General features: G+C 72.2%; 78 protein-coding genes and 1 pseudogene. 30 read left to right on the forward strand and 49 right to left on the reverse strand.

The window, feature by feature from the left end:
- Positions 1-293 precede the first annotated feature (293 nt).
- From ACZ6Y7_RS20130 to ACZ6Y7_RS20165, 8 genes are read right to left on the reverse strand one after another with little or no spacing between them, the layout of a single operon-like run.
- Positions 294-719: a metal-sulfur cluster assembly factor gene (locus ACZ6Y7_RS20130; RefSeq protein WP_465759256.1), complete on the reverse strand. Its 426-nt coding sequence runs from the start codon at positions 717-719 to the stop codon at positions 294-296.
- Positions 720-741: 22 nt separating this feature from the next.
- Positions 742-1,194: a Fe-S cluster assembly sulfur transfer protein SufU gene (gene sufU / locus ACZ6Y7_RS20135; protein WP_350521371.1), complete on the reverse strand. Its 453-nt coding sequence runs from the start codon at positions 1,192-1,194 to the stop codon at positions 742-744.
- Positions 1,195-1,228: 34 nt separating this feature from the next.
- A complete protein-coding gene (locus ACZ6Y7_RS20140) occupies positions 1,229-2,488 on the reverse strand; it encodes a cysteine desulfurase (protein ID WP_465759257.1) in 1,260 nt (419 codons plus the stop codon).
- Entirely contained in the window at positions 2,485-3,249 is a 765-nt protein-coding gene (gene sufC, locus ACZ6Y7_RS20145; protein ID WP_402218593.1) for a Fe-S cluster assembly ATPase SufC, read from the reverse strand. The genes ACZ6Y7_RS20140 and sufC overlap by 4 nt, the downstream gene beginning before the upstream one ends.
- A 6-nt stretch (positions 3,250-3,255) precedes the next feature.
- A complete protein-coding gene (locus ACZ6Y7_RS20150; RefSeq protein WP_030055938.1) occupies positions 3,256-3,573 on the reverse strand; it encodes a non-heme iron oxygenase ferredoxin subunit in 318 nt (105 codons plus the stop codon).
- Between the two features lie 5 nt (positions 3,574-3,578).
- Complete coding sequence (gene sufD, locus ACZ6Y7_RS20155; RefSeq protein ID WP_465759258.1) at positions 3,579-4,808, reverse strand: Fe-S cluster assembly protein SufD; 1,230 nt, start codon at positions 4,806-4,808, stop codon at positions 3,579-3,581.
- A gap of 58 nt (positions 4,809-4,866) precedes the next feature.
- Complete coding sequence (sufB, locus tag ACZ6Y7_RS20160; RefSeq protein ID WP_465759259.1) at positions 4,867-6,282, reverse strand: Fe-S cluster assembly protein SufB; 1,416 nt, start codon at positions 6,280-6,282, stop codon at positions 4,867-4,869.
- A 9-nt stretch (positions 6,283-6,291) separates the two neighbouring features.
- A complete protein-coding gene (locus ACZ6Y7_RS20165) occupies positions 6,292-7,134 on the reverse strand; it encodes a helix-turn-helix transcriptional regulator (protein WP_465759260.1) in 843 nt (280 codons plus the stop codon).
- A gap of 164 nt (positions 7,135-7,298) precedes the next feature.
- Here ACZ6Y7_RS20165 and ACZ6Y7_RS20170 point away from each other — a divergent pair, with 164 nt between their 5' ends.
- Both ACZ6Y7_RS20170 and ACZ6Y7_RS20175 read left to right on the forward strand, forming a co-directional pair.
- Positions 7,299-8,225, forward strand: coding sequence for an ABC transporter ATP-binding protein (locus ACZ6Y7_RS20170; RefSeq protein WP_465759261.1), 927 nt, complete (start codon positions 7,299-7,301; stop codon positions 8,223-8,225).
- 47 nt (positions 8,226-8,272) lie between these two features.
- On the forward strand, positions 8,273-8,992 hold the full coding sequence (locus ACZ6Y7_RS20175; RefSeq protein WP_465759394.1) for an ABC transporter permease: 720 nt from the start codon (positions 8,273-8,275) through the stop codon (positions 8,990-8,992).
- 94 nt (positions 8,993-9,086) lie between these two features.
- Here ACZ6Y7_RS20175 and ACZ6Y7_RS20180 read toward each other — a convergent pair whose 3' ends face one another.
- A complete protein-coding gene (locus ACZ6Y7_RS20180; protein WP_465759262.1) occupies positions 9,087-9,770 on the reverse strand; it encodes an LAETG motif-containing sortase-dependent surface protein in 684 nt (227 codons plus the stop codon).
- A gap of 305 nt (positions 9,771-10,075) precedes the next feature.
- Entirely contained in the window at positions 10,076-11,389 is a 1,314-nt protein-coding gene (locus tag ACZ6Y7_RS20185) for a choice-of-anchor A family protein (protein ID WP_465759263.1), read from the reverse strand.
- Positions 11,390-11,582: 193 nt separating this feature from the next.
- On the opposite strand from ACZ6Y7_RS20185, the gene ACZ6Y7_RS20190 reads away from it, so the two are divergent.
- The gene (locus ACZ6Y7_RS20190) at positions 11,583-12,557 is read left to right on the forward strand and encodes a COX15/CtaA family protein (RefSeq protein ID WP_465759264.1); all 975 of its coding nucleotides are present in this window, start codon (positions 11,583-11,585) and stop codon (positions 12,555-12,557) included.
- Between the two features lie 326 nt (positions 12,558-12,883).
- Here the strand turns inward: ACZ6Y7_RS20190 and ACZ6Y7_RS20195 are convergent, their stop codons facing one another.
- Entirely contained in the window at positions 12,884-13,222 is a 339-nt protein-coding gene (locus ACZ6Y7_RS20195) for a hypothetical protein (RefSeq protein ID WP_465759265.1), read from the reverse strand.
- A gap of 72 nt (positions 13,223-13,294) precedes the next feature.
- Between ACZ6Y7_RS20195 and ACZ6Y7_RS20200 the strand changes: the two genes are divergently transcribed.
- Complete coding sequence (locus tag ACZ6Y7_RS20200; RefSeq protein WP_465759266.1) at positions 13,295-13,936, forward strand: DUF2461 domain-containing protein; 642 nt, start codon at positions 13,295-13,297, stop codon at positions 13,934-13,936.
- Between the two features lie 198 nt (positions 13,937-14,134).
- Here the strand turns inward: ACZ6Y7_RS20200 and ACZ6Y7_RS20205 are convergent, their stop codons facing one another.
- Positions 14,135-15,082: a heme o synthase gene (locus ACZ6Y7_RS20205; RefSeq protein ID WP_465759267.1), complete on the reverse strand. Its 948-nt coding sequence runs from the start codon at positions 15,080-15,082 to the stop codon at positions 14,135-14,137.
- A 463-nt stretch (positions 15,083-15,545) separates the two neighbouring features.
- On the opposite strand from ACZ6Y7_RS20205, the gene tkt reads away from it, so the two are divergent.
- The 5 genes from tkt (at position 15,546) to pgl (ending at position 22,362) form a co-directional block, all read left to right on the forward strand.
- A complete protein-coding gene (tkt, locus tag ACZ6Y7_RS20210; RefSeq protein WP_465759268.1) occupies positions 15,546-17,645 on the forward strand; it encodes a transketolase in 2,100 nt (699 codons plus the stop codon).
- An 86-nt stretch (positions 17,646-17,731) separates the two neighbouring features.
- Positions 17,732-18,874 (forward strand): transaldolase, encoded by a 1,143-nt coding sequence (gene tal / locus ACZ6Y7_RS20215; protein WP_465759269.1) that lies wholly within the window; start codon positions 17,732-17,734, stop codon positions 18,872-18,874.
- A gap of 61 nt (positions 18,875-18,935) precedes the next feature.
- A complete protein-coding gene (zwf, locus tag ACZ6Y7_RS20220; RefSeq protein ID WP_465759395.1) occupies positions 18,936-20,492 on the forward strand; it encodes a glucose-6-phosphate dehydrogenase in 1,557 nt (518 codons plus the stop codon).
- Positions 20,489-21,577, forward strand: a complete 1,089-nt coding sequence (gene opcA / locus ACZ6Y7_RS20225) for a glucose-6-phosphate dehydrogenase assembly protein OpcA (protein ID WP_465759270.1) — start codon at positions 20,489-20,491, stop codon at positions 21,575-21,577. The genes zwf and opcA overlap by 4 nt, the downstream gene beginning before the upstream one ends.
- A complete protein-coding gene (gene pgl, locus ACZ6Y7_RS20230; protein WP_465759271.1) occupies positions 21,574-22,362 on the forward strand; it encodes a 6-phosphogluconolactonase in 789 nt (262 codons plus the stop codon). Before opcA ends, pgl begins: the two co-directional genes overlap by 4 nt.
- Positions 22,363-22,445: 83 nt before the next feature.
- On the opposite strand, the gene ACZ6Y7_RS20235 is transcribed toward pgl, so the two are convergent.
- The 11 genes from ACZ6Y7_RS20235 to uvrA form a co-directional block, all read right to left on the reverse strand.
- On the reverse strand, positions 22,446-22,733 hold the full coding sequence (locus ACZ6Y7_RS20235; RefSeq protein WP_402218850.1) for an RNA polymerase-binding protein RbpA: 288 nt from the start codon (positions 22,731-22,733) through the stop codon (positions 22,446-22,448).
- Between the two features lie 204 nt (positions 22,734-22,937).
- Positions 22,938-23,174: a preprotein translocase subunit SecG gene (gene secG / locus ACZ6Y7_RS20240; protein ID WP_449801706.1), complete on the reverse strand. Its 237-nt coding sequence runs from the start codon at positions 23,172-23,174 to the stop codon at positions 22,938-22,940.
- Between the two features lie 87 nt (positions 23,175-23,261).
- A complete protein-coding gene (gene tpiA, locus ACZ6Y7_RS20245) occupies positions 23,262-24,047 on the reverse strand; it encodes a triose-phosphate isomerase (RefSeq protein ID WP_465759272.1) in 786 nt (261 codons plus the stop codon).
- A gap of 4 nt (positions 24,048-24,051) precedes the next feature.
- The gene (locus ACZ6Y7_RS20250) at positions 24,052-25,263 is read right to left on the reverse strand and encodes a phosphoglycerate kinase (RefSeq protein WP_465759273.1); all 1,212 of its coding nucleotides are present in this window, start codon (positions 25,261-25,263) and stop codon (positions 24,052-24,054) included.
- A gap of 151 nt (positions 25,264-25,414) precedes the next feature.
- Positions 25,415-26,422 (reverse strand): type I glyceraldehyde-3-phosphate dehydrogenase, encoded by a 1,008-nt coding sequence (gap, locus tag ACZ6Y7_RS20255; RefSeq protein ID WP_465759274.1) that lies wholly within the window; start codon positions 26,420-26,422, stop codon positions 25,415-25,417.
- 311 nt (positions 26,423-26,733) lie between these two features.
- Positions 26,734-27,714, reverse strand: a complete 981-nt coding sequence (gene whiA / locus ACZ6Y7_RS20260; protein ID WP_350521392.1) for a DNA-binding protein WhiA — start codon at positions 27,712-27,714, stop codon at positions 26,734-26,736.
- Entirely contained in the window at positions 27,705-28,802 is a 1,098-nt protein-coding gene (locus ACZ6Y7_RS20265) for a gluconeogenesis factor YvcK family protein (RefSeq protein ID WP_465759275.1), read from the reverse strand. Before ACZ6Y7_RS20265 ends, whiA begins: the two co-directional genes overlap by 10 nt.
- 66 nt (positions 28,803-28,868) lie before the next feature.
- Positions 28,869-29,753, reverse strand: coding sequence for an RNase adapter RapZ (rapZ, locus tag ACZ6Y7_RS20270; RefSeq protein WP_402218546.1), 885 nt, complete (start codon positions 29,751-29,753; stop codon positions 28,869-28,871).
- 118 nt (positions 29,754-29,871) lie between these two features.
- Positions 29,872-31,914: an excinuclease ABC subunit UvrC gene (gene uvrC, locus ACZ6Y7_RS20275; RefSeq protein ID WP_465759276.1), complete on the reverse strand. Its 2,043-nt coding sequence runs from the start codon at positions 31,912-31,914 to the stop codon at positions 29,872-29,874.
- A 66-nt stretch (positions 31,915-31,980) separates the two neighbouring features.
- Positions 31,981-32,424: a Rieske (2Fe-2S) protein gene (locus ACZ6Y7_RS20280; RefSeq protein WP_465759277.1), complete on the reverse strand. Its 444-nt coding sequence runs from the start codon at positions 32,422-32,424 to the stop codon at positions 31,981-31,983.
- Positions 32,425-32,555: 131 nt separating this feature from the next.
- On the reverse strand, positions 32,556-35,471 hold the full coding sequence (gene uvrA / locus ACZ6Y7_RS20285) for an excinuclease ABC subunit UvrA (RefSeq protein WP_465759278.1): 2,916 nt from the start codon (positions 35,469-35,471) through the stop codon (positions 32,556-32,558).
- 279 nt (positions 35,472-35,750) lie between these two features.
- Here uvrA and ACZ6Y7_RS20290 point away from each other — a divergent pair, with 279 nt between their 5' ends.
- Both ACZ6Y7_RS20290 and ACZ6Y7_RS20295 read left to right on the forward strand, forming a co-directional pair.
- The gene (locus ACZ6Y7_RS20290; RefSeq protein WP_465759279.1) at positions 35,751-36,485 is read left to right on the forward strand and encodes a maleylpyruvate isomerase family mycothiol-dependent enzyme; all 735 of its coding nucleotides are present in this window, start codon (positions 35,751-35,753) and stop codon (positions 36,483-36,485) included.
- A gap of 45 nt (positions 36,486-36,530) precedes the next feature.
- Positions 36,531-37,184 (forward strand): MBL fold metallo-hydrolase, encoded by a 654-nt coding sequence (locus ACZ6Y7_RS20295; protein WP_465759280.1) that lies wholly within the window; start codon positions 36,531-36,533, stop codon positions 37,182-37,184.
- A gap of 111 nt (positions 37,185-37,295) precedes the next feature.
- On the opposite strand, the gene ACZ6Y7_RS20300 is transcribed toward ACZ6Y7_RS20295, so the two are convergent.
- From ACZ6Y7_RS20300 to zapE, 6 genes are all read right to left on the reverse strand, one after another.
- A complete protein-coding gene (locus ACZ6Y7_RS20300) occupies positions 37,296-38,279 on the reverse strand; it encodes a TerC family protein (protein WP_465759281.1) in 984 nt (327 codons plus the stop codon).
- A 220-nt stretch (positions 38,280-38,499) separates the two neighbouring features.
- Positions 38,500-39,078 carry a TerD family protein gene (locus tag ACZ6Y7_RS20305; RefSeq protein ID WP_465759282.1) on the reverse strand — a complete coding sequence of 193 codons (579 nt, stop codon included), beginning with the start codon at positions 39,076-39,078 and terminating at the stop codon, positions 38,500-38,502.
- Positions 39,079-39,325: 247 nt separating this feature from the next.
- Positions 39,326-41,416 carry an excinuclease ABC subunit UvrB gene (gene uvrB / locus ACZ6Y7_RS20310; RefSeq protein ID WP_465759283.1) on the reverse strand — a complete coding sequence of 697 codons (2,091 nt, stop codon included), beginning with the start codon at positions 41,414-41,416 and terminating at the stop codon, positions 39,326-39,328.
- 44 nt (positions 41,417-41,460) lie between these two features.
- On the reverse strand, positions 41,461-41,766 hold the full coding sequence (locus tag ACZ6Y7_RS20315; RefSeq protein ID WP_465759284.1) for a helix-turn-helix domain-containing protein: 306 nt from the start codon (positions 41,764-41,766) through the stop codon (positions 41,461-41,463).
- Positions 41,763-42,140, reverse strand: coding sequence for a type II toxin-antitoxin system RelE/ParE family toxin (locus ACZ6Y7_RS20320; protein WP_465759285.1), 378 nt, complete (start codon positions 42,138-42,140; stop codon positions 41,763-41,765). Before ACZ6Y7_RS20320 ends, ACZ6Y7_RS20315 begins: the two co-directional genes overlap by 4 nt.
- 61 nt (positions 42,141-42,201) lie before the next feature.
- Positions 42,202-43,245, reverse strand: coding sequence for a cell division protein ZapE (gene zapE / locus ACZ6Y7_RS20325; protein ID WP_465759396.1), 1,044 nt, complete (start codon positions 43,243-43,245; stop codon positions 42,202-42,204).
- 113 nt (positions 43,246-43,358) lie between these two features.
- Here zapE and ACZ6Y7_RS20330 point away from each other — a divergent pair, with 113 nt between their 5' ends.
- From ACZ6Y7_RS20330 to msrB, 4 genes are all read left to right on the forward strand, one after another.
- Positions 43,359-44,129 (forward strand): pyrimidine reductase family protein, encoded by a 771-nt coding sequence (locus ACZ6Y7_RS20330; protein ID WP_465759286.1) that lies wholly within the window; start codon positions 43,359-43,361, stop codon positions 44,127-44,129.
- A gap of 73 nt (positions 44,130-44,202) precedes the next feature.
- Positions 44,203-44,664 carry an indole-3-glycerol phosphate synthase gene (locus ACZ6Y7_RS20335; RefSeq protein ID WP_465759287.1) on the forward strand — a complete coding sequence of 154 codons (462 nt, stop codon included), beginning with the start codon at positions 44,203-44,205 and terminating at the stop codon, positions 44,662-44,664.
- 129 nt (positions 44,665-44,793) lie between these two features.
- Positions 44,794-46,182 (forward strand): UDP-N-acetylmuramate--L-alanine ligase, encoded by a 1,389-nt coding sequence (gene murC, locus ACZ6Y7_RS20340; protein WP_465759397.1) that lies wholly within the window; start codon positions 44,794-44,796, stop codon positions 46,180-46,182.
- A gap of 41 nt (positions 46,183-46,223) precedes the next feature.
- Positions 46,224-46,628 (forward strand): peptide-methionine (R)-S-oxide reductase MsrB, encoded by a 405-nt coding sequence (gene msrB / locus ACZ6Y7_RS20345; protein WP_402218518.1) that lies wholly within the window; start codon positions 46,224-46,226, stop codon positions 46,626-46,628.
- A 209-nt stretch (positions 46,629-46,837) separates the two neighbouring features.
- Here msrB and ACZ6Y7_RS20350 read toward each other — a convergent pair whose 3' ends face one another.
- From ACZ6Y7_RS20350 to ACZ6Y7_RS20380, 7 genes are all read right to left on the reverse strand, one after another.
- A complete protein-coding gene (locus tag ACZ6Y7_RS20350; protein ID WP_465759288.1) occupies positions 46,838-48,031 on the reverse strand; it encodes a cytochrome P450 in 1,194 nt (397 codons plus the stop codon).
- Complete coding sequence (locus ACZ6Y7_RS20355; RefSeq protein ID WP_465759398.1) at positions 48,028-48,588, reverse strand: GTP-binding protein; 561 nt, start codon at positions 48,586-48,588, stop codon at positions 48,028-48,030. Before ACZ6Y7_RS20355 ends, ACZ6Y7_RS20350 begins: the two co-directional genes overlap by 4 nt.
- Before the next feature lie 178 nt (positions 48,589-48,766).
- Positions 48,767-49,120, reverse strand: coding sequence for a DUF742 domain-containing protein (locus tag ACZ6Y7_RS20360; protein WP_465759289.1), 354 nt, complete (start codon positions 49,118-49,120; stop codon positions 48,767-48,769).
- The gene (locus tag ACZ6Y7_RS20365; protein ID WP_465759290.1) at positions 49,117-49,551 is read right to left on the reverse strand and encodes a roadblock/LC7 domain-containing protein; all 435 of its coding nucleotides are present in this window, start codon (positions 49,549-49,551) and stop codon (positions 49,117-49,119) included. Before ACZ6Y7_RS20365 ends, ACZ6Y7_RS20360 begins: the two co-directional genes overlap by 4 nt.
- A 14-nt stretch (positions 49,552-49,565) precedes the next feature.
- Complete coding sequence (locus ACZ6Y7_RS20370) at positions 49,566-51,464, reverse strand: ATP-binding protein (RefSeq protein WP_465759291.1); 1,899 nt, start codon at positions 51,462-51,464, stop codon at positions 49,566-49,568.
- A 111-nt stretch (positions 51,465-51,575) separates the two neighbouring features.
- The gene (locus tag ACZ6Y7_RS20375) at positions 51,576-52,586 is read right to left on the reverse strand and encodes an MBL fold metallo-hydrolase (protein WP_465759292.1); all 1,011 of its coding nucleotides are present in this window, start codon (positions 52,584-52,586) and stop codon (positions 51,576-51,578) included.
- A gap of 190 nt (positions 52,587-52,776) precedes the next feature.
- The gene (locus ACZ6Y7_RS20380) at positions 52,777-53,706 is read right to left on the reverse strand and encodes a GNAT family N-acetyltransferase (RefSeq protein WP_465759293.1); all 930 of its coding nucleotides are present in this window, start codon (positions 53,704-53,706) and stop codon (positions 52,777-52,779) included.
- Positions 53,707-53,971: 265 nt separating this feature from the next.
- On the opposite strand from ACZ6Y7_RS20380, the pseudogene ACZ6Y7_RS20385 reads away from it, so the two are divergent.
- The 3 genes and pseudogenes from ACZ6Y7_RS20385 to ACZ6Y7_RS20395 all read left to right on the forward strand — a co-directional run bounded on the left by ACZ6Y7_RS20385 (position 53,972) and on the right by ACZ6Y7_RS20395 (position 57,275).
- Positions 53,972-55,296, forward strand: a pseudogene (locus ACZ6Y7_RS20385) (MbnB/TglH/ChrH family RiPP precursor modification enzyme).
- 29 nt (positions 55,297-55,325) lie between these two features.
- Positions 55,326-56,423 carry a TIGR04222 domain-containing membrane protein gene (locus ACZ6Y7_RS20390; protein WP_465759294.1) on the forward strand — a complete coding sequence of 366 codons (1,098 nt, stop codon included), beginning with the start codon at positions 55,326-55,328 and terminating at the stop codon, positions 56,421-56,423.
- A 69-nt stretch (positions 56,424-56,492) separates the two neighbouring features.
- The gene (locus ACZ6Y7_RS20395; protein WP_465759295.1) at positions 56,493-57,275 is read left to right on the forward strand and encodes a TIGR04222 domain-containing membrane protein; all 783 of its coding nucleotides are present in this window, start codon (positions 56,493-56,495) and stop codon (positions 57,273-57,275) included.
- 121 nt (positions 57,276-57,396) lie between these two features.
- On the opposite strand, the gene hemQ is transcribed toward ACZ6Y7_RS20395, so the two are convergent.
- The 4 genes from hemQ to hemE form a co-directional block, all read right to left on the reverse strand.
- On the reverse strand, positions 57,397-58,122 hold the full coding sequence (gene hemQ / locus ACZ6Y7_RS20400) for a hydrogen peroxide-dependent heme synthase (protein WP_465759296.1): 726 nt from the start codon (positions 58,120-58,122) through the stop codon (positions 57,397-57,399).
- The gene (hemG, locus tag ACZ6Y7_RS20405) at positions 58,119-59,549 is read right to left on the reverse strand and encodes a protoporphyrinogen oxidase (RefSeq protein WP_465759297.1); all 1,431 of its coding nucleotides are present in this window, start codon (positions 59,547-59,549) and stop codon (positions 58,119-58,121) included. Before hemG ends, hemQ begins: the two co-directional genes overlap by 4 nt.
- 34 nt (positions 59,550-59,583) lie before the next feature.
- Complete coding sequence (locus ACZ6Y7_RS20410; protein WP_465759298.1) at positions 59,584-60,174, reverse strand: Uma2 family endonuclease; 591 nt, start codon at positions 60,172-60,174, stop codon at positions 59,584-59,586.
- Between the two features lie 109 nt (positions 60,175-60,283).
- The gene (gene hemE / locus ACZ6Y7_RS20415; protein WP_465759299.1) at positions 60,284-61,387 is read right to left on the reverse strand and encodes a uroporphyrinogen decarboxylase; all 1,104 of its coding nucleotides are present in this window, start codon (positions 61,385-61,387) and stop codon (positions 60,284-60,286) included.
- 146 nt (positions 61,388-61,533) lie between these two features.
- On the opposite strand from hemE, the gene ACZ6Y7_RS20420 reads away from it, so the two are divergent.
- The 5 genes from ACZ6Y7_RS20420 to ACZ6Y7_RS20440 all read left to right on the forward strand — a co-directional run bounded on the left by ACZ6Y7_RS20420 (position 61,534) and on the right by ACZ6Y7_RS20440 (position 68,262).
- Entirely contained in the window at positions 61,534-62,196 is a 663-nt protein-coding gene (locus ACZ6Y7_RS20420) for a DUF3000 domain-containing protein (protein WP_465759300.1), read from the forward strand.
- 320 nt (positions 62,197-62,516) lie between these two features.
- Positions 62,517-63,233: a response regulator transcription factor gene (locus tag ACZ6Y7_RS20425; RefSeq protein WP_030288221.1), complete on the forward strand. Its 717-nt coding sequence runs from the start codon at positions 62,517-62,519 to the stop codon at positions 63,231-63,233.
- A gap of 152 nt (positions 63,234-63,385) precedes the next feature.
- Entirely contained in the window at positions 63,386-64,636 is a 1,251-nt protein-coding gene (locus ACZ6Y7_RS20430) for a ribonuclease D (protein ID WP_465759301.1), read from the forward strand.
- A gap of 231 nt (positions 64,637-64,867) precedes the next feature.
- On the forward strand, positions 64,868-66,112 hold the full coding sequence (locus ACZ6Y7_RS20435; RefSeq protein ID WP_465759302.1) for a thiolase family protein: 1,245 nt from the start codon (positions 64,868-64,870) through the stop codon (positions 66,110-66,112).
- A 2-nt stretch (positions 66,113-66,114) separates the two neighbouring features.
- On the forward strand, positions 66,115-68,262 hold the full coding sequence (locus ACZ6Y7_RS20440; protein WP_465759303.1) for a 3-hydroxyacyl-CoA dehydrogenase NAD-binding domain-containing protein: 2,148 nt from the start codon (positions 66,115-66,117) through the stop codon (positions 68,260-68,262).
- A gap of 153 nt (positions 68,263-68,415) precedes the next feature.
- Here ACZ6Y7_RS20440 and ACZ6Y7_RS20445 read toward each other — a convergent pair whose 3' ends face one another.
- From ACZ6Y7_RS20445 to ACZ6Y7_RS20455, 3 genes are all read right to left on the reverse strand, one after another.
- Positions 68,416-69,942, reverse strand: a complete 1,527-nt coding sequence (locus tag ACZ6Y7_RS20445; RefSeq protein ID WP_465759304.1) for an ArnT family glycosyltransferase — start codon at positions 69,940-69,942, stop codon at positions 68,416-68,418.
- A gap of 149 nt (positions 69,943-70,091) precedes the next feature.
- Positions 70,092-71,996 (reverse strand): 1-deoxy-D-xylulose-5-phosphate synthase, encoded by a 1,905-nt coding sequence (dxs, locus tag ACZ6Y7_RS20450; RefSeq protein ID WP_465759305.1) that lies wholly within the window; start codon positions 71,994-71,996, stop codon positions 70,092-70,094.
- Between the two features lie 325 nt (positions 71,997-72,321).
- Entirely contained in the window at positions 72,322-73,500 is a 1,179-nt protein-coding gene (locus ACZ6Y7_RS20455; protein WP_402218475.1) for an ROK family transcriptional regulator, read from the reverse strand.
- 127 nt (positions 73,501-73,627) lie between these two features.
- On the opposite strand from ACZ6Y7_RS20455, the gene ACZ6Y7_RS20460 reads away from it, so the two are divergent.
- The 3 genes from ACZ6Y7_RS20460 to pepN all read left to right on the forward strand — a co-directional run bounded on the left by ACZ6Y7_RS20460 (position 73,628) and on the right by pepN (position 78,647).
- The gene (locus ACZ6Y7_RS20460; RefSeq protein WP_465759306.1) at positions 73,628-73,942 is read left to right on the forward strand and encodes a hypothetical protein; all 315 of its coding nucleotides are present in this window, start codon (positions 73,628-73,630) and stop codon (positions 73,940-73,942) included.
- Between the two features lie 284 nt (positions 73,943-74,226).
- The gene (locus ACZ6Y7_RS20465) at positions 74,227-75,867 is read left to right on the forward strand and encodes an outer membrane protein assembly factor BamB family protein (protein ID WP_465759307.1); all 1,641 of its coding nucleotides are present in this window, start codon (positions 74,227-74,229) and stop codon (positions 75,865-75,867) included.
- A gap of 200 nt (positions 75,868-76,067) precedes the next feature.
- On the forward strand, positions 76,068-78,647 hold the full coding sequence (pepN, locus tag ACZ6Y7_RS20470; RefSeq protein WP_465759308.1) for an aminopeptidase N: 2,580 nt from the start codon (positions 76,068-76,070) through the stop codon (positions 78,645-78,647).
- A gap of 326 nt (positions 78,648-78,973) precedes the next feature.
- Here pepN and ACZ6Y7_RS20475 read toward each other — a convergent pair whose 3' ends face one another.
- The 5 genes from ACZ6Y7_RS20475 to ACZ6Y7_RS20495 form a co-directional block, all read right to left on the reverse strand.
- Positions 78,974-79,201, reverse strand: a complete 228-nt coding sequence (locus ACZ6Y7_RS20475; protein WP_465759309.1) for a hypothetical protein — start codon at positions 79,199-79,201, stop codon at positions 78,974-78,976.
- A gap of 73 nt (positions 79,202-79,274) precedes the next feature.
- A complete protein-coding gene (gene malQ / locus ACZ6Y7_RS20480; protein WP_465759399.1) occupies positions 79,275-81,377 on the reverse strand; it encodes a 4-alpha-glucanotransferase in 2,103 nt (700 codons plus the stop codon).
- A gap of 232 nt (positions 81,378-81,609) precedes the next feature.
- Positions 81,610-81,939: a hypothetical protein gene (locus ACZ6Y7_RS20485; protein ID WP_465759310.1), complete on the reverse strand. Its 330-nt coding sequence runs from the start codon at positions 81,937-81,939 to the stop codon at positions 81,610-81,612.
- A gap of 140 nt (positions 81,940-82,079) precedes the next feature.
- On the reverse strand, positions 82,080-82,517 hold the full coding sequence (locus ACZ6Y7_RS20490; RefSeq protein WP_465759311.1) for a hypothetical protein: 438 nt from the start codon (positions 82,515-82,517) through the stop codon (positions 82,080-82,082).
- 18 nt (positions 82,518-82,535) lie between these two features.
- Positions 82,536-88,853 carry an RHS repeat-associated core domain-containing protein gene (locus tag ACZ6Y7_RS20495; RefSeq protein WP_465759312.1) on the reverse strand — a complete coding sequence of 2,106 codons (6,318 nt, stop codon included), beginning with the start codon at positions 88,851-88,853 and terminating at the stop codon, positions 82,536-82,538.
- Between the two features lie 123 nt (positions 88,854-88,976).
- On the opposite strand from ACZ6Y7_RS20495, the gene ACZ6Y7_RS20500 reads away from it, so the two are divergent.
- The 3 genes from ACZ6Y7_RS20500 (at position 88,977) to ACZ6Y7_RS20510 (ending at position 98,615) form a co-directional block, all read left to right on the forward strand.
- On the forward strand, positions 88,977-89,384 hold the full coding sequence (locus ACZ6Y7_RS20500) for a hypothetical protein (protein ID WP_465759313.1): 408 nt from the start codon (positions 88,977-88,979) through the stop codon (positions 89,382-89,384).
- Positions 89,385-90,239: 855 nt separating this feature from the next.
- Complete coding sequence (locus ACZ6Y7_RS20505; RefSeq protein WP_465759314.1) at positions 90,240-94,490, forward strand: ricin-type beta-trefoil lectin domain protein; 4,251 nt, start codon at positions 90,240-90,242, stop codon at positions 94,488-94,490.
- A 192-nt stretch (positions 94,491-94,682) separates the two neighbouring features.
- Positions 94,683-98,615 (forward strand): beta-N-acetylglucosaminidase domain-containing protein, encoded by a 3,933-nt coding sequence (locus ACZ6Y7_RS20510; RefSeq protein ID WP_465759315.1) that lies wholly within the window; start codon positions 94,683-94,685, stop codon positions 98,613-98,615.
- A 192-nt stretch (positions 98,616-98,807) separates the two neighbouring features.
- On the opposite strand, the gene ACZ6Y7_RS20515 is transcribed toward ACZ6Y7_RS20510, so the two are convergent.
- Positions 98,808-99,452, reverse strand: a complete 645-nt coding sequence (locus ACZ6Y7_RS20515) for an HNH endonuclease (RefSeq protein WP_402218463.1) — start codon at positions 99,450-99,452, stop codon at positions 98,808-98,810.
- A 522-nt stretch (positions 99,453-99,974) separates the two neighbouring features.
- On the opposite strand from ACZ6Y7_RS20515, the gene ACZ6Y7_RS20520 reads away from it, so the two are divergent.
- Positions 99,975-101,156 (forward strand): mechanosensitive ion channel family protein, encoded by a 1,182-nt coding sequence (locus ACZ6Y7_RS20520; protein ID WP_465759316.1) that lies wholly within the window; start codon positions 99,975-99,977, stop codon positions 101,154-101,156.
- The last annotated feature ends 125 nt before the right edge of the window (positions 101,157-101,281 follow it).

Here is a 101,281-nt window from a genome sequence, read left to right on the forward strand (position 1 = left end):
GTGTGCCCCCTAACCCCGACCCTCCCTTCCTCCAAAACTACCAGCCGGGCTTCCCCCCCCCCCCCCCCCCGACCCCCCCTTCCCCACCCCGTGCGTCGCCCGGCCGGGCGACGCACGGCGAAGGCCGGGGCGGGCACCCGCCGGTAGGCGGGTGGGGGGTGGACGGTGGGGAACGGCGGTGAACCCGCGCACCAAAGCGGATCACCCACGGGTGTTCACCCCGGAAAGGAAACGCCGCTGCCGCACGAACCCTTCGGTTCGCGCGGCAGCGGAACAACGGTCGACCAGCGACCTCAGACGTTGAACCCGAGCGCCCGGAGCTGCTCGCGCCCGTCGTCGGTGATCTTGTCCGGCCCCCACGGCGGCATCCAGACCCAGTTGATGCGCAGGTCCTGGACCAGGCCGTCGGTGGCCGTCTTCGCCTGGTCCTCGATGACGTCGGTCAGCGGGCAGGCCGCCGAGGTGAGCGTCATGTCGATGGTGGCCACGTCGGACTCGTCGATGTGGATGCCGTAGATCAGGCCCAGGTTGACGACGTCGATCCCGAGTTCCGGGTCGACGACGTCCATCAGGGCCTCGGTCAGGTCCTCCACCGAGACGGTGCCGGCGGTGGTGCCGACGATCAGGCCGGTCGGCTGCTCGTCCGCAGCGGAGGCCGTGGCGTCGGCGGCCGTCGCGTCGGCAGTCGTCGCGGCGGCGGTGGTGCTCTCGTCACTCATGGTCTTGTCCTCCTCTGCAGGTTCAGTCGTTCACGGCGGGGTGCTGGGCGAGCGCCTGGGCGGTGGCGTCCTTCCAGGCCATCCAGCTGAGCAGGGCGCACTTGACCCGGGCCGGGTACTTGGAGACGCCGGCGAACGCGACCGCGTCCTCCAGCACCTCCTCGTCGCCCTCGCCCTGGCCCTTGCTCTGCATCAGCTCCAGGAAGGCCTCCTGGACCGCCTGCGCCTCGCCGACGGACTTGCCGACCACCAGGTCGTTGAGCACCGAGGCGCTCGCCTGGCTGATCGAACAGCCCTGGGACTCGTACGAGACGTCGGCGACCGTCGCGCCGTCGAGCTTCACCCGCAGGGTGATCTCGTCGCCGCACGTCGGGTTGACGTGGTGCACCTCGGCGTCGCCGTCCCGCAGTCCCTTGCCGTGGGGGTTGCGGTAGTGGTCCAGGATGATGTCCTGGTACATCGAGTCGAGCTTCATGATCGTCCTGCCATCCCGTCCGTCCGTACGTCCGTCAGCCGAAGAAGTTCCGGACGTGGTGCAGGCCGTCGATCAGCGCGTCGACCTCGCCCGGCGTCGAGTACAGGTAGAACGACGCCCGCGTGGTCGCCGGAATTCCGTACCGCAGGCAGACCGGCCGCGCGCAGTGGTGGCCGACGCGCACGGCGATGCCCTGCTCGTCCAGCACCTGGCCCACGTCGTGCGGGTGGATGTCGCCCAGCGTGAACGAGATCGCCGCGGCGCGGTCCACGGCCGTGCGCGGGCCGATGATCCGCAGGTCGGGGACCTCCAGCAGCCGTTCCACCGCGTACTCGGTGATCGCGTGCTCGTGCGCCGCGATCTTCTCCATCCCGACACCGCTCAGGTAGTCGATGGCCGCGCCGAGCCCGACCGCCTGGGCGATCGGCGGCGTGCCGGCCTCGAACTTGTGCGGCGCCGGGGCGTAGGTGGACGAGCCCATGGTGACGGTCTCGATCATCTCGCCGCCGCCGAGGAACGGCGGGAGGTCCTCCAGCAGCTCCTGGCGGCCCCAGAGCACGCCGATGCCGGTCGGGGCCAGCATCTTGTGGCCGGTGAAGGCGACGAAGTCGGCCTCCAGCGCCTGGACGTCCAGCACCATGTGCGGGGCGGCCTGCGAGGCGTCGACGACGACCAGCGCGCCGACCGACTGGGCCTTGCGGACGATCGTCTCGACCGGGTTGACGGTGCCGAGCAGGTTGGAGACCAGGGTGAAGGAGACGACCTTGGTCTTCTCGGTGATCAGCTCGTCGATGTTCGACAGGTCGAGCCGGCCCTCGTCGGTCAGCCCGAACCACTTCAGCTTCGCGCCGGTGCGCTGCGACAGCAGCTGCCACGGGACGATGTTGGAGTGGTGCTCCATCTCCGTGATGACGATCTCGGAGTCGGCGTCCACGCGGTACGGCTCGTCGGCCCAACCGAGCATGTTGGCCACGAGGTTGAGCGATTCCGAGGCGTTCTTGGTGAAGATCACCTCGTTGCGGCTGGGCGCGTTGACGAAGGCCGCGACCTTGTCCCGGGCGCCCTCGTACAGCGCGGTGGCCTCCTCGGCGAGCACGTGCACGCCGCGGTGGACGTTGGCGTTGTGCCGCTCGTAGTAGGCCGTCAGCGCCTCGAGCACCTGGCGCGGCTTCTGCGAGGTCGCCGCGTTGTCCAGGTAGACCAGCGGCTTGTCGTCGTGGAGCAGCCGCTGCAGGACCGGGAAGTCCTTGCGGATCGCGTCGGTGTCGAGCAGGCCGGTAAAGGTATGGGTCACTCGGACGCGCCGCCCTTCACGTAGGACTCGTAGCCCTCTTCCTCCAGCTTGTCGGCCAGCTCGGCGCCGCCGGACTCGACGATGCGGCCGCCGGCGAAGACGTGGACGTAGTCGGGCTGGATGTACCGCAGGATGCGGGTGTAGTGGGTGACCAGCAGGGTGCCGACCTCGCCGGTCGAGCGGACCCGGTTGATGCCCTCGGAGACGATCCGCAGCGCGTCGACGTCCAGGCCGGAGTCGGTCTCGTCGAGGATCGCGATCTTCGGCTTGAGCAGCTCGAGCTGGAGGATCTCGTGGCGCTTCTTCTCGCCGCCGGAGAAGCCCTCGTTGACGTTGCGCTCGGCGAAGGCCGGGTCCATCTGGAGGGCGGCCATCGCCTCCTTGACCTCCTTCACCCACAGCCGCAGCTTCGGGGCCTCGCCGCGGACGGCGGTGGCGGCGGTGCGCAGGAAGTTGCTGACCGAGACGCCGGGGACCTCGACCGGGTACTGCATGGCCAGGAAGACGCCCGCCTTGGCGCGCTCGTCGACGGACATCTCCAGGACGTCCTCGCCGTCCAGCAGCACCGAGCCGCCGGTGACGGTGTACTTGGGGTGGCCGGCCAGCGAGTAGGCGAGGGTGGACTTGCCGGAGCCGTTCGGACCCATGATGGCGTGGGTCTCGCCCTGCTTCACGGTCAGGTCGACGCCCTTCAGGATCTCGCGCGGGCCGTTCTCGGCCTCGACGGAGACGTGCAGGTCGCGGATTTCAAGGGTTGCCATGTGTACTCAGGACTCCTGGTTGACGGAGACGAGCACATCGTCCCCTTCGATCTTTACGGGGTAGACAGCGACCGGCTTGGTGGCGGGCAGGCCGGAGGGCTTGCCGGTGCGCAGGTCGAAGCTGGAGCCGTGCAGCCAGCACTCGATCATGCAGTCCTCGACCTCGCCCTCGGAGAGCGCGACGTTCGCGTGCGAGCAGATGTCGTTGATCGCGAACACCCCCTCGTCGGTGCGGACGACGGAGACCGGCACGCCGTTGAGGTCCACGCGCTTGGGCACGTCCTCCTGGAGGTCGCTCAGCGCGCAGGCACGGAGGAAGGTCATCGCGTTCAGACCGCCGCTTCCAGCTCGGCGTCGATCTTCTCCATGAGCTGCTCCTGGACCTCGGCCACGCCGATCTGCTGCAGCAGCTCGGCGAAGAAGCCGCGCACCACCAGGCGGCGGGCCTCGTCCGCGGGGATGCCGCGGGCCTGCAGGTAGAACAGCTGCTCGTCGTCGAAGCGGCCGGTCGCCGAGGCGTGGCCGGCGCCGACGATCTCGCCGGTCTCGATCTCCAGGTTCGGGATGGAGTCGACCCGGGCGCCGTCGGTGAGCACCAGGTTCCGGTTGAGCTCGTAGGTGTCGGTGCCGAGCGCGGCGGCGCGGATCAGCACGTCGCCGACCCAGACCGCGTGCGCGTCCTGGCCCTGCAGCGCGCCCTTGTACGCCACGTTCGACCGGCAGTGCGGCGTGTCGTGGTCGATCACCAGGCGGTGCTCCAGGTGCTGGCCGGCGTCGGCGAAGTAGAGGCCGAACAGCTCGGCCTCGCCGCCGGGACCCGCGTAGTTGACCCGCGGGTGCAGGCGGACCAGGTCGCCGCCGAAGGTCACCACCACGGACTTGTACGAGGCGTCCCGGCCGACCAGCGCGTTGTGCTGGGCGACGTGGACGGCGTCGCGCTCCCAGTCCTGGACGGAGACGAAGGTGAGCTTGGCGCCGTCGCCGACCAGCAGCTCGACGTTGGCGGCCCGGGTGCCGCTGCCCGCGTGGTTGAGCACCACGACGGCTTCGGCGAACGGCTTGACGTCGATCACCACGTGGGCGAAGCGGACGCCGCCCTCCCCGCGGACGTCGATCTTGACCGGCTCGGTCAGCACCGCGTCCTTGGGGACGGTCACCACGAGGGCCTGCTCGAAGGCGCTGAAGGCCTGCGCGGCGACCCGGTCGACCGGCGTGCCGGCCTTGCCCAGGCGGGCGTCGTCCCGGCCGACGGTCTCGGCGGTGACGCCGTCCGGCAGCGTGAACTCGACCTTGTCCTCGCCCTTCACGCCCTGGACGGCGGTGCCGTCGTGCAGCCCGCCGAGGCGGTGCAGCGGGGTGAACCGCCAGTCCTCCTCGCGGCCGGTCGGCACCGGGAAGTCGTTCACGTCGAAGGAGGGCTTGACCGCGACGCGCGCGTCGATCGGCTGCTTGACCGCGTCACGGCCGGTGCCGGGGCCGGCGAGCTGCGCGCCCGCGCCGGCGGTGCCGACCTCGATCGACCCGGCGGTGGTGGAGCCGGTGGTGTTCTGCTCAGCCATGGCTGTTCGTAGTGCTCTCTTCCTCGGATTCAGTGGATGGCGGGTGCTCGGCCGGGCGTCAGCCGACCGCGCCCTCCATCTGCAGCTCGATCAGCCGGTTGAGCTCCAGCGCGTACTCCATCGGCAGCTCGCGCGCGATCGGCTCGACGAAGCCGCGCACGATCATCGCCATGGCCTCGGTCTCGGTCAGGCCGCGGCTCATCAGGTAGAACAGCTGGTCCTCGCTGACCTTGGAGACGGTCGCCTCGTGGCCCATGGACACGTCGTCCTCGCGGACGTCCACGTAGGGGTAGGTGTCCGAGCGGGAGATCGTGTCGACCAGCAGCGCGTCGCACAGCACGTTGGACTTGGCGCCGTGCGAGCCCTCGCCGATCTCGATCAGACCGCGGTAGGAGGTCCGGCCGCCGCCGCGCGCCACCGACTTGGAGACGATGTGCGAGGAGGTGTTCGGCGCCATGTGCACCATCTTGGCGCCGGCGTCCTGGTGCTGGCCCTCGCCCGCGAAGGCGATCGACAGGGTCTCGCCCTTGGCGTGCTCGCCCATCAGGTAGACGGCCGGGTACTTCATGGTGACCTTGGAGCCGATGTTGCCGTCGATCCACTCCATGGTCGCGCCCTCGTACGCCACGGCGCGCTTGGTGACCAGGTTGTAGACGTTGTTCGACCAGTTCTGGATGGTCGTGTAGCGGCAGCGGCCGCCCTTCTTGACGATGATCTCCACGACCGCGGAGTGCAGCGAGTCGGAGGAGTAGATCGGCGCGGTGCAGCCCTCGACGTAGTGGACGTAGGCGTCCTCGTCGACGATGATCAGCGTCCGCTCGAACTGGCCCATGTTCTCGGTGTTGATCCGGAAGTAGGCCTGCAGCGGGATGTCGACGTGCACGCCCTTCGGCACGTAGATGAACGAGCCGCCGGACCACACCGCGGTGTTCAGCGCGGCGAACTTGTTGTCGCCGGCCGGGATGACGGTGCCGAAGTACTCCTTGAACAGCTCCGGGTGCTCGCGCAGCGCGGTGTCGGTGTCCAGGAAGATGACGCCCTGCTCCTCCAGGTCCTCGCGGATCTGGTGGTAGACGACCTCGGACTCGTACTGGGCGGCGACACCGGCGACCAGGCGCTGCTTCTCCGCCTCCGGGATGCCCAGCTTGTCGTAGGTGGCCTTGATGTCCGCCGGCAGGTCCTCCCAGGACTCGGCCTGCTTCTCGGTCGAGCGGACGAAGTACTTGATGTTGTCGAAGTCGATGCCGGTGAGGTCGGAGCCCCAGGTCGGCATGGGCTTCTTGCCGAACAGCTTCAGGCCCTTGAGGCGCAGGTTCAGCATCCACTCGGACTCGTTCTTCTTCGCGGAGATGTCGCGCACGACCTCCTCGCTGAGCCCGCGCTTGGCCGCGGCGCCGGCGGCGTCCGGGTCGGCCCAGCCGTACTCGTAGTTGCCCAGGCCCTCGAGCTCCGGGTGCGAAACGGTGTCAGTCATGCGAGCTTCCTAACGCGCGGACGCAGAATCTTCGGTGGACGTACCGGCAATCGGCACCGCATCGGAGCCGCGGCCCGCGGAACCACGGGCGGACGACGATGCGGCACCGGGTGCCGGCACATAGGTGGTGCAGACCCCGTCGCCGTGGGCGATGGTGGCCAGCCGTTGCACATGGGTGCCCAGGAGCTGGGAGAAGACCTCGGTCTCCGCCTCGCAGAGCTGGGGGAACTGCTCGGCGATGTGCGCGACCGGGCAGTGGTGCTGGCAGAGCTGGGCGCCCGCCGGGGCCTTGGCCGCGGCCGACGGGACACGCCGCACCGTGGCAGCGTACCCGTCCGCGCTCAGCGCCTGCGCGAGCGCCTCGGTGCGTTCCTCGGCACCGGCGTGGCGCAGCGCCTCCAGGTACCGCTCGCCCTGCTTGCCGAAGCGGGCCCGGGCGAAGGCGGCGACCGCCTGCTCGCCCGCCTTGCCGCCGCCCACCGAGTCCGAGATCCAGCGCAGCGCGTCGGCGGCGAGCTGGTCGTACGCCTGGTAGAAGGCGTCCCGGCCGGCGTCGGTGAGGGCGAAGACCTTGGCCGGACGGCCCCGACCGCGGCTGCCGTAGACCCGCTGTTCGCGGGACTCGACCAGGCCGGCGGCGGCGAGTCCGTCGAGGTGGCGGCGGACGGCGGCGGCGGTGAGGCCGAGCCGGCTCGCCAGGTCGGCGGCGGAGGAGGGGCCGTGGTCCAGGATCGACCGGGCGACCCGGTCCCGGGTGGCGCGGTGGCCCTCCAGCAGCACCTCGGCCGCCGTCACGGGCACGTCGCAGTGGGAGGCCGACTCGGCCTCCTGCTGCTGGGCGTGCTCGCGCATGTTTTTCACAACACCAGTGTTGCGTAATTACTTCCGTCGGGACAAGCCGTGACCCACGCCTCACCGGTGTGATCGATCACGCAGGCAAGCCTTACCTGACCTGGGGAAACGATCACCGAGGCCACCGTGGGGCCCGCGCGTGAGCGCCTCTTACACTCGCCGGTATGCACTCCGAACCCGCGGTCCAGATCGCCGGGCTGGTCAAGCGCTACGGCGACAAGTCGGCCGTGGACGGTCTCGACCTCACCATCGCGACCGGCGCGATCACCGCCGTCCTCGGCCCCAACGGCGCCGGCAAGACCACCACCATCGAGACCTGCGAGGGCTACCGCCGCCCCGACGCCGGCACCGTCCGCGTCCTCGGCCTCGACCCGGTCACCCAGAGCGCCGCGCTGCGCCCCCGGATCGGCGTCATGCTGCAGTCCGGCGGCGTGTACGCGGGCGCCCGCGCCGTCGAGATGCTGCGGCACACCGCCAAGCTGCACGCGCACCCGCTGGACGTGGACGCGCTGGTCGAGCGCCTCGGCCTCGGCTCCTGCGGCCGGACCGCCTACCGGCGGCTGTCCGGCGGCCAGCAGCAGCGGCTCGCCCTGGCCATGGCCGTGGTCGGCCGCCCCGAGCTGGTCTTCCTGGACGAGCCCACCGCGGGCCTCGACCCGCAGGCCCGCCGCGCCACCTGGGAGCTGGTGCGCGACCTGCGCCGGGACGGCGTCACCGTGGTCGTCACCACCCACCACATGGACGAGGCCGAGCAGCTCGCCGACCGCGTCGCCGTCGTGGACCGCGGCCGGGTGATCGCCGAGGGCACCACCGAGGAGCTCTGCCGTGACGGCGCCGAGAGCGCCCTGCGCTTCGACGGCCCGCCCGGGCTCGACCTCGGCCCCCTGCTCAAGGACCTGCCCGAGGGTGCCCGCGCCGTCGAGACCGCCCCCGGGAGCTACCGGATCGAGGCCCCGGTGGACCCGCAGCTGCTGGCCGCCGTCACCGGCTGGTGCGCGGCGGCCGGCGTCCTGCCCGAACGGCTGTCCGTGCAGCGCCGCAGCCTCGAAGACGTCTTCCTCGACCTGACCGGACGGGAGCTCCGCTCGTGACCTCGACCGACTACTCCCCCGCGCCGGGGGCCGCACCGGTCGGCCGGATGCTGCTCGCCCAGACCGCGTTCGAGACCCGGATGCTGCTGCGCAACGGTGAACAGCTGCTGCTCACCGTGGTCATCCCGACCGTGCTGCTGGTGCTGTTCTCCGCCGTGGACATCGTCGCGGTCGAGGGCCCGGGGAAGCGGGTCGACTTCCTGGCCCCCGGCCTGCTCGCGCTGGCCGTGATGTCCACCGCGTTCACCGGTCAGGCCATCGCCACCGGCTTCGAGCGCCGCTACGGCGTGCTGAAGCGGCTCGGCGCCAGCCCGCTCCCGCGCTGGACGCTGCTGACCGCCAAGACCGGCTGCGTCCTGGTGACGGAGGCGCTGCAGGTCGCCCTGCTGTCGGCGATCGCGCTGGCGCTCGGCTGGTCCCCGCAGGGCGATCCGCTGTCCGTGGTCGCGCTGCTGGTGCTCGGCACCGCCGCCTTCTCCGGGCTCGGCCTGCTGATGGCCGGCACCCTGAAGGCCGAGGCCACCCTGGCCGCCGCCAACCTGGTGTTCGTCCTGCTGCTGCTCGCGGGCGGGGTGATCGTGCCGCTGAGCAGGTTCCCCGACGCCGTGCGCTCGGTACTGGAGCTGCTGCCGATCTCGGCGCTCTCGGACGGCCTGCGGTCGGTGCTGCAGACCGGCGCCGGGGTGCCCTGGGCCGACCTCGGGATCCTGGCCGTCTGGTCGGTGCTCGGCCTGGCCGCGGCCGCCCGCTTCTTCCGCTGGGAGTGACCCACCGCGGCACCCGATGACGGGCGACGCCCCCCGGCCACCAGAGGCCGGGGGGCGTCGCGCTGTTTCGGCTCGTTCGGCTCGCGCCGGGACGTCAGCCCTGGCTGCCGCCGCGACGCTTGCGGGCGAGCAGCACCAGCGCGCCGCCGACGAGCAGCACGCCGCCGCCGACGGCCGCGATCATCGGGGTGGCGTCACTGCTACCGGTCTGGGCGAGCACCGGCCCGCTGCTGGTCGCCGCCGGGGCGGGGGTCGTGCTCGGGGTGGCCGACGGGGTGACGGTCGGCGTCGCGGTGGGCGTGGGGGTCTTCGTCGGCGTCACGGTCGGCGTCGGCGTCGCCGTGGGGGTGGGCGTGGGGGTCGGGGTCTTGGTGGGAGTGGGGGTGGGGGTCGGAGTCGGCGTGTGGCACGGCTCGATGGTCTTGGTCTCGTTGATGTTCCACCCCTTCTCGTTCGGGTTCTCCGAGGTGGTGACGACCAGGTTCGCCTTGATCGGGGCGGTGTGGTCCTTCACCGGGAAGGTGCCGTGGAACTCGGCGGGGAAGGTCTTGGCGTCCAGGACCTTCTCGCCGTCGATGGTGAGGCTGACGGTGTTCTTCACGTCAGGCTTGGGGCTGTAGTTGATCAGGTCGATCACGACCTTGTCGCAGGTCACCGACCAACTCGGCACGTGTGCCGAGGCGTTGCCGGCCAGTGCCAGGGGCAGGAGAAAACCGGCCGCCGCCGTTCCGGCCAGTGCCGCCGCGCCGATCCCGATGTGCCGCTGCTGTCGCGCCATTACGCTGTTCCCCTCCGAACGATCCTGTGCAGCAGGCGTGTTGAGTGGTTCGCGGAGGCCCGCTACGACTGTCCGGGGGACTCTACCGGCACTCGCGCATCCCGCTACACCCCGCCGTACGACCGGATTTCGTCTGTCCGTCCGTGCTCCGATGTGCATGACCAGCCCATCACAGCCGCCACCTCGCAGAACGCGAATTCGGCAAACTTGAATGAACTTCGTCACCTTTCAGACAGAACGGCGCCCCTGGAGATCGGGTTCAATCACCAGGGGCGCCGCTTCGATCAGCTGCGCTTCCCGATCCTTCAGGCCCTCTTGGCCGCCTTGCGCCGGGCGGCCACCACGATCGCGCCACCGGCGGCGATCACCACCGCACCGCCGATCGCCAGCGGCACCACCGGGCCGGAACCGGTGTGCGCCAGGTTGCCACCGCCGGTCGCCGTGGCGGACGGGCTCGCCGAGCCGGAGGCCACCGGAGTGGCCGTCGAGGCGGAGGCGGAGGCGGACGGGCTCGCCGAACCGCTCGCACTGGGCTTGCCACTCGGCGTCACCGACGGACTCGCCGACCCGCCCGGTGAGGCCGAACCGCTCGGCGTCACCGACGGCGAGCCGCTCGGCACCACCGGCGGCACGGTCGGCGTACCGGTCGGGGTCGGCACCGGCGTCCCTGGCAGGCAGCCGGTGAACGGGTAGTGGTGCGTCTCCGCGCCGCCCTTGCCGGTCAGCGAGGCCGCGATCACCGAGCCGTTGACCGGGCCGCCGCTGCCGAGGTCGAAGGCGGCGTTCGGCGCGAGCACCGTACCGGCCCAGGCGGCCTGACTGTTCTTGACCACCTTGGTCGCGGTCGGGAAGTTCCAGAGCAGCTTCGCCCGGACCGCCCCGCCCGCCGCGCTCTGCAGCTTGTCGTCCAGGACGAAGGCGGACCTGCCCGCGTCCCACAGGAAGAACCCGCTGGTCCCGGCCGCCGCCATGTCGTACGCGCCACCGGTCACGGTGACCACCGTCACCGCGCCGGCCGGCACCTTGACGTAGACCTCCTTGGCGCCCTGCAGCTTCGCCGCGTCGACGGTGAAGCCGTTGTACGTCGCGTCCCCGCCGGTGAACGTCAGCTTCGCGCCCTCGGCCTGGACGGTGGCACCGGCGGTCTGCGGCACGGCGGCCAGCGCGGTGGAGGCGGCGCGCAGCTGGGCGAACTCCGCCGTGAAGTCGATCGGCGAGGCTCCCTGGCGGACGGTGCCGGCGTGCGCCTGGACGACCGCGCCGTCGGCCTTCGAGCCGTAGACGCCGTTGCCCTTCATCACCTGGGTGTTGTGGCCGGTGATGCGACCGGCCACGACCAGCGCGTTCTTGCCGGGCAGCGCGTCGACCTCGGCGGCGGTGAGCTCCTGGCCGACCGAGAAGCCGCCGGTGAAGTCCGCGTTGCCGCCGACCGCGACGGCGCCCTCGGCGTCGGGGGTGTGGGTGTCGTCGCCCTCGATGAACTCGCCGTAGAGGTTGGCGACCCCGAGGCCGCGGCACTCCTGGTCGGTGCCGACGGCCTGGGCGGCCGGCGCGGCGAGGCCGGCCAGGGCGAGTGAGCCGCCGACCGCGAGCGCGGCGGCGGCAGTGGATATGCGCATGTGCAGAATCTCCGCTTGCGGGAGGAGTGGGAGCGACCCCAGAACAGGTATGGACCAATCCGCACTCTTTCGGCCCGACGGGCGATTGGTCAAGACCATTGATCAGCGTGTCCGAACAATCCGTTTTACGCCCCGACCGCCCGGCCCGCGCCCCGCCCCAAGATCGCCTGTAAGGCCGCCTACGATTGACCCCGTGCGTACCCCCTTCTCCCTGCTCGCCGAGCGCTGGCAGCCCTCCGCCGCGATGGTCCGGCGCGCCGCGTTCGCCGCGCTGGTGATGAGCGTGGTGATCGTCGTCACCGGCGGCGCCGTCCGGCTCACCGCCTCCGGCCTCGGCTGCACGACCTGGCCCCGCTGCACCGACGAGAGCCTGACGCCCACCGCCGAGATGGGCTTCCACGGCGTCGTCGAGTTCACCAACCGGATGCTCACCTACGTGCTGAGCGCGGCGGTCGGCTGGGCGATCCTGGCCGCCCGCTGCCACCGGCCCTGGCGGCGGGGGCTGACCAAGCTCGGCTGGGCCCAGTTCTGGCTGGTGATGAGCAACGCCGTACTCGGCGGCATCACGGTCCTCACGGGCCTCAACCCGTACACCGTCGCGCTGCACATGATCGCCGCGATGGCCCTGGTCTGGGTCGCCCTGCTGATGTGGGAGCGCAGCAAGGAGGGCGACGCCCCGCCGAAGCTCGCCGTGGCCCGGCCCATCCACCAGCTCTCCTACGTCCTGGTCACGGTCGTCGGCCTGCTGGTCGCCGCCGGCACCCTGGTCACCGGCGCCGGCCACCACCCGGGCACGCCCAAGGACAACAAGATCGTCCCGCGCATCCCGATCGACTACGACAGGCTGGCCCAGTTCCACGCCGACTTCGCCTTCGTCTCCGTCGGCCTGACCATCGCGATGATCTTCGTCTTCGCCGCGGTCAAGGCCCCGCAGGCGGCCAAGTCCCGCGCCAAGGAACTCCTCGCGGTCCTGCTCGTCCAGGGCGTCCTCGGCTTCGTCCAGTACTTCACCGACGCCCCCGAGCTGATGGTCGGCCTCCACATGCTGCTGGCCTCCCTGACCTGGATCGCCGCCCTGAGAATCCCCCTCGCCCTGCGCACGAGGGCGGCCGAGGAGCCCACGGCCGACACCCCGGCCCCGCGCACCCACGAAACCGCCGCAGTCTGAGCGAGATCGTCGAAGGCCCCCAATCACACGTGATTGGGGGCCTTCGGCGTCAAGCAGGCCCCAGCCGGTCCTCCTGACCGAGCACGACGTCCACCAGTGGGCCCGGCCCGACCACCTGCCCGACGTCAGCGACGCGGTCCGCGAGCTGATCGCCTCCTGAGGCCATTGGGAACCGGGAACCGGGCTGCTTCGCCCTTGGCGCCGGCTCCCCAGGGCGGGGGAGGGCCCATGCCATTGCCCGCCGGGCCGGCAGCCAGCCATCTGAAGACGACGGCGGCCCGGCTCCCCCGCCCTGGGGAGCCGGGCCGCCGCCGTCTCTGCAGGCCTCAGCCGCCGAGCTGGATGCCGGCCATCCGCTTCCACTCGTACGGCCCGGTCTTGACCTTGAGGCCCAGCTCGCCCTCGAAGGAGTCGTGCAGGGTCAGCCCGGCCAACTCGGCGGCGCGTCGGCCGACGGCGTAGCTGGGGGCGACCTGGTCGCCCCAGGCGCCGTCCGCACCGACCACGACGATCCGGGTGGCGACGGCGCCGACGTACTCGACGACCGCGTCGGCGCTGCCCCCGTGCTGCTGGGCGAAGCTGGTGAGGTTCTTGGCGATGCGCTTGGCGCGGCGCTCGGTGCGGGCGTCCGGCGCGGCGGCGGTGGCGGTCGATGCGCTGCTCATGCCCGCATGCTACCCACCGGTAGACGAGCTGGCGACGGGAGCACCCTGTGCACCGGGACACATACTCGGAACATGACGTTCAAAGGCTGGCCGGCTGAGGCGCTGGACTTCTACGAGCACCTCGAAGCCGACAACTCGAAGACCTTCTGGCAGGCCCACAGGGGGCAGTACGAGGACGCGGTGCGCGCGCCCATGGAGGACCTGCTCGCCGAGCTGGAGGCGGAGTTCGGCCCGGGGAAGATCTTCCGCCCCAACCGCGACGTCCGGTTCAGCGCCGACAAGTCCCCGTACAAGACGCACATCGGCGCCCACCTGGAGAGCGGTGGCTACATCCAGCTCTCCGCCGACGGCCTGGCCTGCGGCAACGGCATGTACCAGCTCGCCCCGGACCAGCTGGAGCGCTACCGCGCCGCCGTCGCCGAGGACGTCACCGGCGCCGAGTTGGAGCGGGTGATCGCCCGGGTGGAGAAGGACGGCCCGCAGGTGTCCGGCCGGGACTCCCTCAAGTCGGCCCCGCGCGGCTACCCCAAGGACCACCCCAGGATCGGGCTGCTGCGCCACAAGGGCCTGGTGGCCTGGCAGGAGTGGGAGCCCGCGAAGTGGCTGGGCACCCGTACCGCCTACACCCGGATCACCGGCTTCCTGCGCGCCTCCCAACCGCTGCGGGACTGGCTGGACGGCCACGTCGGCCCGTCGGAACACCCCTCCCGCTGAATCCCTCGGAACTCCCCTCCCGCTGAATCCGCCGGGACTCCCCTCCCCCGGATGCCCTCCGAGCCCCCCGCCCGGCCGCCGAACGCGAAGGCACCCCGCCGAAAACACGAGGAACCCCGCCGAACACCGAGGAGCCCCGCCGAACGCGAAGGAGCCCCGGTCCGCAACCGGACCGGGGCTCCTCAACGCTTCAAGCCGCTACTTCACGAACGGGTCGACCGCGCACACCACCATCAGCAGCGACAGGTAGGTGATCGACCAGTGGAACAGCCGCATCTCCTTGAGCTTGGCGCCCACGATCCCGGCCTTGGCCCGCGCGTACAGCGCGTGCGCCTCGCGCAGCCAGAAGCCGCCCAGCAGCACCGCGGCGAGCGGGTACAGCCAGCTCATGTGCCCCAGCGGCCAGACGGCCAGCGAGACCGCCACCATCACCCAGGAGTACGCGACGACCTGCTTGCCGACGGCGACGTTGCCCTTGATCACCGGCAGCATCGGCACGCCGGCCCGCTCGTAGTCGTCGCGCACCTTCATCGACAGCACCCAGGTGTGCGGCGGGGTCCAGAAGAACACCACCAGGAACAGGGCGACCGCCGCCCAGGACACCGAGTTCGTCACCGAGGACCAGCCGACCAGCACCGGCATGCAGCCGGCGATGCCGCCCCAGACGATGTTCTGCGAGGTGCGCCGCTTCAGCCCCAGCGTGTAGACGAACACGTAGAACAGCAGCGCGCCCAGCGCCAGTCCGGCGGACAGCCAGTTGACGCCGAGGCCGAGCACCAGCGTCGACACGACCGCGAGCACGATGCCGAACACCAGCGCCTCGCGCGGCGACACCATCCCGGTGACGATCGGCCGCCGCTCGGTGCGGGACATCATCGCGTCGATGTCGCGGTCGATGTACATGTTGAGGGCGTTGGCGCCGCCCGCCGACAGGTAGCCGCCGACCACGACCTTCAGTACCAGCAGCATGTTCGGTACGCCCTGCTGGGCCAGGAACATCACCGGCACGGTGCTCATCAGCAGCAGCTCGATGATCCGCGGCTTGGTCAGTGCGACGAACGCGCCGACACGGGCCCCGATCGGCCGGTGCGCAGGAGTCGCCCCGGTGACCCCGGCGGGACGGGTTTCGACGGCGGTCACTAACACCCCAACTGAAGATGAATCCTCGCAGGCGTCCACAGGAACGAAGGGTCCCGAATCGTCCGCTCTGCGCGTACCACGACACCATAGACGCTCCATATATCGCATCCGGCTCCGGGGTCCCCGGCGAGGCCGAACCGCACACCCCCGGGTGAACCGACTGGGCGAAGCCACGAACCGTCTCCGGCGGGCGCCGCTACCTCGTCCTGACCACCCCGGCGGCGGGCGGCCGGGAAACGGGAGAGCCTGGGACAAATGCCCTCAGACCGGCCTAGTGGGAATCACCATGCGGAAATCCCGGTTGTCTCAGCACGGAGGGTGAGCCCCGGCCCGGACGGTAGGCTCGCACGGAGAAGCGGGATCTACCCTCCGTGACCGGCACCACCCAGCGTCGGGACCACAGCGCCGTGGCCGACCCGGTCCCCATTCACGGGGTCACTCTTCAATACGGAAGGAGCCCTGAGACAGGGTGAGCACTGCGCCGACGAACGCATTCGAGTGGACCGATCTGGACGAGCGCACGGTTGACACCGCGCGAGTCCTCGCCATGGACGCCGTCCAGAAGGTCGGCAACGGACACCCCGGGACGGCCATGTCGCTGGCCCCGGCCGCGTACCTGATCTTCCAGCGGTTCCTGCGCCACGACCCGACCGACCCGGCCTGGGTCGGCCGCGACCGCTTCGTCCTCTCCCCCGGGCACACCAGCCTGACCCTCTACACCCAGCTGTACCTCTCGGGCTACGGCCTGGAGCTGGACGACCTCAAGGCCTTCCGCGTCGCCGGCAGTCGCACCCCCGGCCACCCCGAGCACGGCCACACCGCCGGCGTGGAGACCACCACCGGCCCGCTCGGCCAGGGCATCGCCAACGCGGTCGGCATGGCGATGGCCGCCCGCTACGAGCGCGGCCTGTTCGACCCGGAGGCCCCGGCCGGCGAGTCCCCCTTCGACCACACCATCTGGGCCATCGTCTCCGACGGCGACCTGGAGGAGGGCATCTCCGCCGAGGCCTCCTCCCTCGCCGGGCACCAGCAGCTGGGCAACCTGGTCGCCCTGTACGATGACAACCACATCTCGATCGAGGGCGACACCGAGACCGCGTTCTCCGAGGACGTCCTCAAGCGCTACGAGGCGTACGGCTGGCACGTCCAGCGGGTCGCCCCCAAGTCCAACGGCGACATCGACGTGGCCGCCCTCGCCGAGGCGCTGGCCGCGGCCAAGGCGGAGACCTCCCGCCCGTCGATGATCGCGATGCGGACGATCATCGCCTGGCCGGCCCCGGACGCCCAGAACACCGCCAAGGCGCACGGCTCCGCGCTCGGCGCCGCCGAGATCGCCGCCACCAAGAAGGTCCTGGGCTTCGACCCGGAGAAGACCTTCGAGGTCAGCGACCAGGTCATCGAGCACGCCCGCCTGGTCATCAAGCGCGGCAAGGCCGCCCGCGACCAGTGGCAGCGGTCCTTCGACGCCTGGCGCGCCGCCAACCCGCACCGCGCCGCCGAGTTCGACCGGATCCAGGCCGGCGAGCTGCCCGAGGGCTGGAAGAAGGCCGTCCCCTCCTTCCCGGCCGGCAAGGACGTCGCCACCCGCAAGGCCTCCGGCGACACCCTCAAGGCGCTCGGCGCGGTGATCCCGGAGCTGTGGGGCGGCTCCGCCGACCTCGCCGAGTCCAACCTCACCACCATCGACGAGGACAGCTCCTTCCTCCCCGAGGGCAACCCGCTGAAGTCGGCGAGCCCGTACGGCCGGACGATCCACTTCGGCATCCGCGAGCACGCCATGGGCTCGACCATGAACGGCATCGCCCTGCACGGCAGGACCCGCGTGTACGGCGGCACCTTCCTGGTCTTCGCCGACTACATGCGCCCGGCCGTCCGCCTGGCCGCGCTGATGAAGCTGCCGGTCACCTACGTCTGGACGCACGACTCGATCGGCCTCGGCGAGGACGGCCCGACCCACCAGCCGGTCGAGCACCTGGCCTCGCTGCGCGCCATCCCGGGCCTGGCCATGGTCCGCCCGGCCGACGCCAACGAGACCGCCGTCGCCTGGCGCACCATCGTCGAGCGCCAGACCAGCCACCCCGGCCCGGTCGGCCTGGCCCTCACCCGCCAGGGCGTCCCGACCTTCGACCGCGAGGTGTTCGGCTCCGCCGAGGGCGCCGCGAAGGGCGGCTACGTCCTGGCCGAGGCCTCGACGGGCGACCCACAGGTGATCCTGATCGGCACCGGCTCCGAGGTCCAGCTGGCGGTCAAGGCCCGCGAGGTGCTGGAGGGCGAGGGCATCGCGACCCGCGTGGTATCGCTGCCGTCCTTCGAGTGGTTCCAGGAGCAGGACCAGGCCTACCGCGACAGCGTGCTGCCGCCGTCGGTGAAGGCCCGCGTCTCGGTCGAGGCCGGCATCGCCCAGGGCTGGCGCGAGCTGGTCGGCGACCACGGCCGGATCGTCTCGCTGGAGCACTTCGGCGCCTCCGCCGACTACAAGGTGCTGTTCGAGGAGTTCGGCATCACCGCCGAGCGCGTGGTCGCCGAGGCCCACAACGCGCTGCGCTCCCTCGAAGCCGTCAACCGCTAGCACCACGGGCCGCGTACTCGCCCGCACGCGGGTACGCGGCCTCCTCTGACTACCCCACGAAGCAGAAGAGCAAGGGACTGAGCAGCATGACTGACGCACTGAAGCGCCTCAGCGACGAAGGCGTGGCGATCTGGCTGGACGACCTCAGCCGCAAGCGGCTGAACTCCGGCAACCTGGCCGAGCTGGTGCAGAACAAGCACGTGGTGGGCGTCACCACCAACCCGACCATCTTCCAGAAGGCGATCGCCGGCAGCGGCGACGACTCCTACGACGGCCAGCTGCGCGACCTCGCCGTCCGCAAGGTGACCACCGAGGAGGCGATCCGCATGATCACCACCTCCGACGTGCGCGACGCCGCCGACGTGCTGCGCCCGGTCTACGACGCCTCCAACGGCCGCGACGGCCGGGTCTCCATCGAGGTCGACCCGCGCCTGGCGCACGAGACCGCCGCCACCGTGGCCGAGGCCAAGCAGCTGTGGTGGCTGGTCGACCGCCCGAACGTCTTCATCAAGATCCCCGCCACCAAGGCCGGCCTGCCCGCCATCAGCGAGGTCATCGGCAAGGGCATCAGCGTCAACGTCACGCTGATCTTCTCGCTGGAGCGCTACAAGGCCGTCATCGACGCCTACCTGACCGGCCTGGAGACCGCCAAGGCCAAGGGCCTGGACCTCTCCCAGATCGAGTCCGTCGCCTCCTTCTTCGTCTCCCGCGTGGACACCGAGATCGACAAGCGCCTGGACAAGATCGGCGGCGACGCCAAGAACCTGCGCTCCAAGGCCGCCCTGGCCAACGCCCGCCTCGCCTACCAGGCGTACGAGGAGGTCTTCGGCAGCGTCGACGGCAAGACCGCCGGGAACGCCCGTTGGCTCGCCCTGGAGGCCGCCGGCGCCAAGCCGCAGCGCCCGCTGTGGGCCTCCACCGGCGTCAAGGACCCGGCCCTGCCGGACACCCTGTACGTCACCGAGCTGGTCGCCCCCGGCACCGTCAACACCATGCCCGAGGCCACCCTGGACGCCACCGGCGACCACGGCGTGGTCACCGGCAACACCATCGTCCCCAACTACGCCGACGCCCGGGCCGTCCTGGACGCCATCGCCGCCGCCGGCGTGGACTACGACGACGTCGTCCAGGTCCTGGAGGACGAGGGCGTCGAGAAGTTCGAGCAGTCCTGGAACGAGCTGCTCGACACCGTCACCGCCTCGCTCGCCTCCTTCGCCGACGAGAAGTGACCCCTGCTCACAGCCAGCGCACGAAAGCGGAGCCCATCAAGTGAGCACTGATTTCCCCGAGTTGACGTCGGAATCGGACGCGGACGATCTCCCGCCCACCCCTGTCAACCCGCTTCGTGACCCCTCCGACCGACGGCTCCCGCGCATCGCGGGGCCGTCCGGTCTGGTCATCTTCGGGGTCACCGGCGACCTGTCCCGCAAGAAGCTGATGCCGGCCATCTACGACCTGGCCAACCGCGGTCTGCTTCCGCCGGGCTTCTCCCTCGTCGGCTTCGCCCGCCGCGAGTGGGACAACGAGGACTTCGCCCAGGAGGTCCACGACGCGGTCAAGGAGCACGCCCGGACCCCGTTCCGGGAGGAGGTCTGGCAGCAGCTCGCCAAGGGCATGCGCTTCGTCCACGGCACCTTCGACGACGACGAGGCCTTCGACAAGCTGCGCGAGACCATCGAGGAGCTGGACAAGGCCCAGGGCACCGGCGGCAACTTCGCCTTCTACCTGTCCGTGCCGCCGAAGTTCTTCCCGACGGTCGTCCAGCAGCTCAAGAAGCACGGCCTGGCCGACCCGCCGCAGGGCTCCTGGCGACGCGCGGTCATCGAGAAGCCCTTCGGCCACGACCTGGAGAGCGCGCAGGAGCTCAACAAGGTCGTCCACGAGGTCTTCCCGCGTGACGAGGTCTTCCGGATCGACCACTACCTGGGCAAGGAGACGGTCCAGAACATCCTGGCGCTGCGCTTCGCCAACCAGATGTTCGAGCCGATCTGGAACCGCTCGTACGTCGACCACGTGCAGATCACCATGGCCGAGGACATCGGCATCGGCGGCCGGGCCGGCTACTACGACGGCATCGGCTCGGCCCGTGACGTGATCCAGAACCACCTGCTCCAGCTGATGGCGCTCACCGCCATCGAGGAGCCGGCGTCCTTCCACCCGAAGGCGCTGGTCGCGGAGAAGCTCAAGGTGCTCAGCGCCGTCAAGCTGCCGGCGGACCTCGGGCGGCACACCGTGCGCGGCCAGTACGCCGCCGGCTGGCAGGGCGGCGAGGAGGTCGTCGGCTACCTGGACGAGGACGGCATCGACCCGGACTCCAAGACCGACACCTACGCCGCCATCAAGCTGGAGATCAACAACCGCCGCTGGGCGGGCGTCCCGTTCTACCTGCGCACCGGCAAGCGCCTGGGCCGCCGGGTCACCGAGATCGCGGTCGTCTTCCAGCGCGCGCCGTACCTGCCGTTCGACTCCTACGCGACCGAGGAGCTGGGGCAGAACGCCCTGGTCATCCGGGTCCAGCCGGACGAGGGCGTGACGGTGCGGTTCGGCTCCAAGGTGCCGGGCACCTCCTTCGAGGTCCGGGACGTCACGATGGACTTCGCCTACGGCGAGTCCTTCACCGAGTCCAGCCCGGAGGCGTACGAGCGGCTCATCCTCGACGTGCTGCTCGGCGACGCCAACCTGTTCCCGCGCCACCAGGAGGTCGAGCTCTCCTGGCAGATCCTCGACCCGATCGAGAAGTACTGGGACACCCACGGCAAGCCCGCCCAGTACGCGGCGGGGACCTGGGGCCCCGTCGAGGCGGACGAGATGCTCGCACGAGACGGCAGGAGCTGGCGCCGGCCATGAAGATCGACCTCACCAACACGACGTCCAGCAAGATCAACGCCGCGCTGATGGAGGCGCGCCGGGCCAGCGGCTCCACCGCCGCCGGCATGGTGCTCACCCTGGTGATCGTGACCGACGAGGGCAGCGCCTACGACGCCCTCAAGGCCGCCAACGAAGCCTCCCGCGAGCACCCGATGCGCACCCTCGCGGTGATCAAGCGCGCCGGGCGCTCACCGCGGGCCCGCGCCGAGACCCGGCTGGACGCCGAGGTCCTGGTCGGCACCGACGCCGGCTCCGGAGAAACGGTCATCCTGCGCATGCACGGCGAGCTCGCCGCGCACGCCCAGTCGGTCGTGCTGCCGCTGCTGCTGCCGGACGCCCCGGTCGTCGTCTGGTGGCCGGACAACGCGCCGCTGCACCCGGCGCAGGACCCGCTGGGCTCGCTCGCCCAGCGCCGGATCACCGACGCCGTCACCGCCGAGTCCCCGGTCGGCCAGCTCGCCCAGCGGGCGCAGAGCTACACCCCGGGCGACACCGACCTGGCCTGGACCCGGATCACCGGCTGGCGCTCGATGCTGGCCGCCGCGCTGGACCAGCGGCCGTCCACCATCGTCTCCGCGGTGGTCGAGGGCGAGTCCTACAACCCCAGCGTCGAGCTGCTCGGCCTGTGGCTGACCAACCGGCTGCACGTGCCGGTCGAGCGGGTCGTCACCGGCGGCCCCGGCATCACCGCGGTGCACCTGCGCACCAAGGACGGGGACGTCACCCTGGACCGCCCGGACGGCCTGATGGGCACGCTCTCCATGCCCGGCTCGCCGGACCGCCAGGTGGCGCTCAAGCGACGCGAGACCTCGGAGCTGATCGCCGAGGAGCTGCGCCGCCTGGACCCGGACGACATCTACGCGACGGCCGTGCGCACGCCCGTCGAGCGGCTGCACGAGCCGAGCAACGTGGAGACCGCGGAGGCCGAGCGGGTCGCGCAGGAGGTCGCCACGGCGGTCGCCGAGGCGGCCGTGGCCAACCCGGAGCGGGTCACCGCCGACGCCTCGGAGAAGAAGCCCGCCAAGAAGGCGGCCGGCAAGCGCACCTCCAAGGACGGCGCATGACCAACGCGACCCCGCAGCTGGTCGTCCACCGGGACAAGGAGCTGATGGCCCAGGCGGCCGCGGCCCGGCTGATCACCCGGATCGTGGACGCCCAGGCCGCCCGCGGCACCGCCTCGGTGGTGCTCACCGGCGGCCGCAACGGCAACGCCCTGCTGGCCGCGATCGCCGCCTCCCCGGCGCGCGACGCGGTCGACTGGGGCCGGCTGGACCTCTGGTGGGGCGACGAGCGCTTCGTGCCGGCCGCCGACCCGGACCGCAACGCCGTCCAGGCCCGCGCGGAGCTGCTGGACGCCGTTCCGCTCGACCCGGCGCGGGTGCACGAGATGCCCGCCTCGGACGGGGTGGACGGCTCGGACGTGGAGGCCGCCGCGGCCCGCTACGCCGAGTCGCTGGCGAAGGCGGCCGGCCCGGGCGACCGGATCGGCGTCCCCGCCTTCGACGTGCTGCTGCTCGGCGTCGGCCCGGACACCCACGTCGCCTCGCTCTTCCCCGAGCACCCGGGCGTGCGGGAGACCGAGCGGACCGTGGTCGGCGTGCGCGGGGCCCCCAAGCCCCCGCCGACCCGGATCTCGCTCACCCTCCCGGCCATCCGGGCCGCCCGCGAGGTCTGGCTGCTGGCCGCCGGCGAGGACAAGGCGGGCGCGGTCGCGCTGGCCCTGTCCGGCCCCGGCGAGCTCCAGGCGCCCGCCTCCGGCGCGTACGGCCGCAGCCGCACCCTGTGGCTGCTGGACCGCGCCGCCGCGGAGCGGATCCCCCCGCAGCTCTACCCGCCGGCCTCGGCGTAACGGGCACGCGCGGAAGGGGCGCCACCGTCGTGACGGTGGCGCCCCTTCTCGTGTCTCGTCGCTTCTCCGGCGCTCGGAATCCCTCAGATCTCCCCGCGGAGCTTCGCCAGTGCCTCGGCGAGGATCGCCTCGCCGTCGGCGTCGGTGCGCCGCTCGCGGACGTACGCGAGGTGGGTCTTGTACGGCTCGTTGCGCGAGGGGGCCGGCGGGTTGTGCTGGTCCTGGCCGGCCGGGAAGCCGCAGCGCGGGCAGTCCCAGGTGTCCGGGATCGCCGCGTCGGCGGCGAAGCTGGGCCGGGTCTCGTGCTTGTTGGCGCACCAGAAGGAGATCCGGTTGCGGGGGGCGGACTCGCCGCGCTCCGCCTCGCCCATCGGGCCGGCCCCAACCCTGCTGCCACGGATGGCATTGCCACTTGCCACGGTCTGACTCCCTGCGTACTGGTGCGCCGACCCGCCGCGGTGCGCGTCGGTGGCGAAAGTCGTCCTAGTGTAAGCAGGAGTTAAGCATCCGCCACCATCGCCTCCGCCCCGACCGTCCCAGGATAGGCGCTCGGGCGACGGGGCGTCAGGCTTGTGTCAGCTCTTGTACTTCAGCAGCAGGCTGAGCACGATGATGCACGCGAACCAGCCCAGGCCGACCACGATGGTGATGCGGTCCAGGTTGCGCTCGGCCACCGCCGAACCACCGCCGGTGGACATCGCGCCACCGCCGAACATGTCGGACAGGCCGCCGCCCTTCCCCTTGTGCAGCAGCACCAGCAGGATCATCAGCAGACTGAAGATGATCAGGGCAATCGAGAACCCGAGAACCACGACGGGACCAACTCTCTCGTATCTTCGGCGAAGGGGCCGGGCCGCGTACGGCGGTCCGGCCCCAAAGCCTACGTTGCTGCAGCGGCGTTAGCCTACTGCCTGCTCACGGTAGCGCACGATCTTGACGAACTCCTCGGCGTCCAGCGAGGCACCGCCGATCAGGCCGCCGTCGATGTCGGGCTTGGCCATCAGGCCGGCCGCGCTCGACGACTTGACCGAACCGCCGTACAGCACGCGGACCTTGTCTGCCAGCTCGGGGCTGTACAGCTCGGCGAGGCGGGCGCGGATCGCGGCGCAGACCTCCTGCGCGTCCTCCGGGGTCGCCACCTCGCCGGTGCCGATCGCCCAGACCGGCTCGTAGGCGACCACGATGGTCTCGGCCTGGTCGGCCGGGACGTCCGCGAGGGCGCCGTCCAGCTGGGCCAGGGTGTACTCGACGTGGGTGCCGGCCTTGCGGATCTCCAGCGGCTCGCCGATGCACAGGATCGGGGTGATCCCGGCCCGGTAGGCGGCCTTCACCTTGGCGTTGACGATCTCCTCGTTCTCGCCGTGGTACTGGCGGCGCTCCGAGTGGCCGATCACCGCGTAGGTGCACTGGAGCTTGGCCAGCATCGGGCCGGAGACCTCGCCGGTGTAGGCGCCGCCGTCGTGCTGCGAGATGTCCTGCGCGCCGTACTTGATCTTCAGCTTGTCGCCGAAGACCAGGGTCTGCACCGAGCGCAGGTCGGTGAACGGCACCAGGACGGCGACCTCGACGGCCTCGTAGTCCTTGTCGGCCAGCGCGAAGGCCAGCTTCTGGGTGTGCTGGATGGCCTCAAGGTGGTTGAGGTTCATCTTCCAGTTGCCCGCCATGAGCGGGAGACGGTCGGTCATGCTGTCAGCCTTCCAGGGCGGCGAGTCCGGGAAGGGTCTTGCCCTCCAGGTACTCGAGGCTCGCGCCACCGCCGGTCGAGATGTGTCCAAAGGCGTTCTCGTCGAAGCCCAGGATGCGGACGGCCGCGGCGGAGTCGCCGCCGCCGACCACGGTGAACGCGTCGCTGTCCAGCAGCCCCTGCGCGACGGCCTTGGTGCCGTTCGCGTAGTCCGGGTGCTCGAAGACGCCCATCGGGCCGTTCCAGAACACCGTGCCGGCGTCGGCCAGCTTGGCCGCGTACAGCTCGCGGGTCTTGGGGCCGATGTCCAGGCCCTCCTTGTCGGCCGGGATCGCGTCCGCGGCGACGACCTCATAGGTCGCCGGGGTCTTGCCCTTGAGGTCCGGGAACTCGGCGGAGACCAGGACGTCGACCGGCAGGACGAACTCGACACCCCGCTTCTCGGCCTCGGCCAGGTACTCCAGACAGACCGGGATCTGGTCGGCCTGCAGCAGCGAGATGCCGACCTCGTGGCCCTTGGCCTTGAGGAAGGTGTACGCCATGCCGCCGCCGATCAGGATCCGGTCGGCCTTCTTCAGCAGGTTGTCGATCACACCGAGCTTGTCGGAGACCTTGGCGCCGCCGAGCACCACCACGTACGGGCGCCGGACCTCGTCGGTGAGCTTCTTCAGGACGCCGACCTCGGTGGCGATCAGGTCGCCGGCGGCGTGCGGCAGCAGGCCGGGCAGGTCGTAGACCGAGGCGTGCTTGCGGTGCACGGCACCGAAGCCGTCACCGACGTACAGGTCGGCCAGCTCGGCGAGCTGCTCGGCGAAGGCCTTGCGCTCGGCGTCGTCCTTGCTGGTCTCGCCCGCGTTGAAGCGCAGGTTCTCCAGCAGCGCGACCTCGCCGTTCGCCAGCGCGGCGACGGCGGCCCGGGCGCTGTCACCGACGGTGTCGGTGGCGAAGGCGACGTCCTTGCCGAGGATCTCCCCGAGCCGCTTGGCCGCCGGGGCGAGCGAGAACTTCGGGTCCGGCTCGCCCTTGGGGCGGCCGAGGTGGGAGGCGACGACGACCTTCGCGCCGGCCGCGGCCAGCTTGGCGATGGTCGGGGCGACGGCGCGGATCCGGCCGTCGTCGGTGATCGTCTCGCCGTCCAGCGGCACGTTCAGGTCGGCGCGCACGAACACGCGCTTGCCCTCGACACCGGTTTCGATGAGCTCTTCGATGGTCTTCACGGGGATTCGGTTACTCCTGGGGAGATGGTCGATGCGCAGAGGCGGCACGGCGCAGGGGCCGCCTGAGAAGTCCTTGAGCGCGGAGCGAGGGCCCGGTCGGCAGGTGCGCCGTCCGGGCCCTCGCCCCTACATCACGTCAGCTCCCGCAAGGTCAGAGCTGTCCACCGACGAGGGTGACCAGGTCGACGACGCGGTTCGAGTAGCCCCACTCGTTGTCGTACCAGCCGAGCACCTTGACCTGGTTGCCCTGGACCATGGTGAGCTGGCTGTCGAAGATGCACGAGGCCGGGTCGTTGACGATGTCCGAGGAGACGATCGGGTCCTCGGTGTAGGCCAGGATGCCCTTGAGCGGGCCCTCCTGCGCGGCCTTCTGGAAGGCCGCGTTGACCTCGTCCTTGGTGACCTCGCGCTCCAGGGTGACGACCAGGTCCGTGATGGAGCCGGTCGGGACGGGGACGCGCAGCGAGGTGCCGTCCAGCTTGCCCTTCAGCTCGGGCAGGACCAGCGCGGTCGCCTTGGCGGCGCCCGTCGAGGTCGGGATGATGTTCTGGCTCGCCGCACGAGCACGGCGCAGGTCCTTGTGCGGGAAGTCCAGGGTGACCTGGTCGTTGGTGAACGCGTGGACGGTGGTCATCAGACCCTTGACGATGCCGAAGGCCTCGTTCAGCACCTTCGCCATCGGCGCCACGCAGTTGGTGGTGCAGGAGGCGTTGGAGATGACGTGGTGGTTGGCGGCGTCGTACTTCTCGTCGTTGACACCCAGGACGATGGTGACGTCCTCGTCGGTGGCGGGCGCCGAGATGATGACCTTCTTCGCACCGGCGGTGAGGTGCTTCTTCGCAGCCTCGGCCTTGGTGAAGATGCCGGTGGACTCGACGACGATGTCGGCGCCCAGGGCGGCCCACGGGAGGTTGGCCGGGTCACGCTCGGCGGTCACCTTGAAGGTGTGGCCGTCGACGGTGATGCTGTCCTCGGTGTGCGAGACCTCGCCCGGGAAGGTGCCCAGGGTGGTGTCGTACTTGAGCAGGTGAGCCAGGGTCTTCGTGTCGGTGAGGTCGTTGACACCGACGATCTCGATGTCCGCGCCCTGAGCCTTGACCGCGCGGAAGAAGTTGCGGCCGATGCGGCCGAAGCCGTTGATGCCTACCCGGATCGTCACGAACCGATCTCCTCGTTAGGTACGCCGGGCCGGAGCCCGACGGGGGTGAGATTTGGGAAGTCCCCGACCGCCTATGACCCTACCCCTCCGGGGCCTTTCGGGGCACATCGCGCCACCTCGTGAGACATGGCGTGGCGTGCCCGAAACCCCGTTTCCAGCCGTCCGCCCCTGGTTCGGCAGGCAGTTGGCCCCGAGGCCAGTGGTCTCTACCAATTCGGCTCCGCCGGCGCCTTCGGACGTCGTCCGGGAACGCCGACGGCCGGCGCCCGGGGAGCCGGGCGCCGGCCGTCTGGCGGTCACGGGCGGCGGCGTCAGTTCATCGCCATCTCGTCGGTCAGGCTGGCCTCGGTGCTCGGCAGGCCGAGCTCGGAGGCGCGCTTGTCGGCCATCGCGAGCAGCCGGCGGATCCGGCCGGCCACCGCGTCCTTGGTCAGCGGCGGGTCGGCGAGCGCGCCCAGCTCCTCCAGCGAGGCCTGCTTGTGCTGCATCCGCAGCTGGCCGGCCGCGGCCAGGTGCTCGGGGACCTCCTCGCCGAGGATCTCCAGCGCGCGGGCGACCCGGGCGCCGGCCGCCACCGCGGCGCGGGCCGAGCGGCGCAGGTTGGCGTCGTCGAAGTTGGCGAGCCGGTTGGCGGTGGCCCGCACCTCGCGGCGCATCCGGCGCTCCTCCCAGGCGAGCACCGACTCGTGCGCGCCGAGGCGGGTCAGCAGCGCGCCGATCGCGTCGCCGTCACGGATGACCACCCGGTCCACCCCGCGGACCTCGCGGGCCTTGGCCGGGATGCCGAGCCGGCGGGCCGCGCCGACCAGGGCCAGCGCCGCCTCGGAGCCGGGGCAGGTGATCTCCAGCGAGGAGGAGCGGCCCGGCTCGGTGAGCGAGCCGTGCGCCAGGAAGGCCCCGCGCCAGGCCGCCTCGGCGTCGCAGGTGGCACCGGAGACGACCGCCGGGGGCAGGCCCCGGATCGGGCGGCCCCGACCGTCGACGAGGCCGGTCTGGCGCGCGAGCAGCTCGCCGTCCTTGACCACCCGGACGACGAAGCGGCTGCCGCGGCGCAGGCCGCCGGGGGCCATCACGACGAGGTCGGAGGAGTGCCCGAAGATCTCCAGCAGGTCCTTGCGCAGCCGCCGTGCCGCCGCTCCGGTGTCCAGCTCCGCCTCGATCACGATGCGGCCGCTCACGATGTGCAGTCCGCCCGCGAACCGCAGGATCGCCGACACCTCCGCCTTGCGGCAGCAGGCCCGGGTGACCGGGAGCCGGCTGATCTCGTCCTTCACCGCTGGAGTCATCGCCATGGCCCGATCCTTCCATGTGTCCGGAAAATCCGGTCGTACGCTGCCGCCAACAGCTCGGGGTCGTGTCGCGGCGTGCCGTCGGTGCGGGCCACCGAACCGAGCACCAGTGCGGCGCCCATCCGCTCGGCGGCCTTCTCCAGACCCGCGAGGTCGGCCTGGCCGAAGGCGCCGCCGGTGACGGCGCGCTCGTCCACCAGGATCGCATCCACCGCGAGCTCCGGAGCGTGGTCGGCGATGACCTCCAGGTGACGCTGCGGGGTGAAGCCCTCGGTCTCGCCGGGCTGGGGGGCCAGGTTCAGGGTGAGCAGCCGGCGGGCGCGGGTCTCGGTGAGCGCCTTGGCCAGCTCGGGCACCAGCAGGTGCGGCAGCACGCTGGTGAACCAGGAGCCGGGGCCGAGGACCACCCAGTCCGCCTCCCGGACGGCGGTGACCGCCTCCGGGACGGCCGGCGGCTCGTCCGGCAGCAGCCGGATCGACTGCACGGTGCCGGGGGTCGCCGCGACGTTCGCCTGGCCGCGGACCGCCGACACCTCGCCGGGGCGGGCCGGGTCGTGGCCGCGGACGGTCGCCTCGATGTCCAGCGGCACCGCCGACATCGGCAGCACCCGGCCCTGGACGTTGAGCAGCCGGCCGACCCAGTCCAGGGCCTCCACCGGGTCGCCCAGCTTCTCCCAGAGCGCGACGATCAGCAGGTTGCCGACGGCGTGGCCGCCGAGCTCGCCGTTGCCGGTGAAGCGCTGCTGGATCACCTCGGACCAGGTGCGGCCCCAGTCGTCGTCCCCGCACAGCGCGGCCAGCGCCTTGCGCAGGTCGCCCGGGGGCAGCACGCCGAGTTCGCTGCGCAGCCGTCCGCTGGAGCCGCCGTCGTCGGCGACGGTGACCACGGCGGTGAGGTCGCTGGTGAGCCGGCGCAGCGCGGACAGCGAGGCGGACAGGCCCTGGCCGCCGCCGAGCGCGGTGATCCGGGGGGCCGGGTTGGCCCGGGCGGGACTGCTGCGCGGACGGCTGGGCGCCGGGGGCCGGGCCGGGCTTCCGGCCCGGTCACCGGTCCTGCTCTGCGGTTGCCGCCCGGGCACGTATCCCGCCACACATCACCTCGCGTTCCTCGGCCCCGCCACCGGCTCCGCCGGCGGGCCCGGCTGCGCAGGCGGCGGTTACTCCCGTCCCATGTCACGGTGGACGAGCACCGTCTCGACTCCGTTGGCGATGAGACGCTTGGTCAGACGCTCGGACATGGCGACGCTACGGTGCTTGCCACCGGTGCAGCCTACGGCAAGCGTCATGTAACGCTTCCCCTCGCGCCGGTAGCCCTCGGTCACGATCCGGAGGAGCTCGGTGTAGCCGTCCAGGAACTCGTTGGCGCCGGGCTGCTGGAACACGTAGTCGGCGACGTCCGCGTCGGTGCCGGTGCGGGCCCGCAGCTCGGGCACCCAGTGCGGGTTGGGCAGGAAGCGGCAGTCCACGACGAGGTCGGCGTCGACCGGCAGGCCGTACTTGAAGCCGAAGGACATCACGGTGGCGCGCAGCTCGGGCTCGTCGTGGTCGGCGAACTGGGCGTCCAGCTTGGCGCGCAGCTGGTGCACGTTGAGGTTGGAGGTGTCGATCACCAGGTCGGCCTCGCCGCGCAGGTCGCGCAGCAGGTCGCGTTCCTGGGCGATGCCGTCGACGATCCGGCCGTCGCCCTGCAGCGGGTGCGGGCGGCGCACGTTCTCGAAGCGGCGCACCAGCGCCTCGTCGGAGGAGTCCAGGAAGACCACCCGGAGGCGGACGCCGCGCTTCTCCAGCTCGTCGAGCGAGGTGAGCAGGTCGTCGAAGAACTGGCGGCCGCGGACGTCCACGACCACGCCGATCCGGGCGACGTTGCCCTGGGAGCGGGCGCCCAGGTCGACCATGGTCGGGATGAGGGCCGGCGGCAGGTTGTCCACCACGAACCAGCCCAGGTCCTCCAGGCACTTGGCGGCGGTGGAGCGGCCGGCTCCGGACATGCCGGAGATGATCACCAGCTCCGGCGCGTTCTCGGCCACGTCTGACACGGTCACTTCGGTTCCCCGCTCTCGGTCTTTCTACTGGGGAGAACGCGCGCGGCCCGGCCGCCCTTCCCCGGCCCGGGCAGGCGGGCGGGGCCGGGGCACACCGGCTGACGGGCGGCGTCGGCCGTCATGGCGTCTCCTGGGATGGTGCGGTCTGGGGTGCTGCTGCCACCGGCTCGGTCCCGTCCTCGATGATCTCGCCGGTCGCGGTGTTGACCGCGGGTCCGGCGGGTGTACGGGACGACAACGCCGCCGCAACAGTCTCCGCGGTGCGGCGTCCGATGCCGGGTACCGCGCAGAGCTCGTCCACGGTGGCGGCCCGGAGCTTCTTCAGCGAGCCGAAGTGCTTGAGCAGCGCCTGGCGGCGAGTCTCGCCGAGCCCCGGGACGGAGTCCAGTTCTCCGGCGGTGAGTCGCTTGGAACGCTTGGCGCGCTGGTAGCCGATCGCGAAGCGGTGCGCCTCGTCGCGCACGCGCTGGAGCAGGTAGAGGCCCTCGCTGGAGCGGGGCAGCACCACCGGGTCGTCCTCGCCGGGCAGCCAGACCTCCTCCAGCCGCTTGGCCAGGCCGCACAGCGCGACGTCGTCGATGCCGAGTTCGTCCAGGGCGCGCTTGGCGGCGGCGACCTGGGGCGCACCGCCGTCGACCACCAGCAGCTGGGGCGGGTAGGCGAAGCGCTTGGGGCGGCCGTCCTCGGTGCGCGGGCCGTCGGCCGGGCGCGCGCCGTCCTCGGGCTGGTCGTCCTCGGCCTCGGGGACGGCCCACTCGCCGGTCTGCTCGCGCTCCTGGAGGTAGCGGCGGAAGCGCCGGCTGATCACCTCGTGCATCGAGCGGACGTCGTCCTGGCCCTCGAAGCCCTTGATCTGGAAGCGCCGGTACTCGCTCTTGCGGGCCAGGCCGTCCTCGAAGACGACCATGGAGGCGACCACGTCCTCGCCCTGGAGGTGGGAGATGTCGTAGCACTCGATGCGCAGCGGGACGGAGTCCAGCTCCAGCGCGTCGGCGATCTCCTGCAGGGCGCGGCTGCGGGTGGTGAGGTCGGAGGCGCGCTTGGTCTTGTGCAGCGCGAGCGCCTGCAGGGCGTTGCGCTGCACGGTGGCCATCAGGTCCTTCTTGTCGCCGCGCTGCGGCACGCGCAGGTCGACCTGGCTGCCGCGCAGGCCGCCCAGCCACTCCCGCACCGGCTCGACCGGGTCGGGCAGGGCGGGGACGAGCACCTCGCGCGGGACGGACTCGCCGCCGCCGTAGAGCTGTTGGAGGGCGTGCTCGACCAGGCCGGCGGTGTCGACGTCCTCGACCTTGTCGGTGACCCAGCCGCGCTGGCCGCGCACCCGGCCGCCGCGGACGTGGAAGATCTGCACGGCGGCTTCGAGTTCGTCCTCGGCGACGGCCAGCAGGTCGGCGTCGGTGGCGTCCGCGAGCACGATGGCGTTCTTCTCCATCGCGCGCTTGAGGGCGCCGATGTCGTCGCGCAGCCGGGCCGCCTTCTCGTACTCCAGCTCGGCCGCGGCCTCCTGCATCTGGTCTTCCAGCCGGCGCAGGTAGTTGCCGGTGCGTCCGGCCATGAAGTCGCAGAAGTCCTCGGCCAGCTCCCGGTGTTCGTCCGCCGAGACCTTGCCGACGCAGGGCGCGGCGCACTTGCCGATGTAGCCGAGCAGGCAGGGCCGGCCGACCTGCCGGGCGCGCTTGAAGACGCCGTTGGAGCAGGTGCGCACGGGGAAGACGCGCAGCAGCAGGTCGACCGTCTCGCGGATCGCCCAGGCGTGCCCGTACGGGCCGAAGTAGCGCACGCCCTTCTTGTGCGCCCCCCGCATCACCTGGACCCGCGGGTACTCCTCGTTGAGGGTGACGGCGAGTTCCGGATAGCTCTTGTCGTCCCGGTACTTGACGTTGAACCGCGGGTCGTACTCCTTGATCCAGGAGTACTCCAGCTGGAGCGCCTCGACCTCGGTGGCGACCACGGTCCACTCCACCGAGGCGGCGGTGGTGACCATGGTCGCGGTGCGCGGGTGCAGCCCGGCGAGGTCCTGGAAGTAGGACGACAGGCGCGGCCGCAGGCTCTTGGCCTTGCCGACGTAGATGACCCGGCCGTGGGCGTCACGGAACTTGTAGACGCCCGGGGAGATCGGGATCGCGCCGGGCGCCGGGCGGTAGGTGCTCGGGTCAGCCATGGGTCCACCGTACCGACAGGGGGCGGGGGTGCGGACGGGAGATCGACTCGGCGTTGGTCAACGGCTTCAGCTCGGGGTCACCTTGAGGTTTCCGCCGTCGACCGTGACGGTGTAGGCGGGCAGCGGGGAGGGGGCCGGGCCGTCCTGCACGGCGCCGTCGGCGATGCCGAACCGGCTGCCGTGGCAGGGGCACTGGATCTGCTGGTTCTTCACCTGGTCCACGATGCAGCCGGCGTGGGTGCACTTGGCGCTGAAGGCCTTGTACTGGTCGGCGGTCGGCTGGGTGACCACGATCTTCTGGTCGCGGAAGACCTTGCCGCCGCCCTCCGGCACGGCCGAGGCCGGGCCGAGGTCCACCGGGCCCTTGGCGGTGCTGCCGGAGGAGCCCGAGGAGGAGGAGCTGCTGCAGCCGGTGACGGCCACGGCACCGCCGGCCGCCAGGACGGCCGCGGCCCCGCAGAGCAGGGTGCGGCGGGAGGCGGAGGGGCTGGTCTCGGGGGCCTCGGACATCGGTGCGCTCCTGGGGTGTGCTGCTGCTGCGAGGGACCACGGAAGTCTATGCCGCGCGCGCCCCGCCGCTCCCGGGAGTCCCGCTGTTCGGCGGTCCCGGGAGTGGCGGGGCGGGCGGGGTGCTTCCTCGCCTACTTCTTCGCCGCGGCGGCGCGCTTGCGCGGTGCCGCCTTCTTCGCCGGCGCGGCGGCCGGGGCGTCCGCGAAGCCGCTCGGCAGGATGTCCCGCAGGAACTTGCCGGTGTGGCTCTCCGGGACGGCGGCGATCTGCTCGGGGGTGCCCTCGGCGACCACCGTGCCGCCGCCGGAGCCGCCCTCGGGGCCCATGTCGACGATCCAGTCGGCGGTCTTGATCACATCGAGGTTGTGCTCGATGACGATCACCGTGTTGCCCTTGTCCACCAGCCCGCTGAGCACCTTGATCAGCTTGCTGATGTCCTCGAAGTGCAGACCGGTGGTCGGCTCGTCCAGCACGTAGACCGTCCGCCCGGTGGAGCGCTTCTGCAGCTCCGAGGCGAGCTTGACGCGCTGCGCCTCGCCGCCGGAGAGCGTCGGCGCGGACTGGCCGAGCCGGACGTAGCCGAGGCCGACGTCGTTGAGCGTCTTCAGGTGCCGGGCGATCGCCGGGACGGCCTCGAAGAAGGCCAGCGCCTCCTCGATCGGCATGTCCAGCACCTCGGCGATGGACTTGCCCTTGTAGTGCACCTCCAGCGTCTCCCGGTTGTACCGGGCGCCGTGGCAGACCTCGCACGGCACGTAGACGTCCGGCAGGAAGTTCATCTCGATCTTGATGGTGCCGTCACCCGAGCAGTTCTCGCAGCGGCCGCCCTTGACGTTGAACGAGAACCGGCCGGGCAGGTAGCCGCGGACCTTGGCCTCCTGCGTCTCCGCGAAGAGCCGGCGGACGTGGTCGAACACGCCGGTGTAGGTGGCCGGGTTGGAGCGCGGCGTGCGGCCGATCGGCGACTGGTCGACGTGCACCACCTTGTCCACCTGGTCGGTGCCGGTGATCCGGGTGTGCCGGCCGGGCACGCTGCGGGCGCCGTTCAGCTCCCGGGCGAGGTGGGTGTAGAGGATGTCGTTGACCAGCGTCGACTTGCCGGAGCCGGAGACACCGGTGATCGCGGTGAAGGTGCCGAGCGGGAAGCCGACCGTGACGTCCTTGAGGTTGTGCTCGCGGGCGCCGTGGACGGTCAGCTGGCGCTTCTTGTCCCGCTCGCGGCGGGAGGCCGGGATCGGGATGGACCGCTTGCCGGAGAGGTACTGGCCGGTCAGCGACTCCTTGTTGCCGAGCAGCTGCTTCAGCGAACCGGAGTGCACCACCTTGCCGCCGTGCTCGCCGGCGCCCGGGCCGATGTCGACCACCCAGTCCGCCGTCTTGATGGTGTCCTCGTCGTGCTCGACCACGATCAGGGTGTTGCCGATGTCGCGCAGCCGCACCAGCGTCTCGATCAGCCGGTGGTTGTCCCGCTGGTGCAGGCCGATGGACGGCTCGTCCAGCACGTACAGCACGCCGACCAGGCCGGAGCCGATCTGGGTGGCCAGCCGGATGCGCTGGGCCTCGCCGCCGGACAGGGTGCCGGCCGCGCGGTCGAGCGAGAGGTAGTCCAGGCCGACGTCGACCAGGAAGCGCAGCCGCTCGTTGACCTCCTTGAGGACCCGCTCGGCGATCTGCTTGTCCCGGGCGTTGAGCCTCATCGCGCCCAGGAACTCGGAGCAGTCGCTGATCGACATCGAGGAGACCTCGGCGATCGACCTGCCCTCGACGGTGACCGCGAGCACCACCGGCTTGAGCCGGGTGCCCTGGCACGTCGGGCAGGGCACCTCGCGCATGTAGCCCTCGAAGCGCTCGCGGCTGCTGTCGCTCTCCGCCTCGGTGTGCCGGCGCTGGATGAACGGGACGGCGCCCTCGAAGCCGGTGCTGTACGAGCGCTCGCGGCCGAAGCGGTTGCGGTAGCGGACCTGCACCTGGTGCTTGTGGCCGTACAGCAGCGCCTTCTTGGCGCGGGCCGGCAGCCCGGCCCAGGGGATGTCGGTGCGGAAGCCGAGCTCCTCGGCGAGCGCGTCGATCAGGCGCTGGAAGTACTCCTTGGCGTGCCCGGCCGACCACGGGTGGATCGCGCCCTCGTCCAGCGAGCGCTCCGGGTCCGGCACGACCAGCTCCGGGTCGACCTCCATCCGGTTGCCCAGGCCGGAGCAGTCCGGGCAGGCGCCGAACGGCGAGTTGAAGGAGAACGAGCGCGGCTCCAGCTCCTCGAAGGACACGTCGTCGTACGGGCAGTAGAGGTGCTCGGAGTACATCCGCTCGCGCTCCGGGTCGTCCTCGGGGAGGTCGACGAAGTCGAGCACGACCATGCCGCCGGACAGCCGCAGGGCCGTCTCCACCGAGTCGGTGAGCCGCCGCTTGGCGCTCTCCTTGACGGTCAGGCGGTCGACGACCACCTCGACGGTGTGCTTCTCCTGCTTCTTGAGCTTCGGCGGCTCGGCGAGCTGGATCGTCGTGCCGTCCACCCGGGCGCGGGAGTAGCCCTTGGACTGGAGGTCGGCGAACAGGTCGACGAACTCGCCCTTGCGCTCGCGCACCACCGGGCTGAGCACCTGGAAGCGGGTGCCCTCGGTGAGCTCCAGCACCTTGTCCACGATCGCCTGCGGGGACTGCTTGGCGATCGGGCGGCCGCAGTGCGGGCAGTGCGGCTTGCCGATCCGGGCGAACAGCAGGCGCAGGTAGTCGTAGACCTCGGTGATCGTGCCGACGGTCGAACGGGGGTTGCGGTTGGTGGACTTCTGGTCGATCGAGACGGCCGGGGAGAGGCCCTCGATGAAGTCCACGTCGGGCTTGTCCATCTGCCCGAGGAACTGACGGGCGTAGGAGGACAGCGACTCGACGTAGCGGCGCTGGCCCTCGGCGAAGATCGTGTCGAAGGCGAGCGAGGACTTGCCGGAGCCGGAGAGGCCCGTGAAGACGATGAGGGAGTCGCGGGGCAGGTCGAGCGAGACGTTCTTGAGGTTGTGCTCGCGAGCACCGCGGACGATGAGGCGGTCGGCCACTGCTTCTGGCGCCTTTCTCCGGGGCGAGATGGCTTGCGGTGAGATTCGGTACTTCTTCCAGGATGCGGCAGCCAGCCTATAGCTCAGACGTTCGAATCTCGACTCTGTCCAGCGGAGACCACCCGAACGAGTGAGGCCGGGGTCGGGACGGTCCGTACCCGTACCGTGCGCGTACCGAAAAACCGCCTGCTCAGGGCCCGGATCCGGCGGTAGCGTCGACTGGTCAACGAGCGGAGCCCCCGCGGGCAACGCCCCGTCTCCCGACAGAAGGCAGTTCCGATGACCGACCCGCAGTCCGCCGCCGCGTCCGCCGCCTCCTGGCTGGTTCAGGTCGAGGAGAGCACCCAGCGCCTCCTGCAGACCGCCGCCGAGCTGAAGCCCGCGGACGTCGCCGAGCCCTCCGCGCTCCCCGGCTGGACCCGCGGCCACGTGCTGGCCCACCTCGCCCGCAACGCCGACTCCCTGGTCAACCTGCTGAACGGCGCCCGCACCGGCACCGACATCCCCCAGTACGCCAGCAACGAGGCCCGCGACGCCGACATCGAGCGGGACGCACCCCGCCCGCTGGAGGTCCACCTCGCCGACCTGCGCGCCTCGCACGAGCGCTTCGCCGCGGCCGCCGCCAAGCTGCCCGACGAGGCCTGGACGGCCGAGATCCGGCACCGCACCGGCTACCTCTTCCCGGCCTTCGACATCCCGCACAAGCGCCTGCTGGAGCTGGAGTACCACCACGTCGACCTGGCGGCCGGCTACGCCCCGCGCGACTGGCCGCAGGACTTCGCCGTCGCCCAGTTCGGCACGCTCGCCGAGGGCCTGGCCCATGCCGACCTCCCCGCCGTCCGGCTGGTCGCCGAGGACACCGGCGACCGGGCCGCGATCGGCACCGGCGAGCCCGCCCTGGCCGTCGAGGGCCCCGTCCGCGCGCTGACCGCCTGGCTCTCCGGCCGCTCCGCCGGCACCGGCCTGCGCCGCACCCCCGACACCGCGCTCCCCCAGCTTCCCCCGATGGGCTGACGGCGCGAGGATGATCCCAGGACCACGACGACGAGGAGCGGACGGATGACGTACCACGGAGCGGTCAAGGTCGGTGGGCCGCCGGACGTGCGGGAGCTGGCCCACCTGATCATCACCAAGGTGGCCGTCGGCCCGTACGACAACAACGCCTACCTGCTGCGCTGCCGGGCGACCGACGAACAGCTGCTGATCGACGCCGCCGCGGACGCCCCGGTGCTGCTGGAGACCGTCGGCGACGAGCTGGAGACCGTGGTCACCACCCACCGGCACCACGACCACTGGGGCGCGCTGGCCGAGGTGGTCGCCACCACCGGCGCCCGCACCGCCGCCGGCGAGCACGACGCCGAGGGCATCGACGTCCCCACCGAGCTGCGGCTCGCGGACGGCGACCGGCTGCGGGTCGGCGACGTCGAGCTCACCGTCCGCCACCTGGTCGGCCACACCCCCGGCGCGATCGTGCTCGTCTACGACGACCCGCAGGGCCACCCGCACGTCTTCACCGGCGACTGCCTCTTCCCCGGCGGCGTCGGCAACACCTGGGGCGACCCGGAGGCCTTCAAGAGCCTCTTCCGGGACGTCAACGAGAAGATCTTCGACGTCCTCCCCGACGAGGCCTGGATCTACCCCGGCCACGGCAACGACACCACCCTCGGCGCCGAGCGCCCCCACCTCGACGAGTGGCGCGAGCGCGGCTGGTAGCCGGCCCCGCGCCCCCGCGTCACCACGAGGCCCCCGCGACCGGATCCGGTCGCGGGGGCCTCGTGGTGCGGCGCTGCCGGGCGCCAGGCGTCAGGCGTCAGGCGTCAGGCGTCAGGCGTCGAGCATCTCGGTCTCGTGCTCGGCCTCGGCGGCCTTCTTCGAGGCCCGCAGGCTGGTGAACGTGGTGACGGCCAGCACCAGGACGATGAAGCCGAGCGAGAACGGGATGCCGATCTCCGGGGCCCAGGTCGCGCCCGCCTCGTGCGCGGCGTGCAGCACCAGCTTCACGCCGATGAACCCGAGGATCACCGACAGGCCGTACGAGAGGTGGACCAGCTTCTTCAGCAGGCCGCCGATCAGGAAGTACAGCTGGCGCAGGCCCATCAGGGCGAAGGCGTTGGCGGTGAACACGATGTACGGGTCCTGGGTGAGGCCGAAGATGGCCGGGATCGAGTCCAGGGCGAACAGCACGTCCGTGGTGCCGATGGCCAGCATGACGATCAGCATCGGGGTGATCAGCCGGCGGCCGTGCTCCCGGACCAGGAGCTTGGTGCCGCGGTAGTCCTCGGTGGCCGGGAAGCGCCGGGTGATCGACTTGAGCACGCGGTTCTCCTCGAACTCCTCGTCCTCCCCGTCCTCCCGGGCCTCCTTGATCAGCTTCCAGGCGGTCCAGATCAGGAAGGCGCCGAAGAGGAAGAACACCCAGGAGAACTGGGTTACCAGCGCCGCGCCGCCGGCGATGAAGACCGCCCGGAGCACCAGCGCGATGATCACGCCGAACATCAGCACGCGCTGCTGGTAGATCCTCGGCACCGCGAACTTGCCCATGATCAGGATGAAGACGAAGAGGTTGTCGACGCTGAGCGACTTCTCGGTGATGTAGCCGGCGAAGAACTCACCCGCCGGCTGCCCGCCGGAGTGCCACCACAGGAACCCGCCGAAGAGCAGCGCCAGCACGACCCAGACGCCCGTCCAGATCCCGGCCTCCTTGAGCGAGACCTCGTGCGGCTTGCGCCCGCCGATGAAGAAGTCCGCCACGATCAGTGCGATCAGCACGCCGATCGTGGTGGCCCACATGGTCACGGAAACGTCCATTACTGCTCCTCCGGCAGCTAGGCGAGACAGTCATCGTCACTGCCGGAGGTCTCTTCCGCCCGACGGGCACAGGCACGTCGGACCAGCGCCCCGGGGTGCCGCGACGGGCACCCGTGATGACGGGGTCGGCTGTCGAGGAATACTCCCCTCCGCTGCCATCGAGAGTAACAGGACAGGCAAAGGAAGGTAAAGAAGGTAAAGACCCGTCAGGGTGCGGGCCTCAGAGGTAGGGCTCGATCGCCGGCAGCAGGTCCTGGAAGGTCCGCCCCTTCGCCGGGGCGCCGATCGCCTGCATCTCCCAGCCGCCGTCGCCGTCCCGGACCACCTTGGCCATGATCTGGCCGGTGTGCGAGCCACCGCCCGCCAGCTCGTAGCGGGCCAGCTCCAGTCCGGTGGTCTCGTCCACCAGCCGGCAGTGCGCCCGCTGCACCTCGGCGAAGGTCTGCCCGGTGTACGAGCTGACCGTGAACACCACCTGGGTGATGTGCGCCGGCACGTGCAGCAGGTCGACCAGGATCGCCTCGTCGTCCTCGTGCCCCGAACCGCCCTCCAGGTTGTCCCCGGTGTGCCGGACGGAGCCGTCGTTGCTCTCCAGGTGCTGGAAGAACACCACGTCGGACGGGGTCCTCTCGGCGTACAGCAGTGCCGAGGCGTCCAGGTCGATCGTCCTGGTGCGACTGCCGAACAGGCCCCGCTTGGGGGCGGCCTGCCAGCCGAGGCCCATCCGGACCACGGTCAGGGAGCTGCCCGGGCCCTTCTGGAGACTGACCCGCTGCCCCTTGGCAAGGTTCACCGACACGACGTTGTCCTCTCTGCCGGCCACGCGGCGCTGCCCGCCGCCCGGCTACCCGGTGGAACACCCCGTCGCCGTCCCCCGGCTGAGGCCCCCTCTGCGTACGGCCCGCGCCCTTCCCGTGGGCGCGATGCCGCAGGCCAGCCTAGGGCCTGCGGCACCCCGACCTCCCCAGGGTTTCCCCGTTTGTGGCAAGGCTGAGACACCGCCGGGCTTGACCGGTGCCGTTCCGGCCACGCCCGGGCGGCGCCGGTTACGCCACGCCCGCCTCACGCATCTGCCGCAGCTCCTTCTTCAGCTCCTTGACCTCGTCGCGCAGCCGGGCCGCGACCTCGAACTGCAGGTCGGCGGCGGCCGTGTGCATCCGGTCGGTCATCTCCTGGATGAGGTCCGCCAGCTCCGCGGCCGGCAGCGACTTGGCGGGCTTGCGCTCGGCGCCCAGCGACGGCACCGGGGCCTTGCCCTTGCCCTGGCCGCGGTAGCCGGTGGCCAGCAGTTCGTCGGTGTCCACGTCCTCCCGGGCGAGGGTGTCCAGGATGTCGCCGATCTTCTTCCGCAGCGGCTGCGGGTCGATCCCGTGCTCCTTGTTGTACGCCTGCTGCACGGCCCGGCGGCGGTTGGTCTCGTCGATGGCCTTCTCCATCGCCGGAGTGATCTTGTCCGCGTACATGTGGACCTGGCCGGAGACGTTTCGGGCCGCGCGGCCGATCGTCTGGATCAGCGAGGTGCCGGAGCGCAGGAAGCCCTCCTTGTCCGCGTCCAGGATCGCCACCAGCGACACCTCGGGCAGGTCCAGGCCCTCGCGCAGCAGGTTGATGCCGACCAGCACGTCGTACTTGCCGGCCCGCAGCTCGCGCAGCAGCTCCACCCGGCGCAGGGTGTCCACGTCGCTGTGCAGGTACCGGACCCGGATGTCCAGGCCGAGCATGTAGTCGGTGAGGTCCTCGGCCATCTTCTTGGTCAGCGTGGTGACCAGGACGCGCTCGTCCCGCTCCACCCGCTTGCGGACCTCGTGCACCAGGTCGTCGATCTGACCCTCGGTCGGCTTGACGATCACCTCGGGATCGATCAGACCCGTCGGGCGGATGATCTGCTCGACCTGGCCGTCGCCGCGCGACAGCTCGTACGGGCCGGGCGTCGCCGACAGGTACACCGTCTGACCGATCCGCTCCAGGAACTCCTCCCACTTCAGCGGGCGGTTGTCCATCGCGGACGGCAGCCGGAAGCCGTGCTCGACCAGCGTGCGCTTGCGCGAGGCGTCGCCCTCGTACATCGCGCCGATCTGCGGGACGGTCACGTGCGACTCGTCGATCACCAGGAGGAAGTCCTCCGGGAAGTAGTCCAGCAGCGTGTTCGGCGGGGAGCCGGGCTCGCGGCCGTCGAAGTGCATCGAGTAGTTCTCGACGCCCGAGCAGGTGCCGATCTGGCGCAGCATCTCGATGTCGTAGGTGGTGCGCATCCGCAGCCGCTGGGCCTCCAGCAGCTTGCCCTGCTTCTCCAGCTTCGCCAGGGTCGCCTCCAGCTCCCGCTCGATGCCGGTGATCGCGCGCTCCATGCGCTCGGGGCCGGCCACGTAGTGCGAGGCGGGGAAGACGTAGACGGACTCGTCCTGGCTGATGATCTCGCCGGTGAGCGGGTGCAGGGTGTACAGCGCCTCGATCTCGTCACCGAACATCTCGATCCGGACGGCGAGCTCCTCGTACACCGGGAAGATCTCGATGGTGTCGCCGCGCACCCGGAAGGTGCCGCGGCTGAAGGCCACGTCGTTGCGGGCGTACTGGATGTCCACGAAGCGGCGCAGCAGGACGTCCCGGTCGATCTCCTGGCCGACCTTGAGCGGCACCATCCGGTCCACGTACTCCTGCGGCGTGCCGAGGCCGTAGATGCAGGAGACGGACGCGACGACGACCACGTCCCGCCGGGTGAGCAGCGAGTTGGTCGCCGAGTGCCGCAGCCGCTCGACCTCCTCGTTGATCGAGGAGTCCTTCTCGATGTAGGTGTCCGTCTGCGGGACGTACGCCTCCGGCTGGTAGTAGTCGTAGTACGAGACGAAGTACTCGACCGCGTTGTTCGGCAGCAGCTCGCGGAACTCGTTCGCCAGCTGCGCGGCCAGCGTCTTGTTCGGCGCCATCACCAGGGTGGGCCGCTGCAGCTTCTCGATCATCCAGGCCGTGGTGGCCGACTTGCCGGTGCCGGTGGCACCGAGCAGCACGACGTCCTTCTCCCCTCCCCTGATCCGCCGCTCCAGCTCGGCGATCGCCGCCGGCTGGTCGCCGTTCGGCTGGTAGGGGCTGACGACCTCGAAGGGCGCCACGGACCGCTCAATACTCGTGATGGGACGCACGACTCCACCGTACGACCCACCACCGACAAGCCGGGCTGCTTCGGTCAGGCCGCGTGCGCCTCGAACCTTATGGCCGGCTCGCGGGCGGGGTCGATGCGGACGACCGAGTCGAAAGCGGCGGCGAGCCGCTCGATCAGCGGCAGGGTCGGATCGACCCCGCTCTCCTCGATGCTCTCGACCGTCTCCTCGTCCAGCCCGGCCCGCTCCGCGAGGTGGGCCGGGCTCCAGCCCAGGGCGGACCGGCGGGCGTACACCGCCTCGGCCAACGCCATCCGCCGCCCGGCCGCCCGGTACTCCTCGCTCTCACGGTGCTCCGGCGGCACGACCCACCGCGTGTGATAGCCGCTCACCGCTGCTCCTCCCGGTCGTACACCTCGTGGTCGGCAGCGGGCCGGTGCTCGGCCTCGCACGCCTTCTGGGCTCGCCGTGCCCGCTCGACCTGGTCCGTTTCGCGGTTCCTAGTCTTGCGGAAGACCGTCAGCAGCACAGCCCTCCGCCCGGGTGCGAGCCAGTACGTGATCCGCACGGGGCCGACCCGCAGTTCCCGCAGCCCGCCGCCGAGGTGGCTGGAAAGCGGGAACGGCAGGAGTTCGCCGTCCTCGCTCAGCCGGTCCGCGGCGCGCTCGACCGCACGGTACTCGGGGAGCGGGCACTGCCGCAGCCACTCGCGCACCTCGGGTTCGATCTCGATCGAGTAGCCCGCTCCGGGCCCGCCGCCGGCCATGCGCCCCCCTCTGCTCCGCAAGGAGCAACGCGAGACCGGGGCCGGGGTTACAGGCACGCGCCTACTTGGCGCTGTCCCGGGCGAGGGCGACGAGGCGGGAGATGGCGCGCAGGTACTTCTTGCGGTAGCCGCCGCGGAGCATGTCCTCGGGGAAGACCTGGTCGAAGGGGAGACCGGAGGCGGTGACGGGGAGCTCGCGGTCGTACATGCGGTCGGCCAGGACGACCAGGCGCAGGGCGGTGGACTGGTCGTCGACCTGGCGCACGCCGCGCAGGCAGACGGCGGTGACGTCGTCCAGCAGGGCGCCGTAGCGGCTGGGGTGGACGGCGGAGAGGTGGCCGAGCAGCGCGTCGAAGTCGTCCAGCGAGGCGCCGGGAGTGCGGGCGGCGGCGGCCTCGACGGCCTCGTCGGTGTACGGCGGCGGGGCGTCGGGCAGGCCGCGGTGGCGGTAGTCCTGGCCGTCGATCCGCAGCGGCCGGAAGTGCGCGGACAGGCCCTGGATCTCGCGCAGGAAGTCGGCGGCGGCGAAGCGGCCCTCGCCGAGCTTCTCCGGCAGCGTGTTCGAGGTGGCGCACAGCTTGACGCCGGCCTCGACGAGGCGGCCGAGCAGGGTGGAGACCAGGACGGTGTCGCCCGGGTCGTCCAGCTCGAACTCGTCGATGCACAGCAGCGTGTGCCCGGAGAGGGTCTGCACGGCCTGCTGGAAGCCCAGGGCGCCGACCAGGTTGGTCAGCTCGACGAAGGTGCCGAAGGCCTTGGGGCCGGGGGCGGCGTGCCAGAGCGAGGCCAGCAGGTGGGTCTTGCCGACGCCGTAGCCGCCGTCGAGGTAGACCCCGGCCGGGCCGGTGGGGGCGGGGGCGGAGCGGCGGAACCAGCCGCGCTTGGGCGCGGAACCGTTTCCTCGCCCGAGGGTGGCCGCGAACTGCTCCAGGACCTGCACGGCCTCGTACTGGCTGGGCTGGCTCTGGTCCGGGATGTACGACCCGAAGCTCACGCCGGCGAACCGGGGCGGCGGGACCATCTCGGCGACCAGCCGCTCGGCGGGCACGACGGGACGGCGGTCGGTGAGCGCGATCGGGGAGCCGGCCGCGCTCGCGGTGGCTATGGACGCGGTCGCGGTGTCGGGGCGGGAGGCTGCGGGCACATCAGTAGAGGGTACGCCTGCTCCCGACCCCCTCCGAACCGCCTGCGCGGGGCCCGCGGTGGAACACTGAGGGCATGCAACAGTTGATCAGCCCGCTGGGTGCGCCGCTCTCCGATCCGGCCGCGCTGGAGTCGCTCGCCGCCGTGTACGCCTACCCCGAACAGGTGAATCGGGGCCGCCCGTGGCTGCGCGCCAACATGGTCGCCGGCCTGGACGGCGGGGCGCGGCTCGACGGGCTGTCGGAGGGGCTGTCCGGCGACGCGGACAAGCGGATCTTCGGGGTGCTGCGGGCGCTGGCGGACGTGGTGCTGGTCGGTGCGGAGACAGTGCGCGCGGAGGGCTACCGGCCGGCCCGGGCCCGCAAGGAGTTCGCGGCGGCCCGGACGGCGGCGGGGCAGGCACCGGCCCCGGTGATCGCGGTGGTGACCCGCTCGCTGCAGCTGGACCTGACCGCGCCGCTGTTCACCGAACCGCTGGTCAGGACGGTGGTGATCACCACCGAGGACGCCTCCGAGGAGCGCCGCCGGGCGGTCGCCGAGGTGGCCGACCTGGTGCTCGCCGGCACCGGCTCGGTGGACCTGCGGGCGGCCGTCGCGGCGCTGGCCGAACGGGGCTGGACGCGGCTGCTCACCGAGGGCGGCCCGCGCCTGCTCGGGCAGCTCGCCGCCGCGGACCTGCTGGACGAGCTGTGCCTGTCGGTGGCCCCGCTGCTCACCGGCGGCGACGCGCCGCGCATCCTCCACGATGCGCAAATGCCTGACGTGCGGCGGATGCGGCTGGTCTCATTGATCGAGCAGAAAGGATTCCTCTTCACTCGCTACCTGCGTCACCTGGGTTCGGAATGACCCCGTGACCCCCCGGTCGTGATCCCGTTATGCGATGCCGGGGCCCGGGGGCCGGCCACTGGAAGGGACTCACGTGTTCAAGACGGTACTGATGATCGAAAAGGCTCTCTCCGACGCGGACGTGGAGCTCGTCACCACGCTCCACAGCGACGAGAAGGTCTCCTTCGTCGTCCTGATGCAGCCGCGCGGCAAGCAGGACGAACTACTGCGGGCGCTCGACGACGTCGCCCTCGGCCACCTCGACAAGGTGGTGCACGAGCACGACGAGTCCGAGAGCGGGCCCACCGTGGCCACCGAGTCGCTCGAGCACAGCCTGCGCCACCTGCGCGCGGCCGGCGCCGAGGCGATCGGCGAGCTGGTCGAGGAGAAGCCCCTGGAACGGTTGCGCGCGGCGGTGGAGGAGCACCGGGCCGACGAGGTCGTGGTGCTCACCTCACCGCACTTCGTGGAGGAGTTCTTCCACCGCGACTGGGCCTCCCAGGCCCGGCACAAGGTGGGGGTCCCGGTGCTGAGGCTGTTCGCCAGCGACTCCTAGCCCGGCGCGCCGGTGGTGCAGAATCGTCCTTGCGGTCCGCCCGCGAGGACGGTTCCACGTTCCCGGACCCGCCACGCCCACTCGCCCCCGCCCGTACGGAGCCACGCCTTGAACGACGCCGCGCACGACCTGCACGCCCCGCACTTCATCGGCATCGGCGGCGCCGGGATGTCCGGCCTGGCGAAGATCCTCGCAGTGCGCGGTGCCAGCGTCTCCGGCAGCGACTCCAAGGAGTCCGAGACCGTCCTCGCGCTGCGCGCCCTCGGCGCCACCGTGCACGTCGGCCACGCCGCCGAGCACGTGCCGGACGGCACCAGCAGCGTGGTCGTCTCCAGCGCGATCCGCGCCGACAACCCGGAGCTGGCCGCCGCCCGCGAGCGCGGCATCCCGGTGGTGCACCGCTCCGACGCGCTGGCCGCGCTGATGGGCGGCCGCCGCGCGCTCGCGGTGGCCGGCACCCACGGCAAGACCACCACCACCAGCATGCTCGCCGTGGCCCTCGGCGAGCTGGGCCTGGACCCGTCCTACGCGATCGGCGGCGACCTCGACGCACCCGGCTCCAACGCCCACCACGGCACCGGCGAGATCTTCGTCGCCGAGGCCGACGAGAGCGACCGCAGCTTCCACAAGTACGCGCCCGAGGTGGCGATCGTGCTCAACGTGGAGCTGGACCACCACGCCAACTACGCCTCGATCGACGAGATCTACGAGTCCTTCGAGACCTTCGTCGGCCGGATCGTCCCCGGCGGCACCCTGGTCGTCTCGGCCGACCACGACGGCGCCCGCGAACTGACCTCCCGGGTGGCCGGCCGCGAGGGCCTGAACGTGGTCACCGTCGGCTCCGCCGAGGACGCCGACGTGCGGGTGCTCTCGGTGGTCGCCCGCGGCATGACCAGCGAGGTCACCGTCGTCCTGGACGGCACCGAGCTGACCTTCACCGTCTCGGTACCCGGCCGCCACTACGCCCACAACGCCGTCGCCGCGCTGGCCTCCGGCGTCGCCCTGGGCGTGCCGGCCGCCGACCTGGCCAAGGCGCTCGGCGCCTACACCGGGGTGCGCCGCCGCCTGCAGCTCAAGGGCGAGGCCGCCGGCGTCCAGGTGATCGACTCCTACGCCCACCACCCGACCGAGATGACCGCCGACCTGGAGGCGATCCGCGAGGGCCTGGAGGGCGGCGGCCGGGTGCTGGTGGTCTTCCAGCCGCACCTGTTCAGCCGCACCCAGCAGCTCGCCGAGGAGATGGGCCGGGCCCTGGCCCTGGCCGACGCCTCGGTGGTGCTGGACATCTACCCGGCCCGCGAGGACCCGATCCCGGGTGTGACCAGCGAGCTGATCATCGACGCCGCCCGCCGGGCCGGCGCCGAGGTGACCGCCGAGCACTCCTTCGCCGCCGCCCCCGCCCTGCTGGCCGGCCTGGCCCGCCCGGGCGACCTGCTGCTCACCATGGGCGCGGGCGACGTCACCAACCTGGGGCCCGAAATTCTGGAGCACCTCGCGAACGTTGCTTCCAACGTCTGACGCGCACGTCCGTCCGACGTCCACCGCGACCGGGAGCCGTGATGAGCTACGAGATCGACAAGTCCGAGGCCGAGTGGCGCGAGCAGCTCAGCCCCGAGGAGTACCACGTGCTGCGCGAGGCGGGCACCGAGCGCCCGTTCACCGGTGAGTACACCGACACCAAGACGGTCGGCGTCTACAGCTGCCGGGCCTGCGGAGCGGAGCTGTTCAGCTCCGAGACCAAGTTCGACAGCCACTGCGGCTGGCCGTCGTACTACGCGCCGCTGGCGGAGGACCGGGTCCAGTACATCGAGGACACCTCGCACGGCATGCGCCGGGTCGAGGTGCGGTGCGCGCGCTGCGGCGGGCACCTGGGGCACGTCTTCGAGGGCGAGGGCTACGGCACGCCGACCGACCAGCGCTACTGCATCAACAGCATCTCGCTGACGCTCAAGCCGGCCGAGTAGCGCCGAGGCAGGCCCGGCAGCGCCGAGCGGCACCTGACCGCAGGAGGCCCGGACGCCGTACGGTGTCCGGGCCTCCGCGCTGTCCGAGCGCCGCGCTGTCCGAGCGCCGCACGGGCCCCGCACGGGCGCCGAGCGCCGTACGGACGCCGGGCGCCGTACGGTCGCCGAGTGCCGCATGGGGCGCCGGGCGCTGCTCCGGCGACCCGGCGCTATCCGGCGACCGGCTCGAAGCGGACCGGGAGACGCACCAGGGCGCGATGGAACGGGCCCGGGCGCCAGAGCAACTCCTCGGCGGGGGTGGCCAGTTCGAGATCGCTGAGGCGACTGCCGAGCTGCTCGATCGCGGTGATCGCGATCAGCAGGGCAGGGTCACGGGCCGGGCAGGCGTGCGGGCCGGCCGCCCAGGCCAGGTGGGCGCTCTCGCCGCTGCGCACCTCCTCGCCGTCGGTCGGCGGCGCCGCCTGGGAGTTGGCGGCCGCGTACGAGACCAGCACGAGGCTGCCGGCCTTGATCTCACGGCCGTGCAGGACGACGTCGTACCGCGGGTAGTGGGCGGAGAGGTTGGCCAGCGGCGGCTCGTGCCAGAGCACCTCGTCGATCGCCTGGTGGGCGGTCATCGCCCCGCCGAACAGCGAGCCGGCGTAGCGGGCGTCGGTGAGCAGGCGCAGCAGGGCGTTGCCGATCAGGTTGGTGGTCGGCTCGTGCCCGGCGATCATGGTCAGGCTGATGTGCCGGATCACCTCGTCGTCGTCCAGCCCGACCGGGTGGGTGACGAACCAGGAGGCCAGGTCGTGCCGGGGGCGTTCGCGGCGCTCGGCGACCATCGCGCCGACGACCGCCAGCAGCTTCCCGTACGCGGCGCCCGCCTGCGCGGTGGACTCGATCAGCCCGGTGATCGCCGCGACCACCTCGGCGCGCTGGTCCTCGGGCACGCCGAACCAGGTGGTGAGCACGACGGCGGGCACCTGACGGGCGTACTCGGCGATCAGGTCGGCGTGGCCGACCCCGGCGAAGCGGTCGATCAGTCCGTGGGCGGTCTCGGCGACCTGGCGCTGCAGCCGGTGCGGTTCGAACAGCGCGAGGGCGTCGGTGATCACCGCCCGGTAGCGCGCGTGCGTCTCGCCGTCGCTGAACAGGGCGGTCGGGCGGTAGCCGAGCACCGGTAGCAGCGGGGAGTCCGGCGGGACGGTCCGCTGCCAGGCGCGGGAGTCCTTGGAGAAGGTGTCGGAGTCGCGCAGCAGGTCCAGCGCGGCCTGGTAGTCGGTGACCAGCAGGGCCTCCACCCCCGGCGCGATCTCCACCGGGGCGACCGGGCCGTGCCGGCGCAGCCGCTCGTAGACCAGCTGGGGGTCGGCGGCGAAGACCGGGCCGTGGATCGGGGTCGGGCGGGTCTCGACGGTCACGGGCGCTCCTGGGTGTCGGGGGAGGCGGCGGGCAGGGTGTCGAGGACGTGCTCGGCCAGGGCGATCAGCGCGTCCAGGCTGCTCTCCCGCTCCCGGGCGTCGCACAGCAGCAGCGGGGTGGCGGCGTGCAGGTCCAGGTGGGTGCGGAGCACCCCGACCGGGTGGACCGGCGCGTCCGGGAAGCAGTTGACGGCGACGGCGTACGGCAGGCCCTGCTCCTCGACCATGTCCATGACCTCGAAGGAGTCGGCCAGCCGGCGGGTGTCGGCGAGCACCAGGGCCCCCAGGGCGCCACGGGCGATGTCCTGCCAGAGCGGGAAGAAGCGGCGCTGGCCGGGGGTGCCGAACATGTAGAGCACGACGTTGCCGGGCAGGGTGAGCCGGCCGAAGTCCACGGCGACGGTGGTGGTGGTCTTGTCGGGCAGGCCGGCCAGGTCGTCGACCGGCCGTCCTGCCTCGGTCATCGCCTCCTCGGTGTGCAGGGTGGCGATCTCGGACAGGGTGCGGATGAGGGTGGTCTTGCCGACCCCGAACGGCCCGGCCACCACCAGCTTCATCAGCGTCTGGTCCCGGTCGGGCAGGTAGCCGACCCGGCCCGGCTGCCCGTCCGGGCGCCCGTCGAGCTGCCGGGCGGGCCGGCTGGCCAGGTCGTGGGCGGTCAGGCCGTGGGCGGTCGGACCGTGGCCGGTCAGGCCGTGGGCGGTCGGGGCGTGGCCGGTCGGGGCGGCGGCCCGGTCACCGGAGCGCGCGGAGTCCAACGAGGAGCCTCTCGACGATGGAACGGTCGGTCTGCTGGGCGCGCGGGATCGGCGCGCGGGCGTGCAGGCAGCCCGCCTCGACCAGATCGGCGGCGAGGAAGACGGTGGCGCTGACCGGCAGGCGCAGGTGCGCGGCGGCCTCCACCACGGTCAGCGCGCCGGGGCGCACCAGGTCCCAGAGCCGGTGGTGTTCGGGTTCGAGCCCGGTCGGCGGTTCGGCGCGGTCGGCGAACAGGACGGTCAGCCGCTCGAAGCCCTCGGTGCCGGGGCGGCTGCGGCCGCCGGTGGCCAGGTAGGCGGGCACCATCCGCCTGCGGGGAGCGGCGGTCATGACCGGACGGTGTCGTCCTGCCGCCGGGACGGGCTCGCGAGCGCGCGGCCCAGGGCGGCGACCTGCACCTGCATCTGGTAGGCCACGTTGCCGAGTTGGGCGTCCGGCGTGGTGAACACGGCGAGCGAGGTGTTCTCCCCGGCGGGGACGACGACGGCGTAACCGAGGTCGGACTCCACCACGGTCTGGGCCATGCGCGGGCGCTCGCTGCCGGTGAAGGCGGTGGTGAAAGCGCGGGCGGCGGCGTGCACGGTCGCGGTCATCGCGGCGACCCGCTCGGCGGAGGCCCGGCCCAGTCCGTCCGAGGCGCCCTCGACCAGGCCGTCCCCGGTGGCGATCACCGCGTGCAGCACTCCCGGCAACTCCAGCAGCGGGGTCAGCACCCACGAGATCTCGTCGGTGGCGGTCGGGCTGGGCGGCGTGCTGCTCACTGCTCGGCTCCTTCTCAGGACGTCGGGAGGGTCGGCGCGCCGGCGGTGTGGTCACCGGCGGGACGGCCGGCGGTGGTGTCGCCGGGGGTGACGGTGGGGGTGACGGTGGTGCGGTCGTCCACGGGGGTGCCGTCCGCGCGGGTGCCGTCCGCGTGGGCGGCGGCGCGGACGGCGGCCCGGCCGGAGTCGGTGCCCCGCTGCAGGGCCTGCCAGTGGGCGGCGGCCCGCTCGGGAGTCCGGTCGGGAGCGGGCGCGGCGGCCGGAGCAGCGGGCGGGCCCGGCTCCTCGGCGGCCAGCGGACGGCGGCGCCGCCGGGTGGGCAGACCGGTGCCGTCGTCCGCCGGGCTGTCCGGGGCGCTGTGCGGGGCGCCTTGCGGGGCGCTGTGCGGGTCGCCCGAGGTGCCCGGACCGTCCGAGGCGTCTGCGGTGTCCGAGGCATCCGGGGCGTCTTCCGCCGCCGGGCCGGCCGCGCCCGGCCCGGGCACCACGCGGATGGCCGGTGCCGGGTGCGGGCCCGGCTGGTGGTGGCGGTCGGCGAGCTGCGGGGCGTCCTGCTCGTCGGCGTCGCGCATCGGCGGGACGGCGGCGACGGTGGGCGCGGGGGCCGGCCCGGAGCCGGCCCGCAGCGGCAGCGGGGTGAGCACCGACAGCGGCTGCCCGTCGTCCAGGACGGTCACCAGCCCGGCCGGGATCCGCAGGATGGTCCGCATGCCGCCGTACGGCGAGGGCTCGATGTGGCAGGAGAAGCCGTACTGGCGGGCCAGTTTGCCGATCACCGCGAAGCCGGTCTTGGGCGGGTTGCCGAGCTCGGTGAGCAGCAGGTCCGGCGGCCCGGCGAGCAGCCGGCGGGCGCGGCGCAGCTGGTCCTCGTCCATGCCGATGCCGCTGTCGTCGATGATCACCAGCGCGCCGCGGCCGCCCTGCTGCACGGTGACCGGGACGTCGGTCTCCGGGTGCGAGTAGGCGGTGGCGTTGGCGAGCAGTTCGGCGATGGTGACGGCGATCGGCTCGGCGGCCCGGGCGACCACCGCGAGCCGGTGCTCCCGCAGGTGGTTGGCGACCTTGATGCGGGAGTAGCCGGGCACCCGGGAGAGCGCGCCGACGACCACCTCGGCGAGCGGCGAGTCGGTGCGGGCCAGACCCGGCCAGGCCTCGCAGAGCACGGCGACGGTCTGGATCCGGCGCAGCGCGACCTCGTTGCGGAAGTCGACCTCCAGCAGCCGAGGGTCGTCGTTGTCGTGCTGGAGCTGCTGGACGAGGCTCTGGATCTGGTACAGCAGCGTCTGGATCCGGGAGGTGGCGCCGCGCATGGCGGCGCGGGCGGCGGCGTCCACCCGTTCGCGTTCGTCGGCGAGGGCGGCGGCGGTGGCGTCCAGGACGGACTGCAGCGCCCGGACGGCCTCGGGGCCGACGGCCTGCGGGTCCAGCGGGCCGACCAGCGGGGCGTTGGCGTGGGTCGCCCGTACCGCGGTGGCGGCGATCCGCTCCTGGGCGAGGTGGCCGACCTCGGCGAGCAGCGCGGCGGCGTGCGCCTCGGCGGCCGCGAGGCGGCGTTCGGCCTCCTCGGCGCGGGTGGTCGCGGCGGCGGCCTGGCGGAGGACCTCCCGCACGGACTCCTCCGCCTCCCGGGCCGCGTCCTGCGCCTGGTGGGCGGCCGCCTCGGCGGTGCGGGTCTGGCCCTCCGCCCGCCGGGCCTCGTCGATGGCGCGCCGGGCCGCCTCCTGGGCCTCGCGCTGCTGCTGCTCGGCGCGGGCGAGGCGGCCCTCGGCGACACGGGCGCGCTCCTCGCCCCGGGTGAGCGCGGTCTCGGCGGCCGCCGCCCGGGCGAGGGCCGCGGCCCGGCCGCGGGCGAGCACGGCCGTGGCCACGGCGGCGACCAGCGCCACGGCGATCAGCGCGATCAGCGTCGTCATCGGAGTCCTCGGGAGTGCGTGCGGGGTCAGGCCGGGCAGTGGCGCCGGGGGCGCGGGAGCCGTACGGGCGCCGGTGCCGGTGTACTCCCGGGCGGCGGCGCGGTACGGGCGTCAGCCCCGGGCGGTGCGCGGGCGCGGGATCCGGGCGGCGTCCTCGGCCAGCTCCCGGGCGACCAGCGCGACCTGGCCCATGGCTTCCAGCGCGCCCGGCGCGGCCGAGCCGTCCAGGTGCCGGTACTCGGCCGCGACGGTGAGCACCAGCCGCTCGGGCAGCCCGAGTTCGGGGTGGCGCTGCTCGGCGATCACCCGTCGGGCGGCGTCCAGCGCGGGTATCCCGGCGGCGTGCAGGGTGTGGGCGCGCTCGCGGACGTAGGCGAGGTAGCCGATGTGCTCCTGGACGCCCTCGCGGTCGAGCACCGGGCCGTGGCCGGGGACGAAGATCTCCGCGCCGGTGGCCAGGGCCTGCTCGCAGGCGCCGATGATGTTCTCCAGCGGGCCGGCCCAGTGCGAGGGGTGGTCGCCGGGCTGCTCGGGCGTCGAGGAGAAGATCACGTCGCCGGTGAACACCGCGCGCTGGTGCGGGAGGTGGACGATCAGGTCCCCGCCGGTGTGCGCGGCGGGCAGGCTGGTGATCTGCACGGGGTAGCGCCCGACCTTCAGCTCCAGCTCACCGGTGAAGACGGTGTCCGGGTGCACCGGCTCGGTGGCGGACCAGTCGAAGGCCCCGAAGTGCTCCTTGAGGTAGCCGCCGAGCAGGGAGTCCGGGTCGCTGCCGGTGACCAGGGCGTGCTGCTGCTGGGGGGTGGGCTCCCAGTGGATGTGCTCCAGGGCCTCGCGGGTGGCGATCACCTCGGCGTCCGGCAGCACCCCGGCACCCCACAGGTGGTCACCGTTGGCGTGGGTGACGACCACCCGGTCGATCTCGACCCCGGCCGGCAGCAGCCGGCAGCTGGCGGCGAGGAACTCCCCCGCCATCGACGGGTCGTAGGGGGTGTCGATCCAGAGCGCGGTGGTCTCCGAGGCCAGCAGTCCGCAGTTGGCCAGGCCCCAGCCCCGCTTCGGGGGGAGCCACACGTACAGGTCCTCGGCAATCGCGCTCACGTTCGCACGGTTGATCGTCATGTGCGCGATTATGCCCATGATGTGCCGAGGGCGGGGCAAAACCTGTACGGCCGAGCGGAGTTCATGGCCGGTCTCGCCCGTGCTGTCCGGATTCGCACCACGTGGTCGAGACCATTCGTCTCGCTGCTCGGGACAACCGGTGGACACTCCGTGGGCCCGACCCCGCCGTCGGGCGCCCCGGCACCCTCGGTCACTTCAGGTGCTTGATGCCCTTGCGCTCCCCGGCGCAGCGCTCGTACCCCAGCCACGCGTTGATCGCCAGCATCGGCGCGTTGGTCTCGTCGTTGGAGGTGTACGCGCGCCGGAATCCCGCCGCGGACGCCAGGCGCAGCGACTCCAGCTTGGCCAGCTTGACCAGGCCGCGCCCGCGGAACTCCCGGCGGGAGGCGGAGAACGCGGACCAGTAGCGGTCCACCCCGTCGGTCTGCGCCAGCGTGAACGCGGCCGGTTCGCCGTCCACCACGGCGACGGTGCTCATCCCGAGGTCGAGGTCCGGCCGGGCCCAGTCCCCGCGCAGCCACTCCCCGTAGTCCAGCGCGTCCATCGGCACCTCCCCGGGCTCGTCACGGATGGCGTCCGCATCGACCAGGAACAGCGGGTACGGGTCGTCGGCCCAGTCGGCGGCCGGGCGCAGCTCGACGCCGGCCGGCCGTACGGGCGGCTGCGGCAGCGGCAGCGTCAGGTCCCGGCCGCCGAACTGCGCCGCGCGGCCGAGCTCGTAGCCCCGGGCCGCGCCGAAGGCCAGCGAGGCCGGCTCGTCGTCCAGCCAGGTGTGCAGCTGCGTCACCCCGTGCGCGGTCAGGTGCCGTTCGGCCTCGGCCAGCAGCGCGGTGGCCGCACTGCGGCGGCGGAACTCCGGCAGCACGCTGCCGTTGGCGTAGCCGACGCCCGCGGTCGAGGTGCCGCGCGCCAGCCCGCAGCGCACCGCGCCGACCACCCGGCCGTCGCACTCCGCGACGAAGGTGCGGAAGTGCTCGTCAGGGTTCGGCCGGTCGTTCAGCCAGAGCAGGGCCTCGGCGCTCATCACCAGGTGCTCGCGGCCGGCCCGGTGGGCGACGGCCACGGCCTCGGCGTCGGCGGGGCGGAAATCACGGATCATCAAGGGGTGCACGGGAGTCATGGCTTTCCACGCTAGCCGGACGGGCTCGTCCGCGCCTCCGACTTTTCCCCCGGCAGGGCGCCCCACCTGCGGGAATGCCCGCAGAAGGGACCAAAGCCCCTCATCGGCGCGAGGGCAAGCTCAAATAATGCTCTGAGAAGACCGGGTGAGGCTTGGCAGCCACCTCGCCCGGGGACATCCTCAGCACCACGGCCGCGCGGTCCTGGCGACGACGCCCGCACCGCCCGACGGCCCTCCCACCCAGCCCTCCGAAGGGGGCGAACCGATGACTTCCCCTGCCCTGGACCAGCCCGTACGGGCCACCGGCGGGCCCGCCTCCGCCACCCGCCTGGGCGTCGGCCTCGGCTGGCGCAGCGAGATCGACACCGTGGTCGAGCGCCAACCCGGCCTGGACTGGGTCGAAGTGGTCGCCGAGAACGTCTGCGCCGGCCACCTGCCCGACTCGCTCACGGTGCTGCGCGAACGCGGCGTCACCGTCGTCCCGCACGGCGTCGGCCTCGGCCTCGGCGGCGCCGATCGGCCGGACCCCGGCCGCCTCGGCAAGCTCGCCGACACCGCGCTGGCGCTCGGCTCCCCGCTGGTCACCGAACACCTGGCCTTCGTCCGGGCCGGCGGCCTGGAGGCCGGGCACCTGCTGCCCGTCCCCCGCACCCGGGACTCGCTGGAGGTGATCGCCGAGAACGTCCGGATCGCCCAGGACCAGCTCCCGGTGCCGCTCGCCCTGGAGAACATCGCCGCCCAACTCGCCTGGCCTGACGACGAGTTCACCGAGGCCGAGTTCCTCGCCGAGCTGGTCGCGCGCACCGGCGTCCGGCTGCTGATCGACGTCGCCAACCTGCACACCAACCGGGTCAACCTCGGCGTCGACCCGGCCGCCGAACTCGACCGCCTGCCACTGGAGGCGCTCGCCTACGTCCACGTGGCCGGCGGCACCCTGGTCGACGGCGTCTGGCACGACACCCACGCCCACCCCGTCACCGCACCGGTGCTGGAGGTGCTGGCCGAACTCTGCGCGCGGGTCGCGCCGCCCGGCGTCCTGCTGGAGCGAGACGCCGACTTCCCGCCGCCCACCGAGCTGGCCGGTGAACTGGACGCCATCCGCCGGGTGCTGGAGGGGAGCACCCGCTGATGAGCGACCCGACCACGGCACCCGGCGCCGGCCCGGTCCGCCCCGCGGCGGCCGAGGCCGGCACCGAGTCCGCCCGGGAGCGCCTGGCCCGGCGCCAGGAGGAACTGCTGGCCGCCCTGGTGGCCGGCGGGCCCGTCCCGCCCGGTTTCGACCCGGCCCAGGTCCGCGCCCAGTCCACCGGCCTCGCCGCCAAGCGGCGCGACACCACCGCCAAGGTGGCTCCGGAACTGCCCCGCCTGCTCGGCGCGCGGTACCGGTCGCTCTTCCTCGGCTACGCCCGCACCCACCCGCAGACCGGCGGCTACCGGGCCGACGCCCGGGCCTTCGCGCAGTGGGTGCTCACCGACGGCGGCCCGCTCGCCGCCGACCACCGCCGGGCCCTGGAGCAGTGGCTCCACCCGGTACCCGCACGGCCGCACGGCCCGCTGGCGCGACTGCGCCGGGCCCTGCGCGACCGGTGATTCCGACGTCATCCCCGGGGGAACCGCCCATGTGGCACAACACCTACTTCGTCATCCCGACCGTCCTGCTGGTGGCCGCGGCCCTGTACGCCTCCCAGACCAGGCAGCGCATCGGCCACGTGCCGTACCCCAAGGGCCTGCCCGGCCGCGGTCTGCCGCTGCTCGACGCCGCCTTCCTGGCCGGGGGCCCGGGCCGGGTCTTCGACACCGCGCTGGTCCGGATGCACCTGAGCGAGCAGGTGGTGATCAGCCGCTCCGGCCTGGTCACGCTCACCGGCTCCCAGCCCTACGACGAGGTCGACCAGGCGATCGGAGAGGCCGTCGGCCCCACCGGGAGCCGTGAACTCGCCCCGCTGCGCCGGATGGTGATGCGCTCGGCCGCCGTCCAGCGGATCGGCGACCGGCTCGCCGACCGCGGTCTGCTGCGCCGCCCCGAGCGGCTGCGGCGGGCCCGCACCGCCCGCCGGCTGCTCTGGCTCGCCATGCTCGTCGTCGCCGCCTTCGCCGTCGCCTCCGAACTGATCGACGACGGCGCGTACGGCCACGAGCGCCCCGCCCTCTGGCTCCCCGCCGTCCTGCTGGTCGCGGGCGCCCTCACGCTGGTCGTCACGAGGCCGGCCAGGGGCCGGATCACCCCGGCCGGGATGCGCCAGCTGAGCCTGATGGGCGGCTCCCCGTGGACGCCGTCCTCGGGGGTGTCGCCCGCCCTGGCCGGCGGCGCGCTGCTGGGCGCGCTCGCACTCGGCGGACTGGCCGCCGCGGGCCTGGACAACCAGGAGCTGGAGGCGGCGATGCTGGCCGCGGCGGTGCCGGAGGAGGAGGTGGAGGAGCTTGCCCGGCAGGCCTCCTACTCCTCGTCCTCCTCGTCTTCTTCCTCCTCCTCGTCCGCCACCTGGTGCGGCTCCTCCTCGGACTCCGGCCCCTCCGGCTGCGGCTCGTCCAGCTGTGGGTCGAGTTCCGGCTGCGGCTCCTCGTCCTCCGGCTGCGGCTCCTCGTCCTCCAGCTGTGGCTCCTCGTCCTCCAGCTGCGGGTCCTCGTCGTCCTCCAGCTGCGGGTCCAGCTCCAGCTGCGGGTCCTCGTCGTCCTCCAGCTGCGGGTCGAGCTGCGGATCGAGCTGCGGCTCCTGACGTCACAGTTCGGTATCGCGGGCCGGGAAGGCGTTCCCCGCGCCGTCGGGCCAGGCATACAACATGGCCATGTGGTTGCTCTTCCTGATACCGGCCTGCGTCGCGGCGGTGCTGTCCTGCCTCCGGCTGGTCCGGATGACCGCCACCGCCGACGCCCTCGCCGACCAGGACGGGCCGCGCCCGCCGGAAGCCGTCGGCATCGGACTGTACGAGACCGCCTACCTGGCCGGCGGTCCGGACCGGGTCGTCGAACTGGCCCTGGTCCTGATGGCCGGCCGGGGCCGTCTGCACCTGGCGCACACCGGCTGGACCACCGTGGTCGACCCCAAGGGGCGCAGCCGCCTGGAACGGGCGGTCATCGCCGCCGTCGGCCCCGAGGGCCAGTGCCGCACCGACGAACTGCGCCGGGCGGTGGCCGAGCACCCGACCGTGCTGGAGATCGGCGCCCGGCTCTCGCTGGCCGGTCTGGCCACCCCGGCCACGGTGCAGCGCAGCACCGTGGTGGTGGTCCGCCAGGTCCGGCACGCGCTGCTGCTGACCGTGCTGCTGCTGACCGCCGCGCTCGCCATCAGCGGCTTCACGGACGGTGACACCCTCGCCCCGCTCGCCTGGTTCTCGCTGCCGCTGGTGCTCACCTCGGGCACCCTGCTGATGGCCCGGGTCGACGTCTACCCCTACACCCGCTGGGCGTCCCCGAGCGGCCAGGAGGTGCTGCGCGAGGTCCGCCCCGCCCGTCAGCGCGGCCTGGTCGACGACGAGGAGCGCGAACTGCTCACCGCCGTCGCCATGAACGGCCCGGCCGCCCTGCCCGACCCCCGGCTGCGCGCCGCCCTGCGCCCGCACCGCACCTGACCGGGCCCAACGGCCGTCCGCCCGCGGCCGCCCGTCTCCACCCGCGCCCGCCCGCGCGAACGCCCGGAGGCCGGCTCCCCCGCGGCGGGGGAACCGGCCTCCGGAGGAGGACGTCGCGAGCTCAGACCAGGCCGTTGATCAGCTCGCCGACCGGCTTGCGGCGGCCGGTGAAGAACGGCACCTCCTCGCGGACGTGCAGCCGGGCCCGGGAGGGGCGCAGGTCGCGCATCAGGTCGACGATCCGGTGCAGCTCGTCCGCCTCGAAGGCGAGCAGCCACTCGTAGTCGCCGAGCGCGAACGAGGCCACCGTGTTGGCCCGCACGTCCGGGTAGCCGCGCGCCATCATGCCGTGCTCGGCGAGCATCGCCCGCCGCTCCTCGTCCGGCAGCAGGTACCACTCGTACGAGCGCACGAACGGGTACACGCAGACGTAGTCGCGCGGGCGCTCGTCGGCGAGGAAGGCCGGGATGTGCGACTTGTTGAACTCGGCCGGGCGGTGCAGCGCCATGTTCGACCAGACCGGCTCCAGCTGACGGCCCAGACCGGTGCGGCGGAAGCGGTTGTACGCCTCCTGCAGGTCGTCCGAGTCCTCGGCGTGCCACCACACCATGAGGTCGGCGTCCGCCCGCAGCCCGGAGACGTCGTACGTGCCGCGCACGGTCACGTCCTTCGCGGCCAGCTGCTCGAACAGCTCGTCCACCTCCGCGGCCAGCGCGGTGCGGTCCTCGGGCAGGGCGCCCTTGAGCTTGAACACCGACCACATGGTGTAGCGGATGACCTGGTTCAGGTCGCGCGCCTTCTTCTTCTCGGGCCGCTGCTCCGGCTGCCGCTCAACGCTCTCAGTCATGCGCCCATTGTCCTCTCCGTGGAACCGTCCCCGGTCGCCGGGGTCAACAGTCTGTCGACGGCCGCGGCCGCGGCGGCGGCCGAGCCGATGCACGCCGGGATCCCCACCCCGTCGTACGCGGCGCCGCACAGCGCCAGCGCGCCCACCCGCTCGGCCGCCGCCCGGACCCTGGCCACCCGGTCCACGTGGCCCACCGGGTACTGCGGCAGGCCCGCCGTGAAGCGCGAGACGAAGGTGTCGTACGGCCGGGCGGTCAGCCCGATCGCCTCCCGCAGGTCCGCCAGCGAGCGGGCCACCAGCTCCTCGTCCGGCAGGCCCAGCGCCACCTCCTCGCGGTGCCGGCCCAGCGAGGTGCGCAGCAGGAACGCGTCCGGAGCGGAACGCGCCAGCCAGCCCCACTTGTTGGAGGAGAAGGTCGACGCCTTGATCCGCCGCCCGTCCACCGGCGGCACCAGGAACCCGCTGCCGCTCGGGAGTTCGGCCAGGTCGGAGCGCCGGAAGGCCAGCGTCACCAGCGCCATGCCCGCGTACTCGACGGCGTCCAGCTCACCGGCGGCCGCCGGGGCGGCCGCGCGCAGCAGCCGGGCGGCGGCCGGGGCCGGGACGGCCAGCACCACCGCGTCCGCGTGCAGGACCTCGCCGCCGGTCACCACCCGCCAGCCCTCGGGCGTGCGGCGCAGCTCCTCCACCGGGGCGTCCGTGCGCAGGTCCACCCCCGCCTTGACGCAGGCCGCGGCGACGGCCTCCGGCAGGGTGCCCAAGCCGCCGCGCAGGCCGTTGAAGACCGGCGTGCCGGTCACCGTCGCCCGGGACGTCAGCGCGCGCACCCCCTCGACCAGCGACCCGCCGCCGCGCGCGATCCCCAGCAGCTGCGGTACGGCGGCGCGCAGCGAGATCTCGTCCGCCCGCCCGGCGTAGACGCCGCCCAGCAGCGGCTCGACCAGCCGGTCCACCACCTCGCGGCCCAGCCGGTCGGCGACGTAACGCCCGATCGCGACGTCCTCGCCCACCTCGGTGGGCTCCTCGTGCCGGGCGCGATCCAGTCCCTCGGCGGTGAGCACCCCGGAGGCCGCCAGCGCCTCCAGATCGCCCGGCACGCCCATCACCTGTCCGCCCGGCAGCGGCCGCAGCGCCCCGCGCGTCCAGATCGCCGCCTTCGCGGTGGTCGGCGGCTCCAGCTCCTCGCCCAGCCCGACCGCCCGCGCCAGCTCCACCGCCTCCGGGCGCCGGGCCAGCACCGACTCGGCCCCCAGGTCAACCCGGACCCCGCCGACCTCCCCGCCCCACAGCTTTCCGCCGACCCGCCCCGACGCCTCCAGCAGCGTCACCCGCGCCCGGGCCGCCCCTCCGGCCGCCCCACTCAGGAAGGCGGCCGCAGCCAGCCCCGCGATCCCACCACCGACGACGACGACCCGTGCATCCGACATGCTCCGCAGTCTCGCAGGTCCTTACGCCGAACCCTCAATCCCCCGCACGCCCGCCGCTCGGTACCAGCCCGTCCAGATCGATGCTGATCGGGAACGGCACCGGGCGTTCGAGCTCGCCCCGGAAGATCCCGGCCGGGACGTAGGAGGAGGTCACCGTCTCCAGTTCGAAGACGTGCACGACCGGCAGGCCGGCCTCCTCCTCGACGATCCAGTAGTGCGGGATCCCCGCTTCGGCGTACTTGCGGACCTTGACCGTACGGTCGCGGTGCGCGGACTCCGGCGACACGACCTCGACCGCGAGAGCGACCTCGGCCGGGGCGCGCCAGGCGCGATCGGGGTCGAGGGCGACACCGGACACCACCGCATCCGGCTCCAACCGGTTCCGCTGGTCCAAGGTCACCGGCATCCGGCTCTCCACGAGCACCCCGTCCGGGGCGATCGCCTCCAGCGCGGAGGCCAGCCGCCCGACGGCCCGGTCGTGCCAGGGGCATTTGGGCGCCGACCGGAACACGAGCGCACCGTGCAACAGCTCGGTGTGCGGCGGCGCCTGTGGCAAGCGGTCGAGATCGTCGGCGTACCAGCCCTCGACCCTGGGCGCGTACATCCAGTCCGGCAGCTCCCTCACGGGCCCAAGGTAGCGAGCGTCGGGACGCCGTGGACCGCCGCCGAGGGGGTGTGGTAACGCGATGCGGCCCCCGCCGGACGTCCGGAGGGGGCCGCAGGAGGTCCAGGGGTCAGCGGGCGCTGGTCTCGTGGACGTAGGCGACGAGACGGCTGAGGGCGTCCGGGTCCATGGAGGGCAGGACGCCGTGGCCGAGGTTGAAGACGTGGCCGCTGGTACCGAGCGCCTCGGCGGCCTCCAGCACCTCGCGGGCCTTGGCCTCGACGACCTCGGTGGGCGCGAACAGCACGGCCGGGTCGAGGTTGCCCTGCAGGGCCTTGCCCGGGCCGACCCGCTCGGCGGCGACGTCCAGCGGCACCCGCCAGTCGACGCCGACGACGTCGGCGCCCGCCTGGCTCATCAGGCCGAGCAGTTCGCCGGTGCCGACGCCGAAGTGGATCCGCGGCACGCCGTACCCGGCGACCGAGTCGAAGACCTTGGTGCTGGCCGGCATCACCGAGCGGCGGTAGTCCTGGGGCGCGAGCGAGCCGACCCAGGAGTCGAACAGCTGGACCGCCGAGGCGCCGGCCTCGATCTGCACCTTCAGGAAGGCCGAGGTGATGTCCGCGAGCCGGTCCACCAGGGCGGCCCACAGCTCGGGCTGCCCGTACATCATGGCCTTGGTCTTCTCGTGGTTCTTGGACGGGCCGCCCTCGACCAGGTAGCTGGCCAGCGTGTAGGGGGCTCCGGCGAAACCGATCAGCGGGGTCCCGCCGAGCTCGTCCACCAGCAGGCCGACGGCCTCGGTGATGTAGGGGACGTCGTCCGGCTCCAGCGGGCGCAGCCGCTGGAGGTCGTCGGCGGTGCGGATCGGGTCGGCGATGACCGGGCCGATGCCGGGCTTGATGTCGACGTCGATCCCGACCGCCTTGAGCGGCACCACGATGTCGCTGAAGAAGATCGCCGCGTCCACCCGGTGCCGGCGCACCGGCTGCAGGGTGATCTCCTTGACCAGCTCCGGCCGCATGCAGGAGTCCAGCATGGGGATGCCCTCGCGGACCTTCAGGTACTCGGGCAGCGAGCGGCCGGCCTGGCGCATGAACCAGACGGGCGTGTGCGGCACCGGCTCGTGCCGGCAGGCGCGCAGGAACGCGGAGTCGTACGCGGCGCCGCGGCGCGCGGGGGTGGTCCGGCCGTCGTGGGTGGCCGCCGTCGTGTCTGCCGTAGTCTCGCTCACGCGTCAAATCTTCGCACGCGTCCCGGGGGCCTCCTTCCGGGCGCTCTCGTCGGTTCCTCCAAGATCTGCCCGGGTTTGCCGTTCCGGCACGCCGCTGGGAGAGAAGTTGCGGCGATAACCCGGCTTCTCGACCTAGTCTTCGGGGCATGGCAGCGGTCGGAGGGCACCCCGCGCAGGGTGGCGGAGCAGGTGGCGGAACGGGTCACGAGGGGGCGCCGAGCGAGTTCCGGGCTGCCGTGGCGGCCCTGGACGGGGCCCGACTGCGGCCCGAGGTGCGGCTCTCCCCCGCGCCGGCGCCGCGCCGGCTCGCCCCGCACTCCTTCGCGGTGACCGCCGAGGTCGAGGTGGACGGCGAGGAGCTGGCGGACGGCCGACTGGTGCTGCTGTACGACCCGGCCGGGCAGGAGGCCTGGAACGGGGAGTTCCGGGTGGTCACGATGACCCGGGCCGAGCTGGAGCCGGAGATGGCCGGCGACCCGATGCTCTGCGAGGTCGGCTGGGTCTGGCTGATGGACGCGCTGCAGGCGCACGGCGCCGGGTACGCGGAGCCGTCCGGCACGGTGACCAGGTGCGCCTCCCAGTACTTCGGCGGCCTCGCGGACCGCCCGTCGTCGACCGAGATCGAGATCCGGGCCTCCTGGACGCCGGCCGACGGCCGTTTCGAGCGGCACCTGGCGGCGTGGGCGGACCTGCTCTGCATCAGCGCCGGCCTGCCGCCGGCCGCGCCGGCCCCGCAGGGGCCCGCCGAGGTGCCGTCACTCGGTGGAGTGGTCCCGATGCCCGCCCGGCGACGCCCCCGGTCGCACTGACGGGTGGCGTCCGGGCCCGACGGCACCGGACGGCCGGACGCCACCCCCAGGGCTGACGGAGTGTGACTTCCGACCCGCTCTGCGTCAATTAACCGGTCACAACTGACCGATCTGCGTCGAATCTGATCGATTTTGTGCGAATACCAGGCATGTCGCATCAATCATTTGCGCGATTTGTCCGTATTGTTACTCACTAGATCGTGATCTTTCGCTAAAGCCGGGCACGGTAGCTGCCGAAGCAGACTGTGACCCTTTCCGAACGCGGAACACTCCGACCGCCCCCATCGGGGTTCCGTCCGCCACTCCCCGCAGGAGGCCTGGTGTCGGTCCTTCTTGAGCACCCCGCAAACGTGGTCGCCTACCGCCCGACCAAGCCCACCGCCATGGTGGTCATCGCCGATCCCCGCGTCCGAAACACCGTCACCCGTCACCTGTGGGCGCTCGGCGTCCGGGACGTGATCGAGGTGTCCTCGATCGCCGAGGCCCGCCCCCGGGTCTCCACCCCCCGCGACATCTGCGTCGCCGACGTGCACCTGCCGGACGGCTCCGGCCTGACCATCCTCGCCGAGACCCGCGCCGCGGGCTGGCCCAACGGCCTGGCGCTGTCCGCCGCCGACGACATCGGCGCGGTCCGCAGCGCGCTGGCCGGCGGCGTCAAGGGCTACGTCGTCACGGGCACCCGGACGAACGTCGCGATGCCGGGCCGCCCGGGCCTGCCGCTCGGCGCCGCCGGACTGGCCGGCCGGATGCGCCGCCCCGGGATGCCCGGCATGCCGGGCGCCGCCGGTGCCCCGGGCGCCCCCGGAGCCCCCGGCGCGCCGGGCCCGCAGCAGGCCGCCTACCGCGAGCTGTCCGGCCGCGAGGTCGAGGTGCTGCGGCTGGTCGCCGAAGGGCAGTCGAACAAGGCGATCGGCGTGGCCATGGGCCTGTCGGCGCTCACCGTGAAGAGCCACCTGGCCCGGATCGCCCGCAAGCTGGGCACCGGCGACCGCGCCGGCATGGTCGCCGTCGCGCTGCGCACCGGAATCATCCACTGAGCCGACGGCTCCGGACCGCCGCGGCGGCCGAGGAGGAACGTTTCCTCGTCGGCCGCCGCGCCTCGTCCGGAGCCCGGCGCCACGAACGGGCGAGCGCCTCCTGACCAGTCCGACAACACTCCCGGTCGCGAGGACCGTCGTACCCTTGGGGGGTGACCGACGCCGTAGCAGCCATCCCAGAAGAAGCAGCCCCGGTCCCGCTCCTGGAACCGAAGGAGGGGATCCCGCCCGTCGTGGCGGACGAGGAGGGGCTGGCCGCGACGATCGCCTCCTTCGCCGCGGGCACCGGACCGGTCGCCGTCGACGCCGAGCGCGCCTCCGGCTACCGCTACGGGCAGCGCGCCTACCTCATCCAGCTGCGTCGCGCGGGTTCCGGCTCCGCCCTGATCGACCCCATCGCCTGCCCCGATCTCAGCGGGCTCAACGACGTCCTCGCGGACGCCGAATGGGTGGTGCACGCGGCCACCCAGGACCTGCCCTGCCTGGCCGAGGTGGGCATGAGACCGCGGCGCCTCTTCGACACCGAGCTGGCCGGGCGGATCGCCGGCTTCGCCCGGGTCGGCCTCGGACCGATGACCGAGAACGTGCTGGGCCTCAGCCTGGCCAAGGAGCACTCGGCGGTCGACTGGTCCACCCGCCCGCTGCCCGAGCCCTGGCTGCGCTACGCCGCTCTGGACGTCGAGGTGCTGGTCGAGCTGCGCGACGCACTCGAACAGGAGCTGGACGCCCAGGGCAAGCTCGGCTGGGCCATGGAGGAGTTCGCCGCGATCGCCGCCGCGCCCCGCCCGGCCCCGCGCACCGATCCGTGGCGGCGCACCTCGCAGCTGCACAAGGTCCGTCGGCGCCGTCAGCTGGCCGTGGTGCGCGAGCTGTGGCTGGCGCGCGACCGGATGGCGCAGGAGCGGGACGTGTCCCCCGGCCGGGTGCTCTCCGACGCCGCGATCGTGAACGCCGCGCTGGCCATGCCGCTGAACATCGCCGCGCTGCAGGCCGTCCAGGGCTTCGGGCCGCGGGTGCACCGGCGTCAGCTGGAGCAGTGGCTGGCGGCGGTGCAGCGCGGTCGGGAGATCCCGGAGGCCCAGCTGCCGCCGGCCGCCGCGCCGCACGACGGACCGCCGCCGCCGCGGGCCTGGGCCGAGAAGGACCCGGTGGCCGCCGCCCGGCTCTCCGGCGCGCGCACCGCCGTCAGCGAGCTGGCCGAGCGCCACCACCTGCCGGCCGAGAACCTGATCACCCCGGACCTGGTCCGGCGGGTCTCCTGGGAGCCGCCGGCCGACCGGAGCCCCGAGGGCGTGGCCGCCGCGCTGCGCCGGCTCGGTGCCCGGCAGTGGCAGGTGGACCTGGTCGCGCCGTCCCTGGCCGCCGCGTTCGCCGCGGCCGCGGCCGCCACGGCCCAGGCCTGACCCGGCAGGACCCCGGAAGGGGGTGCCGTCCGCACGGACGGCACCCCCTTCGTCGTCCCCGGGGAGAGCCCTCCTGGTCGGACGTGTCGCGGGACACACGGTCGTAACCTTCCGAGGGGCCTGGGCAGGTTGGTTACCGACCGGTAGCATGGCCGTGATGCGGCGCCGCTCGGGTCTTCGCCGGCGGCAGCCTGTCCACCTCAAATGTTGGTCCCTGGGAGGAGAGCCCCCGTGCCTCGTACCGCGAGGGACGTCGTCTTCGTCGATGGCGTCCGCACCCCGTTCGGCAAGGCCGGCCCGAAGGGCATCTACCACGAGACGCGCGCCGACGACCTCGTCGTCAAGTGCATCCGGGAGCTCGTGCGCCGTAACCCGAACCTGCCCGTCGAGCGCATCGACGAGGTCGCCATCGCGGCCACCACGCAGATCGGCGACCAGGGTCTGACCATCGGGCGCACCGCCGCCCTGCTGTCCGGCCTGCCGAAGTCCGTGCCCGGCTACGCGATCGACCGCATGTGCGCCGGTGCGCTGACCGCCGTGACCACCACCGCCGGCGGCATCGCCTTCGGCGCGTACGACGTGGTCGTGGCCGGTGGCGTCGAGCACATGGGCCGCCACCCGATGGGCGAGGGCGTCGACCCGAACCCGCGCTTCGTCTCGGAGAAGCTGGTCGACGAGTCCGCCCTGTTCATGGGGATGACCGCGGAGAACCTGCACGACCGCTTCCCGCACATCACCAAGGAGCGCTGCGACGCCTACGCCGTGCGCTCGCAGGAGAAGGCCGCCAAGGCGTACGCCAACGGCGACATCCAGCCCGACCTGGTGCCGATCTCGATCCGCAACACCAACCCCGAGGTCGGCGAGACCGGCTGGGGCCTGGCCACCGTGGACGAGCCGATGCGCCCGGGCACCACGATGGAGTCCCTCGCCGGCCTGAAGACCCCGTTCCGCCCGCACGGCAACATCACCGCGGGCAACTCGGCCGGTCTGAACGACGGTGCCACCGCCTCGCTGCTGGCCGCCGAGGACGTCGCCGAGGAGCTCGGCCTCCCGGTCAAGATGCGCCTGGTCTCCTACGCCTTCGCCGGCGTCGAGCCCGAGGTCATGGGCATCGGCCCCGTCCCGGCGACCGAGAAGGCGCTGGCCAAGGCCGGTCTGACCATCGACGACATCGACGCGTTCGAGGTCAACGAGGCCTTCGCCGTCCAGGTGCTGGCCTTCCTGGACCACTACGGCATCGCGGACGACGACGAGCGGGTCAACCCGTTCGGCGGCGCGATCGCGTTCGGCCACCCGCTGGCCTCCTCCGGCGTGCGCCTGATGAACCAGCTGGCCCGCCGCTTCGAGCAGCGCCCGGACGTCCGCTACGGCCTCACCACGATGTGCATCGGCTTCGGCATGGGCGGCACCATCATCTGGGAGAACCCGCACTGGAGCGGTGCGACCGAGAACACCGAGCTCGAGGGTGGTAAGTGAGCATGAGCAACACCACTGAGCTGCTCCAGCACGGCGCCGAGCTGTTCCCGGGCGAGGTCGTCACGACCGCCCACGTGCGCCACCTGGACCTGCCGCTGCAGGCCGGCAAGCTGGCCCTGATCACCCTGGACAACGGCTTCGACCACACCAAGCCGACCACCTTCGGCCCGGGCTCGCTGCTCAAGCTGTCCGCCGCGCTGGACCAGGTCGAGGCCGAGGCCGCCGAGGGCAGGATCGTCGGTGCCGCGATCACCGGCAAGCCGTTCATCTTCGCGGTCGGCGCCGACCTCAAGGGCGTCGAGCTCCTCAAGCAGCACGCGGACGCGCTGGCCATCGGCAAGGGCGGCCACGAGGTCTTCAAGCGGATCGCCGCGCTGCCCGTCCCGACCTTCGCCTTCTACAACGGTGCGGCCATGGGCGGCGGCGTCGAGGTCGGCCTGCACTGCGACTACCGCACGGTGTCGGCGGGCGTCCCGGCCTTCTCGCTGCCCGAGGTCTTCCTGGGCCTCGTCCCCGGCTGGGGCGGCTGCACCATCCTGCCGAACCTGATCGGTGCCGGTAAGGCCGTCAAGGTCATCATCGAGAACTCGATGAACCAGAACAAGCAGCTCAAGGGCAAGGACGTGTTCGAGCTGGGGATCGCCGACGCGATCTTCGAGCCGGCCGACTTCCTGGAGCAGTCGCTGCTGTGGGCCGCCAAGGTCGTCAAGGGCGACCACGTCGTCGAGCGCGAGGCGATCGACCGCGGCAAGGCCTGGGACGACGCCGTCGCCTGGGGCCGTCTGGTCGCCGACGGCAAGGTGCACGGCGCCGCGCCGGCCGCCTACACGGCGCTGGACATCATCGCCGCCGTCAAGGACGCCGACCTCGCCGACAAGGCCAGCCTGCAGGCCGGCTTCGACGCCGAGGACGCGGCCCTGGCCGACCTCATCATGAGCGGCGAGCTGCGCAGCGGCATCTACGCCTTCAACCTGGTGCAGCGCCGGGCCAAGCGCCCGGTCGGCGCTCCGGACAAGTCGCTGGCCCGCCCGGTCTCCAAGGTCGGTGTCGTCGGCGCCGGTCTGATGGCCTCGCAGCTGGCGCTGCTGTTCGCCCGCCGCCTGGAGGTGCCGGTGGTCCTCACCGACATCGACCAGGAGCGCGTCGACAAGGGCGTCGGCTACGTCCACGCCGAGATCGACAAGCTGCTCGCCAAGGGCCGCATCGGCAAGGACAAGGCCAACCGCCTCAAGGGCCTGGTCTCGGGCTCGCTGGACAAGGCCGCCGCCTTCGGCGACGCGGACTTCGTCATCGAGGCCGTGTTCGAGGAGATGGGCGTCAAGCAGACCGTCTTCGCGGACCTGGAGAACGTGGTCTCGCCGACCTGCGTGCTGGCGACCAACACCTCCTCGCTGTCGGTCACCGAGATGGCCTCGAAGCTGAAGCACCCCGAGCGGGTCGTCGGCTTCCACTTCTTCAACCCGGTCGCGATCCTGCCGCTGCTGGAGATCGTCCGCGGCGACAAGACCGACGACGCGTCGCTGGCCACCGCCTTCGCCGTGTCGAAGAAGCTGAAGAAGACCTCGGTGCTGTGCAAGGACGCCCCGGCGTTCGTGGTGAACCGGATCCTGACCCGCTTCATGGGCGAGATCCAGAACATCATCGACGAGGGCACCCCGATCGCCGACGTCGAGAAGGCCGTCGAGCCGCTCGGCCTGCCGATGTCCCCGATCGTGCTGCTGGAGCTGGTCGGCCCGGCCATCGCGCTGCACGTCTCGGAGACCCTGCAGGGCGCCTTCCCGGAGCGGTTCACCGTCTCGGAGAACCTCGCCAAGGTGGTCAAGGCCGGCAAGCGCGGCTTCTACACCTGGACGGACGGGCAGCAGGTCCTCGACCCGGAGGTGCTGGAGCTGCTGACCTTCGGCGACTCGGTGCTCACCGAGGAGCAGGTCCGCGCCCGCGCCCTGGAGGCCGTGGCCCAGGAGATCGGCCTGATGCTGGAGGAGGGTGTCGTCGCCGAGGCGCAGGACATCGACCTCTGCATGATCACCGGTGCCGGCTGGCCCTTCCACCTCGGCGGGATCACCCCGTACCTGGACCGTGAGGGCATCTCGCAGCGCGTGAACGGCAAGCCGTTCCTCGCCCCCGGCGTGGCCTCGGTGCCCGCCTAAGGAGTAGCGCCGTACGGAGGAGCCCCGGTGACCTGGCGGTCACCGGGGCTCCTGCGTGTGGACGGACGCTCGGGGGCTCGGGGGCCCGGGGGGCTCGGGGGGCTCAGGGTTCGTGCGCGCCGGGCCGGGCCCGGGCTGGGCCGGTCCAGCGGCTCAGTGCTTGAGGCGGTAGACGACGGTGTCGGCGAAGACGCCGACCATCTCGTAGTGGGTGTCCAGCAGGTTCTCGATCCGGGGGACCATGACGGGCTGGTACGGGGCGATGCCGGAGTCGTCGACGACGACCTCGGGCAGGCCGTTGGCCAGCTCCTTGTCGAAGGTCTGCCAGGCGTTGGAGACGCTGAACTGCTCGCCGACGTTGGTGCTGCCGTCCTTGCCGCCGCTGTAGTTGGTGAGGAAGCCGGCGGTCAGGTAGCGGGTGGCGGGTTTGCGGTCGGCCAGCCAGTACAGCTCGGGGTGCATGCCCCAGACCAGCACGGTGTCCTTGGGCGTGGTCTGGGCGGCGACGGCGGTGGCGACCTCGGTGGTGCGGTTCAGCCGCTCCCCCGGCCAGGCCAGCGCGAGGCCCCAGAACACCGTGGCGGCGGCCGTGGTGTACACCAGGACGGGCTTCCAGCGGATCGCCGACGTGGCGACCGCCCCGGTGCCCAGCAGCACCAGCGGCGGGATCAGCTGCAGGTAGTAGTGGCCGAAGAAGTGGAAGCCCACGCTGACCGCGACGACCGAGGAGAGCAGCCAGACCCACAGGTCGGTGGTCGAGCCGTGCTCCTCGCCGGCCACCGGCAGCGGGCGGTGGCGGTACTTGAGCCAGAGCCGGCGCCCGACCGGGAGTAGGAAGCCCAGGCCGGCCGCCGCCAGGATGGCCGAGTTGCCGAGCGCGCGGCCGATCATCTGCAGCCAGGCGCCGCCGAAGGAGGCGTAGTCGCCGCTGCCGGTGACCACCCAGAACAGGAATCCCTTGGGCTTGGTGAGGATCACCGCGACCAGCGCTATCGGCAGGATGAACCCGAAGCCGATCTTGAACAGGGCGGACGGCCAGCGCACCCCGCGCCGGCGGGCGTCCTGGAACAGCATCCAGAGCACCGGCAGCAGCACCGCGCCGCCGGTCTGCTTGGTCAGCGAGCAGAGCGCCACCGCGATGCCGGCGGCCAGCCAGCGGCGCCGCTCGGCGTACCGGAAGGCGGCCACCATCGCGGGCAGCATGAAGACCTCGAAGGTCGCCGCCTGGGTGTCCTCCGGGGAGAGCCCGATGGAGACCAGCAGGTAGAGCAGTCCGGCGCAGGCGCCCGCGCGGTTGCCCCAGCGGCCGCGGGCGATCGAGGCCAGCAGGATCGCGGTGACCAGGTGGGCCACCACGGCGAGGGTGCGCAGCGGCCAGAGCGAGGCGGAGCCGAAGACCGCGAAGCAGGCCTGGTAGAGCCAGGGCAGCAGCGGGGGCTTGCGGTCCACCACGGTGTCGTACAGCACGCCGCCGTCCGCGAGCATCCGGGCCTGGGTGGCCAGGAAGCCCTCGTCCGGGCTCCAGACCGGCCGGGCGAAGGACGGGATGTGGGTGATCAGCGCGACCAGTGCGAGAACCGGCACCAGCCTGGTCCAGTACCCGTTGCGGAGGTGGGTACGGACACGCTCGGGCAGGCGCTCGGCCGGTCCGAGGGGGCGGAGGCGGGTGGGGGTCGGCACGGTTGACAACCTACCGGGCGGGATCGGCGCCGGCGGCGCCGGTCCCGCCATTCAGTGGGATTGTCGGCTTTTTTCGTGACGAACTGTGACGAGCTTGGGACGAACGGTCGTCGGCGGTCGGATGACGACCCCGCCCGCCCCCGCCTCGGTCAGGCGTCGACCGGCGCCGCGTCCAGGCTGGCCACCAGGGCCGTCACCTTGCGGGCGATGTCCGGGGCGTTCAGGCCGATCTCGGCGAGGATCTCGGCCCGGCTCGCGTGGTCCAGGAACTCCTGGGGGATGCCGAAGTCCCGCACCGGCAGGTCCACGTCCGCGTCCCGCAGGGCCTGCGCCACGGCGGCGCCGACGCCGCCCACCCGGCCGTTGTCCTCGATCGTGACGACGACCCGGTGCTCGGCGGCCAGGCCCGGCAGGGCCGGGTCCACCGGCTTGACCCAGCGCGGGTCCACCACGGTGGCGGTGATGCCCTGGGCGGCCAGCAGGTCGGCGACCTCCAGGCTGGTGGGCGCCATCGCGCCGACCGAGACGATCAGCACGTCCGCGCGGTGGGCGCCGGAGGCCTGCTCGGCGGCGCGCAGCACGTCCATGCCGCCGATCCGGCCGACCGCGGCGACGGCCGGGCCGACCGTGCCCTTGGAGTAGCGGACCACGGTCGGCGCGTCCTTGACCTCGACCGCCTCGCGCAGCTGGGCGCGCAGCTGGTCGGCGTCGCGCGGGGCGGCCAGCCGCAGGGTCGGGATGACCTGCAGGATCGACATGTCCCACATGCCGTTGTGCGAGGCGCCGTCGGTACCGGTGACGCCGGCCCGGTCCAGCACGAAGGTGACGCCCAGCTTGTGCAGGGCGACGTCCATCAGGACCTGGTCGAAGGCCCGGTTCAGGAAGGTCGCGTAGACCGCGAAGACCGGGTGCAGACCGCCGGTGGCCAGGCCGGCCGCGCTGGTGACGGCGTGCTGCTCGGCGATGCCGACGTCGAAGATGCGGTCCGGGAAGGCCTCCGCGAAGGGGGCCAGGCCGACCGGGTGCAGCATGGCGGCGGTGATGCCGACGATGTCCTCGCGCTCGTGGCCGAGCGCCACCATCTCCTCGGCGAAGACGGACGTCCAGTCCTTGCCCGCGCTCTTGATCGGCAGGCCGGTCTCCGGGTGGATCACGCCCACCGCGTGGAAGCGGTCCTCGTCGTTGTTCTCGGCGGCGTGGTAACCGCGGCCCTTCTCGGTGAGGCAGTGCACGATCACCGGGCCGCCGAAACCGCGCGCCTTGGTCAGCGCGGACTCCAGGGCGGTCAGGTCGTGGCCGTCGATCGGGCCGATGTACTTGAGGCCGAGGTCCTCGAACATGCCCTGCGGGGCGATGAAGTCCTTGAGGCCCTTCTTGGCGCCGTGCAGCGTCTCGAACAGCTGCTGGCCGACCACCGGGGTGCGCTGCAGCGCGTCCTTGCCCCAGGACAGGAAGCGCTCGTAGCCCTGGGTGGTGCGCAGGGTGGCGAGGTGGTTGGCCAGGCCGCCGATGGTCGGGGAGTACGAGCGCTCGTTGTCGTTGACGACGATGACGACCGGGCGGTCCTTGGCGTCGGCGATGTTGTTGAGCGCCTCCCAGGCCATGCCGCCGGTGAGCGCGCCGTCGCCGATGACGGCGACCACCGGGTCGTTCTTGCCCTGGAGCTGGTTGGCCTTGGCCAGGCCGTCGGCGTACGAGAGCACGGTGGAGGCGTGCGAGTTCTCGATCACGTCGTGCTCGGACTCGGCGCGGGACGGGTAGCCGGACAGGCCGCCCTTCATCCGCAGCTGCGAGAAGTCCTGGCGGCCGGTGAGCAGCTTGTGGACGTAGCTCTGGTGGCCGGTGTCGAAGAGGATGCGGTCGCGCGGCGAGTCGAAGACCCGGTGCAGCGCGATGGTGAGCTCCACCACGCCGAGGTTGGGGCCGAGGTGTCCGCCCGTCTTGGAGACCTCGGTCACCAGGAAGGTCCGGATCTCCTGGGCCAGTGCGGCCAGCTGGCCGGGCGTGAGCCGGTCGAGATCGCGCGGTCCCCGAATGCGGGTCAGCAGGGCCACCCGTTCCTCCTCGTTCAGTGTTCGCGGACCGTGGGCGGTCCGACGGGCGTCGCTGCCCGGTCCGGCGGCAGGCCGACGGTCGCGGCCGGTGCCGACCGGTCGAGTCTAATGTCCGCTTGCCGGACACCGAGCGGCGCGCCCGGTGCCACCGTTCGGTCACCGCCATTCCCGGAGGTCGGCCCGGGGGCGCGGGTCACGCCGGATTGACGGACGCGCGTTCGATCGGCGCGGTGCCGTGGCCGCCCCCCCGGCGGCGGCATCACGGCGGTGCCGCGGCGATGCGGCGATGCGGCGGCGATGCGGCGGCGGAGCGGTCGCGAGAGCGTCAGGCGCGGCCCAGGGCGCCGGACTCGCCCATCTCGCTCATCACCAGGGCCAGCGCGCCGAGCACCTCGGCCCGGCCGCCGAGGGTGCCCGGGACGACCGACAGCTGGCGGGCGGCACTGGGGATGGCGTAGCGGGCCACCGAGTCGCGGATCGGGGCGAGCACCAGCTCACCGGCCTCGGCGAGGTCGCCGCCGAGGATCACCCGGCGCGGGTTCAGCAGGTTGCACAGGGTCGCGACGCCGGTGCCGATCTGCCGCCCGGCGTCGGCGATCACCCGGCGGCAGCCGAGGTCGCCCTGGTGGGCCAGCTCGACCACCCGGGGCAGCGTGAGGTCCGGGCCGAGGGTGGAGGTCAGCAGGGAGAGCAGGTAGCGGGAGCCGACGAAGGTCTCCAGGCAGCCGCGGTTGCCGCAGCGGCAGACCGGCCCGGCCTCGTCCAGGGTGATGTGCCCTATCTCACCCGCCGTACCGCCCGGACCGCGGTAGATCTGGCCGTTCACCACCAGGCCGGCGCCGACACCGCTGGCGATCTTGATGTACGCGAGGTCGCTCAGCCCGCGGCCCGCGCCCCAGACCAGCTCGCCGAGCGCGCCGAGGTTGGCGTCGTTGTCCACGTGCACCGGCATGCCGAGCCGCTCCCCCAGCTCCCGGCCCGGGGCGATGCCCGTCCAGCCGGGCAGGATCGCGGTGGAGCCAAGCGCCCCGGTCTCCACGTCGATCGGGCCCGGCACGCCGAGGCCGACGCCGATCACCTTGTCCGGGCGGAACCCGGCCTGCGCCAGCAGCCGCTCGACCATCGCCTCCGCCCGGTCGAAGCCCTGCTGGGCGGAGACGTCCACGTCGATCGGGGCGCTCTCCTCGGCCAGCACCCGGTGCGCCAGGTTGCCGACCGCGACCCGCAGATGGGTGTGGCCGAAGTCGATGCCGACCACGATGCCGGCGTCGCCGCTGAGCGAGACGCTGCGGGCGCGACGGCCGCCGGAGGAGGTGTCGGCGACCACGACGGTGCCGCTCTCCTTCAGCTCCCGCACGATGTTGGACACGGTGGCGGCGGAGAGGCCGGTGCCGCGGGCGATCTCGGCCTGGGTCAGCGACCCGGCCATCCGCACCGCGCGCAGCACCCGCTCCAGGTTCGCCCGGTGCAGGGACGACTGCGAGCCCGGTGTGTCCGTCGACATGATCCACCCTCCCAGGGCGGGGAGCCCCACGCCGGGCGTCCCCTTCAATTCCTGAAGGGTACGGCCAGGGGGCTGGGGCGGGGGCGCGGAAGGGGGGCGGACGGGTGGGCGGGGTCCGCGGGCGGGGGTGCCGAGGGGGTGGGGCGGCGGTGGCGCCGGTGCGGGCGGGGCGCGGGCCGGGCGGGATGCGGAGCGGGAGCGGGAGCGGGAGCAGGAGCGGGAGCGGGAGCGGGAGCAGGAGCGGGAGCAGGAGCAGGAGCGGGAGCGGGAGCGGGAGCGGGAGCAGGAGCGGGAGCAGGAGCGGGAGCGGGAGCGGGAGCAGGAGCGGGAGCGGGATGCGGAGCGGGAGCGGCAGGTTCCGGCCACGGGGGCGGGAGGGACGGGCGCCGACGGCCGGTCACGCCGCGGTGTCGGGGGTGGGGGCCCGGTGATCGGGGGGTGAAAGTGTTGCGCGGCCGGGACCTGCGAGGACGGGGTTCGACGGTCCTGGCGGCGGCCGAAAACCACGCACCACTAGCATGGTGCCCACTTCTCACCCGTCCCACCGGAACCGTGGACGGTACCGGCAGGGGGACGCATCCAGACATGACGGGGAATCAGATGGCAGGGGATCACCCTACGCCGGGGGCGGGCGAAGCGCCCGGCAGCGGTCCGCAGGACAACCGGGGCGTCTCGTTCGGACGTCCGCCAGGCGGCGGTGTGGATCCGGCCGCCGTCGCGGACCAGATGACGCAGCTCGACGGCTCGGCCGTCCCGGGCCCGGCCGCCCCTGCCGGGCCGCCGCCCGCGCAGCCGCCCGTACCGCCCGGGCAGCCGCCCGTCGGCGGCGCCCCGTACGGGGCGTACGCGCCGACCGCGGCCGGCGGATTCCCCGCGCAGACCCCGCCGCCGCCGGCCGGCGCGCCGGTCGGCCCGTACGACCCGGTGCCCGGCGGCCCGTACGGCGCGGACCCCGGGCAGGGGTACAACACCGGCGGCTACAACTACCCGCAGCAGCCCGGGTACAGCTACCCCGGCGCTCCCGCCGCGCCCAAGCAGCGCAACCCCGTGATGCTGTGGGGCGGGATCATCGGCGGCGTGCTGGCGATCGCCATCGTGGTGGCCCTGGTCGTGCTGCTCAAGGACGACCCGGCGCCGCCGAACCCCGGCCCGGTCGCCGTCAGCACCGGCCCGGACGGCAACACCACCCCGGTGCCCGGCCCCGGCCCGAAGGGCGCGACCTTCAACGTCGCCTGGAGCGCCGCCAAGGGCGCCAACGCGGACAGCTCGAACCAGCTGCTCGGCGTCTGGGGCACCGACAAGACCGCCGTCCGCGTCGACAGCAGCGGCATCAAGGCCTACAACCTGACGGACGGCAAGGAGGCCTGGACGATCCCCGTCCCGGCCGGCAGCAAGGAGCTGTGCACCGCCTCGTACGCGTCCAACTCCAAGGGCATCGCCGCCGTCTCCTTCAACACCGGTGACAGCGACTGCTCCACGGTCGGCGCCGTCGACCTCAACCAGGGCAAGCTGCTCTGGAGCGCCAAGGTCTCGGCCGACCGGATGTCCTCGCCGACCCTGGGCGTCACCGAGAACGTCGTCGCCGTCGGCGGCAACATGGTCGGCGCGCTGAACATCGCCACCGGCCAGCCCGCCTGGCAGTTCCAGCCGCGCGACAAGTCCTGCATCGTGCACGGCCGCGTGGCCGGCCCGCAGATCGCGGTCAGCGACCGCTGCTACGGCACCAGCGGCCCCAAGTCGCAGCTGGTCATCGTCAACGCCGACTCGGGCGCCGCGGCCAGCACGCCGATCACGCTGACCGGCTCCATCGAAGAGGTCGACCAGGTCGTCTCGGACAAGCCGCTCGTCCTGCTGATGACCAACGGCCCGCAGGGCGACTACGTCCTGCCGTTCGACAAGGACAACAAGCCGGGCACCCAGATGTCCGTCAAGGAGCCCGGGTCGGACAGCCTGCGCCTGTCCGGCCAGGACGAGGCCGTCACCCGGAACGTGGTCAGCGGTTCCACCCTGTACGTCCAGGTCAGCGGCACCAAGCCGGGCATCAACGCCTACGACCTGAACACCGGCAAGCGGCTGTGGGCGGCCACCTCGTCGTCGTCCGGCAACGACATGCGCCTGGTGTCCGGCACCGACAAGGACGGGAAGGTCCGCGCCGTCGTCGAGCAGGGCTACGACAAGCCGGCCCGGCTGGTGACGCTCTCGCCGACCGACGGGTCGATGACCGACATCGGCACCATCGCGATGTCGAACGGCCTGGACATCGTCTCCAGCACCTCCGAGTACGTCCTCTCGGACGACGGCAGCGCGATGTACGCCTTCCGCCGCTACAGCTCCACCGAGGGCCCGCTGACCAAGTGGAAGAAGTGACGCCGGGGACGGCGCCGGGGGTGTGACCCCTCGTCGCGGCGGCGCGCGGGCGCGCCGCCCCGGCGGGCGGACCGACGGGTACGGGCCGGGGGCGGGTACGGGCGAACGGCCCGTGCCCGCCCCGCCTGTGATTTTTCGGCGGGCCCGTTCGTTGGGCGTGGGAGGATGCGCACCATCAGCCCGACAAAGGAGTGCAGCGAGTGCCCGGCACCAACCTGACCCGCGCGGAGGCCCGTACCAGGGCCGATCTCCTCCGCGTGGACGCGTACGACATCGAGCTCGACCTGGGCTCGGCCCGCGAGGGCGGCACCTTCCGGTCCACCACCGTGGTCCGGTTCACCGCCACGACGCCCGGCGCGGACACCTTCATCGACCTGGTCGCCCCGAGCGTGGAGGAGATCACGCTCAACGGTGTGTCGCTCGACCCGGCGAGCTTCGCCGACAGCCGCATCCCGCTGCCCGGCCTGGCCGCCGAGAACGAGCTGCGGATCGTCGCCAACTGCGCGTACACCAACACCGGTGAGGGTCTCCACCGGTTCGTCGACCCGGTCGACGGCGAGACCTACCTGTACACCCAGTTCGAGGTGCCGGACGCCCGCCGGGTCTTCGCCACCTTCGAGCAGCCCGACCTGAAGGCCACGTTCGCGTTCACCGTGACCGCCCCCAAGGGCTGGGTCGTGGTCTCCAACTCGCCGACCCCGACCCCGGTCGGCGAGGGCGACACCCAGACCTGGACGTTCGAGCCCACCGGCCGGATCTCCAGCTACATCACCGCGCTGATCGCCGGCCCGTACGTCGGCGTCTTCGACAGCTACGAGAACGGCGAGCAGAAGGTGCCGCTGGGCGTCTACTGCCGGCCCTCGCTGCGCGAGTTCCTGGACCCGGAGGCCGTCTTCGAGGTCACCAAGCAGGGCTTCGACTACTTCCAGGAGAAGTTCGACTTCCCGTACCCGTTCCCGAAGTACGACCAGCTCTTCGTCCCGGAGTTCAACGCCGGCGCGATGGAGAACGCGGGCGCCGTCACCCTGCGCGACCAGTACGTGTTCCGCTCCAAGGTCACCGACGCCGCCTACGAGGCCCGCGCCGCGACGATCCTGCACGAGCTCGCCCACATGTGGTTCGGCGACCTCGTCACCATGGAGTGGTGGAACGACCTCTGGCTGAACGAGTCCTTCGCGACCTTCGCCGAGGCCGTCTGCCAGGCCGAGGCCCCCGGCTCCAAGTGGCCGCACTCGTGGACCACCTTCGCCAACCAGATGAAGACCTGGGCCTACCGGCAGGACCAACTGCCGTCCACCCACCCCATCATGGCCGAGATCAACGACCTGGAGGACGTCCAGGTCAACTTCGACGGCATCACCTACGCCAAGGGCGCCTCGGTGCTCAAGCAGCTGGTGGCCTACGTCGGCCAGGACGCCTTCTTCGAGGGCGTGCGGGCCTACTTCAAGCGCCACGCCTGGGGCAACACCCGGCTCAGCGACCTGCTGGGCGCCCTGGAGGAGTCCAGCGGCCGCGACCTCAAGACCTGGTCCAAGGCGTGGCTGGAGACCGCCGGCATCAACGTGCTGCGGCCGTCCGTGGTGCTGAACACCGACGGGGAGATCGAGTCGTTCGCCGTGCTGCAGGACGCCCCCGCGCTGCCCGCCGGCGCCAAGGGCGAGGCCGTGCTGCGGCCGCACCGCATCGCGATCGGCCTGTACGAGCTGAACGGCGACGCGCTGGTGCGCACCGACCGGATCGAGCTGGACGTCGACGGCCCGCGCACCGAGGTGCCGGAGCTGGTCGGACGTCACCGCCCGGCCGTCGTGCTGCTGAACGACGACGACCTCACCTACGCCAAGATCCGGCTGGACGAGGACTCCCTGGCCGTCGTCACCGAGCACCTCGGCGGCTTCGGCGACTCGCTGCCCCGCGCGCTGTGCTGGGCCTCCGCCTGGGACATGACCCGCGACGGCGAACTCGCCGCCCGCGACTACCTGTCGCTCGCGCTGTCCGGCCTCGGCCGCGAGTCCGACATCGGCGTGGTGCAGTCCGTGCAGCGCCAGGTCAAGCTCGCCCTCGACGCCTACGCCGACCCGGACTGGCGCGAGCAGGGCCTCGCCCGCTGGGCCGCCGCCGCCGAGGAGTTCCTGCGCGCCGCCGTGCCCGGCAGCGACCACCAGCTGGCCTGGGCCCGCACCCTCGCCGCGGTCGCCCGCACCGACGAGCAGCTCGGCCTGCTCGCCGGGCTGCTGGACGGCTCGGTCGAGATCAAGGGCCTCACCGTGGACACCGAGCTGCGCTGGACGCTGCTCACCCGGCTCGCGGCCACCGGCCGGGCCGACGAGGCCGAGATCGCCGCCGAGCTGGAGCGGGACAACACCGCGGCCGGCCAGGAGCACGCGGCCTCCTGCCGCGCGGCCCGGCCGACCGCCGAGGCCAAGGCGGAGGCCTGGGCGTCGGTCGTCGAGTCCGACAAGCTGACGAACTACGTCCAGGAAGCCGTGATCTCCGGCTTCCAGCAGTCCGACCAGCGCGACCTGCTCGCGCCGTACGCGGCGAAGTACTTCGCGGCGGTCAAGGGCATCTGGGAGACCCGCAGCCACGAGATCTCGCAGCAGATCATCGTCGGGCTGTACCCGGCGCTGCAGGTGACGCAGGAGACGCTGGACGCGACGGACGCGTGGCTGGCCTCGGCCGAGCCGGCGCCGGCGCTGCGGCGGCAGGTCGTCGAGGCGCGGGCAGGGATCGAGCGCGCGCTCAAGGCCCAGGCGGCCGACCGGGCCGCGGGCGGGCGCTGACGGTGTACCGGCGGCGGTGAGCCGACAGCCGGCGGGCTGGCCGGACGGGCCGGGTAGCCGGATGGCGGCGGGGCTGGCCGGCCGGCTGGCCGGCTGGCCGGACCCGCCGGCTGGTTGGCTGGCTGGCTGGCTGGTTGGCTGGCTGGCTGGCTGGCTGGAAGAGGCGGATAGCCGGAAGGGGCGTCGGACGGGATCGTCCGGCGCCCCTTCGGGGTCGTGCGGGTCCGGGTGGACCCTTCGTGCTCGGGTCCGGGTGGACGCGGCGCTCGTCGTGCTCGTCGTGCTCGCGTCCTGGAGGACGCGGGGTGCGTCGTCGCGCGGGGAGGTTACTTCTTCTTGCCCTTGCCGTACGGCAGGCCGGCCAGCGCGGCGATCACCACGAAGAGAACGAGCGGGAGAAACACGTACAGGCCGAGGGTCTGGCCGACGCTCAGGCCGGAACCGGGGTCATCGCCGTCGTCCCGGGTGAAGGCCATGGCGGGCGACGACAGCAGCATCATCAGCGTGACCGTTGCGGAGACCGCGCCGGCTCGCAAAGCGTTCCTCTTGTCCACGTTTCCAACTTACCCGCCGCTTATGGGAGGGCGCGCGTCGGGGTCCGCCTGGCGGGGTGGGGGTGGCCGGGGGTCAGGGGGTGCGGGGCGCGGGCGGGGCCAGGAGGTGGGCGAGGAGGCGGGCCGCGGGGACGGCGGCGAGGCGTTCGAGGGTGACCGGGTCCCCCGCGCCGTCGGCGACCGGGAGGCGCCAGTTCGGGTACTGGTCCCAGGTCCCGGGCAGGTTCTGCGGGCGCGGGTCCCCGACCAGGTCGGGCAGCCAGACGCCGACCAGCTCCGCCGGGGTCGCCCGCAGGAAGCGGTACAGCACCGGCATAGACAGCGGCTCGTCCGGGGCGAGCAGCCCGAGCGCGACCAGCTCGGCCCGCCAGTCCGCCAGCTCCGTCTCCGCCTCCTCCTGCTCCTCCCCCAGCGGGCGGGCCAGCAGGCCCAGCCGGTGGCGCAGCTCGACGTGCTCGCCGGAGAGCCGGGCGGCGGTGCTCGGCAGGTCGTGGGTGGTGAGGGTGGCCAGGCAGCCCGACCGCCAGCGGTCCGGGGGCAGGATGGCGCCGCCGGCCTGCCAGTCCCGCTCGAACCAGAGGACGGAGGTGCCGAGGACGCCGCGCGCCGCCAGTTCCTCCCGGACGCCGGGCTCGACCGTGCCGAGGTCCTCGCCGATCACCGCCGTCCCGGCCCGGTGCGCCTCCAGGGCCAGCACGCCGAGCATCGCCTCCGCGTCGTAGCGGACGTACGCGCCCTCGGTGGGCGGGTGGCCCTGCGGGACCCACCAGAGGCGGAAGAGGCCCATCACGTGGTCGATCCGCAGGGCGCCGGCGTGCCGCGTCGTCGCCCGCAGCAGTTCCGCGTACGGGGCGTAGCCGGCCTCGGCGAGGGCATCCGGGCGCCAGGGCGGCAGGCCCCAGTCCTGGCCGTGGGCGTTGAAGGCGTCCGGCGGGGCGCCGACCGAGATGCCGCCGGCCAGGACGTCCTGCAGGGCCCAGGCGTCGGCGCCGTCCGGGTGGACGCCGACGGCCAGGTCGTGGATCAGCCCGACGGCCATCCCGGCCTCGCGGGCGGCACGCTGGGCGTCGGCGAGCTGCTGGTCGACCTGCCAGGCGAGCCAGGCGTGGAACTCGACGCGGTCGGCGAGCTCCTTCTCCGCCTGCTCGATGTGCTCCCGGTGTGAGCCGTCCGGGTGACCCTCGGGGTGACGCAGGCCCTTCGGCCAGTGGTGCCAGTCGCTGCCGTGCACCTCCGCCAGCGCGTTCCACAGGGCGTACCGGCGCAGCCACTCGCCCTCGCGGCACCGGAACGCCTCGTACGCGGCCTGCCGGCCGGGGCCGCGCGGGGCCTCGTGCAGCAGCTCCAGGGCCTCGCGCTTGAGCGCCCAGACGGCGTCCCGGTCGATCAGGCCGTCGTGGCCGAGGACCTCCTCGCGCAGGCGGGCCGCCCGGCGGGCCAGGTCCTCGGCCCTGTCCCGGTGCTCCGCGGTCAGGTAGGCGTACTCGGGGACGGCCTCGATCCGCAGGTGCACCGGGTCGGCGAAGCGGCGGGAGGACGGGCGGTAAGGAGACGGGTCGGAGGGGCTGCCGGGCAGGCCCGCGTGCAGCGGGTTGATCTGCACGAAGCCCGCGCCGAGGCCGGCGCCTGCCCACTGGGCCAGCTCGGCGAGGTCGCCGAGGTCGCCCATGCCCCAGGAGCGCTCGGACAGCACGGAGTACAGCTGGGCGAGGAACCCCCAGCTGCGGCCCGGCAGTTGGGGCAGGCTCTGGGGCGCGACGATCAGCGCCGCCTCGGCCGTCCTCCCGTCGGCGGCCGCCGTGAGGGTGTGCCGCCCGAGCGGCAGGTCGGCGGGCAGCCAGTGCGAGTGCCCGCGCGGCAGCTCCCAACTCCCGCCGTCCTCCAGCTCCACCCGCAGCCGGGCGTCCGCCGGCACGTCCAGCGCGGTGCGCCTGCCCTGCCGGACCACCACGGTGGGCGGCAGCAACCGGGCCCGCAGCTCGGCCCGGTGACGCTCCAGCGCCTCCCGCACCTCCTCCGGCGACCCGGCCGCCACCCCCAGCGCCGCCAGCACGGCGACCAGCGTCCGCGCCCCCACCGACCGCCCGCCCGGCCCCGGGTACCGGGTGTCCACCCCGTACGCCTGCGCCAGCGCGACCAGTTCGGCGGGCGGCGGCGGAGCATCCTGCGCCGGCACCTGCTCGGCTCCGTCACTGTCGTGGTAAGCGGCCACTCGCGGCTCCTGCGATGTCTCGGCTACGCCCGGTCAGGACTCCCAAGTCCTACCCGGGTAACCACCCGACGACGCTGCGCGACACGACGACGGCTCAGGAGTAAGCCGCAGGGCCCGGCTCGATGGCGCGAGCCGGACCCCGCAGTCCTAAACCGGCGGAGTGCCGCAGCGGTAGAGCTGCACCTCGCCCCCGTGCTCACGGGCTTAGTGGGCGATGCCCTCCCCCGCGGCCTCCAAGGCAGTCGCCAGCCTCCGGAGCTCCCCATGGCGCTGCTCCCTGCCCGGCGGTCTCCAGAGCTCGCCAAGCCGCCCGGTAGACCTCGTCTAGCGGCCCGATCCGGTCGTCGCAGGCGATGACGCCATCCAGATCGAACGGGAACTGGCCGCGTTGCGTAGCCATGTCCATCTGGCCGGTGATCGAGATGAGATCACCCACCAACTTCACGTGCGCCGAACCGATCTTACGACTCACCAGAATGTCGACCAACATCGCTTTCTGGTGTTCTCTTGATCCGACATCAGCCACAAGTTCCCTTCACACGTAGCCAACCGAGAATCTTGGCGCGCCTGCGGGCATATCGCCCGCTGTCTGCGACTCGGCCGTGGACTCACCCCGTTCAACGCGAACAGCGCCGTGGGCCCCTCGCCGGACAGCCAGGTGGAGCCCTATCGATCATCCTCTCGAAGAACACTCTCCGGAAGTCGCGAAAAAGCCAGGATGGCCTCCTTCAGCTCGGCCGCAAGAAGCTCCCGGTTCTGCTGCACGAGGCGACGAACCTCATTCGGTGGCCCCTCCTTTTCCGGGCTCAGCCTGAATCTCTCCCACGCTTCGAACACCCGACGCGTATGTCTGGTCAGGACACCGGAAATCAGAGATTGCTCGCGAAATGTCAAGCCCCTTCCCGGCGACCGAAGATAGACCTGTGAGTTCTCGGCAACAAACCTCCCCACAAGCACGCCAAGCTCATGACCAAGAAATTCGCAGGACAACATGACGATGGCTAGATTCAGTGGAGTTGAGGCCGCCGGCCCCCGGAGGGAATCCGGCACCTCCCACCTCTCTCTACCCTCATCCAACCATTCCCACCCTTCAGGCCGCTCCATCTTCCACCTTTCTCGCCGCTAACCAAATCGGGCCAGTAGCCACGCTTGCGCCTCGTCATTATGCGTGGGGATTTCACTTACCCCCCCTGCCCGCAGAACCCTGGCACAGTAGGACATGCAGCCTTGCTCCGGCAAGCTATAAGCAGGGTAGGCGCCTCTTTCCGTCTTGTACATCGCACTCTCAATGGCCGCCCTCGCCCCACCCGGCCTGGAAAGCGGAACCCTTACATTGATCGTAATAGCCGGCAACTCTGAAATCTCGAAATGCGCCACACCATTACTCGGACTCCCCAACCATCCGTCCTGATGAGTGCTGATCGCCCCTTCCCCATCAACGACAGTGATCAGGGCATGTTGCCGGCCATCAGGGTAATTTGCCAGGTGGACAATAGCCTCTCCTCCACCGTCCGACGATGCAACATCACCGCAGTTGTGCACAAGAATCGGCGTGGCCCCAGCCAGCACATAGTACGTGTGGAGGAAGTTGACGGTGAGGTTGTGGGTGGTGACGGCGTAGGGGTAGTTGCGGACGGACTGGACGGTGAGGGTGGTGCCGTCGGGCTGGCGGAGGTGTTCGCCGGGGGTGAGTTCGCCGGCGTCGACCCACTGCTGGCGGGTCTCGCTCCAGTAGGGGTGGTGGTAGGTGGAGGTGATCTTCGACTGGTCGGCCGCGGGCGGGGCGCGGGGGTTGGCGTCGTCGGTGAGGGTGAGGTCGGTGAAGTCCTTGTCGTCCGGGGTGGTGATGGTGGCGTTGACGGGTTCCGGGTGGGTCTCGCCGGTCTGCGGGTCGGTTGCCATGACGACGTCGCCATCGCGCACGTCACCGATGGGTTTGGTATTCCCGTCCGCCATCAGGACCAGGGTCGCGGCCGGGAAGCTGTTGCACTTTTCCGGGCTCGGTGCTGCGTCGTCGGCGGCCTTGGTTGCCTTTGGCTCTGTGCCTGCAGCATCGGCTGCTGATTGCTTTGCCAGCTTTTCATCTGCTGCCTTGGCTGCTGCCTTCTCGGCTGCTCGCGCCTCGGCTGCGGCCGTCTTGGCCGCGACCAGGCTTGCTTCGGCTTCCCTGGCCAGGCGTTCGCCGCTCCGGATAGCGGTGTAGAGCTTGCTGATCTCCTTGTAGATCTTCCAGGTCTCGACGCCGGCCTTGACGGCTTTGGCGAGCTTCCCCCAAGGCACTACGTTCAGAGCGGTCTGGATGCAGCCCATCACGTCGCCCTTGGTGAAGCAGTCACGGGCGTCGTTGTAGCCGATCAGGTCGCCGACGATGTCGACCACCTTGTGCACGAGTTCTTCGCGCTTCTGCTTGTTCACCCGGACGACGTGGTCCGCTTCATCGACGGCTCGCTTGGCCGCCTTCTCCGGCTCCGTGTCTTTCTCCACGACGTCCACCTGGGTGGTCTGGCCGTGTGAGTCCGTATGCCAGCCGGCGCACTCGCCGGCCTGGTCGCATTCGAGGCGCAGGCCGTTGGCGTCGGACTTGTTGATGGGGCTGTTGTTGGCGTACGCGTAGGCGTTCCACTGCTGGGGGTCGCCTGCGACGGTGATGGGGTCGGGGCTGATGAAGCGGCCCGCCTTGGGGTCGTACTCGCGGGCGCCGAGGAGGGTGAAGCCGGTGGACTTCTCCTTGGTGCCGCCGACGAAGCCCTTGTCGCCGGCCCAGACGCCCGCCGCGGGCTGGGAGCCGCGGTCGTTGCCGAAGGGGTCGGTGGGGCGGCGGACGTGGGCGAGGGTCGTGGAGTCGAACTGGACGCCGTTGGTGCCGTGCGGGTCCGCGCCCTGGTAGGCGAGGGTGGAGCTACCGCTGGTGGTGGTGCGGGTGATGGAGAGGCCGTTGGGCGCCGCGTAGGTGCGGACGTTGGTGACGACCGCGGTATTGGTGTCCAGGGTCAGCTGGTCGGCGCCCAGGTTGAGAGTGGTCTTGCCCGGGTCTCGGCGGATCAGCTGGTTGCCGGACACGTCGTACAGGTAGCTGGTGGCGCCGCTCTGGCCGGTGCCGGTGATCTGGTCCAGCTTGCCCTGGGCGTTCCAGGTCAGCGTCCTGGTGCCCGGGGTGTCGGTGATCGAGGTGGTGTTGCCCGCCGCGTCGTAGGTGTACGAGGTCACCGCGGTGCCGGCCGGGCCGGTCTGGGTGGACTTCATCAGCGCGTGCGGACCGCCCGTGCCGCCGCCCGTCTTCGGGTCGGTGGACGGGGCGTTGGGGCCGGTGCCGAAGGTCTGGGTGGTGGTGACGTCCTTGGTGGTGTCACCGTTGACGTCCTTCTGGACCAGCTTGGTGCGGTTGCCGACGAGGTCGTACTCGTACTGCTGCCAGTACGGCGCCGGGCCGCCGACGCTCGGCTTCCCGTTGCTCACCGACGGGCCGTCGGTGTTGGCGCAGGCGCCGACACCCGGGACGCTGGGTTGCGGCCTGGTGGTCTGGGTGCCGGTGTCGGTCCAGGCCTGGGTGAGCCGGCCGAGGTAGTCGTGGGTGAAGCACTGCAGGTCGGCGACCTCGCCGTCCTGCGCGTTGCGGGCCGAGGTGACCTGGCCCAGCGGGTTGTAGGTGTAGTCGACCGTGTCGACGTGGGCGGTCTCGGCGGTCTGCTTGTCCAGGATCGAGCGCGTCACCCGGCCGGTGGCGTCGTCGATCGACAGGGTCGCGACCACCTGGGCACCCGCGCCGCCCACGGTGGTGCGGTACGGCCGGCCGTACGGGTCGTAGCGCACGTCGGCCACGAAGGTCGTGGAGCCGAGGCCGAAGCTGCTGGAGAGTCCTCCGAACTGGCCGACGACGTCGGTGGCGAAGGTCAGCTTCTCCCGGCCCATACCGGCGACCGCCGGCATCGTCGTGGTCGTCAGGCGACCGGCGACGTCGTACGTGTTGTCGGTCTGATAGACGCCGGCGAGCTTGCCCTCGGCAGCAGGGATGGTGGTCTTGGCGCCCTTCTCCCGATAGCCGATGTCGTAGCCGGTGACCTCCGACTTGTACGCGGCTCCGCTCGCACCGCCCACGAAGCGAGTCGACGAGGTCGGCTTGCCCAGGGCGAGGGTGTCGAAGGTCCAAGCCGCGACCTGCTTGGCCGGGTCGATCGCCGTGCCCTCGTAGGCCGCGACGGTGCGGCCGAGCAGATCGGTGACGGACGTCGCGCTCTTGCCGCGGGAGTCCGTGACGGTGACCAGGTTCTTGCTGTCGTCGTACGTCGTCGTGCCCGTGCCCGAGTCCGGGTCGGTGGTCTTCACCGGGCGGCCCAGCAGGTCGTACTCGTACGTCCACTGGTTGCCCGCCGCGTCCTTGCGCCAGAGCTCCTTGCCGTCCGGGGTGTAGCCGTAGGTGGTCTCGTCGTACGCGCCGGTCGGGGTGTTGCCCTTGTACTGGCGCAGGGCCACGGTGTTGCCGCGGGCATCGGTGATCTTGGCGGAGGCGTAGCCACCGGCCGGCGGGGTGGTGCGGACTTCGTCGGCGCCGACGAAGTCGGTGTGGGTGCGCCACTGTTCCACGCCGTACGACTGGAAGATCGAGTCGACGACCTGACCCATGCCGTTGAACTTCTGGACGGTCTGCGAGGGGATCTTGCTGTCCGGCTCCACGCCGCCGTTGGGGAGGAAGAGCTGACCGCTGGGCTGCGCTTGGTCGTTGTAGTAGGCGGCGCTGGTCTTGGTCTGCCAACCGTGCGAGTCGAAGAGCGCATCGGTGATCATGCGGCCTGTGGCGCCCGAGGGCGTGCTGGCCTGGGTCTGCCGGACCCGGCCGAGGCCGTCGTAGATGGTGTAGCTGGAGGTGTACGTCACCTCCGAGCTTTCCAGGTTGCCCATCAGCGCCTGGCTGAGCACCTGCGAGGGCGCGTTGGTGCCGTTGACGGAGTAGGAGAACTTGCGGTTGGGACGGTTCGGATATGTCGAGCGATCGTTCCCCGGGCTCCAACTGGCCGATGCCCGACCGAGGGCGTCGAAGTCCTGCTCGCTGACCCGGCCGTTCTCGTCCTTGATCTTCAGCGGTGAGCCGCGGCCGACGTCGAGGGTGCTGACGGTCTGCCAGCCCATCGGGTTGGTGTGGGTGACCTGGGTGGGCAGCTGGCCGGTGGCCGGGGAGTAGGCGGTCTTGGTCTCGGCGCCGGTCGGGTGGGTGGCGTCCGTGCGGGTCGGGTCGACGGTGCTGATGACCCGGCCGTAGACGTCGAAGCTCGCCCGCGCGGTGGTCCGGTAGACCGGCTTGCCCGCACCGTCGTAGCGCTCCAGTACCTCGGTCGAGGTCTGCTCGGACTTGGCGCCGGACTGGCCGAGGGGCAGCCCGTCGAAGTACGTCCGGGTGTCGGCGACGGTGTTGTCCTTGGTCGCGGTCTGGCCGCAGGCCCCCTTGAGGACGAGGGTGCGCGAGGCCAGCTGCGTGGGTGCGCCGCCGGGGCCGGTGGCGTAGTCGAAGGAGGTGCAGAGCAGTTGCTCGGGGTGGGCCAGGTCGCCGTTGTCGTAGACGGTCAGCGGGCGGGCGAACGGCGTCGAGTCGTACGAGGTCGACCGCTCGCGGGTGCGCCAGCCGTTGGCCAGCTTGTCGCGGTTGGTCACCTTGAGGACGTTGACGGCGCGGGCGGTGATCGCCGGCATGCCGCCGGACTGGTTGCGGGTGGCCGTGATCGGGCCGAGCCACGGGTCGGAGACGACGGTGGAGAGGAGTTCGCCGTTCTCGCCGTTGTACGTGGCGGAGTCTCGGATGAAGCCGACCAGGGCGTTCTCGTCCTTGATGGTGCCGCCGTGGACGTCGGCCACGGTCACCTGGCGGGCAGTTCCGTTGGCGAGGACGTCACCGTCTATGCCGCGCAGGAAGGTGGCGACCGACTTGGTGCGCGGTGCCTCGACGTCGCTGCCGCTCCCGGTCAGGGTCGTGACCGTCGCGTACCCGCGGAACTGGTCCCAGGTGCGGTTCTTGGGGCCGGCCATCTCCGAGTCGTTGCGGTGCCAGGCGGCGCCGCCGCCGTACACGTACTCGGTGACGACCGCGGGCTGGCCGCCGGCGACCGAGTCCTCCTGGCTGACCGACTGGACGATGATCTTGTTGAACCAGTCGTTCACCGGATCCGGTGCGCTCTGGCCGGGCAGGTACCACTTGACCGGCATGCAGGCCATCGTGTTGCTGTCCTCGGACGCCGGCATCCGGCCGCCGGTTTCGCGCGAGCACTCGGCGGGCCGGTAGACGACGTCGATCAGACCACCGGTCTCGGTGGTGATCCTCTGGATGCGCGGACGGTTGTACGGCTCGACCGAGGCCGAGGTGCCGTCCGGTGCGACGATCTGGCCCTTGACGCGGTTGGCGATCTGCAGCGGCTGGAAGGACACCGCCGGGAGGGTGATCGGCGTGCGGTTGTTGGTACCGGTGTGCTGGACCGAGTCCAGCCACAGGGACGGCGAGGTGCCGTCACCCGGGTCCTGGAAGGACTGGTTGAGGGCGAAGGAGTCGACCGGGCGGTACGTGGCGCCGTCCAAGACCTCGGTGTCGATCTTCGTGAGCCGCTTGGTGGTCCAGAAGGTCGGCGAGTAGACGGTGCAGTCGCCGGTCGCGTCGCAGTTCTGGTCGATCGGGGTGTCCGGCCAGCGCTTGGCGTTGGCCTTGTTCCGCTGGGACGGGTCGCAGGTGAAGGCGCTGTCCGGCAGGCAGCGCTCGGCGGTGCGGAACCACACCTGGGCGGCCGGGTTGGCCTTGCCCTTGGCGGCGATCTGGTCGGGCAGGCGCTGGCCGTACCCCACCCAGGTCGGGTAGGCGGCGCGCTGGTACTGGGTCCGGGGGCCGTTGCCGTTGTTCTGGCCGCCGCCCTGGACGTAGTAGTTCTGCTCCTGGTCGTACCGGTAGGTGATCAGGTTCTGGTGCGGGTCGACGACGTAGTCCAGCGACCACTGCCAGCCCATCTGGTTCCAGCTGCCGGTCGCGGGCGAGCCGGCCTTCAGGCACGGGTCCTGGCCGCCGGGCCAGTACACGGGCAGGGTGGAGACCGAGTTGGCAGCCTGGTCGGTGCCGTCGCCCCCGGGCAGGTGGTTGGCGCCGAAGTAGTACTGGGTGCCGTCGACGGTGGTGATCCGCCAGGCCTCGCCGTTCCAGGCGCCGTTGTTCTGGCCGGTCAGCCGCTCGACCTTGGTACCGTCCTCGCCCTGCAGGTGCCAGTCGCAGGACTTGTCGTCCTTGACCAGCTGGCCCGCGTGGCCGGCGAGCGAGAGCTGGAGCAGGTCGCCGCCCCAGCACTGGTCGCCGGACTTGTCGATGCCGGCGTCCTTGCAGCCCTTGTAGGCGCGGACGATGGAGCCCGGGTGCCACTCCCAGCCCTCGCCGATCCAGGACGGCTGGGCGTTGGTGGAGGCGGTCTTGCCGTCCACGGAGGAGGAGTCGTAGCCCAGGGAGACGTCGGGCGCCGGTCCGGCCAGGGCGGAGGGCAGCTCGACGGTGTAGCCGTAGGTGAAGTTGCCCGCGTTGGCGCCGGCCTGCCAGGAGGCCGAGGGGTGAGCGGCGAGGCGGTGAAGTCACCGCTGCTGCCCTTGGCGTCCGCCTCGACGGCGAGCGCCACCGTGGCGGAGGCCGCGGTGTTCTCGAAGGCGCCCGAAGTGAAGGACTTGGCGGCCGCGGTCGCCGGCTGCGGAACGTCCACCTCGGCCAGCAGCCGGCCGGTGGACGCGTCCCGGTGGGACGGCACCGGGGTGCGGGTGGTGCAGCCGGCAGCGCCCGGAGTGGTCAGGGCACAACCGGGCAGCTGGACGATCCTGGCCCGGGAGGCCCAGTTGGCACCGGCGTTCTTCGCCCAGGCCTGGACGTCGATCCCGATCTGGACCCGACCCGGCTGCTTGCCCGCACCGGCGTCGGTCAGGGCGACCAGGGCGCCGTTCACGCCCGCGGCCTTCGTCCTGCCCTGATCGGCCAGCTCGACCTGGAGCGCCGGTGGGTCGTCCTTGGCTGGGGCGGCCGGTGCGGTCCCGGCAGCGGACTTCGCGCCCGGGGCCGGGGCGATCCAGACCGGCAACGAACCGGCCTGGACCGGCTGCGAGGGCACGGCTGTGTGGGCCGGGTCCGACGCGGCCGGTGCCGCGGCCGCCTTCGCCGCGGCACCCCCGACGACCGCGGTGGCCTTGCCGGACGGTGGGCTGGAGTCGGCCGGTGGCGACCACTTCTTCCCGGGGTCGGGCTGGTGACCGGCAGCCTTGCCGTTCGTGCCCTTCACCGGGTGGGTCTCCGGCACCGGCGTGTTCGGCGGCACCCACACCTTCGGCGGAGGATCCGCATGGGTGACGGCCTCGACCGAGGGAATCGTCACCACCGACATGCAGACGGCCAGGGCAGCTGTGACAGCCACTCTCAGACTGCGCTGACGTGTGAATAGTCCTACTTTGCGCGCCAACTGATCCCCCCTCAGGTACCGATTTCAGCAGGGCCGACTCGGCAGCCCGGGCTTCCGGAACCCTAGGGGCGCACCACCAGTTCGAGGTAGGAGGACTTCATGTTCACGCAGTGTGAGGATTGCCACCCGGAGAGCAATGTGACACCAGTCACGACAACTCGGACACCTTGCCCGCGTAACCCTTTGACAGCGAAGCAAATGTGACGGCAGCGTGCGGCTGATCTCCAGTCACACCACCTTCACACACGGGGACTTCATGCTGAGGTCACAACGTCCATCTCCTCCGACTCCCGGACGGAGCACAAGAAGCCGGACATTCGGTTCGGCCCTGCTGCCGCTCGCCTGCACGGCCGTCCTCTCCCTCGGTGCCGGCGTGCTGGCGGTACCGAGCACCGCCGCGGCCGCTCCCGCCGACCGCAACCACGGACCGGCCGACACCTCCTGGCCCGCGCATCCCGCGCCCCCGGCCAAGGGGCAGCCCGATGCCCGCTCGGGCCAGGCGGAGGCGATACGCGCCGCGCAAGCCAAGGCGAAGAGCACCGGGAAGCCCGTCGTCGTCGAGGCGTTGACCACGGGCAGCAGCCAGACCACCGCGAACCCGGACGGGACGGTGACCAGCGACTCCGCACCGGTGGCCGAGCGGGTCAAGGCCGCCGACGGCAGCTGGCGCGCCGTGGACGCGACCCTGCGGGCCGCCACCGACGGCACGGTCAGGCCGACCGCTGTCCCGTCCGCGCTCACCCTCTCCGGCGGAGGCAACGGACCGCTGGCCACCATGACGACGCCCGACGGCAAGAAGCTGGCGGTCAAGGCGCCGTTCGATCTGCCGAAGCCCGAACTCTCCGGCAGCAGTGCGCTCTACCGGTCTGTCCTGCCCGACGTCGACCTCGAGCTCAGCGCCACGCCCGCCGGTGGCTGGCGTCAGGTCCTGATCGTTCGCACCGCCCAGGCCGCGGCCAACCCGAAGATCACGAAGCTGCACCTGGACACCACCGCGGACGGCCTGACCGTCAAGGCGGACGCGAACGGCAACCTGACCGCCGCGGACGCCTCCGGCAAGGTCCGCTTCACCGCTCCGGCGCCGGTCATGTGGGACTCCACGCCGGCGGGCTCACAGCCCGCGTCGGCGGCCAAGTCCGCCGCCGCACCCCAGTCGGACGGCACCCCGGCGTCGGTCGGTTCCGACAGCAAGTCGCCCGGACCGGGCGCCAGGACCGCACCGATCGCCACCACCGTCAGCGGCGGCGGCATCGACCTGGTGCCGGACCCCTCGGTCCTCGGGCACGGCACCGGCCCCTGGTACATCGACCCGGGCTGGAACCCCAGTGTCGACAACGGCACCCAGGCCTGGGCGCAGGTCCAGTCGGCCTACCCCACCACCCCGGAGTACAACGGCACCAAGTACGGACAGGACAAGCCGGGCTCCGGCTACTGCGGCTACATCAACAGCACCAACCGCTGCGAGAAGGAAGGGAGGGAACGCGCCTACTTCCAAGTGGGCCTGAACTCGGCGTTCTGGGACTCGACCGTCCTGAGTGCCAAGCTCTACGCCACGATCGCCGAGTCCTCCAGCCCGTCGACGCCCACACCCATGGGCCTGTACTCGACCGGCTCGGCCACCAACAACCCGATCAACGAGTGGACGCGCTGGGAGGCCCAGCCCTGCCCGGAGCTGTCGAGCTGCGCCAAGGTCGGCCTGAACTGGATCTCGGGCGCCGGTGGCAAGGAATTCGACGTCAGCAGCCAGATGACCTCGGCGGCGCGCGAGCACTGGGGCGGCTGGACGTTCATGTTCGCCCCTGACGACGAGACCAACAAGTACTACCACCAGCGGTTCGCGAACAATCCGCACATCGTCGTCACCTACGACATCGCACCCGCCATCGGCAGTCCCGCCACCAGCCCCACCCCCGGCTTCGCGCGCGACGCCGCCTACAGCCAGTGCCAGACGCCCGGCACCACGAATCCCTGGGACAACCCGGGTTGGGTCGGGATCAACACCGACATCAACCTGAGCGTCGACACTTGGTCGCCGACCGGCGAACAGCTGTGGACCACGTTCAAGATCTGGGACGACGACGACGGTTCCTCGAAGCTCTACGACACCAACTGGGCCGCGAGTTCGGGCCGCAAGAACGTGAGCGTCGGTCCGCTGATCGACGGGCACCAGTACGGCTGGTACGCCGCCACCGACGACGGCACCCTGCACAGCGGGAACTCCCCGATGTGCTTCCTGCGCATCGACCGGACCCCGCCGACCGCCCGGATCACCTCGACCGACTTCCCCGAATCCGGCACTCTGGGCGGGCACCCGAAGCTCGTCGGCCAGGAAGGCGTCTTCACCCTCACCGGCACCGACCCCGCTCCGGCCGGCGGCGGCCGCTCCTCCGGCCTGGCCTGCGCCCGGTGGACCACGGACCCGGTCCAGGCCGCCGCCACCGGCTGGAACTGCACCGACGGCGGCAACATCGTCAAGATGAACGGCGACGGCAGCTTCCAGCTGTCGTACACGCCCTGGCACTGGGGGACCAACTTCCTCTTCCTGCAGACCCAGGACAACGCCGGCAACATGTCGCAGCCGGTCGCCTACACCTACTTCGTGCCGAGCAACCCCGCAGCGGGGGACCCGGTCATGGGCGACATCGACGGCGACCGGAAGGGTGATGTCCTGCTGCCGGACGGCACCGGCTCGCTGCGCCTGGTGGGCGCGAACGCCGACCCGTACGCGGCCCCGAACACCAAGCCGGCCTCGGCGCCCGGCGCGGCGGACAACCAGGACTGGAGCACCGTCCAGATCACTCACCGGGGCTCGTTCAGCGACCGGAACGTCGATGACCTGATCGCGCACGCTCCTGGATCCGCCAAACTCCTCCTGTACACCAACGACGATACGGTCGGACATCTCGATGGCCAGGCAGCCAACGAGCTGACCAAGAGCCGCACCTGCGTTCTGCCTGATGCCACACCGATCGACTGTGCAACCTACGGCAATAGCGGTGACTGGTCCTCGGTCACCCAGATCGCGGCGTTCGGATCGCCCACCGGCGACACACCCAGGAACCCCGGCACCGCCATGGCAGGCCTACCGCACTCCTCGTTGCTCTTCGTCGAACGCGGCCGGCTGTGGCTCAACCTGCAGGATTCCGTCAAGCACCTCGACGGGCCCGCCGTCCTGCTGTCGCAGAGCCAGGCTTGGGACTACTACGACCTGATCACCCCCGGGCCGACGAAAGGAACCAACATCCCCACGGTGTGGGGCCGGTCGAAGGGCGACGGGACCATCCACGCCTACCAGCTGGCGTCGGCTCCCGGGAACACCTTCGACGCCTCCGGATTCTCCGACCCCACCAAGGGCTGGCTGGCCAACGGCGTGGACGCGAAGCTCTACCCGAAGGTCGGGTCCAACGGCGACGTCACCGGCGACGGCGTCCCGGACCTCTGGGCCGTCGACACCAACAACCAGCTGGTCGCCTGGGCGGGTACCGGCACCAAGGCTACCGACGTCACCAGCGGCCCGACGGTGACCGGGCTGGAGAAGGACCCGGTCGCGCTGGGCAACCTCAACCACCCGATCGGCAACTGGCTGGCCGCCCCCAACGGCGGCAACACCGTCAGCGACGGCCAGAAGCGCGCCGACGGGACGGCCTCGGGCGTCGGCTGGGTCGGGGACACCGTGGACGGCCGGGCGGTCACCGTGGGCGCGTTCAGCCCCGGCGCGGGCTCGAACGTCACCATGTCCGGTCCGGTGGTCGACACCCGCAAGAGCTTCACCGTCTCCACCTGGGCCAAGGCGGGCCCGAGCGGTGGTGTGGTCGCCAGCCAGGAGACCGTCCACGGCAGCAACTTCGTGCTCTACACGGACGGCCCCGGGCGGAACTGGAACTTCGCCCTCGCCTACGCGGACGACGACAGCTGGTCTTATGACTACACCAGCACGGCGAACGCCAGTGCCCAGACCCGTCTGGGTGTCTGGACCCGGCTGACCGCGTCCTACAACGCGGACACCGGCATGATGGCGCTGTACGTCGACGGCGTCCTCGCCGGCACGGCGATCCACAAGGCGAGCACCAGCCCGCCGTCCTCGGGGCCGTTCGCGCTGGGCCGGTACCGGTACCAGTCGAAGCCGAGCCCGAGCTTCGACGGCAGCATCAGCAGCACCGCCGTCTACCCGTTCGCGGTGACGCCCACCGCGCCGAGCGTCACCGGGGTCGTCCGCTCGGCCGTCAACGGTGACATGTGCGTCGACGACGCCGGCGCGGGCACCGCCAACGGCACGGCGATCCAGCTCTACAGCTGCCACGGGGGCCCCTCGCAGCAGTTGTCGCTGGGCAGCGACGGCACCCTGCGCGTCCTGGGCGGGTGCATCGCCCCGCTGAACGCCGGGACGGGCAACGGCACCCCGCTCGAGTACCGCACCTGCGACGGTACCGCGGCGCAGAAGTGGGTTCCGTTCGCGAACAACGCGCTCTACCACCCGGCTTCCGGCCGGTGCCTCGATCTGCCGCAGTGGCTGGCGACCAACGGCGCCCGGCTCGACCTGTGGGACTGCAACTTCGAGGCGAACGAGCAGTGGAGCAACCCGAACCTGCGGACCGCCGTGCTGCCGGCTCCGCCGCGTTCCTGACGTCCCTGCCCCGAGCAGGGCGCCCGGGCCCGGTACGCCGATCGGCGTGCCGGGCCCGACGTGATGTCAGGGCCCTGTTCGCGACGGGATGAACCGGGGCAAAGTCGGCATAGCCGTCGACGGCGTTGACACCGGGTTGGGTAGCTGGTGGGGTGGCGGGCGATGTGGTTCTGGCCTGGCGAGGAGGCTCCTGTGCAAGCCCGAGTGTCCGTTGTGGCCGGGCGGCGGCTGAGGTCGCAGCTGGAGCAGAGCCCGGCGTTGCGGGAGGTGTTGCAGCACCCGGCGGCGTTGGCGGCGCGGCGGGCCACGGCGCGGACGTGCCGTCAACTGGCGCCCCGGACGGCGGACCGGCTGATCGCGGACCTCAAGGGGACGGAGCCGCTGCTGGCCTCGGTGCGGGCGGAGCGCGCGGCCGGGCGGCCGGGGCGGCGGGCGATGCAGATCGCGGCCGGGGTCGCGACCGCGGCCGTGGTCGGCGGGCTGCTGGCCGGGCCGCTGCCCTCGGCGGCGTACGCGGCGACGCCGGGGCCGGAGGTGGTGAGCACCGCGCCGCAGACCCCGCTGGGGAGCGTGACCGACCCTCAGGTGTTCCCGCGGCCGCAGCAGCAGACCGTGGCGGGCAAGGCGGTCACGGTGCCGGCCGCCGTGACGCTGGTGGCCTCGCCCAAGGCGGACATCGGCGCGGTGCTGGCCGTCCGCGAGGTGCTGGGCATCGCCGGCGCGACCGAGGTGACCCCGCAGGCGGACGGCGGGACGCCCGCCGCCGGTGCGCTGGTGGTGTACGTCGGCGGCCCCTCCGAGGGCGCCGACGGCGAGGTGGACCGGGTGCTGCGGCAGCTGTCCGCCGCGGCCGGCGGCAAGGACGGCGGCGCGCCCTCGACGGCGGGGATGGCCCCCGGCGGGTACGTGCTGTCGGCCGGTCAGCTGCCCGCGCAGGGCGGCGGGACGTACGGCGCCGTGGTGCTGGCCGGCACCGACACCACAGGGACCTTCTACGCCGCGCAGAGCCTGCGCCAGCTGCTGGCCGCCGTACCCGCCGGCCAGGGGCAGGCGGCGGGCGCGACCGGGCTCGGCCTGCCCGGCATCACCCTGCGGGACTGGCCGACCGGCGCGGCCGTGCGCGGCACCGCCGAGGCGTTCTACGGCACCCCGTGGACCGCGCAGCAGCGGCTCGACCAGGTCGACTTCCTCGGCCGCTCCAAGCAGAACTTCTACCTCTACGCCCCCGGTGACGACCCGTACCGGCTCTCCCGCTGGCGCGACGCCTACCCCGCCGCCCGGGCCGACGAGCTGCGCGAACTCGCCGACCGGGCGCGCCGCAACCACGTCACGCTCGGCTACGCCATCGACCCGGGACAGTCCCTCTGCTACAGCTCCGGCAAGGACGCCGACGCGCTGGTGGCCAAGCTGGACGGGCTGCGCAAGCTCGGCTTCACCGCCTTCCAGCTGCAGTTCCTGGACGTCAGCTACGACGAGTGGCACTGCGACGACGACCGGGACGCGTACGGCACCGGGCCCGCCGCGGCCGCCAAGGCCCAGGCAGCCCTGGTGAAGAAGGTGCAGGACCGGCTGATCGCCCGGAACCCCGGCCTGGCGCCGCTGTCCGTCGTCCCGACCGAGTACCACCAGCAGGGCGCCACGCCGTACCGCAAGGCCCTCGCCGCGGCGCTGCCGGACGGCGTGCAGGTGGCCTGGAGCGGCGTCGGCGTGATCCCGGAGAAGATCACCGCCGCGCAGGCCTCCGACACCGCCGACCTGTACGGGCACCCGCTGGTCACCATGGACAACTACCCGGTCAACGACGCCAGCCCGGACCGGCTCTTCCTCGGCGCCTACACCGGGCGCGACCCGGGGGTGGCCACCCGCTCGGCGGTGATGCTCACCGGTGCGATGCAGCAGCCGGTGGCCTCCCGGATAGCCATCGCCACGGCCGGCGACTACGCCTGGAACCCGCTCGGCTACAAGCCGGACGAGTCCTGGCAGGCCGCCGTGCGCTCGCTGGCCGGGCCGACCGGCGCCGCCGCGACGCCCGCCGGGGCGGCCCTGCCCGCCGTCATCGCACTGGCGGGCAACAGCGTCTCCTCGCCGCTGTCCAAGCAGGAGTCCGGCTACCTGACACCGCTGCTCGACAGGTTCTGGGCCGCGGCCGAGCCCACCTCCGGCGCGGCTCCCGACCTCGCCAGGCTGATAGAGGCCGCCGGCCCGCTGCGGGAGGCCTTCGCCGCGATGGCCGCCGCCCAGCAGACCCTGGCCGGCACCCCGGCCACCGCCCAGCTGGCCGGCGAGGCCGCGCCCTGGCTGGGCCCGCTGCGCGACTACGGGCTGGCCGGGCAGGCCGCGCTGAACATGCTGCTGGCCCAGCACGGCGGCGACGGCACCGCGGCCTGGAAGGCCCGGGTGGAGCTCAACCGGCTGCGCGAACAGCTCGACCGGGCCCCGGCCACCATCGGCACCGGCGTGCTCGGCCCGTTCCTGGAGCGGGCCGTCCGCGCCGCCGACACCTGGGCGGGCGTGGTCGGCGGCGCAGTCACCGCGACCACCAGCATGGGCACCGCCCAGGACCACCTGCCCGGGCTGATGACCGACGGGGTGGCGGACACCTTCTACTGGAGCTCCGCTCCCCCGCAGTCCGGCGACACGATCGGCCTGGACCTCGGCGCCGGGCGCCCGGTCAGCGGCGTCACCGTGCTGATGGGCGGCTGGGGGGACGGCCCGGACGCCCACACCGCCGCGGACGACTACATCCGCGACGGCGTGCTGGAGTACTCCACCGGCGAGGGCGGCTGGAAGCAGCTCGCCGTGGTCAAGAACCAGAAGACGGTCAGCGCCCAGCTCCCGCCGGGCACCCTCGTCCGCGGCGTGCGGCTGCGGGCCACCGCCGCGCAGAAGACCGCCGTCGCGGTGCGCGAGTTCACCGTCAGCGCCCCGGACGACTCCCCCGCCGCCGTCACCGGCGGGCCCGACGCGCTGCCCGGCTCCTCCGCCGCCGCCGTGCTGGACGGCAACCCGGACACCGCGTACCGGGCCGCCAAGCCGCCGACCGCGCAGGACCAGCCGCTCACCGTCGAGCTCGGCGCCGCCCGTCCGCTGGACCGGCTCACCGTGCTCACCGACCCGGGCGTGCGCGCCACCGCCACCGTCGCGGTGCGCCGGGCCGACGGGACCTGGGCCGACATCGGCACCGTGCAGCCCGGCTACAACGAGCTGCCGGCCGGCGGCCAGGTGGCCGACGCGTTCCGGCTGACCTGGAAGCCCGGCGGCGACCCGCCCGTGGTCAACCAGGTCATCCCCTGGTACGCGGACGCCCCGGCCGCCCGGCTCAGCCTCTCCGACCCGGCCCTGGACGTGGTCACCGGCGCGCCCTCGCCCGTCCAGACCCGGGCCACCGTGGAGGCCGGCCGGCCCGAGGGCACCACCGGCGAACTGCGCGCCGAGGTGCCGGCCGCCGCCAAGGGCCTGACCGTGACTGCGGCCGGCCCGGTGACCGTGCCGCGCGGCGGCCGGGTCGGCGTACCGCTGCTCGTCACCGCCGCAGCCGGCACGCCGTCCGGGACGTACCAGGTGCCGGTGCAGTTCGGGGCCGGGACGACCACCGTCAAGCAGGTGCTCCAGGTGCACGTGGTGCCGCCCACCGGCGGGGCCGACCTGGCGCTCGGCGCGAAGGCCACCTCCTCGGGCGACGAGACGGCGAACTACCCGGCCTCCGCGGTCACCGACGGCGACCCCAAGACCCGCTGGTCCTCCCCGGCCAAGGACGACGCCTGGGTGCGGCTGGAGCTGCCGCAGGCGACCAGGCTGGGCGCGGCGGTGCTGCACTGGCAGGCCGCGTACGCCTCCTCGTACAAGATCCAGGTCTCGGCGGACGGGAACTCCTGGACCGACGCGGCGACGGTGGACAACGGCAAGGGCGGCGACGAGACGGTGCGCTTCGACGCTCCCGGGGTCCGGTTCGTCCGGGTCCAGGGCGTGGCGCGGGCGACCAAGTACGGCTACTCGCTGTGGGGGGTCGAGCTGTACGCGGTGACCGCGCCGGCCCAGCCCCAGCCGCCGGCCGGCCAGCCCGCCCAGCCGGGCGGTGCGGCGGGGGCACCGGCGGCCCCGCCCGCGACGGCGCCGAAGCAGTAGGAGGGGCAGGGGCGGTCGGGGGCGGTCGGGAGCGGTGGGGGCACCGGCGGCGGGGTCCCGGCCCGGGGCCCGCTCGGGGCCCCGCCCCGGCTCCCGGGAAAAGGGCGGGCCGCCGGCTCCCCGGTGCGGGGGGCTCGGCGGCCCATGAGGCGCGTACCGTCGGCGTGACGGGAGGCCCTTGTGTCGCTTCGGTCAGGCGGAGAGCGGTTCGGGCTGCTCGCCGCGGCGGACGGGGCTCGGGTGGGCGACGTGCGCCCGGCCGATCGGGACCGAGTGGTTGGGCTCGGTATGGTCGTGGTGCTCGTACTCGCCCCACTGCGGGGCGCGCAGCTGGTCGGCGGCGCCGTACGGCTCCAGGTAGGGGCGCCAGCGCGGGTCCTTGATGCCGGTGCCGATGATCCGCCAGGCGAGTCCGCTGGGCGGGGCGGGTGGTCGCTTCATCCGCCAGCCGAGTTCGGTGAGGTGGCGGTCGGCCTTGGTGTGGTTGCAGCGGCGGCAGGCTGCCACCACGTTGTCCCACCGGTGCTGGCCGCCCCTGCTGCGCGGGATGACGTGGTCGACGCTGGTGGCGGCGGCCCCGCAGTAGACGCAGCGGCCGTGGTCGCGGGCGAACAGCGCCCGCCGGGTGAGCGGGACGGGCCCGCAGAACGGGACCCGCACGAAGCGGGTCAGACGGACGACGGACGGCGCCGGAAGGGCGCTGGTGGCGCTGTGCAGAGTGACTCCCGAGTCCTCCAGGCTGACCGCCTTGTGGTTGAGGACCAGGATGAGTGCGCGGCGCATCGATACGACGCCGAGCGGCTCGTAGGACGCGTTGAGGACCAGGACATGCGGCACGGATGCCTCCTTGGACGCCTGCGGCGCGTGGCTCGCGCCGGGACGAGCGGTTGGATCGCACAACGAGTGCGCGATCTCCCCCAGTGTCGCCTTACGCCTTTGTACGGCGCCACCACTCCTGTGTAACGGACCTGACGTGAACTCCGGGTGTGGTCCCTGTCATAAGCGGTATGCCCGGGGGACGGTCGGGTTGCACCCGGGTGCCCTCCGGGCATCGCCCGGGCACCGCCCGGTGGCCCTCCCGGGGGACGGATCGGCCGTCCGGAGCAGCATTCCGCGGGTGTGGCAAGGCCTCCGGGCCGGATTGCCCGGGGAGCGCACCGGAGCGTTGACGGGGCGTCCGGGCCCTTCCGTACGCCCTTCGGCGGCTTCTGGCGGCTTCCGGCGGCTTCCGGCGGGGCCGCGGGCCTCCTTCGGCGTGTCCGGCCGGGTGTTCGGTGCCGGATAGGCTAAGGCGCACGGTCCGCGGGCCGCTTGCCGGCGGTGCGGGCCCGACACGCCCCCTGCAAGGAAGGTCCGCACGTGTTCAGCTCCGGCGCCCCCGGTCTGTCCGACGCCGCGTCCTCGACGCCCTCCGCCCCGACGCCGGCCCCCAGCCCCACCGCGCAGCTGCCCAACCTGGACCTGCGGATCCCGACCAGCGCGCAGGAGGTCACGGACACCACCAAGCAGGCCGCCAGCTGGTTCGACACCCACTGGCAGTCCTGGCTGGCGTCCGGCCTGCGGATCGTCTTCATCGTGGTGCTGGCGATGGTGCTGCGGGCGGTGGTGCGCAAGCTGATCACCCAGCTGATAGGGCGGATGGCGCGCACCCCCGAGCACCAGGAGGAGAGCCGGCTGGGCGGGCTGCTGGCCAACACCGGGGTGGTGAACCCGGAACGGCGCCAGCAGCGCTCGGAGGCCATCGGCTCGGTGCTGCGCAGCGTGGCCTCCTTCACCATCCTGGGCACCGCGGCGCTGATGGTGCTGTCCGCGCTGGGGGTCAACCTCGCGCCGCTGCTGGCGAGTGCCGGTGTGGCCGGTGTGGCGATCGGTTTCGGCGCCCGCAACCTGGTCACGGACTTCCTCTCCGGGGTCTTCATGATCATGGAGGACCAGTACGGCGTCGGCGACGAGATCGACACCGGGGTGGCCACCGGCACGGTGCTGGAGGTCGGCCTGCGGGTGACCAAGCTACGCGGGGCGAACGGCGAGATCTGGTACATCCGCAACGGCGAGGTCAAGCGGATCGCCAACATGAGCCAGGGCTGGTCGACCGCCTCCGTGGACGTCCAGATCGGGTACAAGGAGGACCTGGTGCGGGCCGAGGACCTCATCGTGCAGACCGCCGAGCAGATGTCCAAGGAAGCCCCGTACGACGAGCTGGTCTGGGCACCGGTGTCGATCCTGGGCGTGGAGTCGGTCGCCGCGGACTCGGTGGTGCTGCGGGTCGAGGCGCGGACCGCGCCCGGCAAGGCAGCGGTGGTCAGCCGCGCGCTGCGGCAGCGGCTGAAGGTGGCCTTCCAGGGGGCCGGGATCAAGATCAAGGAGGAGGCTCCGACGGCCGCGGCCGCGGCGGCCGCCGCCGTGGCCGCCGCGGTGATGTCGCCGCCCACCGCCCCCGCGGTCGAGCTGTCCGCCCCGTCCGCCCTCGCCGACCCCACCTCGGCCCGGTTCAAGGCCACCGAGCCGATACCGCTCCCGAGGCCGGAGCCGGCGCCGTAGCGGCGGCCGGCCCTGGGGGGGGGAGGGGGGGGGGGGGGGGGGGGGGGAGGGGGCGTAGCCCGTGTTCTTTCCGGCTCATTGTTTTACAGAAGGGTCGGGGGAGGGGGAGGAGGGTGAGCCTCGCA

This window comes from Kitasatospora sp. NPDC053308, from assembly GCF_055585785.1.

Coding starts and splice junctions, on each gene's coding strand:
- ACZ6Y7_RS20130 (WP_465759256.1), bottom strand. CDS start 719: ATGAGTGACGAGAGCACCACCGCCGCCGCGACGACTGCCGACGCGACG.
- sufU (WP_350521371.1), bottom strand. CDS start 1,194: ATGAAGCTCGACTCGATGTACCAGGACATCATCCTGGACCACTACCGC.
- sufC (WP_402218593.1), bottom strand. CDS start 3,249: ATGGCAACCCTTGAAATCCGCGACCTGCACGTCTCCGTCGAGGCCGAG.
- ACZ6Y7_RS20150 (WP_030055938.1), bottom strand. CDS start 3,573: ATGACCTTCCTCCGTGCCTGCGCGCTGAGCGACCTCCAGGAGGACGTG.
- sufD (WP_465759258.1), bottom strand. CDS start 4,808: ATGGCTGAGCAGAACACCACCGGCTCCACCACCGCCGGGTCGATCGAG.
- sufB (WP_465759259.1), bottom strand. CDS start 6,282: ATGACTGACACCGTTTCGCACCCGGAGCTCGAGGGCCTGGGCAACTAC.
- ACZ6Y7_RS20165 (WP_465759260.1), bottom strand. CDS start 7,134: ATGCGCGAGCACGCCCAGCAGCAGGAGGCCGAGTCGGCCTCCCACTGC.
- ACZ6Y7_RS20170 (WP_465759261.1), top strand. CDS start 7,299: ATGCACTCCGAACCCGCGGTCCAGATCGCCGGGCTGGTCAAGCGCTAC.
- ACZ6Y7_RS20175 (WP_465759394.1), top strand. CDS start 8,273: ATGCTGCTCGCCCAGACCGCGTTCGAGACCCGGATGCTGCTGCGCAAC.
- ACZ6Y7_RS20180 (WP_465759262.1), bottom strand. CDS start 9,770: ATGGCGCGACAGCAGCGGCACATCGGGATCGGCGCGGCGGCACTGGCC.
- ACZ6Y7_RS20185 (WP_465759263.1), bottom strand. CDS start 11,389: ATGCGCATATCCACTGCCGCCGCCGCGCTCGCGGTCGGCGGCTCACTC.
- ACZ6Y7_RS20195 (WP_465759265.1), bottom strand. CDS start 13,222: ATGAGCAGCGCATCGACCGCCACCGCCGCCGCGCCGGACGCCCGCACC.
- ACZ6Y7_RS20200 (WP_465759266.1), top strand. CDS start 13,295: ATGACGTTCAAAGGCTGGCCGGCTGAGGCGCTGGACTTCTACGAGCAC.
- tal (WP_465759269.1), top strand. CDS start 17,732: ATGACTGACGCACTGAAGCGCCTCAGCGACGAAGGCGTGGCGATCTGG.
- opcA (WP_465759270.1), top strand. CDS start 20,489: ATGAAGATCGACCTCACCAACACGACGTCCAGCAAGATCAACGCCGCG.
- pgl (WP_465759271.1), top strand. CDS start 21,574: ATGACCAACGCGACCCCGCAGCTGGTCGTCCACCGGGACAAGGAGCTG.
- ACZ6Y7_RS20235 (WP_402218850.1), bottom strand. CDS start 22,733: ATGGGCGAGGCGGAGCGCGGCGAGTCCGCCCCCCGCAACCGGATCTCC.
- tpiA (WP_465759272.1), bottom strand. CDS start 24,047: ATGACCGACCGTCTCCCGCTCATGGCGGGCAACTGGAAGATGAACCTC.
- whiA (WP_350521392.1), bottom strand. CDS start 27,714: ATGGCGATGACTCCAGCGGTGAAGGACGAGATCAGCCGGCTCCCGGTC.
- uvrC (WP_465759276.1), bottom strand. CDS start 31,914: ATGGCTGACCCGAGCACCTACCGCCCGGCGCCCGGCGCGATCCCGATC.
- ACZ6Y7_RS20280 (WP_465759277.1), bottom strand. CDS start 32,424: ATGTCCGAGGCCCCCGAGACCAGCCCCTCCGCCTCCCGCCGCACCCTG.
- ACZ6Y7_RS20290 (WP_465759279.1), top strand. CDS start 35,751: ATGACCGACCCGCAGTCCGCCGCCGCGTCCGCCGCCTCCTGGCTGGTT.
- ACZ6Y7_RS20295 (WP_465759280.1), top strand. CDS start 36,531: ATGACGTACCACGGAGCGGTCAAGGTCGGTGGGCCGCCGGACGTGCGG.
- ACZ6Y7_RS20300 (WP_465759281.1), bottom strand. CDS start 38,279: ATGGACGTTTCCGTGACCATGTGGGCCACCACGATCGGCGTGCTGATC.
- ACZ6Y7_RS20320 (WP_465759285.1), bottom strand. CDS start 42,140: ATGGCCGGCGGCGGGCCCGGAGCGGGCTACTCGATCGAGATCGAACCC.
- ACZ6Y7_RS20330 (WP_465759286.1), top strand. CDS start 43,359: ATGCAACAGTTGATCAGCCCGCTGGGTGCGCCGCTCTCCGATCCGGCC.
- msrB (WP_402218518.1), top strand. CDS start 46,224: ATGAGCTACGAGATCGACAAGTCCGAGGCCGAGTGGCGCGAGCAGCTC.
- ACZ6Y7_RS20355 (WP_465759398.1), bottom strand. CDS start 48,588: ATGAAGCTGGTGGTGGCCGGGCCGTTCGGGGTCGGCAAGACCACCCTC.
- ACZ6Y7_RS20360 (WP_465759289.1), bottom strand. CDS start 49,120: ATGACCGCCGCTCCCCGCAGGCGGATGGTGCCCGCCTACCTGGCCACC.
- ACZ6Y7_RS20370 (WP_465759291.1), bottom strand. CDS start 51,464: ATGACGACGCTGATCGCGCTGATCGCCGTGGCGCTGGTCGCCGCCGTG.
- ACZ6Y7_RS20375 (WP_465759292.1), bottom strand. CDS start 52,586: ATGACGATCAACCGTGCGAACGTGAGCGCGATTGCCGAGGACCTGTAC.
- ACZ6Y7_RS20380 (WP_465759293.1), bottom strand. CDS start 53,706: ATGACTCCCGTGCACCCCTTGATGATCCGTGATTTCCGCCCCGCCGAC.
- ACZ6Y7_RS20390 (WP_465759294.1), top strand. CDS start 55,326: ATGTGGCACAACACCTACTTCGTCATCCCGACCGTCCTGCTGGTGGCC.
- ACZ6Y7_RS20395 (WP_465759295.1), top strand. CDS start 56,493: ATGTGGTTGCTCTTCCTGATACCGGCCTGCGTCGCGGCGGTGCTGTCC.
- hemQ (WP_465759296.1), bottom strand. CDS start 58,122: ATGACTGAGAGCGTTGAGCGGCAGCCGGAGCAGCGGCCCGAGAAGAAG.
- hemG (WP_465759297.1), bottom strand. CDS start 59,549: ATGTCGGATGCACGGGTCGTCGTCGTCGGTGGTGGGATCGCGGGGCTG.
- ACZ6Y7_RS20420 (WP_465759300.1), top strand. CDS start 61,534: ATGGCAGCGGTCGGAGGGCACCCCGCGCAGGGTGGCGGAGCAGGTGGC.
- ACZ6Y7_RS20440 (WP_465759303.1), top strand. CDS start 66,115: ATGAGCAACACCACTGAGCTGCTCCAGCACGGCGCCGAGCTGTTCCCG.
- ACZ6Y7_RS20455 (WP_402218475.1), bottom strand. CDS start 73,500: ATGTCGACGGACACACCGGGCTCGCAGTCGTCCCTGCACCGGGCGAAC.
- ACZ6Y7_RS20465 (WP_465759307.1), top strand. CDS start 74,227: ATGACGCAGCTCGACGGCTCGGCCGTCCCGGGCCCGGCCGCCCCTGCC.
- ACZ6Y7_RS20490 (WP_465759311.1), bottom strand. CDS start 82,517: ATGGAGCGGCCTGAAGGGTGGGAATGGTTGGATGAGGGTAGAGAGAGG.